A 108,793-nucleotide genomic window follows, 5' to 3' on the forward strand; every position below is an offset into this window, starting at 1 on the left:
GGGGGAGGGAGACGCGCGGGTCAGCCCGGCGGCAGCACGTCGACCTGGATGCCTGAGTAATACGCCGCCAGGTTCGCAATATCGGAATCCGACAGCTCCTTCGCGACCACGTTCATGATCTCGTTCTGCCGCTTGCCGTCGCGGTAGTCGGTGAGCTGCTTCACCAGATAGGGCTCCACCTGCCCGGCGAGGTTCGGCGCCTCCGGCAGCTTCGAGAGCCCGTCCATCCCGTGGCAGGTCTGGCAGGCGGTCGCGCGCTTCTTGCCCACGGCGGCATCGCCGGCCTGAGCCGCAAACGGGACAAGGGTGGCGATCAGGACAAGAAGCGGACGGATCATTATCGAACTCGAATTGCGCAACGGTACTCTCCTCCCCTGGCGATCCCGGGCCTGCCCGGGATCGCTCAAGCTTGCGGGGAGGCGTTGGAGGTGGGGGTGGTGCAGAAGGCACCACAGCGCCTCATCCGGAACCACCCCCACCCTCGTTCCCTCCCCGCAAGGGGGAGGAAAGAGCCCCACTTATTTCTCGTAGGAGATCCGGTAGATCGCCCCGGCGGAATCGTCGGAGACCAGCAGCGAGCCGTCGAGCATCACCGCCACGTCCACCGGGCGGCCGAGATACTCACCGTCACCGGTGAGCCAGCCCTCCGCGAACGGCTTGACCGATTCGATCTTCCCGTCGGCCCCGAGCTTGGCGAACATCACCCGGGCGCCGATCGGCTGGGTGCGGTTCCACGAGCCGTGCTCGGCGATGAAGATCCCGCCCTTGTACGAGGCCGGGAACTGCTTGCCGTTGTAGAAGGTCATGCCAAGATCGGCCGCGTGCGGCGGCAATTCGGCCATCGGCGCGACCGCGTCGGCCGGGGGCGTCTGGTCCTTGTACTCGACCGTGCGGACCGCGCCGCCGCCGAACCACGGGAAGCCGAAATTCTCGCCCGGCTTGGTGGCGTGGTTCAGCTCGCCCGGCGGCTTGTCGTCGCCCATGCCGTCGACCTGATTGTCGGTGAACCAGAGCGTCTTGTCGGTGTTGAAATCCATCCCCACCGAGTTGCGGATGCCGGTGGCGAAGACCTCGCGGTTCTTGCCGTCCGCATCCATGCGGATGATGCCGCCGATCCCGTCCTTGCGGTACAGATCCATCTTGTCGGCGGGCGGCACGTTGTAGGGCTGGCCCAGCGCGATGTAGGTCTTGCCGTCCGGCCCGACCCGGCAGACCCGGGCTGTGTGGTTGAAGCTCTCCTCGGAGGCCGGGATCAGGTCGCCCTGCTTGACCAGCACGCCGGCGGCGACATCCGGGTTCTCGTAGAAGAACTCCGCGGCCGGGAACGCCAGCACCCGGTTCTGCTCCACCACCGTGAGCACGCCGTCCTTCGAGAAGCAGACGCCGTTCGGGATCTTGAACTCGATGCCCGGCGCGAAGGCGCGCACCTCGTCGGCGACCCGATCCTTGTCGCGATCGGTGACCGTGTAGACCTTGGTCTTGCGCGTGCCCACGAACAGCACGCCGGCATTGGGGCCGACCGCGATGGCGCGGGCATCCGGCACGACGGCGTAGAGGTCGATCTTGAAGCCGTCCGGCAGCTTGATCTTCGACAGGTTCTTGCGGATCGCGTCGGCGCGCCGGCCGGTCTGCGGGATTTCGGGGGCGGCCTGCGTGCTCGTGCTGTGCATGCCTTCGAGCTTCTGCAGGTCGTCGGCCTCGGCCTTGGTCTCGGCGGGGGCGGCGCCCTGCGCCAGGGCCGGCCCGGCGACGCCCGCCAACAGGGCGGCGATGATCCATGATCGCATCGTGATACTTCCTCCCGGCCGCCCTGGTACGGGGCGTGTCCGGAGGGGACGATAGAGGCGCCTATCCGAGGGACAAGCCGCAGCGGTGACGCGGCCCAGACCCTGTTGCCGGTCAGGCGACCTTCCGCGGCACGAGGCGCTCGCTGCCGAGTGCAGCTTCGGCCCCCGACACGCCGGCCTCGGTGTACTCGGCATCCTCGTTGACCCGCCAGACATCGTGCCGGCGCTGGTTCGCGAGGATGTTCTCCACGGTGAGCATCGCGGTCATCATCGCGTGGTCTTGGTTGTTGTACTTGTGCATGCCGTTGCGGCCGACGAGATGCAGGCTCGGGAAGTCCCGCTCCAGCTCCCGGCGCACCGTGGCCACGTGGCCGGCATACTCCTCGTCGTAGACCGGATAGGCCTTGGCCTGCCGGACCACGCAGGCATCGACCACCTCGTCCGGGTCGATCAGGCCGATCTGCCCGATCTCGCGCTTGGCGAGCGCCACGAGTTCGTCATCCGAGGCGTTCCAGAGCCCGTCGCCCTCGAAGCAGAAATATTCGAGGCCGAGGCAGGTGTGGTCCGCGTCCGGCACCATCTCGGGCGACCACGACCGGAAGTTCTGCACCCGCCCGACCTTCACGGACGGGTCGTGGATGTAGATCCAGTTGTCCAAGAAGTCCTTCTGCGATTTCGCGATGAGGGCCACGGTGAGGAAGTCGCGGTACTTCAGCGACCGCGCGTTGAAGGTGCTGAGCGGCCGCGGCCGGATCGAGTCGACAAGCTCACGCACCGGGGCCGACGAGATCACGTGGCGGGCCGTGAAGGTCTCGCGGGTGCCATCGGCGCTGCGGGCCGCTACGGTCCAGATGCCGGTGCCGGCATCGTAGGTCAGGGCGTCGACGCCGCGATCGAGGAGCACCTTCCCACCCTGCGCGCGAATCCTGGCGGCGGCCGCCTCCCACATCATGCCGGGGCCGCGCCGCGGATAGCGGAACGACTCGATCAGCGTCTTGATCACCGGGCCACCGGCCTTCGCCGGCTTGCGCAGCCCGAGCGAGCGATTGATCCCGTCGCGGATCGCCGCGCCGAGGTCGAGCCCCTTGATGCGCTGCGCCGCCCAATCGGCCGAGATCGCATCGCACGACATGCCCCACACCTTCTCGGTGTAGGTCTTGAAGAAAATGGCGAACAGGCGCTCGCCGAACTGGTTGCGGACCCAGGCGTGGAACGTTTTGGGCTCCCGCACCGGCCGCAGGCGGGCGTAGAGGTAGGAGGCCATGCAGGCTGCGCTGGTGAGCAGGCCGAGATTCTTCAGCGCCTCGAAGGCCTTGAGCGGATACGCATAGTAGCGGCCGCGGTAGTAGATCCGCGACAGGCGCGGACGCTCGATGAAGTCGTTGGGCAGGATCTCGTCCCAGAGATCGACCACCGCCTTCGATTTCGAGAAGAACCGGTGGCCGCCGATATCGAACAGGTAGCCGTTGTGGGAGACGGTGCGGGAGATGCCGCCGACCTGGGCCGGATCGCGCTCCAGAACCGTGACGGACCGGCCCCGCTTCGACAGCAGGTAGGCGGCGGTGAGGCCGGCGGGCCCCGCGCCGATCACCAGCGTCTCGGTGTGGTGGCTCATCCCGTGCTCCGGCGATTCGATGGTCGCACGACGCGCGCAGCGCCGACAGGCCGGCAGGATGCGCAAGGCATGGTTAAGGAATCGCTGGCGATACAGGCTTACCGGGCAAGCGAATTCCAATCCCTGGCGGTGGGAAACGCGTCTTCGACGGCAAGCCCAGGTCGTTCAAGGGCGTTCGCGCCGTTGCGCGCGCCTCATCTTGACCGGTCGTTAAACCTGGCGGCGCAACCTCGCGGCCGAGGGCACCGGCCGCCCGTCTCGGTGACCCACCATGCCCATTCCGGCACAGCCGACCGCTCGGCCGATCGTCCAGATCGAACCCCGTACCGTTCTGTGGGCGACCGCATTCGTAAGCCTCGCCACGATGGTGCCCCCGGCCGACCTGTGGGCCACAATCCACCACCTGCGCGTCCCGGATACCGACGACGCCATGCGCCTCGTGGAGGTGCGCGATCTTCTCGCCGGCCAAGGTTGGTACGACACCGTTCAGCATCGCTTTCTCGCGCCCGGCGGCGTGCCGAGCCACTGGTCGCGCTGGGTGGATGCCCCGATCGCCGGCCTGATCCTGGCCCTGACGCCGCTCACCGGCCCAGCCCTCGCGGAGGGCGTGGCGGCCGCTCTGTGGCCACTCCTGCTGTTCGGGCTGTACGGCAGCGTGGTCTATCGCGGAGTCCGCAATCAATTCGGCAGCCGCGCGGCGGTGCTCGCCCTGATCGCGGCGACGCAGACCTTCGGCGTGACCATCCAGTTCGCGGCAGGGCGCGTCGATCATCACAACCTCCAGATCATCGCGATGGTCGGGCTGGCCTTCTGCATGATCCGCGGCGGCCTGCGGAGCGGCCTGATCGGTGGCGCGCTGGCAGCTCTATCGCTCGCGATCGGGCTGGAGGGTCTGCCGTCCATCGCGGTGGCGGCTCTGTTCCTCGTCGGGGATTGGTGCCTGCGCGGGCGCTGCGCCCTACCGCTCCTGCTCGGCTTCGGCCTGGGCCTCGGGCTCGCCGCGCCTCTGCTGTTCGCCGGACAGACGGCGCCCGGGCTCTGGACCGCGCCACGCTGCGACGCGCTCTCGCCGCCCTGGCTGTGGCTCGCCCTCGGTGGCCTGCTCCTCGCTGTCTGCGCCGCCGCGGCCGGGGAGCGTCTCGCCTCCATCCGGGCGCGCCTCGCCTTGGCCGGCCTTTCCGGAGCGATCCTGCTCGCCGGCTTCGCCCTCGCCTTCCCGATCTGCCTCGGCGGGCCTTTCCCCGACATGCCGCCCCTGGTGCGGGACCACTGGCTGCTGACGGTGAACGAGATGGCCTCGCTCCCGAGACTCATCGTCCGGGGGCAATGGGAAGCCCTGGTATTCTATCCGGTGGTCGGGCTCGCCACCGCCGCCGCGTCCGGGATGGCCTGGTGCGGGCCGCAGCGGCGTGCCTGGGCGGTCATAGCCCTGTTCCTGTGGCCCGGCCTGCTCCTCGGCCTGTTCCAGTTCCGCGGGCTGTACATCGCGTCGGGATTCGTGCCGCTGGTCGCGGGCGCCGTCCTCGACCGAGCGCTCCGGGGCGACGCCGGGCGCTTGGCTGGGCTGCCCCGCTGGGGCATCGCGCTTCTGGGCGCCTGCCTCGTGAGCACGCTCTGGATGGTGCCCGCCGTCGTCGCGGGGACGCTGGCGCCCACGGCCCGGACGGCGCCGGACCCCGCCGGGGCGATCGCCTGCCGCAGCCAGGAGGCGCTGGCGCCGCTCGCTGCCCTGCCGGCCGGCACCGTGCTGGCGCCGATCCTCATGGGGCCCGCGATCCTGCTGCACACCCCGCACGGGATCGTAGCGGCGCCCTATCACCGGGCGATCCCCGGTCTCGCAGCCGCGCTCGAAGGGCTGGGCGGCACGCGAGCGGATCTGGAGCGGGTACTGACGCAGTTCGGCGTCCGATACCTCGTCGCTTGCCCGGCCCGGCCGGCCGAGAATCTTCAGCCCGAGCCGGCCTTTGCCACGCGGCTGGCCGAGGGCGCGGTGCGGTCCGATCGGCTCGTACCTCTGGACCTGCCCGGTCCCCTCAAGGTGTGGCGGGTCGTTCCCGAGCCGGTCAGAGCAGCCGCCGGTCGAGCCGGATGATCCGGCAGGGATCGCCGGCGCGGGCGGCGGGCGCGTGCGGCGCGCGGACCAGCAGCGCCTCGGCCTGACCCAGGACCGCCAACATCGAGGAATCCTGGCGCTGCTCCGGAGTGGCTACCGGAAGCTGGCCGGGCTCGACGGCAAGACGCGCGCGCATGTAGTCGGCCCGCCCGTCATTGGCATCGAGATTGCGGCCGAGCGTCGCCAGCTCGCTGCGGTCGGCTCCAGCCTGGGGATCCCCCTGGAGCGCGCGGATCGCCGGCACCACGAACAGCAGCCCGCAGACGATCGAGGAGACCGGGTTTCCCGGCAGCCCGATCACGAGCATGTCGCCGAGGCGGCCGTGCATCAGCGGCTTGCCGGGCCGGAGCGCGACCCGCCAGAAGCCGAGCTCCAGCCCTTGTCGGGCCAGCGCCGCCTGAACCAGATCGTGGTCGCCGACCGAGGCGCCCCCCAGCGTGATCAGGAGATCGGCCCTGGCCGCGCGGGCGCGCCGGAAGGCGTCTTCCAGGGCGGCATGGTCGTCCGATGCGATGCCAAGATCGATGATCTCCGCCCCCGCCTCGCTGGCGAGCGCCCCGAGGGCGAGGCTGTTCGAGGCAACGATCTGATCCCAGGCCGGCGTCGCGCCGGGCTCGACCAATTCGTCCCCGGTCGCCAGGATCGCCAACCGGGGTCGGCGCCGGACCGGCAGGCTTGGGTGGCCAGCGGCCGCCGCCAGCGCGAGGCGCCGGGCGTCCAGGGTCAGGCCCGCGGTGAGCAGCGTCTCGCCGGCCGTGAAGTCGAGACCGGCGCGGCGGATGAACCTTTTGGGCTCCACCGGCTCGACCACCCGGACGGTCTCGCCTTCGGCCTGCGCGTCCTCCTGGATCAGGATCGCGTCGGCGCCGTCCGGCACCGGCGCCCCGGTAAAGATCCGCACCGCCTCGCCGGGGCCGATTCCACCGGAGAATCCGTGGCCGGCCGCGCTGGTCCCGATCACGCGCAGGCTCGCCCCCGTGATTGCCGCCTCGGCGCCGCGCACCGCGTAGCCATCCATGGCGGAGGCCGGGAACGGCGGCTGCGTGCGGGTGGCGGTGACGACGGCTGCGAGCGTGCGCCCGGCGGCCTGGGCCAGCGGCACGGTCTCGGCGGCGACGGGGCCAGGCACGCTCGCCAGGATCCGCGCCAGCGCCTCGGCGACCGGGATCAGGCCGCTCATGACGCGGGCGCCCGGTAGGCGCCGGAGCGGCCGCCATCCTTGGCAGTAAGCCGGATGCCCTCGATCCGCATGCCGCGGTCGACCGCCTTCACCATGTCGTAGACCGTGAGACAGGCCACCGAGACGGCGGTCAGCGCCTCCATCTCGACGCCGGTCGGCCCCTGCACCCGCACCTCCGCGGCGATGCGTAGGCCCGGCAGCGCGTCGTCGGGCTCGATCTCGACCCGGACCTTCGAGAGCAGCAGCGGGTGGCAGAGGGGGATCAGCTCGTGGGTGCGCTTGGCCGCCATGATGCCGGCGAGCCGTGCGGTGCCGATCACGTCGCCCTTCTTGGCGTCGCCCTCGCGGATCAAGGTCAGGGTGTTCGGTTCCATCACGATGACGCCCTCGGCCCGGGCGGTCCGGTCGGTTGCGGGCTTGTCGGTGACGTCGACCATGTTGGCCGCGCCGCTGGTGTCGAGATGCGTGAGCGTCGCGCCGGGCTCCATCGCTCAAGCCTTCTTCTTGACCTTGCCGTCGCCGAACAGCAGCGCGCGGGTCGCCGCAGCCACATCGGCCTGCCGCATCAGGCTCTCGCCGACCAGAACCACGCCGAGGCCGTGCTCCCCGAGCCGGGCCACGTCGGCGTGGTCGCCGATGCCGCTCTCGGCCACCGCGATCCGGTCCGCCGGGATGTCGGCGCCGAGGCGGATCGCCGTCTCGAACGAGACCTCGAAGGTCTTGAGATTGCGGTTGTTGATGCCGATCATCGCCGTGCCGAGCGGGATCGCCCGGGCGAGCTCAGCCTCGTCGTGCACTTCCGTGAGGACATCCATCCCGAGGAGATGCGCGGTCTCGACCAACGCGACCGCCTCGTCGTCATCGAGGCTGGCCATGATGACGAGGATGCAGTCGGCGCCCCAGGCCCGGGCCTCGTAGACCTGATAGGGCTCGAACATGAAATCCTTGCGCAGCACCGGCAGGCCGCAGGCGGCGCGCGCCTCGGTCAGATAGTCCGGCCGCCCCTGGAACGAGGGCTCGTCGGTCAGCACCGAGAGGCAGGTGGCGCCGCCGGCCTCGTAGGCGGCGGCCAGGGTAGCGGGGTCGAAATCGGCCCGGATCAGGCCCTTAGAGGGCGAGGCCTTCTTGACCTCGGCGATGAGGGCCGGCCGGCCCTCGGCGCGGTGCGCCCGGATCGCCGCCGCGAAGCCGCGCACCGGGTCGGCCTGCGCGACCTTGCGCTCGAGCTTGGCCAGCGGCACCCGCAGCTTCGCCTCGGCGATCTCGCGGCGCTTGTAGGCCTCGATCCTGGCGAGCACGTTCGGCCGCTCGGGGGGCGCATCGACGCCGGTCGCATGGGTCGGCTCTTGCGTCACGGCGCTCATCGGCCCCCCTGCCCGTTGGAGTGGTCGTTCGAAGCCCGGACAAGGCGGGCGAGCGTCGCCCGGGCCGCCCCGGAATCCAACGCATCCTGCGCCCGTGCGAGCCCGTCCGCCAGGGTCGGCGCAGCGCCCGCGACGACGAGTGCAGCGCCGGCGTTGAGCGCCGCGATGTCCCGGTAGGCGTTGCGTTCGCCGGCGAGCACCGCCTCGACCGCCCGGGCGTTGTCGGCGGGATCGCCGCCGCGCAGCTCCTCGGGCGCGCGCAGCGTCAGACCGAGATCCCGGGGATCGATGGTGAAGCGCGCGATCCGCCCCGCCTCCAAGGCGACCACCCGGGTCGGCCCGGTGACGGTGATCTCGTCGAGCCCGTCGGAGCCGTGGACGGTCCAGACCCGGCGGCTGCCGAGTTCCGCCAGCACCCGGGTCAGCGGCTCGGCCAAAGCCTCCTGGGCAACGCCGAAGAGCTGGTAGGCGACGCCGGCCGGGTTGCTCAAGGGCCCCAGCAGGTTGAAGATCGTCCGTACGGGCAGCTCCGAGCGCACCGGCGCGACGTGCCGCATCGCCGGATGGTGGGTCTGCGCGAACAGGAAGCAGAGGCCGGCCTCCGCCAGGCAGCGCGCCTGCCCCACGGGGTCGAGCCCGAGCTCCACGCCCAAGGCGGCCAGCACGTCGGCGGCGCCGGAGCGCGAGGTGGCGGCACGGTTGCCGTGCTTGGCGACCGGCACGCCACAGGCGGCCACCAGGATCGCGGCCAGCGTCGAGACATTCACGCTTCCGGAATGGTCGCCGCCGGTGCCGACCACGTCGATGGCGCCCTCCGGAGCCACGACCCGGGTCATGCGCGCCCGCATGGCCTCCGTAGCGCCGACGATCTCCTCGATGGTCTCGCCACGGACCTTGAGGGCGGCGAGGAAGGCGCCGGCCTGCACCGGCGTCACGGCGCCCGACAGCAGGTCGTCGAAGGCTGCGCGCGCCTCGGCGCGGTCGAGGGCGAGGCCCCCGGCGACCTTCGCGAGATGGGGTCTGAAACTGTCCATGCGCTCTGTCGAAGGGCCGGCCCGGCCTCCTTCGGGTCAATGCACGTCGGCGCGGGTCCTGTCACGCGCCGCGTTCCAGGCGGCGGCGAGATCCAGAAAATTCTTCACGATCTCGGTGCCGTGCTGCGAGCGGATGCTCTCCGGATGGAATTGCACGCCGTGGAGCGGGCGCTCGACATGCTCGAGGCCCATGATCAGGCCGTCCGCCTCGGCGGTCACCTTGAGTGCTTGCGGGCAGCGCGCGCGATCGACCACCAGGGAATGGTAGCGCGTCGCCTCGAAGCTGTCGTTCAGGCCGCGGAACAGGCCGCTCGCCCCGTGCCGGATGGTCGAGACCTTGCCGTGCAGCGGCAGGGGCGCCCGCACCACGTCGCCGCCGAAAGCCTGCCCGATCGCCTGAAGGCCGAGGCAGACGCCGAAGATCGGGATTTCTGGCGAGAGATCCCGCACCACGTCGAGGCAGATGCCCGCCTCGTTCGGCGTGCAGGGGCCGGGCGAGAGCACGATGGCGTCCGGGGCCCTGGCGCGGATGTCCTCAACCGTGAGCGCGTCATTGCGCACCACGTCGATCGCGCCGCAGAGCGGGCCGATCAGGTGGACGAGATTCCACGTGAAGGAATCGTAGTTGTCGATGACGAGGACGTTGGGCATCGCGGCGGTACGCTCGGGCATGGGGGCGATGTGACCGCTCGGGGCGAGGTGGTCAACCGTGCCGGGTGCTTGGTTTCTGTTTGGAGCCGCCGCACGGCGATTCTCGTGCTAGGTCCCGGGTCGCATCCCGCTTCCGCTGCATGCGCCCGGGAAAAGGTTGCACCGTACTCGGCACCGCCCCTTTCCCGGACAGGTGGAGCGCCGGCGGAACCTGATCCGGGAACCGGCGCAGGACGCGCCGCGTAGCGGCTCGACAGCCACCGCCCCTACTGCCCGCGCTTCGCCTGCGCCGCAAACCGCACCGCCTCCTCCGCGGCCCGGAACAGCGCCTTCGCCTTGTTGACGCATTCCTGCTGCTCGGACGCTGGATCCGAATCGTACACGATGCCCGCCCCAGCCTGGACGTGCATCCGCCCGTCCTTCACCACGGCGGTGCGGAGTACGATGCAGGTATCCATCTCGCCCCGCGCGCCGAAATAGCCGATGCAGCCGGCATAGGGCCCGCGTTTCTCGCGCTCCAATTCGTCGATGATCTCCATCGCCCGCACCTTCGGAGCGCCCGAGACCGTACCGGCCGGGAAACCCGCCGCGAGGGCGTCGAGCGGGTCGTGGCGCGGATCGAGGTCGCCCTCGACGTTCGACACGATGTGCATCACTTGGCTGTAGCGCTCGATGAAGAACGAATCCGTCACCCGCACGCTGCCGATCCGCGAGACACGCCCGGCATCGTTGCGGCCGAGATCGAGCAGCATCAGGTGCTCGGCCCGCTCCTTCGGATCGGCCAGCAGTTCCTCGGCGAGCGCCGCGTCCTCGGCCGGTGTCGCGCCGCGGCGGCGGGTGCCGGCGATCGGCCGCACCGTGACGATGCCCTCGCGCACCCGCACCAGGATCTCCGGCGAGGAGCAGACGATCTGGAAGGCTTCGAAGTCGAGATAGCAGAGGAACGGCGCCGGGTTGGTGCGCCGGAGCGAGCGGTACAGGCTGAAGGCCGGCAGGGTGAACGGCGCCGAGAAGCGTTGCGACAGCACCACCTGAAACACGTCGCCCGCGGCGATGTATGCCTTGGCCCGCGCAACCATCCCGAAGAAATCGTCCGGCGTCGTGTTGGAGACCGGCTCGGGATGGGCGACGGCCGAGAGATCCTCCCGCGCCTCGATCGGCAGTGGCCCTTCGAGGGCCTCCGCCACCCGGTCGAGGCGTTGGAGCGCCGCCTCGTAGGCCGACCGGGCGGTGATACCGGTGGCGGGCCGCACCGGCGTGACCACGGTGATGATGTCCCAGATGGAGTCGAACACCACCATCACGCGCGGCCGGACCAGGATCGCGTCCGGCACGCCGAGCGGATCCGGGTTCGGCTCCGGCAGCCGCTCCATGGCGCGGACCATGTCGTAGCCGAGATAGCCGAACAGGCCGGCCGCCATGGGCGGCAGGTCCCGGCCCTCGTCCCCGATGGCGCTCTCGGCGATCAGGGCGCGCAGGCTCGCGAGCGGCGCCCGGTCGTCCGGCTCGAACCGGGTCAGGTCGGCCCCGCGGGCGATGGCCGGCGCGCCGTCCCGGCAACGCCAGACCAGATCCGGATCGAGGCCGATCATCGAGTAGCGCCCGCGCACGGCGCCGCCCTCGACCGATTCGAGCAGGAAGGCAGGCCCCGCATGCCGCGCACGCAGCTTGAGGAACGCCGCCACCGGCGTTTCCAGATCGGCCACGAGGCTCAGCGCGACGACGCTCGGCCGACCGGCCTCGTACCGCCCGGCGAAGGCCGCGTAATCGGGAGCCTCGGCCATCGCCTCAATACTCGCCGCCGATGGCCCGGCGCAGGGCCGCCGGATCGACCTTCACACCGGCATTCTTCTGGACCTCGGTGATGTACTCGGACAGCACGTCGTCGGCGAGCGCGGCCTGGAAGTTCTGCGCGATCGTCCGGTCGCTCGGGCTGTCCGCCACGAAAGCCGGCATGGTTGCGGCCGTGACCTTGAACACCGCCCGGGAATCACCGGCTGCCGCGGTGCCGGACTTGCCGACCGGCGTCGCGAAGATCAGGTTCACGTCGTCCGTCGTCAGCATGTCCTTGGCCTGGTTGCGCGACAGGTCCTGCGCCTCCTGCAGGTTGACGCCCACCTCTTTGGCGACGTCCTCCATCGACTCGCCCTTGTTGAGCTTCTCAACCAGTTCGCGCCCTTTGGCCTGGAGGCGCTTGGCGATCTCGGTGGCGGTCCAGCCGGCCTTCACGTCGTCCTTCACCTGATCGAGCGGCTTGTCGTGCGCCGGATCGATGTTGGTCACGTCGTACCAGACGTAGCCGCCGGTCTTGGTCCGCAGGGGCTCGTTGTCGCCGCCGATCTCGGCGCGGAACAGGGCCGGCAGCGTGGTCTCGGCATCCGGGATGTCGGCGACCTTGTTGCCCTCCGGATCCTTGCCGTTCGGATCCACGGCCTTGACGGTGACGAGCTTGAGGCCCCGCTCGGCCGCGATGTCGGTGAGCGGCTTGGCACTCGCACGCTGGTCCTCGATCGCGTCGCGCGTCGTCTCCATGGCGTCCCGGGCGCGGGCGAGCGCAAGGCCCTTGCGGATCTCGCCTTCGACCTGCTCGAACGGCTTCACGGTCCCGGGCTCGATCTTCGTGACGCGCAACAGCACCGTGCCGAAGCGGCCCTGGACCGGCTGGCTCACCCCGCCCTCCGGCAGCGCGAAGGCGGCATCGGCCACCGCGGTGTCGAACAGCTCGGCCTTGCTGAGCGTCCCGAGGGTCAGATCCTTGTCGTCTGTGCCCCGTTCGGTCGCGACGGCTTCGAAGGTCTTGGAGCCGTCCTCGATCGCCTTGCGGGCCGCTTCGGCGGCGGCGTTGTCGGGGAAGACGATCTGCTGGATCGTGCGCTTCTCCGGCGCACCGTAGCGGTCCTTGTTCAGGGTGTAGGCGGCGCGGGCGTCGGCATCGCTGATGGAAGCGGGCTTGGCCATCGAGGCCGGATCGACCACCAGGAGGTTGGCGGCGCGGAACTCCGGCGCGCGGAAGCCCGACTTGTTCGCATCGTACCAGGTCTTCAACTCGTCGTCGGTCGGATCCGGGATCTGGCCGGCTGTCGAGGGGGTCAGCATCAGATAGGCGGCCGCGCGGCGCTCGGTGGCGTAGCGGTGGACCGCCTCGCGCAACGCCGCCGGCACGTGCAGATCGGACGAGACGGCCTCGGCGAGCTGCAGGCGGGCGATCACCGAGCGCTGCTCGCGCACGAACATGCCCTCGTTCAGGCCGGCCCGCTGGAGGGTCTGGTAGAAGAGCTGCGGCTCGAACTGGCCCTGCGCGTTCTGAAAGCTCTTTTCGTCGTGGATCGCCCGGATCACCGCGGAATCCGGCACCGCGAGGCCGAGGTCGTGGGTCTTCTGGTCGAGGGCGGCCTCGGTGATCAGCTGGGCCATCACCTGCCGGTCGAGGCCGAGCATCCGGGCCTGATCGGGGGTGAGCGCGCGCTTCAGCTGCGCCTGATAGCGCTGGATCTGGTTCTGGTAGGCTTGGCGCACCTGCTCGGTGGTGATCGGTGTGCTGCCGACCGTGGCCACCTGATTGCTGGTACCGCCGCGGAAGAACTCCTCGACGCCGAAGATGCCCACGCCCGCGATCAGCAGGGCGAAGATGATCGTCAAGACGATCTTGCCGAGCCAGTGCTGGCTGGCGTTGCGGATGCCCTGAAGCATGATCTGCGATCGGATACCTTCGGCGGGCGCCCCGTCGCCGGGACGGCGCTTGTCCTGAAAGCCGACCGCGATAGACCATTCGCGTCCACAGGCAAAGGCTCGGCTGTCCGCATCGTTTGCACGCCCAAGCTCGCTCTGGTAGGCCGCGACAACTTGCAAACGGCATGGCGAGGCAGGACGGGAATGACGCAGTCGGGGCGCAGACCGCTGGTCGCCGGCAACTGGAAGATGAACGGCACGCGGGCGTCGATCCAGGTGGTCGAGGCGATCCGCGACGGTCTCTCGCCGGAGCTGGCCGGCGGCATCGACGTGCTGATCTGCCCGCCCGCGACGCTGATCAGCGCCTGTGTCGCGGCGACCGCCGGTTCGCCCGTGGCCATCGGCGGCCAGAACCTGCACGCCCGGCCGAACGGCGCCTTCACGGGCTCGATCTCGGCCGAGATGCTGGCCGATCTCGGCGCCCGCTACGTGATCGTGGGCCATTCCGAGCGGCGGGCCTACCACCACGAGACCGACGACGGCGTTCACGCGAAGGCGCTCGGCGCCCGGCGGGCCGGCCTGTGCGGCATCATCTGCGTGGGCGAGACCATCGAGGAGCGCGAGCAGGGCCGCGCCCTGGATATCGTCCGTGCCCAGCTCGCCATCGGCCTGCCGAAGGGCGCCACCGCGGCCGACACGGTGATCGCCTACGAGCCGGTCTGGGCGATCGGCTCCGGCCGGACGCCGACGCCGCGCGACATCGCCGAGGTCCACGCCTCGCTGCGCGAGATGCTCGACAAGCTGGTGGGCGACGAGGCGCAGAAGATCCGCATCCTCTACGGCGGCTCGGTCAAGCCGGGCAACGCCCGCGAACTCCTGTCGGTGGATAACGTCGACGGCGCGCTGGTCGGCGGCGCCAGCCTCGTGGCCGAGGATTTCCTCGGGATCTGCGCCGCCTACGCGTGAGGCCGCTGGCGCGGGTGGCGAGGGACCGGGGCGAGGGACCAGGGCAAGCGCAAACGTCCTGAGCAAACGTCCTGAGCAAGCGTCCCGGGCAAGTTTCTCGGGCCTGTCACACGATCCTGTTTAACGATCGCGGTGTTCCATCACCGGGATTCGGATCATGACGGACGTTCCTTCCCCCGCCGACCCCAATCTCTTGGAGACGATCCGCCGCGAGATCCTCGACAGCTACGACGAGGAGATCGAACTCGGGTTCGAAGAGGATCGGCTGGATGATCTCGACGGCGGCGCGGGGTCCGGTCTCGACCGCAGATTGTACTTCCGGGAATTGCTGCGCCTCCAGCACGAGCTGGTGCGGCTTCAGGACTGGGTGCAGCACAAGAAACTGCGCGTGGTCGTGCTGTTCGAGGGGCGCGACTCCGCCGGCAAGGGCGGCGTGATCAAGCGGATCACCCAACGCCTCAACCCCCGCGTCTGCCGGGTGGCGGCGCTGCCCGCGCCGAACGAGCGCGAGCGCACGCAATGGTATTTCCAGCGCTACATCGCGCATCTGCCGGCCGGCGGCGAGATCGTGCTGTTCGACCGGTCCTGGTACAACCGCGCGGGCGTAGAGCGCGTCATGGGCTTCTGCACCGAGTCGGACGTGGAGGAGTTCTTCCGCTCCGTGCCCGAGTTCGAGCGGATGCTGGTCCGCTCCGGCATCGTCCTCCTGAAGTACTGGTTCTCGATCACCGACGAGGAGCAGGCCCTGCGCTTCAACATGCGCATCACCGATCCGCTGAAGCAGTGGAAGCTCTCCCCGATGGACGTCGAATCCCGTCGGCGCTGGGAGGATTACACCCACGCCAAGGAAGACATGCTCGGACGCACGCACATTCCCGAGGCCCCCTGGTGGGTGGTCGAGGCGGTGGACAAGAAGCGCGCGCGGTTGAACTGCATCAGCCACCTGCTGGAGCAGATCCCCTACGACGAGGTCGACCATCTGCCCGTTCAGTTGCCGGATCGGGTCCGCAACGCGGATTACATCCGCGCGCCGATCCCGCCGGAGATGCACGTCCCGTCGCGCTACTGACGGTCAGCCCCTCAGATCTTGAACGCCTGACGCGCGAGGAGGCGCCAGCGATCCCCATCGCGGTGCCAGACCTGCATGACGCCGATATGCACCGGCGCGGACTTGCCGTCGGTCACCACCTCGCCGCTGAAGACGTGGCGGGCGATCGCGTCGTCGCCCGCCACCGACACCGACCGGTCCGACAGGGTGATGCTCGGGAAGGTCTGACGCTTGCTGGCGAGCGGCGCGATGAAGGCCGCCTTGTCCTGCACGACGCCGCTTGAATGGCCGTAGCTCAGCCCGGCGAGGGTCAGCGCATCGAGGGCGGTCCCGTCGCCCGCGAGCAGGGCTTTCGTCAGTGCATCCACCTGCGCTTCGACTGCGGCCTTCTGGTCGTGGGGCTGCTGCTCGGCGGCGAGGGCCGGCTTCATCAGCGCGGACGTGACGAGGGCAGCGGCGAGCGCTGCGCGGCGTGAGATCGGCATGGCGTCCTTCCCGGGCGGGACGGTGGATTCAGAGGTCCGTCCTCGGCGTGGAACAGAGCACAGCCGGCACCTCGGCGCGAGGGGCTCCGGCGACAGCCGGCGGCCGATCCTCGAGTTGGCGCCGGATCCCGATTGGTGTATGCGCCCGGGATCCTTCGCGGCTGTTGTCCCGAGCACCGGCCGCCTGCGCGCCCGCCTTCCGGTCCCCGCGGCCGGCCCTCGGGCAGCGACGCGCGGACCAGACCATGCCTCCGGAACACCGATGCAGACCGTCCTGATCGTCGTCCACCTCATCATCGTGCTCGCGCTGATCGGCGTCGTGCTGCTGCAGCGGTCCGAGGGCGGCCTCGGGCTCGGCGGCGGGGGCGGCGGCGGCGTCGCCGGCTTCATGACGGGCCGCGGCCAGGCCAATGCCCTGACCCGCGCCACCGCCATCCTGGCGGCCCTGTTCTTCGCCACCAGCTTGGTGCTGGCCATCCTGTCGCACCGCTCGCAGGCGCCGAAGTCGATCCTCGACACTGGCGCGCCGCAGAGCGCGGGCCAGCCCGCCAAGCAGCCGACCGGGGCCGACAACCTGCTCGACACGCTGCGCCAGCAGCAGGACCGGGCCCCCGCCACGGCGCCGGCCCAGCCAGCGCCTTCGGCTCCCGCCCAGCCGGCGGTGCCGGACGCACCGCAGTCGCGCTGACGGCACGAACCCGCGACTCACGCGAGCCCGGACGGACCGGCCCCGGCCGACCCGTCCATGCATCCAGCGATCCCCAGCCTTCGCACGGGCCGGCGTAATCGGCGTTTGGCAAACGCCGGCACCTTCTTTATGGATCGAGGCCCATGACGCGGTACGTTTTCATCACCGGCGGCGTGGTTTCCTCCCTGGGCAAGGGGCTGGCCTCGGCGGCCCTTGCGGCGGTGCTTCAGGCCCGCGGCTACCGGGTCCGGATGCGCAAGCTCGACCCCTATCTCAACGTCGATCCGGGCACGATGAGCCCGACCCAGCACGGCGAGGTCTTCGTCACCGACGACGGCGCCGAGACCGACCTCGATCTCGGCCATTACGAGCGCTTCACCGGGGTGCCGGCGACCCGCGCCGACAACATCACCACGGGCCGGATCTACCAGGACATCATCGCCAAGGAGCGGCGTGGCGACTATCTCGGCGCCACCATCCAGGTGATTCCCCACGTCACCAACGCCATCAAGGAGTTCGTTCTCGACGGCAACGATGCGTTCGACTTCGTGCTGGTCGAGATCGGCGGCACGGTGGGCGACATCGAGGGGCTGCCGTTCTTCGAGGCGATCCGGCAGCTCGGCCAGGCGCTGCCGCGGGGCACCTGCTGCTACGTGCACCTGACGCTGCTGCCCTACATCCCGTCGGCCGGCGAGCTGAAGACCAAGCCGACGCAGCACTCCGTGAAGGAGCTGCGCTCCATCGGCATCCAGCCCGACATCCTGCTCTGCCGCTGCGATCGGGACATCCCGGCGGATGAGCGGCGCAAGCTGGCCCTGTTCTGCAACGTCCGCGAGACCGCGGTGATCGAGGCCCGGGACGTCGCCTCGATCTACGAAGTGCCGCTCTCGTACCGGAATGCCGGTCTCGACCGGGAGGTGCTCGGCCATTTCGGTTTGGAGCACGGCGGCGAGCCGGACCTCACCCGCTGGCGCACCATCGCCGAACGGGTGCGCAATCCCGAGGGCGAGGTGTCGATTGCCATCGTGGGCAAGTACACGGGGCTCAAGGACGCCTACAAGTCGCTGACCGAGGCCCTGACCCATGGCGGCATCAGCCACCGGGTGAAGGTCAACCTCGAATGGATCGAGTCCGAGGTGTTCGAGCGCGAGGATCCGGCCCCGTTCCTGGAGGGGCTGAATGGTATCCTCGTGCCGGGCGGGTTCGGCCAGCGGGGTGCCGAGGGCAAGATCCGCGCGGCGCGCTACGCCCGTGAGAAGCGCATCCCCTATTTCGGCATCTGCTTCGGCATGCAGATGGCGGTGATCGAGGCGGCCCGGTCGCTTGCCGGCCTGCCGGAGGCCAATTCGACCGAGTTCGGCGACACGGCTGAACCCGTGGTCGGCCTGCTGACCGAGTGGCTGCGCGGCAACGAGCTGGAACGGCGCGCCGCGGCGGGCGATCTCGGCGGCACCATGCGGCTGGGCGCCTACGAGGCGAAGCTCGATCCTGAATCGAAGATCGCGCAGATCTACGGCACCGCGCAGATCTCCGAGCGCCACCGCCACCGCTACGAGGTCAACATGGCCTATCGCGAGCGCCTGGAACAAAAGGGTCTGCGCTTCTCCGGCGTGTCGCCGGACGGGCTCCTGCCCGAGACCGTGGAGCATGTCGGGCATCCGTGGTTCATCGGCGTGCAGTTCCACCCGGAGCTGAAGTCGCGTCCCTTCGAGCCGCACCCGCTGTTCAAGGGTTTCGTCGGCGCGGCGATCGAGCAAAGCCGGCTGGTTTGAAGCCGCGGCGGCGCGCCGCTCCTCGCGTTAGGGCGCGCGACCCTATATTCCTGCCGCCGTGACCGAGATCCTGTTCTATCACATGCAGCGACAGCCCCTGGAGAAGGTGCTGCCGAACCTCGTCGAGCGCTCGCTGGATCGCGGCTGGCAGGCTGCGATCCAGGCCGCCACCGAGGAGCGCCAGCAGGCGCTCGACGACCATCTCTGGACCTACTCCGACGAAAGCTTCCTGCCCCACGGAACCGATCGCGAGCCCGACGCCGCGAGCCAGCCGGTGGTGCTGACCCTGCGGGACGTGAATCCCAACGCGGCCTCCATCCGCTTCCTCGTGGAGGGCGCCGACCTGCCGCCCGATGCCGGGAGCTACGAGCGGATCTGCATCCTGTTCGACGGGACCGATCAGGAGGCTCTGCTGCGCGCCCGCGAGCAGTGGAAGCAGGCCAAGGAGGCGGGTCATACGGTGGCCTACTGGCAGCAGGACGATTCGGGCCGTTGGAGCAAGAAGGCGTGATCGTGACCCTCGGCAGACATCTTGCTGCGCTCGGCCTCGTCCTGGCACTGGGCGCGCCCCTGCCGCTTCGTGCCCAGGACGGGCCGCACGGCCCTCCCCCGCCGGAGGCCAAGCAGGCGCCCCGCGGCCCGGAGGGGCGCCGCCTGCCGCCCGACTCGGTAACGCAGCACAGCGTGACGCTGCCTGACGGCCGGAGCCTCGCCTTCACCGCCACGGCCGGAAGCCTGCCGCTGGTCGATGAATCCGGCAAGCTCCAGGCCGAGATCGCCTACGTCGCCTACACGATGGCCCCCGAGGGTGGCCGCTCGCGTCCCGTCACATTCGCGGTGAACGGCGGGCCCGGCGCGGCATCGGCCTATCTGAACATCGGGGCGATCGGCCCCTGGCGGCTGTCCACGGGCGGCGACAGCATCAGCCCGTCACAAGCTGTGGCGCTCACCCCCAACGACGGCACGTGGCTCGACTTCACCGATCTCGTGTTCATCGATCCGGTCGGGACCGGCTACAGCCGCGCGGCGGACGGCAACGGCAAGGCCTACTGGTCGGTCGATTCCGATGCCGCGACGCTGTCGGCCGCCATCGCCCGCTATCTTCGGGTCAACGATCGCATGGCAGCGCCGAAATTCTACGTCGGCGAGAGCTATGGCGGCTTCCGCGGGCCGCTGATCGCCGAGAAGCTGCAGGAGGAAATCGGCGTCGGCCTCTCCGGGATGGTGCTGCTCTCGCCGGTGCTCGACTTCGGGTGGCTGGAGACTCCCCGGGCCAATCCCTGGGGCTACGTGCTGAAGCTCCCCTCCCTCGCGGCTGGAGCGCTGGAGCGGAAGGGCACCGTGCCGACGCCGGCGCTCCTCGGCCAAGCCGAAGCCTACGCCTCCGGCGCCTACCTGACCGATCTCCTCAAGGGTCCGGCCGATGCTGCCGCGGTGGCGCGGATGACCGAGACGATCGCGCCCCTGGTCGGGCTCGATGCAGCGCTCGTGCGGGCTCAGGCGGCGCGATTGTCGACCCGCAGCGTCCAGCGTGAGATCGACCGCGCGGAAGGCCGTGTGACGAGCGCCTACGACACCGGGATCACCGGCTGGGACCCGAACCCGGACGCGGCGCAATCGACTTTCGACGACCCTCAGCTCACGGCCTTGCAGGCGCCGCTGACCAGCGCGATGCTCGACCTCTATGCGCGAAGGCTGAAGTGGCCCGTACCGAACCTGCGCTACGAACTCCTGAACAACGCCGTGAATCACGGCTGGAGCTGGGGCTCGGGCCGGCAAGCGCCGGAGGTGCTCTCCAACCTCAAGGGGACGCTCGCACTCGACGGACACCTGCGCGTCCTCGTGGCGCACGGCTTCACGGACCTCGTGACCCCCTATTTCGCCTCGAAACTCCTGCTGGCGCAGGTCCCGGCCTATGCCGCCGGCCGCCTGAATCTGGCAGTCTATCCGGGTGGGCACATGTTCTACACCCGGCCCGATTCGCGGGCGGCGTTTCACAGGGACGTGGCGCGGCTCTACGCGGATGCGCTGACGGAACGCGACGGAGGGGCTGCATCCGGGCGCACGAAGGACATCCCCTGACGCGATCACGGTCCGAGCCGCGTCGTACGGCGAAAGCGCACGCGGGGCCGTTGGGCCGAGTCACTGCGCACCCGACGAGACACGTGGCAGGGACCGCCCCTCCGGCCAGGATCGGCATGTCCGCGCGGCGGCCGCGGTCGGTGCGGCCTCCCGTCAGCAAGTAGCCAGGCGTTCCGGGGTCGGTCCCGCGTTGGCGATTGTCCGAACGACGGCGCTCACGACGATCGGGACGTTAGCCACCATCGCGAGGGCAGGCACGACGCTCCGGGCCCTTGGTCCGGCTACGCGAGACCGCCGAGCGCATCGATAAGTCGTCAGCGGCCACAGGCCAGCGCGTCGACACCGGTCCCCCGGGGACCGCGCCGATCCCTGCGCCGCCGCCGGATACGACCCGGAACGAACAGAAACCGTCTCACTCTCGAACGGGACGGAGCGAAACGGCGACGCCGACGCCTGTTCGCCAACCGCGCTCCCCGGCCCGGGACGAAGCATCAGAACAGATCCGGCCGCCGCAACTGCAACGCGTACAGGAGCACCAGCGACTTCATGTCGTTGAGCCTCCCGTCACGGCCCATGGCGGCCAGTTCCCGCAGCGGAAGCTCGTGGACCGTCAAGGCCTCGCCCTCCGCGGCCAAGCCACCGCCGGCACCGGTGCGGTCGGCGGCCCCGTAGGCGGCCAGGAACAGGTCCATTCGCTCGGTGGAAATCCCCGGCATCGACCAAGCGCCGGCCACGAAGTCGAGCTGGCGCAAGCGCAGGCCCGTCTCCTCCATGGCCTCGCGCCGGGCCTCGTCCTCGGCCGCTCCCTCGTCGAGGAGACCGGCCGGCACCTCCATGTGGGTCGCCGGACCATCGGAATAGAGCACCGGCGCCCGGAACTGCGAGACCAGCGTGGCGACTCGCCGGTCCGGATCGTAGGGCAGGACCGCGACCGCCCGGCCGTGATCCTCGATCTCTCGTGTGATACGCGTCCCGTCCTCCTGGATGATTTCGGCCACGAGGAAGCGTGCCCAGCCGTCGTGCACGAGGCGCACGCCCCCGATCCGTGGTGCCATGCCGATCCCATCCCACTCCCGAGATCGTGACGGATCGTTCAGGAATGCGGCGGCTTCGCGGAACGCGCGATGCGGAAGCGCAGGCGATCGCCGTCCCGTTCCGCCGCGTCGAGCACCGCGCCCTCCTCGCGCACGAGGTTCGGGATGTCGATCATCGCCAGCGGGTCGGTGCAGGTGACCGCCAGGGACCGGCCCGCGGCGAGCCGGCGCAGCGCCTTGCGGGTCCGCAGCACGGGCAACGGGCATTTCAAGCCGCTGAGATCGAGAACGACGACGTCCGTATCATCCACGCGGCGCATTCCCCTTCCGGGATCCACTTACGTGGGGCAACGCCGGCCGGCCAGCGGCCGCTCACCATTCGGGGTAGCTGAAGGCCGGGCCGAAATACCAATCCGGATCGGACCAGGAATAGCGCGGCCCGTAGTAACCGTACTCGAACCCGTGCGAGCGGGTTGGTGCGAACGCGTAACCGTAACCGAACGGCACCGGGTACTGGTACTCGCCGTAATAGCTGTAGAGCGGCGGCCGGGTCGGTCCGGGCACGCGCCGTCCGAGATCGGGGCGCGGACGGAACTGGGCCGGGTCCGCAGCGAGGCCGGCGCCGGTGCCGGCGGCGAGCAGGGCTGCCCCGGCCAGGGCGGTGACGGTGAAACGGAACATGGCACATTCTCCGGCACGCGACGCGGGTGCTTCGGAACGTTCCAATAGCATGCTTGGCCGAAGATTCGCGCGGGCATGTTCATGCCATCAGCGGCCGTTCAGAAGACGCATTCCGAGAAGGCAGCGCGCATGCAGGCGCCCCAGCGGCCCTCATAATCGGCAAGCAGATCGTCGGCCCGCGTCCGGCCGGCCGCCACGATCGCTTCGAGCGGTTGGAGGAACAGCGTCTCGTCACGCCCCTGCGCGTCGCGGCGACCCCGGGCCCGCAGGCCGGACCGGGCGATGGCCAGGGCCTCGGCGGCGACTGCGCCGAGCGTCGTGTTGGCCACCGGCGTGGCGAGTCCGAGCCGGGGCGCGGTGGCGCGGGCGGCCTCGCGGTTCGCCGCATTCCAGCCCTTCACTAGGTCGAGTGCGGCGTCGAGGGCCGATTCGTCGTAGAGCAGCCCGGCCCAGAAGGCCGCCTGCGCGGCGATCATACCGGGATCGCCGACATCCGCCCCGCGCATCTCCAGGAAGCGCTTGAGCCGCACCTCGGGGAAGGCGGTGGAGGCGTGGTTGGCCCAGTCCGCCACCGTGGCGTACTCGCCCGGAAGCTGCGGCAGCTTCCCGGCCATCAGATCGCGGAACGAGGCGCCCGACACGTCGTGGTAGATGTCGCCGCGCTTGACGAAATACATCGGCATGTCGAGCAGCCAGTCGGCATAAGCCTCGTAGCCGAAGCCGGACTCGAACGCGAAGGGCAGCATGCCGGTGCGGTCCGCGTCGGTATCGCGCCAGATCTCGGAGCGGCGCGACAGGAAGCCGTTCGGCCGGCCGTCGGTGAAGGGGGAATTGGCGAACAGCGCGGTCGCCACCGGTTGCAGCGCGAGAGAAGCGCGCATCTTGCGCACCATGTCGGCCTCGGAGGCGAAGTCGAGGTTGACCTGCACGGTGGCGGTGCGCAGCATCATGTCGAGGCCGAGGGACCCGACCTTCGGCATGTAGGACGCCATGATCCGGTAGCGGCTCTTGGGCATCACCGGTGTCTCGTCCCGGCGCCATTTCGGACTCATGCCGAGCGTCAGAAAGCCGATGCCGAGGGGGTCGGCCACCCGCTTCGTGGCCGCCAAATGGGTCGCGAGTTCCGCCGCGGTGGCGTGGACGTCCGGGAGCGCCGCACCGGACAGCTCGAACTGGCCGCCGGGCTCGATCGAGATCGCCCCGCCTTCCTCCGCCGCCAGGCCGATGATGTTGCCCAGGTCGAGGATCGGCTCCCAGCCCGTCTCCCGGGCGAGCCCCTCCAGCAGGGCCTTGATGCCCCGATCCCCGTCGTAGGGGACCGGATCCCGGCTGTCCCGGTAGAACGGAATCTTCTCGTGCTCGGTCCCGATGGCGAACCGCGCGCGCGGCTTCTCGCCGGCCGCGAACCATTCGATCAGTTCGGCACGCGTGGTGAGCGGCGTGCTGTCGTTGCTGTCGCGCGCCATGCGCTACCCGTCCGTGCGTCTGACCTGAACCTGGAATACGGACGCACCGGGTCGCTCCGGCGGGTCCGACCGCTTGCCCCCCTCTCGCGAACGGGGTCCGGGTGGACACCCGCTCCCGAGCGCGCGGCGCAGGCGGCGTCCGTTCACGCACATAGTCGAGGTGTTCGGAACCGACAACGCGGCGCCGGGGATCGGAGCGTGCCGCCACGTCCGATCCCCGAGGACAATCGCCTGCGCCTGCGCACTGATGTGCGCGGGCACACCTCGGATCGGACGGGTCCGTCGGTCAGCGCGCGTCGCCGAGCACAGCCTGGACCAGGGTCAGGACGGCGACCGCGGCGGTGTCGGCCCGCAGGATCCGCGGCCCGAGGGAGAGCGCGACCGTGTTGGGCCGGGCCCGGATCAGGGCGCGCTCCTCGTCGGAGAAGCCCCCCTCCGGGCCGACCAGCACGGCGAGGGGCGGCGGCGCTTCGGGATCGGCCGCAGTGACGAGAGCCCGCACGGGATCGCGCACCGGCGCATCCTCGTCGCAGAACACCAGGAGCCGCGCCGGCTCGAGGCCCGCCAGGACCTCGGGCAGCCGCCCCGGCTCGGGACAGTCCGGGATCGCCAGGATGCCGCACTGCTCGGCGGCCTCGATGGCGTTGGCCCGAAGCCGTTCCACGTTGACCCGGTCACCCTGGGTGAAGCGGGTGATCACCGGTCGGATCGTGCCCGCCCCCATCTCGACCGCCTTCTGGGCAAGATAGTCCAGGCGAGCGCTTTTGATCGGGGCGAACAGGTAGTGGAGGTCGGCCGGCGCGGGTTGCGGGCGGGTCTGAACGGCGACGCGCAGGTCGGCGCCCTTCCGCCCCGTCTGGACGAGATCGGCGCGCCATTCGCCGTCCCGGCCGTTGAAGACCAGCACGGGGTCGTCCGGCCCCCGGCGCAGGACATTCAGCAGGTAGTTCGCCGGCGCCCGCTCGAGCGGCAGGCGCGCGCCCTCGGCGAGGTCGGCCGCGACGTAGAGGCGCGGAGCGGTGAAATCGTAGGCCGGCATGGCGGCGTCGTCGCAAGGCGCCTCCGCCCTGTCAACGCGCGCTCGGTCCGCCAAAGTGTTGCCAAAGGGTTACGGCCGCGGCTTTTCGGCGTTCGACGCACAGACGTATTGGAGAGCCGGTTTGTCGCTCGATTGACGCCACATTCCTATGGCGAACCAAGAGATACGGAATTGGGCCGGCCGCTCGCGGATTCGGCAGGGGCGTCGAGGGAGTTGCGGGATGGTGAAGGGGAGCTTGAGCCTGGGAGCCGCGGTGCTGGTCGGCACCGTGATGTTCGGAACGGCGGCCTCCGCGCAGGGCGCCGCGCCGGAATGCGGCGCCATCCAGAAGACGCTGGCCGAGCGCAAGGCCCTGGTCAGCCGGGCCAACGCAGCCTCGCAGACCAAGAAGAAGATGACCCCGCAGGAGGCCTGCGCCCTGTTCGGGAAGCTCCAGGCCAACGGCGCCGAGGGCATGAAGTGGATCACCGCCAACAAGGAGTGGTGCTCGATCCCCGATTCCTTCGCCGAGGGCTTCAAGGCCGACCACATGAAGGTCAGCGGCATCCGCACCAAGATCTGCAGCGTCGCCGCCCAGGCGACCAAGATGGAAGCCCAGGCCCGCGCACAGGCTCAGGCCCAGGCCAACGGCCAGGGCGGCGGCCTGCTCGGCGGACCGGGCCTGACCGGGAGCTTCAAGCTGCCGCAGGGAGCCCTGTAAGGTTGTCCGGAGCGCTCTCCGCTGCGGTGGGGGGCGGCGCAACGAAGAGCGCGTCATAACAGACACTGCGCGCCGGGCTCGATTGCAACGCGATCGGGCCCGGCTCTATGAGGATTGCGGATCCGGCGCGCATCCCTCCTTCGCGGCGGAGGAAGGATCGACATGCGCGACGACCGGAGACCCGGCCGATGAGCGGGCAGCCCACGGGCGGAACCGTGATCCAGGATCGACGCCCGGCCGACGCGGTCGCCGGCCACTGGGTCGAGCGGATCGCGCCGCGATCCTGGCGCCCCTATCTCCGCCTCGCCCGCATCGACCGGCCGGTGGGCTGGTGGCTGCTCCTGCTCCCGTGCTGGTGGTCGGCCGCGCTGGCGGCGATCGCGGCGGACCAAGCCTTCCCCGATCCCTGGCACTGCCTGCTGTTCCTGATCGGCGCGGTAGCGATGCGCGGGGCGGGCTCGACCTACAACGACATCGCCGACCGCGACCTCGACGCACAGGTCGAGCGCACGCGGCTGCGCCCCCTCCCCTCCGGGCAGATCCGGCCGCGCCACGCCGCCCTGTTCCTCGTGGCCCAGGCCCTGATCGGGCTCGCGGTGCTGCTGCAGTTCAACGAGCAGGCGATCCTGATCGGTCTCTGCTCGCTGCTGCCGGTCGCGATCTACCCGTTCATGAAGCGCGTGATGCCGCTGCCGCAGGGGGTGCTGGGGCTGGCCTTCGCCTGGGGGGCTCTGATGGGCTGGGCGGCCGTGTTCGCGCGCCTCGATGCGTCGCCGCTGCTGCTCTACGCGGGCGCGTGGTTCTGGGTGGTCGGGTACGACACGGTCTACGCGGTCCAGGATATCGAGGATGACGAGATCGCCGGGATCCGCTCCTCCGCCCGCCTGTTCGGCCGGCATGTGCGGGGCGCGGTCGGCCTCTGCTACGCGCTCGCGGCATCGCTGGTCGCGCTGGCGGCGTGGCAGGCCGGGGCAGGTGTCGTGGGGTTCCTGGGCGTGGCGGCCTTCGCCGGGCATCTCGCCTGGCAGGTCCTGTCGCTGCGGGAGCGTGACGGGCGCGGGGCGCTGACCCTGTTCCGCTCGAACCGCGATGCGGGCCTGATCCTGTTTGCGGGCCTCACCGCCGACGCGCTGCTGCGCAACCTCACTTGATTGGCCGCGGCCCTCAGGTCCGGGCGATGATCTCGTTCTCGCCGCGGTGGATCTGAGGCCGCGCCGGGAGCCGTCCGGTCTTGCGCCGGGCCAGGAAGCGTGGACGGCGCCCGCCGAGGCCGGCATGACGGCGCCGGATGCGCACCCGACCGAGGATCAGCCGACCGATCTGCTCGGTGACGGGGACGAGGACACCGTCCTCCCGCACGATCATGCGCACCAACCCGGCGCGCGCCGCGATGTCGCGCCAGACCGCGACCACGTCGTCCTCGTCGAAGCTGCCGAGCCGGTGGAGTTCTTCGCCCTCGGCATCGACCAGGATCAGGCTGAACCGGTCGGCCCCGGCCATCTCGGCCTCCTCGACCGCATAGGCCAGCGCGATCCCGGCGGCGCGGCGGGCGCCCGGGCTGCGGCCGATCACCGGAAGCGGCGAGGCCGTGAGGGAGAGCGTGCCCGCGGCACCCTGCATGCAATGTCCTGCGCGACGTTCGTCCGTGACCGGGGAAGTGTTCATCTGTCCGAGTCCCTGGGGCAAGTGGCGGCGCCTGTCGGGCCGTCCGTTATGCCAAGCAAAATCGCACTCGAACTCCTCCGCAGCGCTTAAGAGCCGTCGTTAAGCGAATCTGGACAGGGCTGTCATTTGCGGAATGCTCAATGCTTCCTTGAATGCTCAACATTTCCTTGCGCGGATTGGTCGTTATCGATTGATCAACCAGCATCCTTGTGGCGATGCGGGCGGCGCCGTACAACGGCAGGGCCGGGCGCGCGATCGTCCGCATCCGGCCCCCTCAGCCCGAACGTCCTGCCATCCGCTGCGCCGGATGAACGGCGCGATGGGCTATCCGGCCCCCAACGGATCCCACGCGGAGTGCGATGCCCGAGCCCCTCACCGACGCCGCCGTATCCGCCCTGATGCCGGAGCTGCGCGCCGTCATGCGCGAGGCCGCCGACATCGCGCAGCCGTTCTTCCGGCTCGGCGGCCATACCTCCGCGCGGATCTGGTCAAAGGCCGGCGGCTCGCCGGTGACCGAAGCCGACGTCGCGGTCGACGCCTTCCTGAAGGTCCGCCTGAGCGCCCTCGTCCCGCGGGCGGCATGGCTGTCGGAGGAGACCGCGGACGACCCGGCGCGCCTCGGGCACGACCTCGTCTGGATCGTGGATCCGATCGACGGCACCCGGGCGTTCCTGTCGGGCCATCCCGATTGGTCGATCGCCGTCGCGCTGCTCGCGGGGGGCGAGCCGCTGATCGGGTTCGTGCACGCCCCGGCGGGGGAGACCGATTACGAGGCCGTGCGCGGACGCGGCGCGACCCGCAACGGCACGCCGATCCACGTGGATTCGCGGCAGGATTTGGCCGGCGCGCGCATCACCGGGCCGAAGCCGATGCTCGACCGCCTGACCCGGGGCGCCGGGCCGAACCCCGATTTCAGCGTGGTGGCACGGATCCCGTCCCTCGCCCTGCGGCTCGCCCGGGTGGCGGAGGGCAGCGTCGATATCGGGATGATCTCGGGCCATGCCCGGGATTGGGATCTGGCCGCGGCCGATCTCGTGCTGCGCGAGGCTGGGGGAATCGTCTGCGACTTCGACGGTGCGGCGACCCCTTACAATCGGGCCGAGCCGGTCCACGGCGAATTGCTAGCGGTGCCGGCGGCCCTGCGCGATCCCGTCCTCGCGGCTTGGGGCCGCTGAGCTTGGGGCCACTGAGGACGAAGCGGGCGATCAGGCCGCGCGCACCTCACGGAGCGTGAGCGCCGTCGGGGCAAGCCCGAGGCGGTCGGCGAGATGCCAGTGGAGTTCCCGGGAGGAGTGGTAGTTGTAGGACCGGTCGATCAGGTGGCTGATATCGCCACAGCTCAAATCCGCGGTCCCGGCCTCGGCCAGCTTGCCGACCCGGAAGGTCGGGGCGTCGGTCACGGGAGACCGGACGCCGCGGCGGCGTGTGTACTCAAATAACATAAGCGCTTTTTCTTTTGTGGACCGGACGTTTGCTCCGTCCGGCGTCGTTTCTGGGATATTGCCTCCGGCGCGACCTGCTTCCGAGCGGGTTTGCCCGAACCGGTAGCGTCGGAAGGGGGAGCCGCACCATGCGGCCGTTTCGAGGTCCGCCCCGATCTCCCGCATGGGCGGGAGCCCCCTGTCACGTATTGCGCGTCAGGGGGAACCGGGCCGGACCCGTCGACCGATCAGGCCGCCTGGAGGTTGCCCGCAGCGTCCTTGCCGCTGCGCTTGTCGGTCAGGATCTCGTAAGTGACCCTCTGACCTTCGATCAGGTTGCGCATTCCGGCGCGCTCGACGGCCGAGATGTGCACGAACACGTCCTTGCCGCCGTCGTCGGGCTGGATGAAACCGTAGCCCTTGGTCTCATTGAACCACTTCACAGTGCCGGTATTCACGTAGTGTACCTCATTCGTCCATAGGCCACCCGCGCGGCGTGAACGCCGCGTGATGCACCACGGTCTTTCTGGATTTGGCCAGTGCGGCGGGGCGCGAGGCGCTGAACCCTGAAGAGCATCAGCCTCGGTGGGTAAACCCCCCGAAGACGTATTTAGGCGCCGGCTGCGGCGGCAACAAGGCGCCGGCCGCGTATCTTCTGCGTCGCAGCCCGGGATGAAGGCGCGACCAAGGTCCGCCGCCCCCTGGGATTTCGGGCCTTTACGATGCATATACGGAGCGTGCGCAAGCAGTTACGGCGCGCGGCTCTGGACGCTACATGGCAGGCATATCGGTTTCGCTGGACGGTGCGAACATCCAGCTATCCTTCCAGAAGGACGATCAGGCGACGGCGGTGGTGATGGATGCCCGCGCCGCCCGCGCCCTGGTGCGGGCCGTCGGGCAGCTCCTCACGGCGATCGACGATACCGACGAGCCCGACTTGGCCGACGAGATGGGCGATGAGGAAATCGCCATGCTCGACGTGACGTCATCAGCGATCGAGATCGGCACCGACGAGGAAGGGCAGGCCGTGGTCGCGCTCCAGGCCGGGGCCTTGCCGCCGTTTCAGTTGCGCCTGACCGATGAAGAGGCCCGCCACGTGGTGACGAGCCTCTCCGAGATTCTCAACGCGCCGCGGGACGTGCGGACCTCGCACGGCGGGCACTGACTGCCCGCATCACATCCGCGTGCCGGGATCGGTCGGCGTCCCCGGAAAGATGTCGGGTTCCGAGCCCGGGCCACCCGGCTCGCCGATGCCGGGATCGTTCACCGGATAGGGCGTGCGCGGTCCGGTGGGGCCGATATCGGGCTCCTCATCGGGGATAGGCGGGGGCGGCGGCAGATCGCCGGGCGTGGGTTCGGGTAGGCCGGGATTGGCCATGCGCGGCTCCTCTTCATTCGGGATGGGGACCAACGGATCGGGCTTCGGGGAGTTCCGACAGGCATTCGCAGCGGAGCGGCGCAGCGTGGCGCCGTCGGGAACAGCCCGTTCCCCATCCGGTTGACCGGGCCAACCTGATCCGCAGGAGTCCATTCATGCCCGACATCCGCCAAGCCAAGATCCTGATCCTCGCCACCGATGGGTTCGAGGAAGCCGAACTCACCGTCCCGCAGGCGAAGCTCGCCGAGGCCGGCGCCACCGTGACGGTCGCCGCCCCGCAATCGCGCCAGAGCAAGGGCACGATCCGCGGCTGGGACAAGACCGATTGGGGCAAGGACGTCGCGGTCGACACCGACCTGGAGCGAATCGATCCATCCGCCTACGACTCGCTGGTCCTGCCGGGCGGCCAGATCAATCCGGACAAGCTCCGGCTCGAGCCGAAGGCGCTCGCGCTGATCAAGAGTTTTGTGACCTCCGGCAAGGTGGTGGCCGCGATCTGCCACGCTCCGTGGCTGCTCATCGAGGTCGGCGCGGCCAAGGGCCGCGACCTCACCGCGTTCAGCTCGATCCGCACCGACGTGATCAATGCCGGCGGCCGCTGGCACGACAAGGCGGTGGTGACGGATCAGGGCATCGTCACGAGCCGCAATCCCGGGGATCTCGATGCCTTCTGTGCGAAGATCATCGAGGAGATTCAAGAAGGCGGCCATGGTGAGCGGCAGCTCGCGGCCTGAGGCACGCGGCGCGCGCGCTCAACCGCGCGCGCCAGCCACCTCGAGAACGGTACAGCTTCGAAGAGGGCGCCCGTACTCGTCGGTCCCCTCGACGGTGACGCGGTGGGCGCCGGGCGCGAGGTCGTCCGGCAGACGCGCCGTCCAGATATGCGTGGAGGGCGTGGCCTGCACCCAGCTCTTCTTGGTCTCGGGATAGCGGGCGAAGAGTTCGGCGACGAACGGATCGGTCCGGCGGGTCCGGGTCATCGGTTGCGCCGGCCGGTCGCCGATGCGGAGCGCCAGGTTGGTGCGCGGGCCGCCGTCGAACGCGTTCACAACCACGGTCGTGTCGCCGAGCGCATCCTGCGGCACCGGTGGGCGGAGGCCCTGCATCGGCCGCGTCAGGCGGATCACCTCCACGGCGCCGACCCGCGCCTCACTCTCGAACAGGATGCGCAGGGTCTCGTCCGGCTGGCCCTGCGCCGGGACGTAGCGGGTCGTGTAGTCGGCCCCGCGCACCGACAGGACGTGGAAGCCGTTCGGCGTGCCGTCGCGGCTGTCGGCCGACGGGATGCCGGTGCGCGTGTCCGGCCCGCTTAACCACGAACCCGACACGGCGGTCAGCACGTGATGGTGGTGCCCCTCCGCCGGGTAATGGTGCTCGGTCGTGTGGGTATGGCCGGCGAGGCTCAGAACCTTGCGCCCCGCGAGCAGATCGAGGAGCGCCGCGCGGTCGATGGTGGTGCCGTGGGGATCGTCCGGCGTCGTATCGGTGAAGAGCGGGATGTGCATGGCGAGGACGATCAGGTCGTCCCGCGGGATCTCGGCGAGCAGGTTGCGCAGGAACGTCATGCTGCGTTCGCCGATATGACCCCGGTAGGTGTTCGCCCCCACCGGGACCGGCGGCCCCAGCCACTCGACATTGTCGAGCATCACGAACCAGGCCCGCCCGTGGCGGAACGCGTAGGTCGGCGCGCCGAACACCCGCTTCCAGGTCTCGCGGCTGTAGCGGGCATCGGGCGCCTGCATGTTGAGGTCGTGGTTGCCCGGCAGGCTGTACCAGGGCAGGCCGATCCGCCCGATGATCCGGTTGGACCGGTCGATCAGCGAGAGGTCGTCGAACAGCACGTCGCCGGTGGTCATCCCGAAGGCCGCCGGGATCGCCATGGCGCGGGCGACCGCGGTGTCGCGCACGTGGTCGAGCTCGAACCGGCTCTCAGGCTGCGGATCGGTGAACAGGATCACGTCGAAATCCGCGGGCTCGTCGACGCGGGTCAGCGTGAAGTCGATCGAGGCCGGCAGGGGGCCGGTCGGCGCGACACCGCGGTAGCGCAGCCCCAGCTTCGCCGGCGTACCCTCCGGCTGGTGGATGTAGGAATGGCGCGGCACGTTGTCGGCGTCGCGCGGCAGGGCGTAGCCGGGCGGCTTGATCACGAAGACCGCGCCATCGCCGGGCATCGGCAGGCGGTAGCGGCCCTGGTCGTCGGTGCGCGCGATCTCGCGGCCGTTGGAGACGAGGACGCCCGGCAGCGGTGCCCGGTCCACGCCCGTGACATCGGTCGCGTAGACGATCCCGTTGGCCTCCGCGGTGCCCTGCGCCTCCGCGCGTCCTGCCGCGAGGCCCAGGCTGGCGAGACCGGCCACGGTCTCCCGGCGGGTGAGGCCTCCGTCTCCGGACTTGGGTTCGCGCGACATCGGGGGCTCCTGCATGGTGTCCTGCTCCGTCGCAGGAAGCCGCCACTGCGGCCCCGCGACTTGGGCTTCGAGGGCCAAGCAGACGCATTTGACCGGGCCATGACAGACGCGCTCCCAAACGCGCGAGGCCCGCATCTCGGGGGAGATGCGGGCCTCGGGTGATCCGGAGCGAATTGGGCGACGGGTTACTCCTCGTCGCCGGGCTCGAAGGTCTGCGGCACCGGCTCGGCGCTGGCGACCGGGGTCGGCGCTCCGATCGTCGAGGGGACGTTGACGCCGTCGCGCTTGTAGATGTCGTCGCGGAACTGGACGATCCCGTCCGGGGTCGACCACGCCGTGATGTAGGTCCAGTAGACGGGCACCGGCTGAGCGATGTTGGCATCGACGCGCTTGCCGCTCTCGATCGCCTCCTCGACCTTCTGGCGGTCCCAGCCGGGCGTGTCCTTCAGCAGCCACGTGATGTACTCGCGCACGTTCTGCACGCGCACGCAGCCGGATGAGATGAAGCGGAAATCGTCGCCGAACACGCCCTTCGTGTTCGTATCGTGCATGAACACGCCGTAGGGGTTCGGGATGTTGATGCGCACGATGCCCATCGAGTTGAAGTCGGCGCCCGAATCCTGCCGGTAGGTGTAGCGGGTGCCCTCGTCGGAGTTCCAGTTCACCGATTTCGGCGAGATCTCCTGGCCGTTCGAGAGGATGCGGATCCGGTTGTCCGTGAGGTAGTTCGGATCCTTCTGCATCTTCGGGATCAGGTCCTTCTTCACGATCGAAGCCGGGACCGTCCAGGTCGGGTTGAAATTGATCTGCGTCGCCTTGGTGTTCATGATCGGCGACTGACGGTCGATCTTGCCCACGCCCGCGGCGTGGAGCGTGACGACTTGGCCGTTCTCGACCGTCTCGACCAGGGCGGCCGGGATATTGGTGATCACGAAGCGCCGGCCGAGATCGCCCGAATAGGAGCGCAGGCGCACCACGTTGGTCTCGAGCTGGCGCAGGCGCACGTCGGCGGGCACGTTCATCGCCTGCTGGGTGGCGAGGCTCATCGTGCCGGTCTGGCTGAGGCCGTGCCGGGCCTGGAAGCGCTTCACGCCGGCGGCGACGTAGGAATCGTACACGCCCGAGCCGCCGGCCGCCGCATCGAGGTCGCCGGTGACGATCAGGCGCTGGCGCACGGCGGCCACGGCCGGACCGCGGGACCCGATCCGCAGATGCTCGGCGCCGGACACCTGCCGCCAGCCGCCGCGGTTCACGATATCCTTGTAGCGCTCGACCATCTGCTCGGTCGCCGCCACCGTCTGGGGCGAGAGGATCGGCACGGTCTCACGCTGCACCTGCATGGCGGCCGGCGAAGCATAGTCCTGCGCCCATTCGGCCTGGGCGTAATTGCCCTGGTCCCGGGCTTCCGCGGCACCGACCCCCAGGGCGCCCAGGGCGGCGACGCTCAGGAGCGTGGTGAACCGGTTATGTGCCTTCTTGCGCATCGGTCGCTGGCTCTGGTCCGGAATCTGTTCGGATCGTGACGGAAAGGGATGGTCTGGGCCGTCACGGTGTGGGATTGGCGCTTAAGACTCCCTATCGAAGGGGCCGGAATATGGCATCGCGGTGCGCCAGCGCACGCCGTCTCCGGGTGCGGCACCCCGGCAACAGCCACGGGCGTCGCCGTGTGGCAAGTATGCCATAGCGGGCCGGATCGCGAACGGGCGCAGCATGGATCGGGCCTCGGCGAGAACGAGACGAGACGACGCTCATCCCGTGGCGCCCCTGCGTGCGGTGATCGCCGCGCTGGCGCTCTACGCCTTCGTGTTCCAGGCTTTTCTGGGCGGACTGATGCCGATCCCGGCCGCCATCGACGGCCTGTGCGCGCAGCACGCGGCGTCCGATACGAACCCGGACAGGCCGCTTCCGCACGGTCACGGTGATTGCTGCACGGCCGCGCAGGCGGTGGGTGCCGAGCTTCCAACCCGCATCGCATCCGACATCGTCGCGTGGACGGCGGAGGATCGCGGTAGCCCTCCCTATCGGACCGTCGGCCAGCTCGGCTCCCGCGAACCGCCCGACCGCAGCACCGCACCGCGGGGTCCCCCATCCGCCTGAGCGATTGTTTCCCGACGAAACACTCAGACCGGATGTGTCCCATGAAGATTGTTATTCAGGCCGTGATCGGCCTCGGCCTCGTCGCCTCGGCGGCGCAGGCCCACGCGGTGCTGGAGCGCAGGCAGGCGAGCCCCGGCTCGACCTATCGCGGCGTCGTCCAGATCATGCACGGCTGCGACGGCAAGCCGACCACCAAGGTAAGCGTCAGCATCCCGGAGGGGCTGTTCGGCGCCAAGCCGATGCCGAAGCCCGGCTGGACGCTGGCGACCACCCGCGGCGCCTACGCGAAAACCTACACGACCCATCACGGCACCGCCTCCGAGGGCGTGACCGCGAGCACGTGGAGTGGCGGCAGCCTGCCGGACGATGAGGTCGACGAGTTCACCTTCCTGGCGCAGGTCGCCGATACGTTCGAGCCCGGCGCGACGGTCTACGTGCCGGTGCAGCAGGATTGCACGGAGGGCGGCTATTCCTGGTCCGACATCCCGAAGCCCGGTCAGGATGCCCATGAGCTGAAGGCGGCCGCCCCCGCTTTCCGGATCGTCCAGGTGGCCCAGGCAGCGCCCGCGAAGGCGGCCCCGATCAAGGCCGGCGACCTGACCATCGAGACGCCGTGGCTGCGCGCCACGCCGAACGGCGCCAAGGTGGCGGGCGGCTACGTGCGCATCACCAACACCGGCAGTGCGCCCGACGTGCTGACCGGGGCGACGGTACCCTTCGCTAAGTCGGGCGATATCCATTCCATGTCGATGGAGGGCGGGATCATGAAGATGGCGCCGGTCTCCGGCGGCCTGACCATCAAGCCCGGGGAGACCGTCGAGCTGAAACCGGGCGGCTTCCACCTGATGTTCGAGGATCTGACCGGCGCGCCGAAGGCCGGCGAAACGGTGGCGGGGACGCTGACCTTCCAGCGGGCCGGCACCGTGCCGGTGACCTTCTCGGTGGCGCCGATCGGGGCGTCCGCGCCCGGCGGACCGCACCAGCATCAGCACTAGCGAGGCCGCTGACGAGCGGTCGGATGCCCGAGATGCGTCTTCCGCCAGCACCGCGCCGGGCCATCGCGGCACGGGCTGCTGGCGGGATGGTCGGAGTGGCCCCTGGCGGGGATCGCGTCCCGCTCTCGGACAGGACCCGCGCGCCCTCCCTCCCCGCGGCGGGGGGAGGGAGACGCGTGGAATTCGGCCTTTCGCTGCTTCAAGGGCTCATCCGCGAAGCGTCCGGCGTCCGCAGCCTCGCCACGCCGATGCTGGCCAATCCCACGGCGATCACCGGCAACCCGTCGCGCAAGGTCGAGACCGAGCGGATCGCCAACCGCACCTCGTTCCTGCTCGATGTCGGCAAACTCGACGTTGACACCGGGGCGATCCACACGAGCCTGTATCACCCGATCTTCCAGGCGATCGACCAGGAGGGCTGGACCTCCGGTATCAGCCCACACTGGGCCGGAACCGTCGATCTCGGCGGTTTCCGCGATGACGTCGTGCTGGGCCTGCGCGCCTTCGCGGGCCAAAACGCGGCGCTGCAATGCGTCGACATCCGCGGCCAGCGGGGCGCTCAGACGCTAAATCCCCTCCAGAGCGCGTCCAACGACGCGGCTTACGGCGAGAACCGTTTCTGGTTCCTGCCCGACGTGGCGCTGATGACGGGCGCCAAGGCGTTCACATCAAATCGCACCGACAGCGACAAGGGCGGCCTGCCCGGGGGCCTGACGCCGGACTTCGCCGACGCGACCTTACGGACGCGCGCTCCGTATCGGAGATCGCCGCGGTCGCGAATGCCCGGACATCCGGGGGCGCGGCGACCCTGGCGGCGTTCCATCCCGGCAGCGGTCGCAGCGTGTTCGCGGGCCTGCGCGCCGCAATCTGAACGCTGGCATCCGCCGGGAGACCGCTTATCTTGGCGTCGACCGGTTCGTTAAGGTTAAAAAAGGATGAACCCTGATCCCGGCGCCGATCGGCGCTAGGATTGCAGCGTCGTCGGACAGAGCGGGACGCAGCGTCCTATTTCCGGACGGACAGGGCCGTCGGACGGCACGGGAGAGGCAGGATGAACGGCTTCGATGTCACGTTTCGGGACGACCAGGACTGGGTCGATTTCGGCAAGTCCTACGTCAACTCGGACGCCTTCAAGTCGCTATTCCGCGAGGGGATGAAGCTCGTGGAAGAGACGGCCGCCTATCTCGACGGCGAGGGGCGCGACGAATCGCGCCTGATCTCCCGCGACGCGACGCTGAGCTACGCCGCCGAGAGCATGCGGCTGACGACGCTGCTGATGCAGGTCGCCTCCTGGCTGCTGGTGCAGCGCGCGGTGTCCGAGGGGGAGATGACCCCGGCCGAGGCGCTCCTCGAGAAGCACCGGGTCAAGCTGGCGAGCAGCGAGCCGCCGAAAGCGCAGGATTTCAATCTGCTGCCGGTGCGTCTGCAGCAGCTGATCATGCGGGCGCGGCGCCTGCACAGCCGCATCCTGCACCTCGACGTGCTGATCACCGAGGACCGGCCGACGCCGGCCCCGGTCGAGAGCCCGGTGGCCGCCCAGCACGGCCTGCTGCGGATGGCGTTCCGCATGAGCGACGGCTGACCCGGTCGCCGGTCGACCCAAAGAAAACGGGCGGCCCTACGAGGGGACCGCCCGTCCGTACGACGCCGCCCGGGGGCAGCACGTTCTGTCCGGGTCGCTCAGCGCTTGCCGAGATTGCCGAAGCGCGAGTTGAAGCGGGAGACGCGTCCGCCGCGGTCGAGCATCTTCTGCTCGCCGCCGGTCCAGGCCGGGTGGGTGAGCGGGTCGATGTCGAGGTTGAGGGTGTCGCCCTCCTTGCCGTAGGTCGAACGGGTCCGGTACTCGGTGCCGTCCGTCATCACGACCTTGATGAAGTGGTAGTCGGGGTGCTCGGTCCCCTTGGCCTTCGCGGCCGCGTCCTTCGCCATGACCTGTCGTCCCTGATCTGGCACGCCGGCGGGAAGCGCAGGAGGCGCCGCCCGGCCCGGAATGCGGAAGATGTCACCGGTTGCACCGAACCGTAGGTTCGTGCAACGGCACGTCCAAGCCGACCGTGGTGGCGGCCCGCGGCCATTGAACACACGCAATCGGATGAGCGGCGGCGTATACCGCAGGCGCTCCCCGGTCACAAGCGCCGCGGACCGGGAGATCGACGCATACGAGAGGCGTAATGGCCCGTAGACCCAAGGCGGCCGTCGAGGGGCGGCCCAAAGCACCGCTGAGCGCGCTCCGGCCGCTGCTCCCGTTCGCGTTGCGCTATCGCGGCCGGATCATCGGCGGGCTCGTCGCCCTCGCCTGCGCGTCGGCCTCGACGCTGGTGGTGCCCGTCGCCATGCGCCGGGTGATCGACCACGGCTTCACGGTCGACGGCTCGGGGGTGATCGACGCCTATTTCCTCGCCCTGCTCGGCGTGGTGGCGGCCTTCGCGCTGTCGAGCGCGGCCCGGGTCTACACCGTGGTGACCCTGGGCGAGCGGGTGGTGGCGGATCTGCGTGCTGCCGTGTTCGCCCGGCTCACGATCCTCGACCCGGCCTTCTTCGACCGGGCGCAGTCGGGCGAGATAATCTCGCGGCTCACCGCGGACGCGACGCAGATCAAGTCGGCCTTCGGGGTTTCGGTATCGATCCTGCTGCGCAACCTGTTCCTGTTCGTGGGGGCGACCGCCATGATGGTGGTCACGAGCCCGCGGCTCTCCGTGATGGTGCTGGCCGCGATCCCGATCATCGTCTTCCCGCTGATCGTCTCGGGCCGGGGCGTGCGCCGACGGTCCCGGGCCGCCCAGGACCGGCTGGCCGAGGCCTCGGCCTACGCCGCCGAGGCGGTCGGCGCCGTGCGGACCATGCAGGCCTTCGGGCGCTCGGGCAGCACGGCGGCCCGGTTCGCGGCGGCGTCCGAGGAGGCCTACGGGGCCGCTCGGGATTCGATCCGGGCGCGGGCGCTGCTCACCGGCGTCGCGATCTTCCTGATCTCGGCCTCCGTGGTCGGGGTGATGTGGTACGGGGCGCAAGGCGTGCTGACCCACACGATGACCGGGGGCGAACTCTCGCAGTTCGTGCTCTACGCGGTGTTCGGCGCCGGAGCACTCGGCCAGCTCTCCGAGGTCTACGGCGACCTTGCCATGTCGGCGGGGGCGGCCGAGCGGCTGACCGAGATCCTGGCCGCCGAGCCCGCGATCCGCGCGCCGAAGCCGGCCCTGCCGCTGCCCGAACCCGCCCTCGGCGCCGTGACCTTCGAGACGGTGCGCTTCGCCTATCCGACACGACCCGGCCACGTTGCCCTCGACGGCCTGAACTTCGCGGCGGCTCCCGGCGAGCGGATCGCCATCGTGGGTCCGTCCGGGGCCGGCAAGTCGACCGTGTTCCAGCTCCTGCTGCGCTTCTACGATCCGCAGGGTGGCCGGATCCTGATCGACGGCTTCGACATCGCGCAGGTCGATCCCGAAGCCCTTCGCGATCGCATCGCGCTGGTGCCGCAGGATCCGGTGGTGTTCTCCGGGAGCGTCAGCGAGAACATCCGCTACGGCCGCCCGGAGGCCGGCGAGGCCGAGGTTCGGTATGCCGCCGAGCGCGCCAACGCGCACGGCTTCATCACGGCCCTGCCGCAGGGCTACGACACGCAGGTCGGCGAGCGGGGCGTGACGCTCTCGGGTGGCCAGCGCCAGCGGATCGCGATCGCCCGGGCGATCCTCAAGGACGCGCCGATCCTGCTCCTCGACGAGGCGACCTCGGCGCTCGACGCGGAATCCGAGCGCGCCGTCCAGGCCGCCCTGGACACGCTGATGCGGGGGCGCACCACCCTGGTCATCGCCCACCGGCTGGCCACGATCCGCGCCGCGGACCGGATCCTGGTCCTCGACGACGGCCGCATCGTCGAGACCGGGACCCACGAGAGCCTGCTGGCGCAGGGGGCGCTCTACGCGCAGCTCGCGAACCTGCAGTTCACCGACGCCCTCGACGAGACCGCCCGGGGCAAGGAGCCCCGTACCCGGGTGGAGCGGCTGCCGGCCGGGGAGTAGGCCGGGACACACAGGGCGGCGCGGTGTAGACAGGGCGTCATGCCGACGCTCGACCTCGCCCGCTTCCCGCGCCTGCCGCTGCTGACGCTCCCGACGCCGATCGAGCCCCTCGACGGGCTCACGGCCCATCTCGGCGATGCCCTCAACGGCGTTCGGATCTTCGTGAAACGTGACGACCTGGCGGGGATCGGCCTCGGCGGCAACAAGCTGCGCAAGCTGGAATATCTGCTCGGCGCCGCCAGGGAGGCGGGGGCCGATACGGCGATCACGGTGGGTGCGATCCAGTCGAACCACGCGCGGCTCACCGCGGCGGCGACCGCCCGGGCGGGCCTCACCTGCGAGCTGTTCCTGACCCGCAGCGTGCCGCGGCAGGATCCGGACTATACCGGCAACGGCAACCGCCTGCTCGACGATCTGTTCGGCGCCACGGTCCATGAGCTTCCGGGCGACGCCGATTCCATCGCGGCCGCCGAGGCGCGGGCGGACGCCCTGCGCGCTGAAGGTCGCGTGGTCTACACCTTCCCCTCCGGCGGATCGAGCCCGACCGGGTGCCTCGGCTACGTGAACTGCGCCGCCGAGATCCTGACCCAGGCGGACACGCTGGGGGTGACCTTCGCGCAGATCGTCACCGCCAACGGCAGTGCCGGCACCCATGCGGGCTTGGTCGCGGGGCTCGCCTCGATAGGCCGCGACCCGCGTCTGGCGAAATCCTTCGCAGTGCTCGCCGAGGAGGCGCGCGCCCGGGGGGAGGTTCTGGAGAAAGCCAACGCGACGCTGGCGCTGACCGGCGCGGAGCGGCGCGTGACGCCGGAGGACATCAACCTCGACGGCCGCCACCGCGGCCCGGGCTACGGGATCCCGACCGCCGGCATGCTGGAGGCCGTCCGGCTGATGGCGCGGACCGAAGGCAAGCTCCTCGATCCGGTCTACAGCGGCAAGGCCTTCGCGGGCCTGTTGCACGACGTCCGAGCCGGGCTCTACCCGGCGGGGTCGTCGGTGCTGTTTCTGATGACCGGCGGCACCCCCGGGATCTTCGCCTACAAGGAGGCGCTGGCGGGCTGAGCGCGCCGCCGACCTGGGGGCCGGGATGACGACTCAGACCTACGTCGCGGCGACGCCCGAGGATATCCCGGCGATCCAGCGCTTGGAGCGGGGCGAGGGTTTTGCCGACTGGGTCGGCCGCTGGTCGGCCGAGGAGCATCTTCGGGAAATGGCCACGGGCTCCGAGTACCGGCTGCTGCTGGAGAGTGGTGCACCGGTCGGGTTCGTGCTGCTTCAGAAGTCCGTCCTGGCGGATGCCTGCCTCCTGCTGCGGCGCATCGCGGTGGTGGAGCCCGGACGCGGTCTCGGAAGCGCGCTGCTCAAGGACACTTTGCGCCACGGCTTCACGGAGCGCGCGGCGCACCGCATCGAGTTGATGGTCTACGTCGACAACGCCCGCGCACGCGCCGCCTACGCCACGGCAGGCTTTCGCAAGGAGGGCAACCTGCGCGAAGTCCGCCGGACCGCCGATGGCAACTTCCGGTCGATGGTTCTGATGTCGATCCTCCGCCCGGAATGGGAGATGGCCGCTACCGCTCGGTGAGCTTCATCTCGATCCGGCGGTTGCGGGCATAGGCCTCATCGGTGGTGCCGCCATCGATGGGCTGGAACTCGCCGAAGGCGCCGGCCAAAAGATGCTGGGGCGCGATGCCCTTGCCGGCGAGGTATTGCACCACCGCGATGGCGCGGGCGGCCGAGAGCGCCCAGTTCGACGGGAATTGCGGGGTGCTGATCGGCCGTGCATCGGTATGGCCGTCGACCCGCAGCACCCAGGGTAGATCCGCCGGGATCTGCTTGGCGAGGTCCGAGATCGCCCCCGCGATCCGGTCAAGTTCCGGCCCGGCCTCGGGCTTCAGGGTCGCCGAGCCTGCGGGGAACAGCACCTCCGATTGCAGCACGAACCGGTCGCCGACCACGCGAATGTCGGGGCGGTTGCCGAGGATCTGGCGCAGGCGCCCGAAGAAATCGGAGCGGTAGCGCGCCAATTCCTGAACCTTCTGCGCCAGGGCGACGTTCAGCCGGCTGCCCAGCTCGGCGATGCGGACCTGAGATTCCCGGTCACGGCTCTCGGACGCCGCCAGCGCGTCCTCCAGGGCGGCGAGCTGGCGGCGCATGGCGCTGATCTGCTCGTTGAGCAGGTCGATCTGGGACAGCGCCCGCTTCGTCGCGCCCCGCTCGGCCTCCAATTGCTTGTCGACGGCACCGGCAGCGCCCTGGCTGACGGTGGCGGCCTCCGCCTGGGTCTTGGCCTGATCGCGCTCGGCCTCGACGCCCGCGAGCGTCGTCCGCAAGGAGCGGACCTCGTCCTCCTGCGTGCGTCGGTTCGAGCGCTCCAGAGCGAGAAGGTCGGTAAGGTCGGCGATCTGGCGGTTGAGCTTGGCGAGCGTCTCGTCCCGCCCGGTCAGCTCCTGCGACAGGAAGAACTGCCCCACCACGAACACCGTGAGAAGGAACACAACCGAGAGCAGCAGCGTCGCCAGCGCGTCGACGTAACCCGGCCAGACGTTGAGGGTGCGCCGGGACCGCGCCGCCGTGGACGCCATCAGACCCGCTCCCGGCCCAGCCGGTCGAGCACCTGCTTCAGCTCACGCTCACGGCTCGCCTGGGCCTCCACCCAGTCGCGGATCATCTGCTGCTCGGCGCGCATGTGCTGCACGAGGCCCTGAATGCCCTCGGCGAGGTTGGTCATGGCGAGCGTGGCGGCGCGGCTGCCGCCGCCCTCCGCGACCAGAGCGGTCAGGCGATCGACCGCCTCCTTGAGTTCCAGCGTGCCGGCTCCCCCCGCCCGGACCGCCACCGCCGCCGTCTCGGCGGCGACAGCCTGGCCGGACATCAGCCAGTCCTGCAATTCGTTGTGGAAACGCGCATGGGCCTGGCCCGCCTGCAACTCCAGGAAGCCGGTGATCAGCGACGAGGCGAGACCGAACAGCGAGGCCGAGAAGGCCAGGCCGATTCCCGAGAGCGGCACGGCCAGGCCCGATTTCAGCTCGTCGAACATGACCCCGGCATCGCCGCCGCCGCGCATCCCTTTGATCACGCCGCCCACCGCCGAGAGGGTGTCGATCAGGCCCCAGAACGTGCCGAGCAGGCCGAGCAGGATCAAAATGCCGGCGATGTAGCGCAGGATCTCGCGCCCCTCATCGAGGCGGGCCGCGATGGTGTCGAGATAGCCGGCGGTGCCCGGCAGCGTCACGCCCGCGGGCCGGGCCGCGACCATCGGCGCCATCGGCGCGAGGAGCGTGGGCGGGCGCTTGGCCGGGGTGCCGCGCGCCGCCGCGTTGACGTAGGCGACCTCGCGGAACAGGCGGATGACCTGCCCGAACGCGATCACGACCGCGATCAGCAGAACCCCGAGGATGAGTCCGTTGAGACCGGGATTGGCCAGGAAGGCCGGCGTGATCTGCTTGAACAGGATGAAGGCGAGAAAGCCGACGAGGATGAGAAAGACGACCATGCGCCCGAGATAGATTCCGGGCCGGGCCAGCGGCTCCGTGTTGTTCTCGCCGGTATCGCGGGCGGCCATCGGTCGCTCTAGCCTGATCTTAAGACATGCGGCCGCCGGCGGCGTCCGTCCTACTTACTGTGGAGGCAGGGCCTTACGCGATCAAGTCGCGCACGGGACGCACGCGCGTCGCGTGGTGGATGGAGGCAGATCCACGGCTTCCCCTCCCTGCAGAGGGGGGAGGGAGAGCCCACGTCAGGCTGCACGTCCAAGCGCAGCAGTAAGCAGCGGCCTTAATCCCAAAAATACGGCGCGCTCGCCTCGAGATGCGGCCCGAGCCGCAGTGCCGCCACCCGGGTGGCGAGGCCCCGCGCATCGGTCTCCACCGCGATGCCACTGAGCGTGCCGTCGCCGGTCGCGACTTCCCAGCGGGAGCCCGGCGTCTTCTGGATCATCCGGCGGATCGGCTCGTCCTTCTGCATGCCGATCACTGAATCGTAATCGCCGCACATGCCGGCATCCGACATGTAGGCGGTGCCGCCGGGCAGGATCCGGTGATCGGCGGTGGGCGTATGGGTATGGGTCCCGACCACGAGGCTCGCCCGGCCGTCGAGGTAATGGCCGAGGGCCTGCTTCTCGCTGGTCGCCTCCGCGTGGACGTCCACCACCACGGCGTCGGCGGCGGCCCCCAGCGGGCAGGCCATGAGTTCGCGCTCCACCGCCGCGAAGGGGTCGTCCATCGCGTCGAGGAAGACGCGGCCCATCACGTTGACCACGAGAACGCGGGCGCCGCCTTGCGTTTCCACCACCGTCGCGCCGCGGCCGGGCGTGCCGGGCGGGTAGTTGGCCGGGCGCACCAGACGCGGCTGGCGGGCGATGAAGACCAGCGCCTCGCGCTGGTCGAAGCTGTGGTTGCCGAGCGTCACCGCGTCGGCGCCGGCCTGGAGCAGCTCGTCGCAGATCGATTCGGAGATGCCGAAGCCGCCGGCCGCGTTCTCGCCGTTCACCACCACGCAGTCGAGGCGCCAGCGCTCGCGCAGGCGGGGCAGGTGATCGCACACGACGGTGCGGCCCGAACGGCCGACGACATCGCCGAGGAAGAGCAGACGCATCGGTCAAGCCGTCCTGTCGAAGCGAATCAGGCCCGCCTCGGTGACCACGCAATCGAGCGGACGGTCGTGCGGCTCGGCCGGCACGCGCCCGACCTCCTGCGCGGCGAAGCCGATGCCGACGGTAAAGAGGGGGCGGCCGCGGGACAACCGCTCGATCGCCCCGTCGTAATAGCCGCGGCCGTAACCGATCCGCTGGCCGGTCCGGTCGAAGGCGGCGAGTGGCACGATCAGCGCGTCGGGATCCACGGGCGCCAAGGACGGGTCGGGCTCGCTCAGGCCGAAGCTGCCGGAGACCAGCGTGTCCCCGGCGCGCCATTCCCGGAACACGAGCCCCTCCCGGGTGACCTGCGGCAGGGCCACGGCCTGGCCGCGGGCCAGCAGGCCCTCGGCGGCGGGCCGCGGATCGACCTCGCTGCGGATCGGCCAGAAGGCGCCGACGAGCCGAACCTGCGTCAGTTCGGGGAGTGTGAGAAGCGCCGCGGCGATCGCCGCCGAGGCGGAATGTCGGTGATCCGCACCGAGCGCGTCGCGCGCCGCCAGGGCCGCGCGGCGCAGCTCCGCCTTGCGCGTCGCATCGGCGGGTTCGGAAGAAAGCGAGTGCGGAGCCACGTGAGCCGTTGGAGGATCGATCCCGGGAAACCTACAGCGTAGGTGGGCGCCGTGTTGGCCAGGTCCAGGGACGAGGCCAGGGACAGCTCCCGAGGGAGTCGATAAGGCCCCGGGGATAGTGCTCCTGACGAACTCTGCAGCCCCGCTACCGACATGTAGCGAGCCCGGCGCGTTCCCGCCAGGGCTCCGCAGCGTGAAAATGGTGCCGGCTGAGGTTCGCCCCGCCCACTCTCATGCGCCGATGAGCGCCCTGAAGCGCGGGGCGCGCCCGGCCCCGTCGATGCACTCGATCCCGCCGCCCGCGTTCAGGGTGTGCAGGCGATTGCCGGGCCATGACGGGCCGGGCTCGATCCGGCCGATCGCGGTCTGCGCGAACCCCTCCGGATCGAGGCGGTCGATCCGGGCGAGCACCAGGGCGCGGCCGTAGCCGGCGGCGCAATCCTGGACCGGGCGGATCAGGTGGCCGCCCCGCGCCACGATCCGCCCAGCCGGGCGCGCCAGCGACGGATCGACCAGGACAGGATTGGCCGGATGCGGCGTGAAGGGGCCGCGGAAATCGGGCGCCGACCAGAGGTGGAGCGCATCGTGGAAGGAGCCTGCCCCGGCCGGCGCGTCGAGCCCGGCATCGCGAACCGTGGCGAAGATCCACCAGCGGCCTTCGTGCTCGACCAGGGTCGCGTCGCTCGCCACCACGCCGGAGAGAAGCGTCGCTTCCTTGACCCAGCCTTGGGGGAAGCGCGTGGCGCGGTAGAGATCGACGGTTCCTGCGGCGGAACTCTCCGGCACCATCCAGACGCACCCGTCCCGCTCGAAGACGAACGGGTAGGAGAGGTGATGGGCCTCCTCCAGCACCGGCACGGGCGGGCCCTCCGGCCCATCCGGCCCGAAGCGAACGGCCGAGATGATCGCCTTGCCGGTGGCGTGCGGAAAATCCTCGACGAAGAGGTGCGTGCGTCCCGCGACGGCGATCGGGAAGGGATCGGCGTAGAAGCGCCGGCCGTCGTCGGGCAGGACGGTCCAGCCCGTCTCGGGATGGCGCCGGAGATCGACGAGGTCCAGCCCGGCGAGGTGCCGCCAGCCGCAGCGCCAGTGCGGAGCGTTGTAGCACAGACGGTACAGGCGGTGGATGAGCGCGCCGGCGAGCATGCGCCCGGCCCGCGTACCGAGGCGCGCAACCGTGAGGGCCACCGCATGGCCCACAGGCGCATCGCCGCAGACCCCCGCCCCGTTTCGCCCGGCGATCCGGTCGCGCAGAGCGGCCGCGATCACCGTGATCGACCGGGCCAGCGCATCCTCGATACTCGCCAGCACGATCCCGGGCCGGTCGGACCCGAGGCGGCCGGCGGCGCGGAGCGTCCCATTCTCGACCAGGGTGAGACGCGGCACGGCGCCCGCGAGCAGGCTCGCCAGCAACGCGTCCTCGCCGGCCATGCCGTCGTAAGCGATATGCCAGGTCGTGGGACCGGACGGGACGTCGCCGCACAAGTCGAGGACGAGGTCGGGCGGGCCATCGGCCCGTCGCCACCGATCGAGCTCAGCACCGGCGATCGGCTCGAACCCACGACAGCGCAGGCCGTGGACCAGGGCCTCGAGCTGGAACAGCAGATCGGCCGTGTGCGGCCATGCCGTGGCTCCGGGCGCGTCCGCGAGACTGACCGTGCCGATGCCGGGGATCGCGCTGATCCGTTGCAGCACGGTACGATGCCAACGGCGCGGCCGAGCGCCATCGAGGCGAACACGCACATGCATCGATCCGCATGCCCCCTGGCAGCCCCGTGATCCGTCGATCAACGCACCGACCCCAGATCCAATCCCTAACCGTAAGGGAGATGATTACACGGCATAACTGATCCGAAGTTGCACCGGGTGTTTACGACGTGTTCAGTAATCGGTACGTCTTGCCAGGACAATCTCAGATTCTGCAGCGTTCGCGCCGAATGCGCGACTCTTGCAACCGGGCCTGTCGCCCGTGCGGGCCTGACCTGGATTGAGACGACGGTGACCGATCGTGACACGGATCGACCCTAACCTCGCTGTCGCGACCTGGCTGGCGCCGGTACAGCCCGCGCTGCCCGAGCGGCCCGCCCGGCCGGAGACGAGCGCCGAGGCCGGCGACCTGTGGCGCATCCTCTGGCGGCGCAAGCGGATCATGGTCGGGACCGCCCTGCTGCTCGGCCTCTTGGCCCTGGCCTATGCCCTGCTCACGCCGTCCCTCTACACGGCGACAGCCCAGATCCTGATCGACCCGCGCGACCGGCAGGTGGTGTCCAACGACGTGAACCCGGGCACCCTCTCGCCGGACGGCGGCATCGCCCAGGTCGAGAGTCAGGTGAAGGTGATCGAGTCCGACGCGGTGCTGGGCCGCGCGGTCGCCCAGACCGGCCTCGATTCGGAGCCCGGCTTCGGCGTGCCCCGGACTCTTTGGTTCACCCACACGGTGTCCGCTCTGCGGGAGATGGTGATCGGACCGCGCCCCGAGCGCAAGGTGGACGCGCGGGGCCGCGCCCTCGAACAGCTCCGGCGCAAGCTCGCGGTGAAGCGCGCCGACAAGGTCTTCGTGATCGACGTGATCGTCACCACGGTGGATCCCGATCTCTCGGCGCGCATCGTCAACGCGATCGCGAACGCCTACCTCGCGGACCAGACCGAGGCGCGGGCCGATGCCGCCCGGCGCGCGGCAGGCGATCTGCGGGGCCGGCTCGATGAGCTGCGGAACGCGGTCAACGACGCCGACAGGAAGCTCGAGGACTACAAGGCCCGCCACGGCCTGATCACCGCGAGCGGCCGGCTCATCAACGAGCAGCAACTGACGGATCTGAACACCCGGCTGGTGGCGGCCCAGGCCCGGACCGCCGACGCGCAGGCCCGCCTGCAGGGAATCCGGGATGCCCGCGGCCGGGCGGTCGGCGCCGGCGCGATGCCGGAGGCGGTCCAGTCCTCGGCCATCGACCGCCTGCGCGGCCAGTACGCCGAACTCGCCGCCAAGGAGGCGGATCTGCGCACCAACCTCGGCGAGCGCCACCCGTTCATCGCCGCCGTGCGCACCCAGATGCAGGATGTCCGCCGCCTGATCGAGGCCGAACTCGGCCGGATCGCGGGCGCCGCCGAGACCGAATTCCACCGCGCCCAGGCCAACGAGCACACGCTCACCGCCGAGCTGGGGCGGCTCCGGCAGCAGGCGGCGGTCACCGCCCAGTCCTCGGTGCAGCAGCGCGAGTTGGAACGCGAGGTCGAGGCGGCCCGATCGGTCTACAACAGCTTCCTGGTCCGCGCCCGGGAGATTAAGGAGCAGACCACCATCGACAGCTCGAACGCGCGGATCATCACGTCGGCGCGCCCGCCGGAGGATCCGAGCTGGCCGCCGCGGCTGATCCTTGTCGCCGCGGCCCTGTTCGGCGGCCTCGGCCTCGGTGCCGGACTCGCGCTGGTGCGGGAATACCTGGCGCCCACGGTGCTGTCGCCGCGCCAGTTGGAGCGGCTCTCGAACGCGCCGGTCGTGGCGGTCCTGCCGGGCCTGCGGCCGAGGGGCGCCAACGCGGCAGCCGCGGGCTTCACCCTGGACCATCTCGCCGCGACCACGGGGGGGCGCGGGCGCTCGCTCGTACTGATGGTGACGTCGGGCGACGCGGACGACTTGCAGCGCCGGGCGGTGATCGGGCTGCTCGCCGCGGTGGCGGTCGGGCGCGGCGACCGGGTCCTGCTCGTGGATGCGGATCTGCGTGGCGAAGGCTCCGGCACGGGCGGCCTCCTCGACGTGCTGCGCGGCGAGCAGAGCCTGAACGCGGTGACAGAGACCGATCCGAAATCCGGGGCGCGCCGGATCGGGCTCGGCGACACGAGCAAGTCGATCCGCGATGCCCTGACGGTGGACAACATCGAGCGGTTCGTGGCGGGCGTGAAGGCCCGGTTCGAGCTGGTGATCGTGGATGGCGGGGTGCTCAGCGAGAACCTGCGGCTCGGCCCGCTCGCAAATGCGGCCGACCGAGTGCTGATGGTGGCCTGCAACGGCGCGACGCGCCAGCGTGACCTGATCGATCTGGTCGACACCTCTGAGGCGCTGGGCCGGCCGATCTCGGGCTCCCTGCTGCTGACGCGGCGCCGGGCGTGAAGCTCGCACGGGCAGAGCCGGCCGGGCCCCTCGCCGCGCCCGCGGCGGGGCGCGCGACCCCGCGCAGCATGATCGCCCGGGCCGAATCCATCGTCCTCGTCATCTGGGCGGCGCTCCTCGTCGGCGTCTCGGGGGGGCTGCTGTGGGTCTTCGGGCTCAACTACGACGGGCTCACCGGCTCGGCCGCCTCGAAGATCCATCCGGCGACCTACCTCGCGGTCGCGCTGTTCGGATGGATGCTGCTGCGTGCCGGCAATCCGGTGATCCCCGTGGCGCAGGCCCTCAACCGCCGGCCCGCCAGCGCGCTTCTGGCCATCTGCGGCGTGCTGCTCCTCGCCCTGATCGCGGCCCGCGGCGGGAACGGACTCGCCGGCTCGATCGACACCTTCGTGCTGGCGGGCCTCCTGCCGATCCTGCTCATGGACCGCGACGCCGCGACCCTCGCCCGGATCGAGACCGTGTTCCACCTCGTGATGCTCGCCAACGCGCTGCTCGGCCTCTACGAACTCGCCAGCGGCCAGCGCTTCTTCCCGTTCCGCCTGGACGGCTCGGCCTTCGAGTGGGACACGCGCTCGGCGGCCCTGCAGGGCCATCCGCTCAGCAACGCCACCGTCACCGCCTGCTACATTCTGGCGCTCGCCGGAGGTGGCGGACGGCTCGGGCCAGGCCTGCGGGCCGGGATGATCGCCCTGCAACTCGTGGCGCTGGTGACGTTCGGCGGCCGCTCCGCCACCGTGACCACGCTGGTCCTCGGCGGCGCGGTCGGCCTCGTCGCCCTCTGCGGCGTCCTGCGGCGCGGGCGGATCCCGCTGATCGGCGCGGCCTGCGCCTGCTTCGCTTTGACACTGGCGCCGGTCGCCGTGGCGGTGCTGGCCGCGGTCGGCTTTTTCGACATCCTGCTGAGCCGGTTCACCTCCGACGGCGGCAGCGCGCAGGCCCGGGTCGACATGCTGGCGGTCTTCGACGCGATCCCGTTCCGGGACCTGCTGCTCGCGCCGGATCTGACCCAGGTCGCCACCCTGCGGCGGATCTATGGGCTCGAATGGGGCATCGAGAACTCGATCCTCTCGACCCTGCTCTACCAGGGCATCCTGATGACGACGCTCCTCGTCGTGGCCGTGGCGCTCTACCTTGCGGAGATCGCGCGCTCGTGCCGACACGGCGTCTGGCTGCCGATTCTGGCCTTCGTGATCCTGGTCAACACCTTCGAGGGGCTGGCGGGCAAGACCACGCTGCTGGCGAAGTTCGCCCTGATGCTCATCGTCCTGTTCCCACGGGGACAGATCGGCAACCGCATAACCGGAGCGCGACCTATGGCGAGGCCTTGAGGCCAAGCGCCGCCGCCACGGCCGGATCGACCGCGTGTGCGTCGTCCATGAGCCCCAGCCCGTCGAACAGGTTCCAGAACGACCACCCGAAGCCCGCTTGCTCCGCCGTCAGCCGCACGTCGCGGAGATAAGCGGCCCGGTCGGGGGCTCGCGCGGCCGTGTAGCGGGCATCGGTGCGCAGCGCCCCGAACTCGCCCATCAGCACGGTCCGGCGCGGGATCCCGTAGAGATCGGCCCAGGTCGCCACCGGCTCCATGGCGGCGGCCAGGAAAGCGGGTCCGGGCTCGGCGTCGCCGTATTCGTGCAGCTTGACCTCGATCACCGCCAGATCGCGGGCCTTCTCGGCCTGCGGGACGGACCGGTCGGCCGCCATGCGGGCGCTTACCGCCCTCAGGGTCGCCGGTATGCCCGCGCGCGTCCCCGGCCACGGCACCGCGTTCAGCCAGCGGTAGAACGGCTCCTCGGTGAGCCAGGTCGCGCCCTGATGGGAGAACAGGTACGGCTCGTAGAAGTGGAACGTGTAGAGCAGCGGCGCGAACCGCGCGAGCGGCGCCGGATCGAGGGCCGTCAGGCCGCCGACGAGGCTTCCGCAGGCGCCCGTCGCCACGAGCGTCAGCGCCGGCGCGGCAGACCGGGCCGCCGTCAGAAGCGCATCCTGAACGCGGGTCCACGCGACGGCTCCGCAGGCCTGCGGCGGCTCGTTGACCGGCTCCAGCGCCACCCGATCCAACCCCTTCCGGGCGCACAAGCGCGCGAGTTCGCCGACGAGATCCCGGTAGGCCGGGAAGAGCGGCGCCCGATCGGTGCCGTAGAAGGCCTCCGGCGTGTAGTGATGGGTCGCCGCATTGGCCTGGACGTTGAGCAGGACACGCAAGCCGGTTGCCAGCACCGCGTCGATCGCGTCCGACAGGCTGCCGAGCAGTTCGGCCCGGCGCGTGCCGGTGAAGGCCACGAACGGACCGGGATCGAGGGGCAGACGCGCGAAATCGAAGCCGAGGGTGGAGAGCCGCCGGAGATCGGCGCGGGTCGGCACGGGCCGGTCCGCCTGGAACGGCGGCCAGGCGTAATCCGTGCGCGGCGCCGGGAACTCGGTGGTCAGCGAGAACCAGGGCCAGAGCGCGATGCCCCGCCGCAGCGAGATCGGCTCGGCCGCCCCCAGGGCCGGGCGTGCCGCCGCAGCCGCCGACGCCAGTCCACCCGCGAGCAGCGCCCGGCGGCTCGCCCTCACCAGCCCGACCCGGCCGGGGCGCCGACGGGTTCGGCGGCCGGCGCCTTGACCCGTTCCGCCGGGGGATACCCACCGACGCGCCGCACCTCGTCCTCGTAGGCCGCCAGCACGTCGCCCCACCGGAAGCTCTCGGCGCGTCGCCGGGCCGCCGCGCGGGCGGTCTCGACCGCGCCCGCATCGGCCAGCACCCGGTCGATCGCCGCCGCGCAGGCCGCCCCGTCCCGAAAATAGATCTGCCCGTCACCGGCAGTCCCCCGGTTGAACGGGTTGTCGTGGGCGATCACCGCGTTGCCCGCCCACAGGGCCTCCACCAGGGACGGATTGGTGCCGCCCACCGTGTGACCGTGGAGATAGGCCAACGCATGGACCCGCAGCGCCCGGACCTGATCGGCATCGTAGATGGCGCCGGGGAACAGCACCTCCGGCGAGGCGGCCGCCTCCACGGCGCGGTGATAGCGGTTGCGCACGCTCATGGTGCCGAGCACCACGAGGCGGACGCCCCGATGCCTACGCGAGAACGCCTCGACGATCGTCAGGATGTTGTTGTCGGGCTCGATGCGGGCGATTGAGACGAGATAGCGGCCGGTCTCCAGCCCCAGCGGCGGCGGCCCGATCTCCGCGGGTGGCGGGTCGCCGCCGTAGGGAATCGTCACGATGGCCCGGCGCGGGCGCCGGCTGGCCAGGTGATCGGCGATGGCCGGATGATCGGCGACGAGTCGGTGCGAGGACCAGGCGGCGATCCACTCGCTGACGTAGAAATACGCCCGAATGGGCAGCGACCATTTCGGGCGGCGCCACTCGATCCCGTCCATGTTGGTCAGGATCCGGCTGCCGCGGGCGCGCAGGTAGGGCAGGAAGGCCGCGCCGTTGTAACCAAGCACGAGGCAGACGCCCCCGCGCCGGGCCGCGTCGCGGACACACAGGGCATCGAAGGCCAGCGTGGCGGCCGGTCCCGTAAGGGCCACCTCCACGGTGATCAGCTCGATGCCGTTCCAGACCTGCGACGAGATCCGGGTGCCGACCCGCTCGACTTCCCGCTGGCAGTACACGCCGACGCGCCAGCCCCGGCCGGCCAGATGCAGGGCGAATCGTTCCGCGAAAGTCTCGAACCCGCCGTGAGCTGCCGGGATACCGCGCGTTCCCAGAATAAGCACCGTGGGTACCCGGTCAGGCATTGTCCTTCCTTCCCCTTCCAGCGCTTGTATTGTAACAAGCCGTTGCCGCCAAGCGACGTGGCGCGCTTCTCAACCTTCAGTTTTCCAATTCGAGGATTCTTATTCCTACGGTGGGGGAGCCGATATTGCAGTCCATTGACACCGTTTTGGCGGATGGACCAACCGCACCGGGTGACACCGGCGGGTCGGCGCTGATCATCACCTGCGTGCATCAGGGCTTCGAACTCTACGGATCCGACCGCTGCTTCATCGAGACGGTCCGCGCGCTCCGCGCCGCCCATCCGGCCGCGCGGATCGACGTGATCCTGCCGCGGCACGGGCCGATCGTGCCGGTCCTGGAGCCGTTCGCCAGCCGGGTCGTGATCGAGCCGCTGTGGATCCTCCGGCGCAAGGGTCTGGCGCGACGTCTCACCATCGATCTGCCGGCTTTGCCCATCGCGGTCCTGCGCGCGTTCCGGCGGATCCGCGCGAGCGACATCGTCTACATCAACACGACCGTGGTGGCCGATTACCTGCTCGCGGCTCGCCTGTTGCCCAGGCGCAGCATCGTCCACGTCCACGAGATCCCGGAAGGGGCCGTGCTGACGATCCTGCGCGGGCTGATCCGCTGGAGCGGCGCCGACGTGGTGTTCAACTCGCACGCCACCGCCCGGGCCTATGCGCTGCCCGCGCGGACCGGCGCCCGGGTGGTCTACAACGGCATCGCCGGGCCGCTGGCGATCAACCGGGGCGACTATGATGGCAGCCGTCCGCTCCGCGTGCTGATGCTCGGGCGCATCAGCCGGATCAAGGGTCAGGACGTGCTGATCGAGGCGGTGGCCGCGTTGCCGGAGGCGCAGCGGCAGCGGATCGAACTCCGCATCGTCGGCAGCGCCTTCGAGGACGAGGCCCGCGAGCGTGCCTTGGCCGAGCGGATCGCCGCAGCCGGCCTGGCGGAGCGCGTGCGCCTCGAACCCTTCGTGGCCGATCCCGCCGCGCTCTACCGCTGGGCCGACGTGGTGACCATGCCGTCGCAGCGTCCGGAATCCCTCGGCCGCGTGGCGATCGAGGCCATGGCGTACGGCGTGCCGCCCCTGGTAACGGCGGTCGGCGGCCTTCCCGAGGTCGTGGAGCACGGGCGGACAGGCTGGATCGTCCCGTCGGGCAGCCCCGAACCGATCACGCGGGCCCTGGCCGCCCTGATCGCCGACCCGGCGGCCTGGCGCGGCTACGGCCGGGCGGCGCGGGCGCGCTACGAGGCGCGATTCTCCGAAGCATCCGCGGCCGAGGGTATCGATGCCGCGGTGCGGGCGACCCTGCGGCGGTCGAGACTGCGGGGCCCTCCGGCGCTTTCGGTCGGCTGAGCGGGATTGCGCGATGGGATCGCCCTCGGGACCGGGTCGAAGTATGGAGTTCATGGCGTCTAAAGCTTTGGTCCGCAATCGGAACCAATGTCCGACAGACGATCGATGAGGCAGAATAGTCCGATGGCGGCAGACCGTGCGTGGTGCGCGTCATCGAAACTGACATCGGTCCGGCGGCATCCGAGGGGTGCGGACGTGGATCGGACCCGGTCGGGCGAAGGGAACGCGGAGACATGGACGTCGTCGACTTCATCCAGCGGATCGTCGCGAGAGTCTCGGGGGAGAATCTGCTCGCCGCCGGCCTGCTGTTCGCGACCGCTTTGGGCTGCGCCCTGATCGCCTATCTGCGTACGGCGGAGAAATACGCGTTCGGCGAATTCTTCGAGTTCGCGCTTCCGCGGGAGGTGATGACGCACCCGTCAGCCCGGGCGGACCTGCTGTTCTACGTCACCCGCAAGGCGATCATGCCGTTCCTGCTGATCCCGGCGGGGGTGACCTTCGTGGTCGCGGTCGGTTACGCCACCAACCGGGTGCTGGGTACGCTGTTGGGCATCGATAAGCCGATCCTCGGCGAGCCGGGCCCGATCACCGTGGTGGTGTTCACCGCCACGATGCTGCTGGCCTACGACCTGTCCTACTACCTCTACCACACGGCCCAGCACCGCTACCCGTTCCTGTGGGAACTCCACAAGGTCCACCACTCGGCCGAAGTGATGGTCGGCATCACCAAGGACCGTGTCCATCCCCTCGACGAGCTGATGAACCGCGCCTGGGACGGCGTGATCCCCGGCATCTGCTTCGGGATCTGGAGCCTGCTGGCGCTGGACCCGGTCGAGCTGACCGTGTTCGGGATCAACGTCTACATCATGCGCAACATCCTGATGATGGATTTCGTGCGGCATACGCATTTCAAGATCTCGTTCGGGCCGCTCAACACGATCATCCTGTGCCCGCACTGGCACCAGCTCCACCATTCCACGGCGCCCGAGCACTACGACAAGAATTTCGGCCTGCTGTTCTCGTTCTGGGACCGCCTGTTCGGGACCCTCTGCATGCCGGAGCCGAACGAGGACTTCAGGTTCGGCCTCGTCGATCGGGACGTGGCCGACTATCAGTCCCTGTCGGGTCTCTACCTGCTCCCGCTGAAGAAGATGGGCCGGCGGATCGCGCGGCGGGTGCGGCGCCTGCGCGGCGCGTCGGCCGAGCCGCGGCCGGGGGCCTGACCGTGGCGACCGAGCGTTTCGAGATCCTTCGAACGGCCGAGCGGCTGGCCGAGGTCGGTCCCGCCTGGACGGCGTTGTGGGAAGCGAGCGGCGCCTCGGTCTTCCAGAGCCACGCCTGGATCTCCGCATGGTGGGCGAGCGCGCCCGACCGGGAGCGCCGGGCGCTCGCCATCGTGATGGCGTGGCGGGGCGACGATCTGGCCGGCGTGATGCCGCTCGCCACCGTGCGCCGCAAGGGGTTCCGGGTGCTGGAGTGGGCCGCCAAGGAGTGCTCCGATTTCGGCGATGCGCTGCTCGCCGACCGGACGGACCACGCCCTCGTCCGGCGGATGTGGCGCCACGCCGGGCGCGCGGGCGGCTTCGATCTCGCCTATCTCAACCGGCTTCTGCCGGATGCCGCGGCCCGGACGCTGCTCCAGCCGGAAGGCGGCGGGGTCCGGCTTCGCCTGAACCACCGCGACGAGGCGAATTGGCGGGTGCGCGGCCCCTGGACGACCGGGCAGGCGTGGTTCGACGCGCAATCGAAGAAGACCCGGCAGAATTACCGCCGCGGCCAGAAATTCCTCGGCGAACGCGGCCCCCTGGCCTTCCGGCTGCTGGGACCGGACGAGCACCTGAAGCCGGTGCTCGACCGGCTGGCCACGTTCAAGCGGGCTTGGCTCCGACGCCACGGCCTCGCCTCCACCGCCTTCTACGATGAGACGTCCGGGGCGCTGCCCGCCATGGTGCAGGTGCTGGCCGAGGCCGGGCTGCTCCACGCCTTCGTGCTGGAATGCGGCGGCGACGTCGTGGCGGTGTCGATCAACTTCGTCCAGGCCGGCGCGATGATGGCTTTCGTCACCACCTACGATCCGGAGGTGGAGCGCGCCTCGCCCGGGATGGTGCTGATGATGGACTACATCATGTGGTCGATCGATCGCGGGCTGCACACCGTCGATTTTCTCTGCGGCGACGAGGGGTTCAAGAGCCGGTTCGGTACGGAAGCCCTGACCCTGGCCTCGATGACGGGCGCGCGCACGCCGCAGGGCACGGCGGCGCAGCTCGTCGATCGCGCGCAGCACGCATGGCGCCAGCGCTTCGGCAAACAGGCGGGGGCGTCCGGGGACGCCCCGGCAACGGATATCGCGGCCTGACGGTTTCAGGCTGCGCCGCGCCGGCCGGCGAGACTGATCCGGATCGCATCGGTGCACCGGACGAGATCGTCCTCGCTGACCCAGACATGGGGGCTCAGCCGCAGCCCCCCGCCGCGTTCGCTCGCGAACACCCCGTTCCGATGCAGGTCGTTCACGAGTTCAGCGGGCAGGCCGCCCGACGGCCGGACACCGAGGATGTGGGGCGCGCGCAGGCTCCGCGGCGCGATCGGCAGACCGAGCGCGCCGAGCGATTCCGCGAGCCGGTCCGTGAGGCCGCGCAGGCGGGCCGTGACGGCCGGCGCCCCCCAGGCGGCGATCAGTTCCAGCCCGGCTGCCGCCATGGGCAGGGCCACGGGATCGTTCAGCTCACCCCGGTCGTAGCGGCGCGCGCCGACAGCCGGCGGACGGTTGCCGACATGCTCGTCGAATGCCGTGCCGTCCTGCCGATGCGGCGCGGCGTACAGGAACGCGAGGCCGTAGGGTCCGAGCGCCCATTTGTAGGTCGGGAAGGCCAGAAAATCGGGTCGCCAGCGGGTCACGTCCACCGGGATGGCGCCGACCGCCTGGGTCGCGTCGATCACCAAGGCCGCGCCGGTCGCGTTGACCGCCGGCGCGAGGCGGTCGAGGTCGATCAGGCTGCCGTCGGTCCAGTGCAGAGGCGTCAGCGTGGCGAGCGCGAGCGGCGGCGCGCCCGGGCGCGCGAGCGCGGCCAGCAGCGCGGCGGTCCAATCCCCGTCCGGGGGCCACGGGACCTCCTCCACGGTGAGGCCGCGCGCGGCCGCCAACCGGTCGAAGGCGAAGCGCAGGGACGGGAACTCGTCGGCCACGCGCAGCAGGCGACCGCCCGGGACAGGGGCAAGATTGCGCGCGGCCACCGCCATGGCGTGGCTGACCGCGCCGACGATCGCGACATCGTCCGGCCCGGCACCGATCAGCCTGGCCGCGGCGGCCCGGGCGCGCTCGACCCAGGCGGGGATCGTCGATCGCGGATAGTCCCAGGGCCGGCGCTTCGTCAGCAGGCCGGTCTCCCCGGCGGCGCGCACGCACAGCGGCAGGGGCGACCACGCCGCCGCATCGAGGTAGCTGACCTCGGCCGGCACCTCGAACAGGTGGCGCTGGCAGGTGATCTCTTCGGCAGTCGACAGGGCGGGCGCGGACATGGCGAACCGGACCGTAGCGGATCTGACCCGCGCGGGCGAGGAGTCGCGCCGGTGCCCGGGGCTTGATCGCGCGATCCCGATGCCGCAAGCCGGCACACCATCGCCCGCGAGGCCGCGCCGTGCCGACCCGCCTGCCCCCGCCTGATCCTGTGCCATTATGGGTCGCCTGAGCTCCGACTGCTTCGATACGGCACCCGCGCCGCTACGGGTCGCCGACGCGGTGGCGCTGATCCGAGAGCGCCTTCCGGTGCTGGCCGGCATCGAGACGGCGCCGCTAAGTCGCGCGGACGGCCGGATCCTGGCGGAGGACCTGATCGCGCCGCTCGACCTGCCGCCCTTCGACAACGCCGCGGTGGACGGCTACGCCTTCCGGGCCGCCGATCTCGCAAACGGACAGGGCGGCCTGCCCCTCGACGGCCGGGTGCCGGCAGGGCATGGCCCCATCGAGGCCGGCGCGGGCTGCGCGGTGCGGATCTTCACCGGCGCTCCGATGCCCCCGGGCACCGATACCGTGGCCATGCAGGAGGATGTTGAGGTCAGGGGCGAGGCCGTGTGGCTGCCTGCGGGCCTCGCGCCCGGCGCCAACCGCCGTCGTGCCGGCGAGGACATCGCCCGCGGCAGTCGCGCCATTCCAGCCGGGACGCGGCTCGGACCCCGGCATCTGGCACTGGCCGCCGCGCTCGGATGCGCCGACCTGCGCCTGCGCGAGCCGCTCCGCGTGGCGCTGTTCTCCACCGGCGACGAGCTGACTCCGCCGGGCGCGCCCCTGCCGCCCGCCGGCATCCACGACGCCAACCGGCCGATGCTCGCCGCGCTCCTGCGGCGGCTCGGGTCTGAACCCGTCGATCTGGGCATCCTGCGCGACGCACCCGGAGAGGTGCGCGAGCGCCTCGCCGCGGCCGCCGCGGAGCACGACCTGATCCTTACCTCAGGGGGCGTGTCGGTCGGAGAGGAAGACCACGTCCGCGCGGCCGTCGAGGCGTCGGGGGCACTCACGCTGTGGCGTCTGGCGATCAAGCCGGGCCGTCCGGTCGCCCTCGGGACCGTGGCGGGCACGCCCTTCATCGGCCTCCCGGGCAATCCCGCCGCGGCCTACGTGACCGCGCTCGCCGTGCTCAGACCTTTGGTGCTGCATCTCTCGGGAACGGAGGATACGGCGCCGATCCTGACCGTCCGCAGCGGCTTCGCCCTGGAGAAACGCCCCGGTCGGCGGGAATACCTGCGGGTCTGCCTGCGCCCGAGCGAGACCGGAATGCGTGAGGCCGTCATCGCGCCGGGCGGCGCCCTGACCGGTCTGTCGGCGAGCGACGGGCTGGTCGAACTCGCCGAGGATCTGACCGCGATCCGCGTCGGCGATCCGGTGCCGTACCGGTCGCATGGGGATTTCGGCTGAAGGTCTGCGGCGCCGATCGGAAGCTCCGTATCGACTCCGTGCGGACCGCCTCTATGCTCCCCGCAGGGACGCGGGGTCGGGCATGACACGGACGCAAGGTTTCCGTTCCGCCAACAGCCAAGCGGTTCGAATACCGACTGAATTTCGGCTGCAGGGTCCTGAGGTGGACCTCTATCGGCGGGGCGACGAGATCGTCCTGCGCGAAGTCCGAGACCGCGACCTGTCGGCAGCCTTGGCGCTTCTGAGGGAATTGCCGCTTGACGATCTCCTGCGCGACGATGGGCTGCCGCAGGACCGCGAGACACCGTGACCCCGCGTTACATGCTGGATACAAACATCTGCATCCACATCCGCCGCTCGAAGCCGCCGCGGGTGCTGGAGCGTCTTCGCGCCCTTCAGCCGGGCGAAGTCGGGATGTCGCCGATTGCTCCGGGCGAACTCATCTTCGGTTCGGTGAGGATTCGCGAGACGACGGGGTTCGACACAGCGCGTCGGGCACTGGCCGATCTGGCGCAGCTCATCCCGGCAGCGCGCTTTGATGGGTCGACCGCCGCGCCGATAGGCGGTGTTTCGTGCGCGGCTCCGGAGAGCCGGCCTGCCTATCGGAAACGATGATCCTGGATCGCCGCCCATGCAGCGGCGCTCGATGTGACGTTGGTAACCAACAGCACGCGCGAGTTCGACCGGCTGAAGCCGGATCTGCGCGTCGAGAACTGGGCCGAAGCTGCGACGGACTCGCCTGCGTGATCACGCATCGACCGACATCACCTGACATCCAGCACGAAATCGCGCCATCGGGCGTGGGACTTCGCGGTCGGTAGCCTGTAGAGCAACCGCTCGTTCGAATCGTCACCTGCCCGAGATCCCGTGCCCCTGCTCGCAGACCGCGCCCCCGCCAAGGTCAACCTGACGCTGCACATCCTCGGGCGCCGGGCGGATGACGGTTATCATGCGCTGGAGAGCCTCGTGGCCTTCGCGGGTGCCGCCGACCGGCTGACCCTGGACCCCGCCGCGCCCCTCGGGCTGACAGTCTCGGGTCCGACCGCCGGCCCGGCCGGTCCCACCGACGACAACCTCGTCCTGCGCGCGGCGCGCCATCTCGCCGCCCGCGTGTCGGGCCTGCGGGTCGGCGGCTTCCACCTGACCAAGCGTCTTCCGGTCGCGGCCGGCATCGGCGGGGGCTCGTCCGATGCCGCCGCGGCGTTGCGTCTGCTCGCGCGGCTCAACGGGCTGTCGCTCGACCACGCGGCCGTCGTGGCGGCGGCCCGGGAGACCGGAGCCGACGTGCCCGTCTGCCTGGATCCGCGGGCCCGGATGATGCGCGGCGTCGGCGAGCAGATCGGCGCGCCGCTCGGCCTCGCGCCGCTGCCGGCGGTGCTGATCAATCCCGGCGTCCCGGTGCCCACGGCGCCGGTGTTCAAGGCGCTGGGCCTCGCGGTCGGGCAGAGCCTGCCCGGGGCGGAGCATCCCGTGATCGGCCGAGGGCTCGATGGCGAAGGGCTCGTGGCGGCCATCGCGCCGGCCCGCAACGATCTGGAGCCGCCGGCCCTCACCGTGGCGCCGGTGATCGGGACCGTGCTGGCGGCGCTGCGCGAGCGCGGCGGACGGCTGGCGCGGATGTCGGGCTCCGGCGCGACGGTCTTCGCGCTGTTCGCCGACCGGCGCCAGGCGGTGCGGGCGGCCGTGGCCCTGCGTGCCGCTCATCCGGATTGGTGGGTGGCGCCGACCTTCCTGCGCTGAGATGAGCGCGCGTTCGGTCCGGTTCCCCATCGTCGGCCGTGACGCCGCCGCCCGCTTCCGGAACGATCCCGCGCCGGCGCCGGGCAAGCGGCAGGTCGGCGGGACCGATCGCGCTGGCGACATCGAAGGTCACCGTTGGCCCGAAACCGGCCCGGCCGCACAGATAGGCGCCACTGTCTCCGAGAGTGAGCCCGGCGGGATCCGCGGTGCCGCGGCCGAACGCGATGGCGCCGCTCGACACCAGGACGGCCCCTTGCACCGCGAGGACGGCCGCGTCGGCAGAAAGGCCGGACACGACCGGCAGATGCCCGCCCCCACCCCATTGTGCCGATCGAGCGACAGCGACGCGCGCCGCCCCTCGCGGGTAACGACGCGGGCTAGGTCAGGTCCGGCCCGACGGCACCGGCGGTCAGGTCGCGGGCGCTCGGCCTGAGCCGATCCAGGCTGATCGTTCGTCCCGGGACACGAATCATCACGGTCATGCTCCCGATCCCGCGCCCTGGCTGCCCCGGCCTCTCCGGTAGAACGCGCGGCGCTCGGCCTCGGCCCGCACCACGGTCGCGCGCACCTGAAGCAAGTCCTTGCGGGTCAGCAATCCGACCAAGCGACCGCTCGTCGGATCGGTGACCGGCAGTCGCCCCTGCCCGCCTGAGAGCATCACGTCGAGGGCATGCGAGACCACGTCGCCCGGATGGACAATTGCGAGATCGGCATCCGAGACGCGCTGGCCGAGCGTGTCGGCCGCCGGATTGCCGTCCCGCTCCGCCAGGGTCCCGCGCAGGGCGTCGCTGCGGGAGACCAGCCCCACCGGTCGGCCCGCCGCGTCGACGACCGGATAGGCGTGGTGGGCGCCGGCCTCGATGGCGGCCTGCGCCGCCCGCAGCGGCATGGCGGCGGCGAGCGTGTCGACGGAGCGCGTCATCACCGCCTCGACCCGGGTGAGATCGTAGGGATCGATCCCGTATTCCCGGGTGATGTGCTGGCCGCGCCGGGCGATCTTCTCCGTGAGGATCGAGCGCTTGAGCAGCAGCACGGTCACCGCGTAGGCCGTCATGGTGGCGGCGAGCAGCGGCGCGAGGGCGGCGACATCGCCCGTCACCTCGACCGCGAAGACCACGCCCGTGAGCGGCGCGGGCAAGGTCCCGCCGAGCATCGCCGCCATGCCGATCAACGCCCAGAACCCGTGCGCGCCGGGCAGCACGAGGCCGATCAACCAGCCCGCGGCCCCGCCCAGGATCAGCAGCGGCGCGAGCACGCCCCCGGAGGTCCCCGACGACAAGGCGGCGAGCCAGATCACCGCCTTGACGACCAGGATCGTCGCGACCGCACCCGCCAGCATGTGGCCCGACAGGAGATCGTGGATCACGTCGTAGCCGACGCCCAGCGCCCGCGGCTCCACGAGGCCACCCAGACCCACCACGACGGCGCCGAGGGCCGGCCACCACATCCAGTGGAGGGGAAGCCGGCCGAACCCGTCCTCCAGGGCGTAGAGGGCCCGTGTCAGAACGCCCGAGATCAGGCCGCAGGCGAGGCCCAGAGCCGCGCAGGCGGGAAGGCCCCACCAGGGCAGCGCCGGATTGTCGGCGAAGGGAAACAGCGGGCCTGCCCCGAACAGGGCCGGCCGCCAGCAAGCCGCCGTCACCGCCCCGACCGTCACCGGGACGAGGCTGCGCGGGCGCCACTCGAACAGCAACACCTCGACGGCGAGCAGCACCGCCGCAACGGGCGTCCCGAAGATGGCCGTCATACCGGCGGCGGCGCCTGCTACCAGCAGAGTCTTCCGCTCGGCGGCGCTCAGGTGGAAGAACTGCGCGAACAACGAGCCGACCGCGCCGCCCGTGACGATGATCGGCCCCTCCGCGCCGAAGGGCCCGCCGGTGCCGATCGCCACCGCGGAGGAGAGCGGTTTTAGCACCGCCACCTTGGGCGACATCCGGCTGCCGCCGATCAGGATCGCCTCCATGGCCTCCGGGATGCCGTGGCCGCGGATCTTTTCGGACCCGTAGCGCGCCAGGGCGCCGACGATGAGCGCGCCGATCACCGGGATCGCGACCATCCAGGGGCCCGGCGCGGCACCTGCGAGGGAGGTCAGGCTCGGGTCGAGGCGGCCGTACCACGCGAGATTGGTCACGAGGCCGATCAGCGTGAGCAGAATCCAGGCGGTGCCGCTTGCGGCAGTGCCGGTGACGATCGCCATCCCGGCGAGGACCACCACGCGCCGATCGGCGCTGAAATCACCCAGCGCCCGGCGCCGGGGACCAGCCCCACCGCGCTCGAACTCGCTCCCGCCGTCCATCAGGGCCTCCACGATCCATCGATCCGCTATTTATATCGGATTACGATATATTCTAGACGGGATCGACAGCCGGTCGGAGCGGATCGGCGTCAGTCGGCACAGGACACGCATGGATGCCCGGGAAGCTGGGGGGAACGCGATGGATGCGGATGCGTCGGGCGCCGATACGTTGTCGGCGGAGCAATATGCAGCGCTGGCGGACTTCCGGTTTCGCCTCCGGCGCTTCCTGGCGTTCAGCGAGACTGCGGCAGCACGGGCCGGATTACCGCCGCAGCAGCATCAGGCCCTGTTGACCCTGGCCGGCCATGTCGGTCGCACGCCTGCGACCGTCGGGCTGCTGGCGGAGCAGTTGCTGATCGCACCCCACAGCGCCGCCGAACTGGTCGCCCGCATGGTCGATGCCGGATTGCTGACGAAGACGCGGGCCGCGCAGGATCGGCGCCGGAGCGAGCTGGCGCTCACGCCTCGGGCCGAGGCGCTGCTGCGAACGTTGACCGCGGCCCATCTGGAGGAGTTGCGCGGATTGGCGCCCGCCCTGGCGGGGGCGCTGGCTTCGGCGACGCGTTGATGTCGGCCGGCCCCGGGCCGGTTTCGGCGCAGCGACCAAGCGATGGGACGCGGTCTCGGCTCAGCGCGCCCGTGCCACGCAGAACTCTACAGCCCCGTTGAGCGCCGCCTTCACGGGGCCGTCCGGGAAGACGTCGAGCGCCGTCCGGGCCTCGGCGCCGTAATGATGGGCGCGGGCCACGGTCTCCTCCAGCGCGCCGTGGCGGTGGAGCAGGTCGAGGGCGGTCTCCAGGTCGCCGTCGCGGATCTCGCCCTGCTGCAGCGTCCGCCGCCAGAAACCGCGCTCGCCCTCGCTGCCCCGGCGATAGGCCAGCACGATCGGCAGGGTGATCTTTCCCTCGCGAAAATCATCGCCGACGTTCTTGCCGAGTTCGGCCGATGTGCCACCGTAATCGAGCACGTCGTCGATCAACTGAAAGGCGATGCCGAGGCTCATGCCGTAGGACCGCGCCGCCGCCTGCTCGACCTCCGGGCGTCCGGCCAGCACGGGCCCGACCTCGCAGGCCGCCGCGAACAGCTCGGCGGTCTTGCCGCGGATCACCGCGAGGTAGGCCGCCTCGTCGGTCTCCAGGTTCTTGGCGTTGGTGAGCTGCATCACCTCGCCCTCGGCGATCACCGTGGCGGCGGCCGAGAGGATGTCGAGCGCCTTCAGCGAGCCGACCTCCACCATCATCCGGAAGGCCTGACCGAGCAGGAAATCGCCGACCAGCACCGAGGCCTCGTTGCCCCACTTGATCCGGGCCGCGACCCGCCCGCGGCGCATGTCGCTCTCGTCGACCACGTCGTCGTGCAGAAGGGTTGCCGTATGCATGAACTCGACGCTGGCGGCGAGCTTCACGTCGCCGTCCGTCTCGCCCGCGTAGTCGCAGAGCCTGGCACAGGCGAGCGTCAGGATCGGGCGCAGGCGCTTGCCGCCGGAGGCGATCAGGTGGTTGGCCACCTCCGGGATCATCGTCACCTCGGAGCCCGTCCGCGACAGGATCGTGGTGTTGACCCGTGCCATCCCGTCCGCCACCAGCGCGACGAGGTCGTTCAGCCCCGCCTCGGCCTCGGGCTTCGGGTTCTCGATGGAGAGGGCCATACCCAAGATGCGTGACCTCCAGACCGGTTCCGCCCCGGGCGGAGGGCGATCCCTTCGCACGGGCCCCGCGGCGCCGCAACATCGGCTCCGGGACGATATGGGTCGCCCGGGCCGCGGAGCCGACGCGGCGAAACCGCCGGGCCGTGGGGCGTTCTCATGATCGAACTGATCCGGGCCAACGACGTCGTGTTGATCGGGTTCGCCCGCACGGTGCTCGAAGCGGCCGAGATCCCCGTTCTCGTAGCCGACAGCCACATGAGCCTGATGGAGGGCTCGATCGGCATGTTCGGGCAGCGTCTGCTGGTGCCGCGGGACCACGCGGCCCAGGCGCGGCGCCTGCTCACGGATGCCGGTCTCGCCCACGAATTGCGCCAGCCGTGACCGCCGCACCGGACGCCTTCCTGGGCGGACTTCTCCGGCTGCACCAGCCGCTGCGGGGGGCACACCGGGCCGGGACCGACGCGGTGCTGCTCGCCCGGCTTCTGACGCCGACGCCGGATTGCCGGCTCTGCGATGTCGGTGCCGGGACCGGCGCGGTCGGCCTCGCCTGCGCCGCGCTGGTGCCGGGGCTTCGGCCGACCCTGGTCGAGCGCGATCCGGGCCTCGCCGAGACGGCGCGGGCGAATGCCGCGCTGAACGGCATCGCCGCCGCAATCGTCCAGGCCGACGTCCTCGCCCCCGCGGCGGAACGCCGCGCCGCCGGTCTCCTGCCGGACAGCTTCGACATGGTGTTGACCAACCCGCCGTTCTTCGAAGCCGGGACACATCGCGCCTCGCCGCATCCGAACCGGTCGGCGGCCCATACCTTTGCCGCGGGAAGCCTGGATGCCTGGATCCGTGCCTGCACGGCGATCCTCAGACCGGGCGGGCGGATCGGCATGATCCACCGGGCCGACGCGCTCCCGACCTGCCTCGACGCCCTTCGGGGCCGCTTCGGCGGTCTGGCGATCCGCCCCGTCCATGCCCGTGCCGAGGCTCCGGCGATCCGCGTCCTGATCGCCGCTACGAAGGGGAGCCGCGCGGCGCCGAGCCTGCTGCCGTCCCTGGTGCTGCACGGGCCCGACGGGGCCTTCACCCCGGAGGCGGAGGCGCTCCACCGGGCCGCGGGCGAGGCGAGTTAGGGTCTCGAAAGGTCGAGACCTTTCGCAGGTCCAGGATAGAGCCCTGGTCGGCCGCTCAGGGCTCCGCCCCGAGAATCCGCCAAAGGGCTCGCCCTTTGGGAACCCCGATCGCAGAGTCAGGCAGGCGCTCAGGCTGCCAAGGCCGCGGGCTCCGCATCGCGGATGCCCAGGAATCGCTCGACCTCCGGCAGATCCGGGAAGGCCAGGAATTCCGGCCGGAGCGGCGCGGGCAGGCCCTCGAAGTTGAGACCGGGAAAGGTGTCGGGGTGCGGGTAGAGCTGCCACGCGCCGCCCTCCTCCAGCGGCGCGAATAGGATCGCGACCTTCTCGGCCCCGAGGCGCACGATCCGCGACGGGCTGTACGACAGGGTTTCGATGCTCCAGTCCCGACGGGCCTTCACGGTGCGGCGCGCGGCGCGATGCATGGCGGTCTCCTTCGCTTGGGAAATGGGGATCAGGCGGCGCTGCGGCGGCCGGGGCGCTTCGGCCAGCCGAGCGCCACGAGGCGCGCCTTGGCGTAGTCGCGGACCTCGTCGCGGGTGCCGGGCGGCATCGTGGCGAGGACGGTCTGCGTGGCGCCGTCCAGCATCAGGTCGGTGACCGCATTGATGGTTGCGGCCTCGTCGATCCGGCGCTTCAGATCGCCCTCGGCCTCGGTGATTTCGTCGAAGGCGGGCGCCTCCTCGAAATCCTCGTCCACGGCCCGTACGGGGATCTGGTGGGCGCGGAACTCGTCGGCCTCCTCCTCCGAGTAGACGAGCCCGTGCAGCTCGATCAGCTTGAGGATCACGCGGTCCTTCCCGCGTTTCTCCGCCATGGCGTAGACGTAGGCGGCCTGCTTGCCCGAGACGCGGTAGTTCACGTTCACCAGGGCTTCGCCCATCGACCACTCGACCCGCTCGATCCCGGGTTTGGCGCCAGGCAGGCGGCCGGTGACCAGGATCACCGCCTCGTCGCGCTCGGCGCGGATGATGGTCGGCGGCTCGAACACGATCCCGGCCTGCGCGGCGATGCGCTCCAGCGTCTTGTGATAGATGACGGCTGTCCCCTGGACGCGCCAGACGTTGCCCCCGAAGGGCTCGCCGTAGCGGACAAGGATGTCGGCGATCTGCTTGTCGGCGGTTCGCATGCGGGGCTCGTACCGGCGGGAGAAGGCGACGTCGTCCACAGCTTTTTGCGGCGACGCCCTTACGTTCTCTTTTTGTTCACTCTCATATGCGCAGTTTCCCCGTAATCCGCAAGGCTCGGACGCGCGAACGCGCGGTGCCGGACATGCGTCATCCTCCCCAGCCGCCTTTCAGCGCCGGGGCCATGGCCCAGGAGACAACACGAGGGACGCGGGACGGCGCGGGGGAAAGACTCGCGCCGAGCCGTTTCATGACCTGAGGGCGGCCCGCATCCCGTCGCGCCCGAACACTGCGCGCACGGCCCGCATTGTTGCTGCACCGCACCCTAGAGTAGACCGTCGGGCACGATGCCCGAGACCGCTGCCGCGATGACGCCTTCCCTCTGGACCCGCCTTTCGAATCCCGGCCATTTCATGCGCTGGTCGGGCGCTCTCGTGCCGTGGCTCACGGCCCTGTCGCTCGCCGTGCTGGCGGTCGGCCTGTATCAGACCTTCTTCGTCGTGCCGCCCGATTACCAGCAGGGCGAGACCGTGCGGATCATGTACATCCATGTCCCGGCGGCGTGGCTCGGCGTGTTCTTCTACGGCGCCATGAGCCTATCGGCGATCGGCACCCTGGTCTGGCGCCACCCGCTGGCCGACGTGGCCCAGCGCGCGGCGGCGCCGATCGGCGCGGCCTTCACGCTGATCTGCCTCGTGACTGGCTCCCTCTGGGGTAAGCCGATGTGGGGCACCTACTGGGTGTGGGACGCGCGGCTGACCTCGATGCTGATCCTGCTGCTGATCTATTGCGGCATCATCGCCCTCTGGCGCACCCTCGAGGAGCCGAACCGCGCCGCCCGCGCGGTAGCGATCCTGACGCTGGTCGGCGCCGTGAATCTGCCGATCATCAAGTTCTCGGTGAACTGGTGGTCGACCCTGCACCAGCCAGCCTCGATCCTGCGCATGGGCGGCCCGACCATCGATCCCTCGATGCTCTACCCGCTGCTGGTGATGATCGCCGCCGCGACGCTCGGCGGCACCACGCTGCATCTCTACGCCATGCGGACCGAGATCATGCGCCGCCGGGTCCGGACGCTGACGATCCGCGAGGCCGAGCGCCTGGACCGCGCCCAGCCCCGCCTCACGCCGCAGCCGTCGTCGGGGCTGCCGGTGGGCCAACCGGTCTAGGAGCGCCGCGATGGATCTCGGGTCTCACGGCGGCTTCATCCTGGCCGCCTACGCCTTCACGGCCCTTGTGATGGGCGCGCTCATCGGCAACGCGATCCGCGACCGGCGCGCGCAGGTGCGGGCGCTCAGGGGTTTCGGCGAGGACCGGCGATGACCGCGGCACACGACGACGCGACGGACCGGCCGCCCCCGGTTCGCCGCTCCCTGCTGCTGATCCTGCCGGCTTTGGCGTTCACGGCGCTCGCCGCCGTGTTCTTCCTGCGCCTGCGCTCCGGGGTCGATCCGGCGGCCCTGCCCTCGGCGATGATCGGCAAGCCGGTCCCGCAATTCGACCTGCCGCCCGTACCGGGGCTCAACGCCGCCGGCGCCCCGGTGCCTGGCCTGTCGAGCACTGACTTGAAGGGGCAGATCACGGTGCTCAACGTCTTCGCCTCGTGGTGCGCCCCCTGCCAGGTCGAGCACCCGATGCTGATGCGGCTGGCCAAGGAGCCCGGCATCCGGCTGGTCGGTATCGACTACAAGGAGCCGAGCCCGGAGGCCGGCCAGCGCTTCCTGGCCCGGCACGGCGTGCCGTTCAGTGCCGTGGGGGCCGACGCCAGCGGGCGCGCGGCGATCGATTTCGGCGTCTACGGCGTGCCCGAGACTTTCATCATCGGGCCGGACGGGGTGATCCACGACAAGCTCGTGGGCATCCTGACGCCGGAAAACTTTTCCAGCGTGCTCGCGCGGATCCGGGCCGCCGGGAAGGTCGCGGCGGCGCAGTAGCTCACGCCTCCGGCTGCGGCGCCTTGTTCTCGTAGCGGGTCAGCAGCGGCGTCTGCGCCAGGGCGAACAGCACCGTGATCGGCATGATGCCGAACACCTTGAAGTTCACCCAGAAATCCTCGGTCTGCGTCCGCCACACGATCTCGTTGAGCGCCGCCAGGACGAAGAAGAACAGACCCCAGCGGAAGGTCAGCTTGCGCCAGCCCTCCTCGGTGAGGCTGAACATCGAGTCGAGCACCACCGACAGGAGCGGCCGCCCGAAGGCGAGGCCGCCGAGCAGGATGGTGCCGAACAGGGCGTTCACGATGGTCGGCTTGACCATGATGAAGGTCTTGTCCTGCAGCGCCAACGTCAGCCCGCCGAACACCACCACGACCATCCCCGACACCAGGGGCATGATCGGCAGCCGCCGCATCAGGACGTAGTGGATCGCCAGCGCCACCACAGTCGCCGCGATGAACAGGCCCGTGGCCACGAACAGCTTCTGGTCGGGGGCAACCCCGAATCGTTCGGAGTAGGCGTTCCCGAGAAAGAACAGCACCAGGGGCCCGAGTTCCAGCGCCAGCTTCATCAGGGGCGGCAGGTGGCGGCGCGGGGGGACGGATTCGATCTGCATGCGCGTCAGTTGGCTCGGATGCGGCGCCCACGGTACGATCGGGGGCCGGACTGGATTCGTCGGGGTGTGTGTAACGCGGGGCGCGCGATGTCCATCACGATCGAGAATGCCGAGGTCGAGGCGCTGCTGGCCGACCTTACGCGGACTACGCGGCGTGCGGTGCCGGATCTGCTGCTCGACCTGCTTCGGCAGGAGCAGGCGCGGATGTCCGGCGAGGCAGAGCGCCGGATCGCGGAGGGCTTGGCCGCCGACGCGGCGATGCGGCGGCGTCTAGCCGCGAGCGAGATCGATGATCCGCGCCCGATCGACGAGATCCTGGCCTGGGACGAACACGGCCTGCCGGCGTGATCGTCCTGGACTCATCGGCCTTCATTGCGATTCAGCGTGCGGAACCTGAGGCTGAGCAGTTCTCGCGGTTGCTGTCGCTCGCGGACATCGTGGTGATGGCGGCGGCGACATATCTCGAATGCGCTATCGTAGCCGCCCGCGTCCCGAACGGTCGCGCGGTCCTCGACGCCTGGATCGCGGCGCGGCGCATCTCCATCGTCCCGGTGGACCACACCCTCGCGCAGATCGCGGCCGATGCCTTCGCCCGCTACGGCAAGGGCCGGCACCCGGCCGGCCTCAACTTCGGCGACTGTTTCGCCTACGCGCTCGCCCGCTCACTGAACGCGCCGCTCCTGTTCAAGGGCGCTGATTTTTCCCGCACCGACGTGATGCGCGCCGCCTAATCCTTCTCCAGCCCGGCGATCGCCCGGGCGAAATCCCGGGCCGCGAAGGGCTCCAGATCCTCCACCCCCTCGCCGACGCCAATGAAGTGCACCGGCAGGCCGAACTTGGCCGCCAGCGCCACCAGGATGCCGCCCCGGGCGGTGCCGTCGAGCTTGGTCATCACAAGCCCCGAGACCGGCGCCGCCTGCGAAAAAAGCTCCACTTGGCTGATCGCGTTCTGGCCGACCGTCGCGTCGAGGACCAGGAGCGTCGCGTGCGGGGCCTCGGGATCCTGCTTGCGCAGGACGCGCACGATCTTCTCTAGCTCGGCCATCAGCCCGGCCTTGTTCTGGAGGCGGCCGGCGGTGTCGATCAGCAGCACGTCGGTGCCGGCGGTCGAGGCCTGCTTCAGCGCGTCGAAGGCGAGCCCCGCCGCGTCCGCGCCCTGCGCGCCGCTCACCACCGGCGTGCCGGTGCGCGCCCCCCAGACCTTGAGCTGGTCGATCGCCGCCGCCCGGAACGTGTCGCCGGCCGCCAGCATCACGGTTCGGCCCTCCGCCCGCAGCTTCGAGGCGAGCTTGCCGAGGGTGGTGGTCTTGCCGGCCCCGTTCACCCCGACCGTAAGGATCACGAACGGCTTCTTCGCCGCATCGACGGTCAGCGGAATGGCGACGGGTTCGAGCGCCCGCTCGACCTCGGTGGCCAGGATCGCCCGCACCTCGTCGGGCGAGATCCCCTTCTCGTAGCGGCCCTTGCCGACGGCCTCCGAGATCCGCATCGCGGTCTCCAGGCCGAAATCGGCCTGGATCAGGGCGTCCTCCAGATCCTCCAGGGTGGTGGCGTCGAGCTTGCGCTTGGTGAACAGGCCGGTCACGCGCTCGGACAGCGCCGAGGATGTCCGCTTCATCCCGGAGGTGAGGCGGCTCCACCAGCCCCGGGCCTCCGGCTCGCGATCCGGCCCGGCCCCGGCATCGTAGGCCAAAGCCGCCGCGGCATCGACCGGCTGGATGTCGGGCTGCGGCGCGGCCACCGGTTCGCAATTCGCGTCCCCCGTATCGACCGGATCGGCGCCGTGGGCGGGGTCGTCCCCGGCCGTGCCCGCGGGCGGACGCTCGGGCTCGCCTTCGATCGGCAGGAGGTCCGCGCCCTCGGCGACGTCGGCCACCGGCTCGCCGGTCTCCTCCGGCGGCAGCGGGATGACCGCGACATCCTCAGCGCCCGTCGCGAAGTCGGGTTGCCCCTCGGAGGGCGAGGCCGCCTCCGGGGGGAGTTCCGCCTCGGGCTTCTCGTCGGCCGCATCCTGACCCTTGCGCCCGAACAAACGTCCGAACCAGCCGGGCTTCTCCTCGCTCGCCATGAAGTCGCGTCCTCACCCACCTTGCCGACCCGGCAACAACGATCTAGCCGGGTCGGATGTCCAACGCCTTCGACATAGGCGCGCGCCTGCTCTACCGCGATGCCCTGCTGCTCGTCATCGACAAGCCGCCGGGTCTGCCGGTCCATCCGGGCCCGCGCGGCGGCGAGACCCTGACCGACCATCTCGACGCCCTGCGGTTCGGCCTGCCGCGCCGGCCCGAGGCCGCGCACCGGCTCGACCGCGACACGTCGGGCTGCCTCGCGCTCGGGCGCCACACCAAGGCGCTGGCGCGGCTCGGCAAGCTGTTCGCGGGCAGCGCCGTGGACAAGACCTACTGGGCGGTGGTCGAGGGCGGCCCCGCCGAAGAGGCCGGCCGCATCGACCTGCCGCTCGCCCGCCGCTCGGACGATCCGCGTTCATGGTGGATGAAGGCCGATCCCGCCGGCGATCCGGCGCTGACGCATTGGCGCGTTCTCGGCCGAATGGGCGGGCGCACATGGCTGGAGCTGAAGCCGGTCACCGGCCGAACCCACCAGCTCCGGGTGCATTGCGCAGCCTCCGGCTGGCCGATCCTGGGCGACGCGGTCTATGGCGGCGCGCCCCGCGGGAGCGCCCTGCACCTGCACGCGCGGTCGTTGGCGATCCCGCTCTATCCGAAGCGCGATGCGATTACGGTGACCGCGCCGCCACCGGCTTACATCGCGGCGGCCACGGCCCCGATGGGGCTTCAGGCCCTGCCGTTTCAAGGTGTTTAGCCGAGCGCGTGCCGCGCTCTGGTCTGCGTGACCTCATGTCGCGCGCCCTTCCTGGACGCCTGAAACGCATTGGAAGGCGATCCGGAAATCAGCACCCAGAACGCCGTGCAGCAGCTCCGTTTGTTCTGAGTGGACGCTGCGCGACGTCGTATGCTGGGTCCTGGGTCGCATTCCGTTGAGCTGCATGCGCCCGGGAGAGGGATGGGCCTCAACCTGCGATCAGCCGCGTGCCGTCATGCGCCGCGACGGCGACTTTGCACAACGTGCCGGGGTCCATCTCGGCCGCAATCCGCACCGGCGTGAAGTCTTCGGCCCGCCCCATCCCGCCGCGCTCCGCCAGCACGGTCAGCCGCCGCCCGACCTGCGCATCGAGGTGCCGCCGCAGCGCCTGCGCCCCCGCCTCCCGCAGCCGCGCTGCCCGCGCGTGGATCGCCACCGGCGCCACCGGCGGCATCCGCGCCGCGGGCGTCCCCGGCCGGGGCGAGTACGGGAAGACGTGGAGATGCGTCAGGCCGCATTCCGCAACGAGGTCGAGGGAGCGGGTGAACTGCGTCTCGGTCTCGGTCGGGAAACCCGCGATCAGGTCCGCCCCGAACACGATGTCGGGGCGCAGCCGCCGGGCCGCCTCGCAGAATCGGATCGCGTCGGCGCGGCCGTGGCGGCGCTTCATCCGCTTGAGGATCAGGTCATCACCTGCCTGGAGAGAGAGGTGCAGGTGCGGCATCAGCCGCTCCTCCTCGGCCAAAGCCGCCACCAGGGCCGTGTCCGCCTCCACGGAATCGATCGACGACAGGCGCAGGCGTGCGAGGTCCGGCACCGCCCGGAGGATCGCCCGCACCAGGATCCCGAGGGAGAGCGGCGCTTCGGGAAGGTCCCGGCCATAGGCGGTGAGATCGACGCCGGTCAGCACGACCTCGTGGCCGCCATGGGCCACGATCGTCTCGACCTGCGCGATCACGTCGGCGAGCGGCACCGAGCGCGACGGGCCGCGCCCGAACGGAATGACGCAGAAAGTACAGCGGTGATCACAGCCGTTCTGCACCGGCACGAAGGCCCGCGTATGCCCGGCCACCGCCGCCACCCGGGTCGGATCGGCCGCACGCGCCGCCATCACGGCCCCCGGGCCGGTCCCGGCCGCCGACCAGCCCTCCGGCCGCAGCTTCTCGCCGTTGCCGACGAGGCGCGCCACCTCGGGCATCGCCGCGTAGGCTTGCGTCTCGACCTCGGCGCCGCAGCCGGTGACCACGATCTCGGCGCCGGGCCGTTCGCGGGCGATCCGGCGGATCGCCTTGCGCGCCTGCCGCCCGGCCTCGGCGGTGACCGCGCAGGTGTTCACCACGATCCGATCGCGCCCGTCCGCGCCGGCATGGACCCGCAGGGCCTCCGATTCCACCGTGTTGAGCCGGCAACCGAAGGTGAGCGTCTCGACTCCCATCAGGCGAGGCCGGCAAACAGCTCCGGCGCGAGCGTCCCCTCGGCGACGAGCGCGACGGGGCCGGTCATCAGGACATGGTCGTCGGCGCGCCACTCCACGGACAGCGCGCCGCCCGGCAGCGCCACCTGGGCCTGCCGGCCGATCATCCGGAGCCGGGAGGCCGCCACCACCGCGGCGCAGGCGGCGGTGCCGCAGGCGAGCGTCAACCCGGCGCCCCGCTCCCAGACCCGGAGCTTGATCATCTCGCGGTCCGTGACCTGGGCGATCGAGATGTTGGCCCGCTCCGGAAAGAGCGGGTGGTTCTCCAGCATCGGCCCGATCCGGCCGAGGTCGAAGCTCTCGGGGTCGGCCTCGACGAAGAACACCGCGTGCGGGTTGCCCATATTCACCACGCCCGGCGAGTGCAGCACCGGATCGTCGATCGGCCCGATCTGCAGTTCGATCCGCCGCGTGTCGGGGAACGGCTCCGACAGGGGGATCTCGTCCCACCCGAGCTTCGGCCGGCCCATATCGACCGTGAAGGCGCGCTCCGACACCCGGCGGACGCCGAGAAGGCCGGCCCGGGTCTCGAGCGTCAGCCGGCTGCCCTCGGCGGGGCGCGCCATGGCCGGATCGTCGAGCATCGCGTAAGCGACGCAGCGTGTGCCGTTGCCGCAGGCGCCGGCTTCCGACCCGTCGGTGTTGTAGATCCGCAGGAACGCATCCGTGCCGGGGCTCACGGGATCGTGCAACACCATCAATTGATCGAAGACCGAGCGCGGATCTTGCGCGATCGCCCGCGCTTCCCCGGGCCGGACCCGCACGTTCGAGCCGCGCAGATCCAGCACCACGATGGCGTTGCCGGCGCCGTGCATCTTCAGGAAGCGTCTGTGGGCGAGTGCGCTCATGCGGTCCCGCGGCTGGGAGGGGTCGGTCGGCTATATGGCAAAACCGCCGGGCCGGCGCGAGTGGTCCGGCGTCGTGGCAGATGCGCCGCATTCGCGGTCCTGTCGCGAGGCCTTCGTGCACGGCACACTCGCGGGCGATCCCGATCACCGCTACCCTATGTGGTGGGAAGCCCGGGCGGACGATCCGCCGGGCCCCGACCGGAGCGCCCACCGTGATCCGCCTTCGTCCGCTCGCCGCCCTCTTCGTCGGTCTCGTCCTCGCTGCCGGCCCGCTGGCCGGGCCGCTCGCCGCGCAGCAGCCGGCCCCGCCAACCTCGACCGCGCCGTCACCGGCCCAGACGAACCCGCTGCCGACCACCACGGCCCCGAACCCGGCACCCGATCCGGGAAAAAGCCCGGCGCCCGCCCCCGAGCAGGCGGTGGCGCCGCCGCCGGCCGGGCAGAACGCCGTCGGCACGCCCGCACGGCCGACGCTGATCGACAAGCCCGGCGAGCCGGGCGACGTCGACGAGGTGACCCTGCCCGCCAAGCCCGCCGCGATCGTCTCCGGCAAGACCAAGTGGGAGGAGGCCGTGCCGAACCTCAAGCAGGCTTTTGCGCGGATCGAGGCGGATCTCGCCAAGCTCGGCATGGCGCCGGCGGGCCGGCCGCTCGCGGTCTTCACCCGCACGGACGATGACGGCTTCGAGTTCGAGGCGATGATCCCGGTGGCGGCCGCCCCGAACCCCGCACCCGCGGAAACCGACGGCCTGCGCTTCGGCACGACGCCCTCCGGCAAGGCTCTGCGCTTCGCCCACAAGGGTTCCTACGAGTCGATCGACGGCACCTACGAGACGCTGACCGCCTACCTCGATGCCAAGGACATCGTGGTGCAGGACCGGTTCGTCGAGGAATACGCCACGGATCTGAAGGACGGAACCGACGACAACCTCGACGTGAATATCTATGCGTTGGTGAAGTAGCCGTTTTAGAAAAACCGAAGTCCCTCCTCCTTTCGCCGGGGAGGAAGGGGCAACCGCCACGCGATCCTGACGGTCTTGCAGCCCGGTCGGACAGATCGCCGCTGCCCCATGCAAGCCGGAACAGCAGCGGTGCTCCGCGGATTCGCCCCGCATGCCCGCAGCCTCCCTCCGAACCGGCACCGCCCTCCCGCCGCGCCGCAAGCCCGCCCCGTCACCGAACGATCCCGCCCTCGCCGAGAAGGCGCGCGTGATCCACGCGTGCCTCTGCCCGGTCTACGGCTGCCCGATCCCGTACTTCCACAGCCTCGATCCAGTGAGCGAGCTCGTCTCCTCGCTCCTGTCGCACCGGACCCGCAACGCGGAATCGGGCCGTGCCTTCAAGGCGCTGCGGGCGCGATTCCCCGACTGGGAAGCGGTGATCGACGCGGATGTGCCGGAGATCGAGGCCGCCATCGCGGGCGTGACCTGGCCGGAGCTGAAGGCGCCGCGCATCCGGGACGTGCTCCGCGCACTCCGCGACCGGCGCGGCACCCTCGACCTCGCCTTCCTGGCCGACATGGAGGTCGAGGCAGCGCGGGCGTGGCTGCAGGCGATCCCGGGCGTCGGTCCCAAGACAAGCGCGGCGGTGCTCTCGTTCTCCACCCTGCGGATGCCGGCCCTGCCGGTGGACAGCCACCACCACCGGGTCGCCCAGCGCCTCGGGCTGATCGGCCCGCGGGTCGATGTCGGCCCGGCGCACCCGATCCTGCGGGCGCAGCTCCCCGCAGACTGGAGCGCGCAGGACCTCTACGACAATCACGAGGTCCTGATGTTGCACGGCCAGCAGGTCTGCCACCACGGCAAGCCGGCCTGCGGACGCTGCGTCCTGGTCGATCTCTGCCCCAGCGCGAAGCTGCCGACGCGGGAGCCCTGAGCGCGTCCTTGACCGGTCCGGCCTACGGGTGCGACTAACCGGGCGCCCGGACGGCACGGAGCCCCGGTCTCTACCTGCTCAGGATCGGCGCCGATGGCCGCGTTCACCGAATTGGTCTTCTCGGGCGTCCAGCCCACCGGCAACCTGCACCTGGGCAACTACCTCGGGGCGGTGAAGCGCTTCGTAGAGATGCAGGACCGCGACGCGCAGTGCCTGTACTGCGTGGTCGACCTGCACGCGATCACCGTCTGGCAGGATCCCGAGGCCCTGCGCGGCCAGATCCGCGAGGTCACGGCCGCCTTCCTCGCCGCCGGCATCGATCCGAGGCGCGCGATCGTGTTCAACCAGAGCCAGGTGCCACAGCACGCCGAGCTCGCCTGGGTGTTCAACTGCGTCGCCCGCCTCGGTTGGTTGAACCGCATGACCCAGTTCAAGGAGAAGGCCGGCAAGGACCGGGAGAACGCCTCGATCGGCCTCTATGACTATCCCGTGCTGATGGCGGCCGACATCCTGGCCTACCGGGCAACGCACGTCCCCGTGGGCGAGGATCAGAAGCAACACCTGGAGCTGACCCGGGACATCGCCCAGAAGTTCAACACGGACTTCGTGGGCTCGATCGCGGCCCACGGCCACGGCGAGGCGTTCTTCCCGGTCACGGAGCCGCTGATCGGCGGCCCGGCGGCGCGGGTGATGTCGCTGCGGGACGGCACCAAGAAGATGTCGAAGTCGGATCCGTCCGACAACGCCCGGATCAACCTCACGGACGACGCGGACGCCATCGCCCAGAAGATCCGCCGGGCGAAGACCGATCCGGAGCCCCTCCCCTCCGAGGTGGCGGGCCTGAGGGAGCGGCCCGAGGCCGACAACCTCGTGGGGATCTACGCGGCCCTCGCCGGGATCACCCGCGAGGAGGTGCTGCGCGATTTCGGCGGGGCGCAGTTCTCGACCTTCAAGCCGGCGCTCGCCGACCTCGCGGTGACGAGCCTTGCGCCGATCGCCTTGGAGATGCGCCGGCTCACCGCCGATCCCGGCCATATCGACGCCGTGCTGGCCGATGGCTCTGCCCGGGCCGAGGTGATCGCGGCGCAGACGCTGGATGCCGTCAAAGACATCGTCGGCTTCGTCCGGCGCGGTCCGAGCCTGCAGGCGGTGCGATGAGGGTCGGGGCCCTGGTCTTCGACGTCTTCGGGACGCTGGTCGACTGGCGCTCCGGCGTCGCCCGCGAGGCGGCGCGGCTGCTCGCACACTTTGCGTCGAACCTCGATGCCGGCGCCTTCGCAGATGCGTGGCGCGCCCGCTACAACCCGTCCATGGAGACGGTGCGTTCGGGCGCCCGTCCCTTCGTCGACCTCGACACGCTCCAGGCCGAGTCCCTGCCCGACGTGCTGGCCCAGTTCGGCATCGCGGGCGTGCCGGAGGACGTGCAGAGCGAGCTGGTCCAGGCTTGGCACCGGCTCGACGCGTGGCCCGAGGTGCCGGACGCCCTGCGGCGCCTGCGCGAAAAACACCTCCTGGCGCCGAACTCCAACGGGCATGTCCGGCTGATGGCCGACCTCGCCCGCCGCAACGGCCTGATCTTCGACGCGGTTCTGGGTGCCGGCTATTCCCGCGACTACAAGCCGAAGCCGGCGCTCTACCTCGACGCGATCGCGGCCTTCGGCTTCGCGCCGGCGGAGACGATGATGGTAGCCGCCCATTCGAACGACCTCGCGGCGGCGACGAGCCACGGCCTGTCCACCGCCCACATCGCCCGGCCGCACGAGCACGGCCCGGCCGGCGGCGAGACCGCGCCGACGGTGCCGGTCACCTACGCGGCCCGGGATCTGGCCGATCTGGCCGACCAACTCGGCTGCTGAGGCGTTTTACGAGAGGGTGCCATGGCTGACTGGAACCCCGCCCTCTACACCCGCTTCGAGGATGAGCGGACGCGCCCGGCCGCCGAACTGCTCGCCCGCGTTCCCCTCGATGCGCCGCGTCTCGCCTACGATCTCGGCTGCGGCCCCGGCAATTCCACCGCCCTGATCGCCGCGCGATACCCCGAGGCGGACGTGATCGGCCTCGACACGTCGCCTTCCATGCTGGAGAGCGCCCGGGCCCGCCTGCCCGATCTCACCTTCGCGCAGGCCGATGCCGCAACCTGGGTTCCGGAGCGGGCGCCGGACTTGATCTACGCCAACGCCGTGCTGCAATGGCTGCCAGACCACGCGACCCTGCTGCCGCGGCTGTTCGGCCTCCTCGCCCCGGGCGGCGTGCTGGCCGTACAGATGCCCGACAACCTCGCCGAACCCACGCACCGCCTGATGCGCGAGACCGCGGCTGCCGGATCCTGGGCGGCGGTGATCGGCGATCCGGCCGTCGCCGGCCGCCTCGGACGCATGCTGGAGCCCGCCGCCTACTACGACCTGCTGGCGCCGGTGGCCGCCGCGGTCGATGTCTGGCGCACCGCCTATCACCACCGGATGGCGGATGCCGGCGCCATCGTGGACTGGGTCAGTTCCACCGGCCTCCGGCCCTTCCTCGACCCGCTCGATCCCGGCGAGCGAGCCGACTTCCTGTCGGCCTACACCCGTGCGATCGCTGCCGCCTACCCGCCGCGCAGCGACGGGCGGCGCCTGCTCGCCTTCCCGCGGGTGTTCATCGTGGCGCGGGCGCAGTAGCGGCTCATGCCTCGCCGCGGGCGACCAGCGCCTCGTATTCCGAGACCTCCAGCTTGCCCTCCTCGGCGACGCGGGCCTTGTCGGCGTCGCTGATCACGTCGCCCGCGAGATCGAGGCGCTTCCAAGCAGCGAGCGGAGTCTCGCGCCCGGGCCGGGGGACGTACTTGTTCTGCTCGACCTTCTGGTACTTGTGGATGTAGCGCGGGCAGTTGACCCAGATTTTCGTGACCGCGACCTTCACGAGATACTTGGCCTCGGTGTACTCGGCCATCAGGGCATCGTCGCGCAGCAGGGTCGCGTGGCCCTGGACCCGGATGCGGTGGGGCGTCTCGAAATCGATGAACAGCAGGCCGACCTTGGCCTGCCCCTCGATGTTGCCCATCGAGTAGAACATGCCGTTGCCGTCGAAGCCCGGGAACACGAGGGTGCTTGCGTCCAGCACTTTCACGAAGCCGGTGGGGCCGCCCTTGTAGGACACGGTCGGCATGCCGTCGGGATCGACGGTCGAGAGGAAGAACATGTCGCGGGAGCCGATGAAGGCGCCCTCCTCCGGCTGGATGCTCTCGTGGACCCAGTCCTCGTCGAGGCGTACCGCGAGCTTGGTTGTGCCGAACTCCTCCTGCAGCGCCCGGTGCGCGTCGGAATAGAGCGATGCCATGGGTGTCCTCTCCGCTTGCCAGTCCTCGTACGGGTGGGACGGCTGCAGGGCTTATGGCCGGGAAAGTTCGCCTTCAGCAACGTTGGATGTGGGCCGGCGATTCTGCCTGCTCGCATCACATGTGGAGGTGTCGATCGGGGGCGCCTGAGATCTTTTGAGGCCCCCGTTTTCCCGGGCGCATGGAGCGTCAGCGGAATGTGACCCGGGATCCAGCGGGAGACGTCGCGAGGCGTCTATCTGAAATAACCTGTGCCGCTGCGCGGCGCTCCCTGATGCTGGATCCCGGATCATCTTCCACTTCGTTCCAGGCGTCCGGGAAAGGGTGCACCATGCCGAACACAAAGAACCCGGCCACGCCTTCGCATGACCGGGCCCAAAACGGCCGAGCGAAGCCCGGCCGCGACGTCTCGAACGTGTCAGTTGCGGGTCTTGTCGACCAGCGCCTTCTCGGAGATCCACGGCATCATGCCGCGGAGCTTGGCGCCGACCTCCTCGATCGGGTGGGCGGCGAGCTTGGCGCGGGTTGCCTTGAACGAGGTCTGGTTGACCTTGTTCTCCAGCATCCAGTTGCGGGTGAAGGTGCCCGACTGGATGTCGTTCAGCACGCGCTTCATCTCGGCCTTGGTCTCGGGCGTGACGATCCGCGGGCCGGTGACGTACTCGCCGTACTCGGCCGTGTTGGAGATCGAGTAGTTCATGTTGGCGATGCCGCCCTCGTAGATGAGGTCGACGATCAGCTTCACCTCGTGGAGGCACTCGAAATAGGCCATCTCGGGGGCGTAGCCCGCCTCGACCAGGGTCTCGAAGCCGGCCTTGATCAGCTCGACGAGGCCGCCGCACAGCACGGCCTGCTCGCCGAACAGGTCGGTCTCGCACTCCTCCTTGAAGGTCGTCTCGATGATGCCGGCGCGGCCACCGCCATTGGCCGAGGCGTAGGACAGGCCGAGGTCGTGGGCGTTTCCGCTCGCGTCCTGCGCGATGGCGATCAGGGTCGGCACGCCGCCGCCGCGCAGGTACTCGGAGCGCACGGTGTGGCCGGGGCCCTTCGGGGCGACCATCAGGACGTCGAGGTCCTTGCGCGGCTCAATCAGGTTGAAGTGGACGTTCAGGCCGTGGGCGAACAGGAGCGCGGCGCCCTGCTTCATGTTGCCCTCGAGGGACTCGCGGTAGATGTCGCCCTGCAGCTCGTCGGGAGTGAGCATCATCACCACGTCGGCCCACTTCGCAGCCTCAGCGACGGAGAGAACCTTGAAGCCCTCGTGCTCCGCCTTCTTGGCGGTGGCGGAGCCCTCGCGCAGCGCGATGACGATGTCCTTCACGCCGGAATCGCGCAGGTTGAGCGCGTGGGCGTGGCCCTGGCTGCCGTAGCCGACGATGGCGACCTTCTTGCCCTTGATCAGGTTCAGGTCGGCGTCGCGATCGTAATACACCCGCATGTCTGTCTCCTCTTAACGTTGGTGTTTCGGGTCGGGTTTGGCCTGGCCGTAGAGGACCAGGAACTGCTCGACGGCGCGGCCCGCATCGCGCCGGATCCCGGCCCCGTCGAGGTCGAGGGTCTCGCCGAGCAGAAGGCGAATCTGGATATCCCGGCCGACGAGGCCGAAGAAGGTGCGGAAGGCGGCCTCACTGTCGGCGAAGGCCAGCAGGCCCGCGGCGCGGCCCGCCTCCAGCACCGGCTTCACCCGCTCGCCGATGGCGAAGCGCCCGTTCGCCAGCACGATGCCGCCGAGGTTGCTCTTGCGCGAACCCGCATGCGCGATGGCGATGCGGTTCAGCGCGACCGAGGTGGGTCCGGTGATCACCTCCAGCCACGTGACCGCGAAGTCCTGCAGGCGTTCCCGGAGAGTCGCACCGTCGAGCACCTGCGCGGTGTCATGCCCGGCATGGACCCGGGAGGCCTGCCAGCGCACCGTCGCGGTCAGCAACCCGTCCCGGTCGCCGAACCACTTGTAGAGCGTCTCCTTCGAGCAGCTCGCCCGGCGCGCCACGGCGTCCATAGTGACCTGCTCGCCGTCCTCGACCATCAGGCCGAGCACGGCATCCAGCACCGCCTGCTGGCGGACCGACGGCGCTTCCTGCTCTGCTGTGACGCTGGCCTGCATCATCTCGAATGGCGTACCGTACCGTACGGTACGCGCTGTAGGACGAATGAGCCGGCGAGGCAAGAGGTGCTTCGCCGGCCGGATCTCAGCGCGGCAGCGGAAGCCCCTCGCGGGCGAAGACGGCCTGCACGGCGGGACGCTCGGCGACGCGGCGGGCATGGGCGGTCCAGGCCGGGAAGCGGCCGGCCATGTCGAACCGGAGCGTCGGGCCGTTGGCCCAGAACCAGAAGACCATCAGGTAGGCGTCGACCACGCTGAACCGGCCGCTCACAGCCCAGCCGCCGTGCGACAGGCGCACCTCGGTCATGGTGGCGAGATCGGCGTAGGTGTTGGCGGCCTTGGCCTTGATGCCGTCGAACGCGGCCTCGTCGTCCGTGTAGCGTTCCGGGCGGCGGACATGGGCGTAGGTCACGTGGTGGTTGCAGGCGAGCCAGCCGAGCCACTCGTCCGCGGCGGCCTGCTCGCGCAGATCCCTGGGCCACAAATCCTTCTCCGGCACGGCGCGGGCGACGTGGCGCAAGATCGCGGCGCATTCGGTGAGAACCCAGCCATCCTCGGTCAGCGCCGGCACGCGGCCGCGGTCGTTGATGGCGAGGTATTCCGGCCGCCGCTGGTCGCCCGCGGCGAGGTCGAGCTTGATGCCCTCATAGGGCAGCTCGGATTCCTCCAGGATGATGTGAGCGGCGAGCGAGCAGGCGCCGGGGGCGTAGTAGAGGGTGCGGGCCACGCGGTCGGTCATCCTTCAATCAAGTGAGCAAGTTGAACCCGAGCAGATTGGCGAGCTTCTGGCGAACGGCGTCGAGCGTTTCAACCGGAACGCCATCGATGTGGCGAAAGCCGCGTGCGGCGCGATCGACGTTCCGGATCTGATCGGTCTGGATCGCACCGGAAATCGCGAGACCTTGCGGAAGCAGAACCTTCGTCGGCCATGGATCGACATTGCGTGTCACCGGGCAGACGATTGCCGTCGCGTTCCGCGCGTGGAAATCGCGGTTTGTCAGAACGAGGGCGGGGCGAACACCGGATTGTTCGTGGCCAAGTGTCGGCCGGAAATCCACCCAGGCGAGATCTCCGGCCTCCGGTAGTTCTCGCGGGTCATGTCCAGTCGTCATGGATGATTTCGGCGCCGACATCCGGCCCCCAATCCACGACGGGAGGACGATAGGCCGGCCCGAGCCGATCCATCTCGGCGATCATATCCTGTAGCGTCTCTCTGCGTCGACGAGGCAAGATCTCAACGGTCTGACCATCCGCCAGACCGTGCCGATCCCCCTCGCCCGCAGGGATCCGAATCACGTATTCGTCGCCGGTGCGCGTGAGTTTGGCTTCCATGAGAGCGTCTCCGACTCTCCGGACATCATAGCCCAATCGGTCGGTTCCTACAGCGGCTCCGCCCCGCGCCCCATCGCGGAGATGCCGGTGCGGCAGATCTCCACCAGCCCGATCACGCTCATCAGGCGCACGAACCGGTCGATCTCCTCGGTGGCGCCAGTGAGCTCGAACACGAAGGAGTTGAGCGTGGCGTCGAGGGTCTTGGCGCCGAAGGCCGCGGCCAGCCGTAGGGCCTCGCTGCGGTGCTCGCCCTCGCCCTTCACCTTCACGAGGCAGATCTCGCGCTCGATGGCGTTGCCCTGGAGCGTCAGGTCCACGACCCGGTGCACCGGCACGAGGCGATCGAGCTGCGCCTTGATCTGCTCGATCACACCGTTGGTCCCGGTGGTGACGATGGTGATGCGCGAGATGTGGCGCGCTTCCTCGGTCTCGGAGACCGTCAGGCTCTCGATGTTGTAGCCCCGGCCGGAGAACATCCCCGAGATGCGGGCAAGCACGCCGGGCTCGTTGTCGACGATCACCGCGAGCGTGTGCCGGTTCACCGGCTCGACGCGGCCGGCATCGGGGTAGTGGGTGTTCATCGCGTTCATGGCCGGTTTCGTCCTCCTCGGGGTTTCCGAAGGGCGCGCCCTTCGGCGGGGTGTCGGGGCGGCGCCCCGACATCGGGCGGAGCCCGACATCGGGCGGAGCCCGACAGCAGGGCTCCGCCCTGCACCCGCAAAAGGTCTCAACCTTTTGAAACCAAGATATTCGAGATCAGTCTTGGGATCTCGGCCCGTTACACCAGCATCTTGCCTTCCTCGGAGATCACGTCGCCGAGTTCGACGCCGGTCTCGCCGAGGTAATCGGACAGGAGCATCTCGTTGTGTGCCTTGCCCGACGGGATCATCGGGAAGCAGTTCTCGGTCTTGTCGACGATGCAGTCGAAGATCACCGGGCCGTCATAGGCGAGCATCTCCGCGATGGCGCCGTCGAGGTCGCCCGGCTTCTCGCAGCGCATGCCCTTGGCGCCGTAGGCCTCGGCCAGCTTCACGAAGTCCGGCAGGCTCTCCGAGTAGCTCTGCGAGTAGCGTGAGCCGTGCAGCAGCTCCTGCCACTGCCGGACCATGCCCATATACTCGTTGTTGAGGATGAACACCTTGACGGGCAGCCGGTACTGAACCGCCGTCGACATCTCCTGCATGTTCATCAGGATGGAGGCCTCGCCAGCGATGTCGATCACGAGCCCGTCCGGATGGGCGAGCTGCGTGCCGATCGCCGCCGGCAGGCCGTAGCCCATCGTGCCGAGGCCGCCCGAGGTCATCCAGCGGTTCGGCTCGTCGTACTTGAAGTACTGGGCCGCCCACATCTGGTGCTGGCCGACCTCGGTGGTGATGTAGGTCTCGCGATTCTTACAGGCCTCGTAGAGGCGCTGGACCGCGTATTGCGGTTTGATGATCGTGCCCGAGGGCCAGTAGGCGAGGCAGTCCCGCGCCTTCCAGGCCTTGATCTTCTGGAACCACGGATCGAGGTTGGACGTCTCCGGCCGCGACGGCAGGGCGCGCCACGCCTCCAGCATGTCGGCGAGCACAGAGCTGCAATCGCCGACGATCCCGATATCGACTTTCACGACCTTGTTGATCGAGGAGGCGTCGACGTCGATGTGGATCTTCTTCGAGAACGGCGAGAACGCGTCGAGCCGACCGGTGATTCGGTCGTCGAACCGGGCGCCGACGCAGATCATCACGTCGCATTCGTGCATCGCGAGGTTGGCCTCGTAGGTCCCGTGCATGCCGAGCATGCCGAGGAACTTCTCGTCCGTGCCCGGATAGGCGCCGAGCCCCATCAGCGTCGAGGTGATCGGGAAGCCGGTCTCGCGGACGAGCTCGCGCAGCAGGCGCGAAGCCTCCGGGCCGGAATTGATCACGCCGCCGCCGGTGTAGAAGACCGGCCGGCGGGCGGTCGCCATCAGCTCGACGGCCGCACGGATCCGGTCCGCATCGCCCTTCACAGCGGGGCGGTAAGTCTTGTGGCTCGCGATCTCCGGGCGCTCGTAGAGCCCGGAGGCGAACTGGATGTCCTTGGGCAGGTCGACCACGACCGGGCCGGGCCGGCCGTTGGCCGCGACGTAGAACGCCTCGTGCAGGATGCGCGGCAGGTCGTCGATGGATTTGACCAGGTAATTGTGCTTCGTGCAGTGGCGCGTGATGCCGACCGTATCGCATTCCTGGAACGCGTCGGTGCCGATCAGGTGCGTCGGGACCTGGCCGGTGATGCAGACCAGCGGGATCGAATCCAGCATCGCGTCGGTGAGACCGGTGACGATGTTGGTCGCGCCGGGACCCGAGGTGACGAGGACGCAGCCGACCTTGCCGGAGGAGCGGGCATAGCCCTCCGCGGCGTGGACGGCGCCCTGCTCGTGACGGACGAGGATGTGCTTCACGGCGTTCTGGTGGAACAGCGCGTCGTAGATCGGCAGTACGGCGCCGCCCGGATACCCGAACAGCGTATCGACACCCTGATCCTGGAAGGCCCGGATGACCATCTCGGCCCCGGTCATGACCTCGCCGCCCATGCTCGTCTCCTCGCGCTCTCCGGGGCCACGGCGATCCTTGAGACCGCCGCCCTGCCCCGTCCTCTCTCGTCGCACCCTCGTCCCGCGGGGCGGTCTCCGCCTCGCCCGAAGGTGCCGTCGCTTCGGCATCCCGTCTGTCTCGGTCTCGTCCCGCCCGGACGCGGGCAACAAAAAAGGGCCCCGAGGGACCCTGCATGCGCCACCGCCCGGATCGCGGCCCTAGCTCAGGGCCGCCCCGTCGGTGACGCTACCGCTACAATAAGGACCGTGGTCATCGGATGTCCGAACCTGCTCCGCGACGGCCGCATGATCCGGAACGGGTCATGGTTGGCACGCGGAGTGTCGGGCCTCTTAGCGGAGTGCGCGGAGCCGGTCAACGCATCCCTGCCCGCGATTGCGCCTGTTCGGCGCTTTAGCCCAACCCTCAATTCAGCGGCGGCGGGCATCGGCGGACCCAGTTGCTCGCCGCGTCGTAGGCGGCCCCGAGCTGCAGGCAGGCGAGTTCACCGTGGTTGCGGCCGACGATCTGAATGCCGGTGGGCAGACCGGCCTCGCCGAACCCGGCCGGGACATCAAGCGCCGGCAGACCCGACATGGTCACCGGAATCACGGTCTGCATCCAGCGATGGTAGGTGCCCATCGCCCGCCCGCCGACCGTCTCGGGCCAGCGCATCTCCTTGTCGAACGGAAAAACCTGCGTCGTCGGCATCACGAGGAAGTCGTAGGCCTCCATGAAGCGGCGCAGGGTCTCGTACCAGCGCGTGCGCCCCTCGAGCGCCGCGACGATCCGGTCGGATCCGAGGGCGAGCCCCCGCTCGACCTCCCAGACGGCCTCCGGCTTGAGCATCGCCCGGTGGCGGGGCTCGTCGTAGAGCGGCCGGAGTGCCGCCGCGACGGTGAGCGCCCGTAGCACCAGCCAGTCCTGCCAGAGCTGCTCCATGTCGTAGCGCGGCACCGCCTCCTCGACGATGCAGCCGATATCGACGAACGTCGAAAGCGCGGCACGCCCGGTATCGAGCACGCCGGGATCGAACGGGATCTGGCCGCGGCAGTCGCCGAGCCACGCGATCCGGGTGCCGCGAAAATCCCGGGTGAGCGGGCTCGCGAAAGCTGCGGGGTCCTGGCGGATCGAATTCGGGCAGCGCGGGTCGTAGCCCGCCTGGACGGACAGCATCAGGCCGATATCGGCGGGCGTCCGCCCGATCGCGCCGAGCACCGCGAGACCCGGGCTGAACACGTCCTTGGCCTCGGCGGGGATGCGGCCCCAGCTCGGGCGCAGGCCGTAGCAGTTGTTGAAGGCTGGCGGATTGCGCAGCGACCCGGCATGGTCGCTGCCGTCGGCGACCGGCTGCATCCGCAGGGCCACCGCCACCGCGGCGCCGCCGCTCGATCCGCCCGCGCTCTTCGTCACGTCGTAAGGATTGGCGGTGGTGCCGTAGACCGGGTTGAAGCTGTGCGAGCCGAGGCCGAATTCGGGGACGTTGGTCTTGCCGATGAAGATCGCCCCGGCGGCTCGCAGGCGGCTCACCATGATCGAGTCCGCGTCGGCGATGCGGTCGGCGAAGATCGGCGAGCCTTGCGTGAAGCGCAGGCCGCGGACCGCATCGAGATCCTTCACGGCCAGCGGGAAGCCGTGCAGCGGGCCGACGGCCTCGCCGCGAGCAAGCGCGGCGTCGGCCGCTTCGGCCTCCTGCAGGAGCGCCGCATCGTCCTGCAGAGCCACGATGGCGTTGACCTGCGGGTTGAGCCGGTGGATCCGCTCCAGATAGGCGCGCATCACCTCGGCGCAGGAGACCACCCGGCTGCGGATGGCCGCGGCGAGGTCGACCGCGCCCATCGCCGTGATGCCGTCCTGTCGCGCGTCCTGCATCGTAAACCGCCTCCAGCTCGGTGGGGATCAGTACCGCGAGGCCGAGTGTTGGCAAGCTCACCGCTGTCCATGTAGCGTACAGGTCGCCGTCGCAGAGCGTGAACGACATGCCGCCTGTTTCCAAGGCCGAATCTGCAACCGCGAAGGCACGCAACGATCGTGCGAGGATCCGGGCTAAGGGCCTGAGACCCATGCAGATCTGGGTGCCGGACGTGTGTGCGCCCGCGTTCAGAGCCGAGGCGCATCGCCAGTCGCGCGCCGTGGCCAAAAGCGAGCGCGAAGCGGAAGATCAAGCCTTCATCGACGCCGTGTCCGACCGGGACGATGAATGAGGCGCGGTGCGATCTGGACGGTGGCCGGCGGAAAAACCTACGCGTGGAAACCGCCCCCCGCCGTGGTCGTGCAGGATGACAGCTTCGATGCGACCGATTCGATTACCATCTGCGCCTTCACGTCGAACGAGCAGGACGCACCCCTCTTCCGGATCCCCATCCATCCGACAGAGCGTAACGGCTTACGCGCACCATCACGACTTATGGTCGACAAGATCACGACCGTTCCGAAAACGAAGTCGGGCAACCGCATCGGACAGCTCGATGACGAGAATTTGCTGCGGCTCAACCGAGCGATCCTCGTCTTTCTTGGTTTGGCAGCGACTCCGTCGCGGAGCCGAACGCCTTGAGAGCAGCCACCGTCGCGCTCAGCTGGACGTCACCGCCCACGGCAGGGTCTCCTCCCCCCGGAACACCACCACAGCCGTATCCTCCACCGCCACCGCCTCGGCGATGCGGCTCTCCCGACGCTCCAGCGTCACCGTCCCGGCATTCGGCTCCAGCCCGTGGAAGCGCGCGCCGTTGAGGGACGCGAAGGCCTCGAACCGGTCGAGCGCTCCCTCCTCGTCGAACACCTGCACGTAGGTCTGAAGCGCGCTCGGCCCGCAGAACACACCCGCGCAGCCGCAGGCCGCCTCCTTGGCGCCGCGGACATGCGGGGCCGTGTCGGTGCCGAGATAGAAGCAGGCCTCGCCCGAGGTCGCGGCCCTGCGCAGGGCGAGGCGATGCCGCTCGCGCTTGGCCACCGGCAGGCAGTAGAGGTGCGGGCGCAGCCCCCCCTGGAAGATGTGGGTCCGGTTGATCACGAGGTGGTGCGGGGTGATCGTGGCCGCGCACCGGCTTCGGTTCTCCCGGACCACGTCGAGGATCTCCGCCGTGGTGGCGTGTTCCACCGTCACCTTGAGCCCCTGGTGGCGGCCGAGCAGCGGGATCAGGCTGCCCTCCATGAAGGCGGCCTCCCGGTCGAAGATGTCGATCTCCGGGTCGGTGGCCTCACCGTGGATTAGGAGCGGCATGCCGATCCGCTCCATCCGCTCCAGCACGGGGGCGATCCCGCGGAGGTCGGTGACGCCCGCATGCGAGTTGGTGGTCGCGCCGGCCGGATAGAGCTTGGCGGCGACCCAGACTTTTTCCGCGAAGCCTTGCTCGATCTCGTCCGGATCGGTGTCGTCGCGCAGGTAGCAGGTCATCAGCGGCGTGAAGTCCATGCCCTCCGGCAGCGCCGCCAGGATCCGCTCGCGATACGCCTGCGCTGCCGCGACCGTCGTCACCGGCGGCACGAGGTTCGGCATGATGATGCCCCGGGCGAACTGCGCCGCCGTGTAGGGCAGCACCGCCTTCAGCATGGCGCCGTCGCGCAGGTGGATGTGCCAGTCGTCCGGCCGGCGGATCGTGATCCGGTCGGCCGATGCCGGCTCACGGCGCTCGGCGGGGAACACATCGGCAACGCTCATGATCTCACGCCTGCCCAAACGAAGAAATGCCGCCATGGGCCGCCGACCACGCCGCCGGCGCGTTGAGGAAGCTCTCGACCTCGGCCAGCGTCTTCGGGTCGAAGGTGCCCATCTCCTTGGCCACCGCCAGCACGTCCCGCCACGTGGTGAGGGCGTGGAGCTTGACGCCGATCTCCTGCATCAGCGCGGCGCTGTCGGGGAAGATGTCGTAGTAGAACAGCACGAAGCAGTGATCGACCTGGGCGCCCGCGTCGCGCAAAGCCTTGACGAAATTGACCTTGCTGCGGCCGTCCGTGGCGAGGTCCTCGACCAGCAGCGTCCGGGCGCCCTCGACGATCTCGCCCTCGATCTGCGCGTTGCGGCCGAACCCCTTGGGCTTCTTCCGAATGTACTGCATCGGCAGCATCATCCGGTCGGCGATCCAGGCGGCGAACGGGATCCCGGCGGTCTCGCCGCCCGCGATGTGGGTCAGTTGCTCGTAGCCGATCTCGCGCACGATCGTGGCGGTGGCGAAGTCCATGAGCGTCGCGCGCAGGCGCGGGAACGAGATGATCTTCCGGCTGTCGGTGTAGACCGGGCTCGCCCAGCCGGAGGTGAACTTGAACGGCTCGTCCTTGTAGAACAGGACGGCGCCGATCTCGAGGAACATCTTGGCCGCCTCGCGGGCGACGACCGCTCGGTCGAGGGGCAGGAAGGGGCTGGACATGCGGCGTGCGCGCTCCGCTTGGGCGCTCTCCGGGGCCTGAAGACCCGTCCGGCCGGGGAGAACGCGTTGGATGAGGGCCTGACCGCCCTCCTCCGCCCTGTCTCCGCCAGCGTCAACCCTGCGCGGCGCGCTATCCGCGCTTCACGCAGTCCGGGCGGCGCGCAGATGCGCGAGGTGGCGGATCGCCAGGGCGTAGCCATGCGTACCGAACCCCGCCAGCACGGCCGTGGCGGCGAGCGAGACGTAGGAATGATGGCGAAACGCCTCCCGTCGGTGGACGTTCGAGATATGGCACTCGATCACCGGCACCGCGCAGGCGTTGAGCGCGTCGAGGATCGCCACGGAGGTGTGGGTGTAGGCACCCGCATTGATCACGATGCCGGCCGAGCCGACCCTAAACGCGTGGATCGCGTCGATCAGCACGTGCTCGGCGTTGCTCTGTCGGAAATCGACCGCGAGGCCGAAACCGGTGGCGGTCTCGCGGCACAGGGCCTCGACATCGGCCAGCGTCTCGCGCCCGTAGATCTCCGGCTCCCGCTTGCCGAGCAGGTTCAGGTTCGGCCCGTTCAGGACCAGGATCGTGTCAATCATCGTGTGCCTCGCGCACCGAGAGGTGCGGCAAGCGCGGGCGCGACACAAGTCCAGGCTGTCATCCGGCCACAGATGTCCCGCGCACGGATCTGGCGCCCGCCGCGGGCAGTTCAGATCCTCCGCCCGTGGCGTTATCCCAAGGACAACGACGATTGAGCCAGGGAGGAAGAACGGATGGCAGCATCCCGGAGCGACGCACCCGTGGTGATCGCGGTGGCGATCACGGGTTCTGTGCCGCGCAAGGCGGACAACCCGGCCGTGCCCGTCACGGTGGCCGAGCAGATCGAATCGACCCATCAGGCCTTCGAGGCGGGCGCCACGCTCTGCCACATCCACGTGCGCAACGACGACGAGTCGCCCTCCTCCGATCCCGAAAAATTTGCGGCCGTGCAGGAAGGCCTGCGGACGCACTGCCCGGGGATGATCGTGCAGTTCTCGACCGGCGGGCGCGGGCGCGACCCGGCGGCCCGGGGTCTATCGCTGAAGCACCGGCCCGACATGGCCTCCCTGTCCACCGGCTCGGTGAACTTCCCGACGATCGTCTACGAGAACTCCGCGAGCCTCGTGACCGATCTTGCGAGCCAGATGAAGCGGTACGGCGTCCGGCCCGAGATCGAGGTCTTCGACCTGTCGCACCTGCACGGGGCTAAGCGCCTCGTCGAGGCGGGCCTGATCGACGCGCGCCCGCACGTGCAATTCGTGATGGGCGTCCAGAACGCGATGCCGGCCGAGGAGCACCTGCTCGACATCCTGCTCGCCGAGACGCGGCGGATCCTGCCCGAGGCGACCTGGACGGCCGCCGGAATCGGCCGCAATCAGGCCGTGGTGATGGCGTGGGCGCTCGCCCGCGGGGCGGACGCGGTGCGCACCGGCCTGGAGGACAACATACGGGTGACCAAGGACCGGCTGGCCGCCAGCAACGCCGAGCTGGTCGGATTGGCGGCCGAGGCCGTCGCCCGGCACGGCCGGCGGGTCGCCACGCCCGCCGAGGCTCGGGCTGCGCTCGGCCTGACCTGAATCACCTTCTCACGCGCGGGCCAGCGTGCTAACGCTCCGCCCGCGCGGGTGTAGCTCAATGGTAGAGCAGCAGCCTTCCAAGCTGAATACCCGGGTTCGATTCCCGGTACCCGCTCCATTTGCTTTCCTGCCGATCAGAGCCGTTCAGGGGCGCCCGCCTGGGTTTGGCCCTGACCACGCGAGAGCGGGCCTTCGCCACGCGTCGAGGTCGGCCCGGCGCAAGGCCGAGACCCCGTCCGTCGCCCCACCGCCACAGGTTCAACCGGATCCGTCCCGAGAAGCGTCGCAGGAGCGACGGGGCTGGAATCGTGCCCGATCGCGCCGCACACGGGACACGACAATGATCGGTGTTCGGAGCCATCGGTGCTCCCATCGGACCCACTCATCCCGAAGCGCCCCCGTCAGCGGGCCTTGAGGGAGGGCTCCAGCCAGCCGCGCGATCCCTGAGGGCTCCTTCGCGGCCTGCGCTGCGCTCCGGCGCCTCAGTTAAGTGGAAGGTCGAACAGCCGCTCCGCGGCGTCCCTGTCGCGTCTCGTGTACCGTGCGCGTTGCAATCGCGCAGCGCTGAAGCGCGTCGCTGCGCACACTCGGAGAATACGGTCGCGCCCGGCGGGCTACAGACGCGTCAGCCGCAGGTGCCAGGCCCCATTCTCGGGTGGCTGGGTCACAAACGTGTTTGGGATGGCAGGCTGGATCGGCGAGAGCGGCCCGATCACGGTCCGGTCGACCGGCTCGGCCTGCACCAGCGTGCAAGCCCCGAGAGCGAGCGCCAGCGGCCAAGCCACGAGCAGCATGCGGAGCCATACACGGACGATGTCCGCCTGCGGCAAGCGTCGGTCGCAGCCCGAGCCGCGCCGGCCTTCCTGAGCGCTCGCCGCCGCAGCGGATACCGGGTCGGCGCCGGTGAGCGCGCGACGACACAGTCCCAGAACCACGCGCGATCGCATCGGGATCGGGCATGGCGCGGGCAACTGACTTCGTTGGCCCGTCGGCCGATGGCGCTGCGCTCCACGGCCAGGGAGGTTCACGGGTCCGACCCTCCGATAGGCACCCGTCAGGCTGCGGCCCGGCGCTCGCCCGGAACGAGATCCCGGCTCGCCTGCTCGATCCGCACCAGCCAGCCCTCGGCAGCCTCGGCGCGGCGCTCGGCGGCCTGGACCCGCGCCTCCATGGCCTGCAGCTTCGCGGCAGCCTCCGCCTGGACCTTTCCGATCTGCGCCTCGGCGCGGGCGCGGAGTTCGCCGGCCTTCGCGTCCGCCTGAACCTGAACCTCGCGCAGCAGCACCTCGAAGGCGCGGACCTCCTGCTGCGAGCGCCTCAATTCCTGGAGCAGGGCATCCTGCTCGGCGGCCTGCTCGCGCAGGCGCGCCTCCTGCTGCTGGGCGGCACTCTTGGCGGCCGTCAGCGTGTCGAGCACGCCGGTCCAGTCCGAGGCCACCCGGCGCAGGGGCGCGGCGTCGCTGACCACGGCGATCGCCGGAGCCGCCTGCAAGGGAGCCGCCGGCGGCTTGTCCTGGCCGTCCTGCCGCTGCGCGACGATGTGCGCGTCGATGTTGGCCCAGAACGCCTCGTCCATCGCTGGCATCGCCATTCCCTTCTGCCCCTACATGTCTCTGGACGGCGGTGCGCCGCGCGAGCCGCGGCGGATGTCTTCGTGCGCGTCGCCGGATTCGCGCCGTCTCCCGGGGATCGGGAGGCGGGCCAATCGGTCTCAGCGGCCTGCCACACCGATCCTGCGCGCAGCGGGCTCGACGACGAATTCCGACTCGATCGTGTCCGAGATCCGGCGCAGCCACTCTTCGGCGGATGCGGCGCGTTCCTCGGCGAGGCGGGCCCGGTCTTCCGAGGCCCGGATCAGCATCGCCGCCTGCGCCTGCACCGCGTCGGCGCGTTGCTCGGCGGCGCGGATCTTCGCGTCGGCATCGCGCAGGTCGGCCTGGACCTGCTCGACGAGGTCCTGAACGCGCAATTCATAGTCCTGCGCGCGATCCTCGACCTCGCGGATGTAGTGCGCCGCGCCGCGCACCCGATCGAGCAGGCTCGACCATTTCGCGGCGGTCGGCACCGATCCCAGGACGACGACGTTGGCATCGGACCTGACGGCGTCCGCGCCCGACACCGCCGCAGCGGCCACAGGGTCAGACTGAATGCGCGCTGACTGTTCCATGGTCGATCCTGAGGACGGGGCGGGAGCGATGGGTCCGGACGCTCGTCCTCAGCCTTCGGCCTGGATCTGAGCCATATGGCCGCCGAGCAGCAGCGTCTTCGCGGCCGCGTCGATCCGCGAGAGCCACTTCTCGGCGGTGTAGGCGCGGAGGTCGGCGACCCGCACCTGCTCCTCGGCCGCCCGGACCCAGGCCTCGGCTTCGGCCTGCAGGGTGCGCACCCGCGCTTCGGCCTCGGCCCGGATCTCCTCGACCTGGGCGTCCGCATCCGCCTGGACGCGCTGGAGGCGGATGTCGGCCCGCGTCTGGATCTCATGGGCCCGCATCTCGGAGAGCTGGAGCCGCTGCTGCGTCTCCTTCAGCTCCCGCTGCAGGGTCTCGATCAGCACCTCGTGGGACGCGCTCTGCTCCCGCAGACGCTTCTTCTGCTCGTCGGCGAGGCCGACCATCCCGTTGATGATGTCGAGGGTCGTCATCCAGTCCGAGACCGCGTCGGTCTGGGCTTCGGAGGACGCCGGGGCCGGGGCCTCCGTCTCGTCCGTCGCCGCGACGGGGACCGGCTCGGCATCGTTGACGGCCGGCTCCGGCATCACCGCGGAGGAGGCCTCCTCGGTGTCCAGGCTCAGGCGCAGCGCCGGCCCCTCGCCGAGACCGGAACTGGGTTTGAGCCTAAGGATCTCCGCCGAAGGCTTCTCGGAGATACGGTCCAGACTTTCCGCGACCTGCGTCAGAATGTGGGACCAAGAGGCTGTGGGCGCCGCGATCATGCTCATTGCTGCCTTTCCCGGGGCGAACATGGCATGATAAAGACACAGACATGGTTAATGAGCCGTTAATTGTGTATTCGACCACTAGCTTTTCATAAGCTCCTCCTAACCTCAATTAATCTTCGTCGCCCACGATGCCCTCGGCCGTTCTCGACGGATTTGGCACGCTCAGGTTGCCGATTCGACGCGGTGTTCGTGCGACCGCCGTCCGGTTCAACCACCCTGGCTGGCAGTATTCGTAATACATTCCTGATCTTCTCGATTTTGAACGCAAGCAAGTAAGCAATTATCCACTTTCAGCGGCGTGGGTGCGCAACGACTTGCCGTCGCGCGAAGCACAGAATCGCACGCGTTCGGCAGTTCCACCGGCATTTTTCAATCTTTATAGTGCTTTCAGCCCAGACGATCGCGCAGATCCGTTGACGTCTTGGCCGACATCATTCGACCGGCGGCGTGAAAGCGCGCGAATCCGCCCGCGATGTTCCGCGACGCCACATCGGCGCGGACGCGTCACTCAGGAGCGCAGGGGCACCGGCGCATGGTCCCCGATCGGTGGCGGACGGAAGCGGGCGAAGCGCTCGGCCAGAACCGGCAGCACCAGCAGGTTCAGGATCGTCGAGCTGACGAGGCCGCCGAGGATCACAAGCGCCATCGGCCCCTCGATTTCCCGGCCGGGCTCCCCGGCGCCGAGGGCGAGCGGCAGCAGGCCGAGGCCGGTGACCAGGGAGGTCATCAGGATCGGCACCATCCGGTCGGCCGCGCCCGCGGCGGCGGTGGCGGCGTTCCAGGGTCGGCCGTCCCGGTTCACCATCTGCTCGTAATGGGCGATCATCATCACGCTGTTGCGCAGCGAGATGCCCGCCAGGGTGACGAAGCCCACGATCGAGCCGAGCGACAGGATGCCGCCGGTCAGCGCGGCCGCCGCGACGCCGCCCACGAAAGCGAAGGGCAGGTTGACGAGGACGAGGATGAGGTTCGCCGCCGATCCCGTGACGATCGCGAGCAGCACCACGATGCCGAAGCCCGCGAGGCCCGCGTGGACCATCAGATCGCGCCGGGCGGCGGCCTGGGCTTCGGCGGCACCCGCGAAGGTCACGTAGACGCCCTCCGGCAACCGGACTTCCCGGGCGATCTTGCGTTTGGCCGCCGCCACGAAGGCCGTCACGTCGCGGCCCGCGACATTGGCGGTCACCGCCTGCATCCGCTGCGCCCCGAGGTGCTGAACCTGATAACGTCCGGCGCTCTCGTAGACGTCGGCAACCTGCGACAGGCGGACGTAGCGCCCGCCGGGGGCGCGCAGGGGCAGATCGCCGACCGCGCTGAGGCGGCCCCGCACCTGCGCGTCGAGGATCACCAGCACGTTGACCACCGCGTTGCCCCGGTAGCTCTGACCGACGACATCGCCCTGATAGGCGGTGCGCACCGCCTCCAGCACCTCCACTGGGTCGAGCCCCCAGTGGCGCAGATCCACCGGGCGCAGCGCCACGGTGACCTGCGGCAGACCGGCCGGCGCGGCCTGCTGCACGTCCCGGGCGCCCTTCACCTCGGCGAGTTCGCGGGCGACCGAGCGCGCGGCGGCCTCGATCCGGTCGAGGTCGCTGCCGACCACGTTGACCACCACCGGCGCGGTGAAGCCCGAGACCGTCTCCTCGATGCGTTCGGTCAGGAAGGACTTCAGCGAGAAGGCCGGCCCGGGAAAGCCGGCGATCAGCGTCCGGATCGCCGCCTCGACCTCGCGCTGGGCGGCGCCGTCGAGGCCGGGCTCCAGGTCGATATGGATCTCGCTGTAATGCGGCCCCGCCGTGTCCTCGCCGGCCTCGGCGCGCCCGATCTGGGCCGCGACCGCCCTCACCCCCGGTATCGCCTTCAGATCCGCCGTGACGAGGCCGCTCAACCGCTGGGATTCCTGCAGAGAGGTCCCGGGCACCGCCACCATGTGCAGGATCATGTGGCCCTCCCGCAGATCGGGCAGGAACACCGCCCCGAGGGTCGGCAGAATCGCGCCACCGCCGAGGGTGATCAGGACGCTCGCCAGCATCACGAGGCGCGGCACCCGGCCGATCCGCGCCAGCAGCCCGAGATAGCCGGCGCGGCTCCAGCGCACGACCGGGGGCTCGCGCAGCACTTCGCCGCGAGCCGGGCGTCCGCCGAGCAGGAGCAGCACGAGGGCCGGCGTCACCGTCAGCGCCACGAGGAGCGAGGCCACGACCGCCGCGATGTAAGCGAGCGCCAGCGGGCCGAAGAGGCGACCCGCCACCCCGGTGAGCGCGAGCACCGGCAGAAACATCAGCAGCACGGCGAGCGTGGCGTAGGCGACCGAACTGCGCACCTCCAGCATGGCGCTCAGGACCACCCGGGCGCCGCCCCTGCCCTCGGCCCGCGCCGCCCGCAGCCGGCGGGACGCGTTCTCGACGCCGATCACCGCGTCGTCGACCACCTCGCCGATGGCGAGCGCCAGCCCGCCGAGCGTCATGGTGTTGAGGCTCTCGCCCCAGGCCTGGAGGGCGAGCGCGGCCGCGATCAGCGACAGGGGGATCGCCGCCGCGCTGATCAAAGCCGCCCGCCAGTCCGCCAGGAAGACCAGGAGCACGACCACCACCAGGACCCCGCCGAGGGCGAGCGCCTGCATGACGTTGCCGGTGGCGACATCCACGAAGTTCGCCGGCCGGAACAGGTCGGCGCGCAGCGCCATGCCCTCCCGTTGCAGCACCGGCCTGAGTTCGTCGAGGGCGGCCTCCAGCCGGGCCGTCACCGCCCGCGTATCGACGCCGACCTGGGCGCCGACCATCAGCAGCACGCCGGGGGTGCCGTCCACCAGGGCGGCGCTGATCGCGGGTTCCGGGGCGGCCGTCACGGTCGCCACGTCCGAGAGCAGGACGCTCGGACCACCGTCGTTGTGCAGCACCGTCTGCCCCAGCGCCTCCGGGGTGAGCGACTGCCCCTCGGTCCGCAGCAGCACGCGCTGGTTCGGCGTATCGACGAAGCCCGCCCCGCGCACGCCGGTCGCCTTCCGGGCCGCCGCCAGCACGTCGTTGAGACCGATCTGGTAGCGGATCAGGTCGTCCGGGCGGATCTGGACCTGCAGCGAGCGCACCGCCCCGCCGTAGAGCGACACCTGGGCGATCCCCGGCACCGCCTGGAGGCGCCGGCGCACGGTCCATTCGGCCACGTGGCGCAGATCCATGGCGTCGCGGGTGGCGGAGGTCAGGCCGACGAGGAGCACCGTGAGCGTCGATGAGGTGAGCGGCGTCATCGCGGGCGCCGCCACCCCGTCCGGCAGGCGCCCCGCCAGCGCCGCGAGCCGCTCGTTGACCCGCTGGCGCACCCGGTCGACGTCGCTGCCGGCCTGGAACACCGCGGTGATCACCGACAGGCCCTGGATCGAGGTCGAGCGCAGCGTCTCCAGCCCGGGCAGGCCGCCGACCGAGACCTCGACCGGCTGGGTGACCAGCACCTCGACCTGCTCCGAATCGAGGCCCGGTGCCTCAGTCTGTATCGTCACGGTCGGCGGCGCGAACTCCGGAAACACGTCGTAGCGGGCGCCCGCGAGCGCAGCGAGGCCGAAGACCAGCAGCGCGCAGGCCAGTGCCAGCACCACGCGCGGCTGACGGACGGCGAAGCCGACGAGGGCGATCTGCGGCCCGGAGCGGCCGGCCTCCGCGGGCGGCTCAGTCATCGTCGTCGCCCACGACGCGGATGCGGCCCTTCATCTCCTCGGACATCAGCGCCTGCCCGCCCCGCAGAACGATCTCGGCGCCGTCCGGCAGATCCTCGACCACGAAGGAATCCGCCGACATCGGCGCGTCCGGTCGGATCGGATGGCGCACGAAGGCGCCGTCGCCCGTACCGCGATAGACCCAGGTCCCCCCCTCCCCGTGAACCACCGCATCCTCCGGCACGAGCACGCCGCGGACCGACCGCTCGGCCGGCAGGAAGGCCATCGTGCTGGTGCCGGGCAGGAGTCCGCTGTCGCCGGAGACGAGGTAGAAGAAGCTCTGTCCCTGGATGCGGGGATCGGTCCGCGTCGCGGGCGAGACCAGCCTCAGGGAAACCCGCTCGCTCTGCGGCGGCACCTCGGCAAAGGCGGCCTGCGGCGGGCTCGCGAGGCTTTCCCCGGGCGGCAGCGTCACCTGGACCAGGAAATCCGCGCGCTCGATCAGGCGGGTCACCAGGGGCGCGCGGTCGATGATCGCCTTGCCGAGCACCGACCCCCATTCCTGCCGCGCCGTGGCGCTCAGCGTGCGCACTTGCGATTCCGCCCCCGTCTGAGCGGCGCGGTCGGTGAGCAGCGTGCCCTCGGCGGTCTCGATCTGGGCGACCGCCACCACCCCGGCGCCGAGATTGCGGGCGCGGCGGGCGGCGCTGCCGGACACCGCGACACGCGCCTCGGCCATCTGAAGCGCCGCGACGGCGCCCGCGTAGCTGTTGGCGAGTTCGGTGATGCGCGCGATATCGAGGACGCTGCCGTAGGCGGTCAGCTCCTGGGGGTGCGGAACGGCCGACCGTGTCTCGGTGACCAGGCCGATCCGCTTCCGCTCCTGATCGGTCAGCCGGACAAGATTGCGCCCGTCCTCGACGGCGGTCCGCGGCTGGGGCAGGCGCGCTGCCGCCACGGGCGCTCGGCGCAGATCGGGCAGCAATGCCTCGATCCGCGCGCGCATGTCCTGCAGATAGGGTGCAGCCCGGGCCGGCAGGACCGCATCCGGCGCGGCGATGGCAGCGCCGATCGCCGCGACCAGCACGCCTCCGACGATCAGGGGCCCTCGCACACCCATGTCATGGCCCCCTGTGCAATTGCCGAAATATCCCGGTTCGCCTGCCAAATACACCCAGATTGACTCGGCTCAAACTCGCCGACGGTCAAAGGCGGGGGATTGATACCGACGGGCGTCGACTGGGGCTCGTCCAGCTTTCCGCCGTCGGCAGGCACGAACGCGCGTCGCCGCCCAGGAGGCGTCGGCATCAGGGCCGCCGGTGCGAAGTTTTCTTTGGAGGACACGCATCGGATGATGTGTCTCGTCCCGGGCGCAAGCCCTGCCCGCCCAATAAAAAAGCCCGCCTCGGCATTGCGAGGCGGGCTCCCGACCGATCGGACGTCGGTGTAGCGGGTTAGCAGCCGTCGGCCTTGACCGGGGCGGTATCCCGGTCGGCCACCGCCTTGTTCATGGCGCCTACGGTGCCGGGAGAAGCCGGCTGCTGGCCGCCCGCGAGGTTCGCCGCGGCCGGATCGGTGCTGTTCGACTTCGCGCCCGGCGTGGTCTTCGCCTCGCGATCCGCCGTCTGCGTGGCGCCCGCATTGTTCATCGCCCCGACCGTGCCGGGCGACGCGGGCTGATTCCCGCCGGCAAGGTTCTTGCTCGACTTGTCAACATCCGAGCTATTGGGATTGGATGCGTGCTGATCCGGCGTCTTGGGCATGGTCGTCCCGGTCGCGCACGGGGCGGCGAGGGCCGGGCTGGCCGCTAGGGCCAGGAGCGCAACGGCGCTGGCCAGGCGTGAGACCTTCATGAACATTCCTCCGAAGATTTTTACTCACCGCTAATTGCCAAATCGACCCGGTAGTTCCAGCGTCTATGCCGGGAACTTCGCTCTGCCGCGGCGCGTGACGAGACTTCGTGCGCTTTGACGGCCGAACATCTCGACCGTCGCGCTGTCCAGACTGGCCTAGGCGGAACCGGATCCGACGGAGATCCTTGCCCGGTCCACGCGCCGCGGCGCTGCGGCATCGCCCTTGCACTCGCCGTCGGCCTGCTGAAGAGTCCTGCGGGGCACCCCGCCGAAGGCGCGAGTCGGATCATCTCCGGCGGCGCGACGGCGTTGCGAAGGAACCGATCCGGTGACGAGCGTGGACCTGAACTCCGACCTCGGCGAGGGCTACGGCGCCTATACCTGCGGCGACGACGCGGCGATCCTCGACATCGTAACTTCCGCCAACGTTGCCTGCGGCCTGCATGCCGGGGATCCCGAGATCATGGCCGGCACCTTCACCCTGGCGAAGGCGCGCGGCGTGGCGGTGGGCGCCCATCCGGGCTTCCCGGACCTCTGGGGCTTCGGCCGGCGCCGGATCCCGTTCAGCGCGGGCGAGATCGAGCGGCTGGTGGCCTATCAGGTCGGCGCCGCGCAGGCGCTCGCCACCTACGCGGGCCACTGCCTCACCTACGTGAAGACCCACGGGGCGCTGGGCAACCTCGCGGCCGAGGACCAATCCGTCGCCGATGCCGTGGCGCGGGCCGTCAAGGCGGTCGATCCCGGCCTGGCGCTGCTCGCCATCGCGTTGAGCGCCCAGGTGCGGGCCGGCGAGGCGGCGGGCCTCGACGTCCATCAGGAGATCTTCGCCGACCGCGGCTACACCGAGGCGGGCCTGCTGATCCCCCGCGGCGAGCCGGGCGCCTTCGTCACCGATCCGGGCACGGCGGCGGACCGGATCCTGCGCATGGTCCAGGGCGGGGTCATCCTGACGGCATCGGGCCGGGAACTGCCGACCCCGATCCGCTCGATCTGCGTGCACGGCGACACGGCCCACGCGGTCGCCACCGCCCGGGCGGTCCGGGACCGGCTGGAGGCCGCCGGGGTGAGGCTGGCGCCGTTCCGGCCGTGAGCGCGGACCCGGACGAGCCGAGGCTCCTCGACGCGGGCGAGGCGGCGATGGTGGTCGAGTTCGGCCGCACGGTCGATCCCGCGATCAGCGACCGGGTCCTGGCGCTGGACGACGCGCTCGGCGCCGACCCGCCGGAGGGCCTGCGCGAGCGCGTGCCGACCTATCGGTCGCTGATGCTGCACTACGACCCGTTGGTGCTCGACCGCGCCGCGCTCGTCGAACGGGTCCGGACCCTCGCGGCCGGGACAACCGCGCGGGCGGCCGCCACGACGCTCTGGACGCTGCCCTGCTGCTACGCGGCGCCCCATGGAGAGGACGTCGCTCAGGTGGCCGAACGCACCGGCCTCTCGCCCGACGCGGTGGTGGCGACCCATGCGGGGGCGACCTACCGGGTCTACATGTATGGCTTCGCCCCGGGCTTCGCCTATCTCGGCGGCCTGCCGGAGGTTCTGGCCGTTCCCCGGCGGGCGAGCCCGCGCCCGCCGCACCCGGCGAACGCCGTGGTGATCGGCGGCGGCCTCGCGGCGGTCGCCACCGTGCCGATGCCGACCGGCTGGTACGTGATCGGCGCCACCCCGGCCCGGCTCTACGCGCCGGAGCGCGATCCGAGCTTCTTCGTCGGCGCGGGCGACCTGATCCGGTTCGAGCCGGTGGATGCCGCGACCTTCGACGCGCTGTCGGCCCGGGAAGCCGCGGGCGAGCCGGTGGCCCGCCGCTGGGAGTCGCGCGCATGACGGCGCTCGTCGTCGAGGCCGCCGGGCCTGGGATCACCCTGCAGGACGGCGGCCGCCACGGCTACCTGCGCTACGGCATCACCGCGGCGGGGCCGATGGATCCGCTGATGCACGCCACCGCCAACCGGGCGGCCGGCAATCCCCTGGACGCCACCGCGATCGAGATCTCGACGGGCGGCGTCACGCTATCGGCGGATGGCGGCGCGATCGGGATCGCCCTGGTCGTGCCGGGCTTCCGCGTCGCCCTGGACGGCGCGGCGCTGCCGGGATGTGTCGTGCTGACCCTGGAACCCGGCCGGACGCTCGTCGTGCGGGCCGGCGATGCGGGTTGCTGGGGCTATCTGGCGGTGTGCGGCCGCATCGCGGTAGCGCCGGTTCTCGGATCCAACGCGACCCATACCCGCTCGGGTCTCGGCGGTCTCGACGGGCGCGGCCTCGCCGCCGGCGACCGCCTGCCCGTGGACGAGGGCCGGTCGGGCGACGTCTCGCCCCATCGCCTCACCGCACCCTGGCTGGACCGGGACCCGCGGGTGATCCGCGTGGTGCTCGGGCCGCAGGACGATTATTTCGCCCCCGACCAGATCGCGGCCTTCCTGTCCGGTCCCTGGACCGTCTCCCCCCGGGGCGACCGCATGGCCTGCTTCCTCGACGGCACGCCCCTGACGCACGCCAAGGGCCACGACATCGTCTCCGACGGCGTCGCCATGGGGGCGATACAGGTGCCCGGCAACGGCTTGCCGATCGTGCTGATGGCCGACCGGCAATCGACCGGCGGCTACCCGAAGGTCGCCACGGTGATCGGCCCGGATCTCGGCCGCCTCGCCCAGGTCCGCGGGGGTGCGCGGATCGCGTTCCGGCAGGTTACGGTCGACGAGGCGGTGGCTGCGCGCCGGGCCGAGCGCGCCGTCCTGCGCGAGCCGGTGGCGCGGGAGCCCGTGGTGCGGGCGGATTTCGCCTCGGATTTTCTGCTCGGTCTCAATCTCGTCGGCGGCGTCACCGACGGTCGCGCGTGACGCCGCCGCGCGCTATGGGCGGGGCGGCCGGCGCCCCGGCCGGTCCGACAACAGCAAGAAAGGCTCTTCCCGTATGGCTCACGCGGTCACCGCCCCGGGCACGCCGCCCGCGCGCAGCAACGAGCCGCTCAACGCGGACGGTATCCGCCGCGCCCGGATCGACTTGGCCGCCTGCCTGCGCTGGGCCGCGCGCAACGGCCTTGAGGAAGGGATCTGCAATCATTTCTCGGCGGTCCTGCCCGAGCGGCCCGACCTGTTCCTGGTCAACCCCTACGGCCTCGCCTTCGCGGAGGTGACCGCGTCGAGCCTGCTGCTCTGCGATTTCCACGGCAACGTCGTGGAGGGGGATGGCCAGCCTGAGGCGACGGCCTTCCACATCCATGCCGAGCTGCATCGGCTGAAGCCCAACGCCCGGGCCGCCTTCCACACCCACATGCCCTACGCCACCGCACTCGCCATGCTGGAGGGGCAGCCCCTACTCTGGGCCGGCCAGACGGCCCTGCGCTTCTACGGCCGCATCGCAGTGGACGAGGATTACAACGGGCTGGCGCTGGATTCCCAGGAAGGCCGGCGGATCGCCGCCAGTGCCGGCGAGGCCGACGTGGTGTTCCTGAAGAACCACGGCGTGATGGTGCTCGGCGAGAGCATCGCGGAGGCCTGGGACGACCTCTATTACCTGGAGCGCGCCGCACAGGCGCAGGTGCTCGCCATGAGCACGGGCCGGACCCTGAAGGTCGTGCCCGAGGCGATCGCGAAGCACGTCGCGGCCCAGGAGGCGGCCGGCCGCGCCGAGAGCGCGCGGCTGCATCTGGAGAGCGTCAAGCGCGTGCTGGCCCGGGACGAGCCGGCCTTCCTGGCCTGAGCCGGGTTCGGCCTGAGCCCGGTTCAGGGCGTCCCCCGGATCCGGTCCAGCAGCGCCGCGTCGACGTAGCCATCGGCCGGCAGACCGACCGAGCCCTGGAAGGCGCGCAAAGCCGCCCGGGTCTTCGGGCCGATCTTCCCATCGACGCCGCCGGTGGCGAAGCCGCGCGCGATAAGGCGGGTCTGCAGGTCGCGGCGCTCGTCGCCCGTGAGCACCCGATCGCCCCGAGGCCAGTCGCGAACCAGCCCCGGATCGCCGCGCAGGCGGTCCGACAGCAGCGCCACCGTCAGCGCGTAGGCGAGCGCCGTGTTGTAGCGCAGGATCACCGCGAAGTTCGGCCGGATCAGGAAGGCCGGACCCCGGATCCCGGCCGGCAGGATCAGGGTCGCCTCCGCGGCCTCATCCGGAAGGGTGTCCGGCCGGGCGGGCCGGACGCCGAGCGCCCGCCACGCGGCGAGGCTGCGGGGCGTGGTCTCATCCGCCAGCGCAGCGTCGAAGCCCTCGGGCAGGCGCGCCTCCGCGCCCCAGCCCTCGCCGGGCTTCCAGCCATGGGCGCGCAGGTAGTTGGCCGTCGAGGCCAGGGCGTCCGGCACCGAGGTCCAGATGTCGCGCCGTCCGTCGCCGTCGAAATCGACCGCGTCGCGGTGGTAGACGCTCGGCATGAACTGGGTATGGCCCATCGCCCCCGCCCAGGAGCCGGTGAGGCCGCCCGGCATCCGTTCGAGGGGCGCCTGGTTCCAGGCCAGGATCTGGAGCGCCGCCGCAAGCTCGGTGCGCCAGTACGGCGCGCGGGCGGGATCGCCGCAGGCGAGGGTCGCGAGCGAGCGCACCACCGGCTTCACGACGGCGGGGTTGTCGAGCACCGCGCCGAAGCTCGATTCCACGCCCCAGAACGCCGCCAGGATGTGGCGGTCGACGCCGTAGCGGGCCTCGATCGCCGCGAAGGTCTCGGCATGTTCGGCGAGCTTGGCCCGGCCCGCCTCGATCCGCGCCGGGGTGACGCTGGCCTCGATGTAGTCCCAGAGCGGCCTGACGAACTCGCCCTGGTTCGTGGCGGCGGCCAGAACGTCGGGATCGGGCGCGAGGTTGGCGAGTTGGGCATCGGCGAGGCCCTGCGGCACGGCCTGCGTGGCCGCGAAGGCGATCAGGTCGGCCCGGCAGGCCTCGAAGGGCAGCGGCGCGGGCGCATCCGGCGCCGCGAGGGCGAGGCTCGGCGCCAGCGCACAGGCGAGCACGGCTCTGCGGATTCCCGGACAGTGACGTGTCGGGCTGCTCATCGGTGATCTGGGTCTCGCGATCTGTCGGCGCCAGCATACGCGGCCGGTCGCAGCGGGTTCCAGGGGCGGACGCGGTCGCCCCGCGGCGGCGGCGTCGCGCCAACGTGATCACGCCATTCCGCCGGATGGAAGCATCCTTTCCGGCCGGGGGCCCAAAGGAGATCGATCGATGAAGCGGATAGCCCTCGCGATGATCGGCGCGGCACTGCTCGCCGCCGGGCCTGCCCGCGCCCTGGAGGTCACCCGCAGCCGCGACATGCCCGCCTCTGCCGAGGCGGTCTGGGCGCTGGTCGGCGATTTCTGCGCCATCCAGCTCTGGCACCCGCAGGTGGAGCGCTGCATCCTGTCGGCCGACGACGACGATGACGGCATCCGCGCGCAGATCCGCGGCCTCGTGGTGAAGGGCGGCCTCGGCACGATCGTCGAGGTCGAGACCGTCCGCGATGAGAAGAACCTGAGCTACAGCTACGGCTTCATCCAGGGTCCCCTGCCGGTACGCGGCTACAACGCGACGCTGGCGGTCCGGCCGAACGGCAGCGGTGCCACGGTGATCTGGAGCGCGACCTTCGAGGCCCAGGGGATGAGCGACGCCGAGGCGGTCGCCGATATCGCCGGCGTCTTTGAGACGGGGCTTGCCGGGATCGCCCGCGAGGCGTCCAGATAGCGGCCGGCCGAATCAGGCGGCCGCGCGAACAGCCCCCCGGCCGTCGGCGTTCCCCCCTCGCCCCGGCGCCCGCCGGCACCGATGTGAGCGGCGTCGCAACGACCGATCGCCCGGCTCGATAGCCGGAGGCAGCCTCAGGAGGCCGAGACCCGCATGCGCCGTCACCGCCACGCCAAGATCGTCGCCACCGTGGGCCCCGCCAGTTCGGCGCCCGACCGGTTGAAGGCCCTGTTCCTCGCCGGGGTCGATACGTTTCGGCTGAACTTCAGCCACGGGGTGCAGGAGGATCACGCCCGGGTCCACGCCGCGATCCGCGCCCTCGAGGACGAGGTCGGTCGGCCGATCGGCATCCTGCAGGACCTTCAGGGACCGAAGATCCGGATCGGCACGCTGCAGGGCGGCCGGCTCGACCTCGAGGCCGGCGAGCGGGTGCGCTTCGTCCTCGACGGCGCCGAGGGCGACAAGCAGACGATCCCGCTGCACCACCCGGAGATCTTCGACGCGGTGGTGCCCGGCCAGGAACTGCTGATCGACGACGGGCGGGTGCGCGTCCGGGTCACCGGGCCGGAGCGGACCGCGATCACCGCCGAGGTGGTCACCGGCGGGCCGATCTCCAACCGCAAGGGCGTCAACCTGCCGGGCACGCTGCTCGACCTGTCGCCGCTCACCGAGAAGGACCGGGCCGACCTCGCCTTCGGGCTCGGCCTCGGCGTCGACTGGGTGGCCCTCTCCTTCGTGCAGAAGCCCTCGGACGTGATCGAGGCCCGCGGCATCATCGGCGACCGGGCCGGGATCATGTCGAAGATCGAGAAGCCGCAGGCGCTGGAGCGGATCGACGACATCATCCGGCTCTCCGACGCCGTGATGGTGGCCCGGGGCGACCTCGGTGTCGAGATCCCGCACGAGGACGTGCCGGGCCGCCAAAAGGAGCTGATCCGCGCCTGCCGGCTCGCCGTGAAGCCCGTGGTGGTGGCGACCCAGATGCTCGACTCGATGGTCAACGCCCCCGCGCCGACCCGGGCCGAGGCCTCGGACGTGGCGACCGCCATCTACGACGGCGCCGACGCCGTGATGCTTTCGGCGGAATCGGCCACCGGCCGCTACCCGGTGGAGGCGGTCGCGATGATGGACCGGATCATCCGCAGCGTGGAGGGGCACAAGCTCTACCACTCGATCGTGGCGGCCTCGGAGCCCGGCGAGGAGGAGACGCCGCCCCACGCGGTCGCGACCGCGACCGCCGACCTCGCCGAGGCGATCCACGCCGCCGCGATCGTGGCCTACACGTCGAGCGGGACGACCGCGGCCCGGGTGGCCCGGAAGCGCCCCGCCGCCGCGATCCTGGCGCTCACCCCGAACCGCGCGACCTCGCGCCGGCTAAGTCTGCTCTGGGGGGCGCACAGCGTTCATACGGACGACGTCGATTCCTACGAGGAGATGACCGCCAAGGCCTGCCAGCACGCGCAGCAGGAGGGCTTCGCCAAGTCGAACGACATCATCGTGGTGACAGCCGGCATCCCGTTCCACACGGCGGGCAACACGAACAACATCCGGCTGATGCAGGTCTGACGGCGGGCGGCGCGGGTGGAACGCAGCCCGCGGCTCGCCCGTTGAATCGGAAGCTGCGCCATTTTGGCGCGACACTGGAGGGCCATCCCATGAATCTGATCGGACGCCTCGTCACCAAGCTCCTCGGCAACGAGAACCGCCCCGTCGACCGCGACGACCGGAACGCCAGCACGGCGACGCCGATCGGCCGCCTCGTCACGAAAATTCTGGGGAAGTGAGCTTGGGCCAGTAAGCGCGGGCGGCTCTACCCCGAGAGATCGACGATTTCGCCGATCCCGTTCGGGCGGGACGCGTGACGCCCCCTTGCCCCGCTTGCGGGGCAAGGGGATTCTCGGCGACGGCATACGCTCCTACTGCACCACCGCGCTCGCGGTCGCCTTCACGATCGGCGCGGCCGGGACCGTGTGCTGCCAGAAGTTCCCGGTCCGGCCCTTGGTCAGCCCCTCCTCGTAGAGGGTACGCATGTAGGCGGTGTCGAACCCCTTGGAGGCCGGCACCTTCGGGCCGCCCTCATCGATGTAGGTCAGGTTGAAGCCGATTCCGTTGCCGCGAGCCAACGCGTAGGTCGCCGTCAGCGTGGCCCGCGAGCGCGCGCGGCTCGCCGTCGTGAATGAGCGCTCCACGATCGAGAGCGTGTTGTCCTTCGTGACCTCGAAATCGGGCTCCAGGCGGCCGTTGATCACGACGTAGATCTCGGCCTTCCCGCCCGTGCGGATCCGGCCGTCGCGCAGCAGCAGGGTCTGCGGCAGGGTGAAGACCGGCGTCACCACCGAACCGTCGACGTGCATCTCCTGGAAGCGCGCATCGCCAGCGGACACATCGATGAATTGCGGCGGGAACACCGCCGGGATGCTGGCCGAGGCCGCCAGAACGTCGCGGAACAGCTCCCGGGCGTTGGGCACGCCGCTCGCCGCGATGGCGCCCATGTTCCAGATCACCGCCCGCTGGGAATCCAGGTTCGTGGTCACCACGAGCAGGCGCCGGCCCTTGGCGTGCTCCTCGGCCACCGCCCGGACCAGGTCGGGCGTGACGTAGCGATCGATCAGGTTGCGCAGCCGCCCGTCGCCGAACAGCCCCGAGCCGAACAGCACGTTGGCGAGGCTCGGCGAGGCCACCAGCTCGCTGGCGACGCCGCTCGTGTAGAATTCGGTCAGATAGGCATCGTAGCTGGAGCCCAGGAACGCGAAGGGCGCGATCAGCGCGCCGGTCGAGACGCCCGAGACCAGGGTGAATTCGGGCCGCTGCCCGGAGGCCGTCCAGCCGTTCAGAACGCCGGCCCCGTAGGCGCCGTCGCCCCCGCCGCCCGAGAGCGCCAGGTAGGTGAAACCCTTGCCCCGGCGCTGCGGGTTGGCGGCCAGCTCCGCGATGGTCTCCACCGAGGCATCGGCGAAGACGCGCGCGCCGGGGATGCCCGGAACCACCGCGAACGAAGCCTGCTCGGCCGTATAGGGCGTGCGCGGGAGGCTGCCGCAGGCCGCGACCTGACCCGCCAGCCCGAGCGCGACCAGCGCGCGCAAGCCTGTCCCACCGAAACCCATCTCGTCACCCTGATCCGTGAAGCCCGGCCACCTTGCCACACGAAACGAGCTTGGCTGTGACACGCGTTCCGACTTTGCCGACCGGCGGGCGCGATAACGCCCGGCTGTTGCGCGGGAGTCACGATCCCACGGGATCGCGGCGCGAGCGAGGCCAAGCTTGGCGACGCCGATGCCGTAGCTGGTT

The 108,793-nt window shown here is 70.4% G+C and carries 111 protein-coding genes, 1 tRNA gene, 1 other RNA gene and 1 pseudogene; 53 read left to right on the forward strand and 61 right to left on the reverse strand.

Features of this window, described 5'->3' with window-relative positions:
- Nucleotides 1-20: 20 nt before the first annotated feature.
- The 3 genes from MKK75_RS04075 to MKK75_RS04085 all read right to left on the reverse strand — a co-directional run bounded on the left by MKK75_RS04075 (nucleotide 21) and on the right by MKK75_RS04085 (nucleotide 3,402).
- Nucleotides 21-338: a c-type cytochrome gene (locus MKK75_RS04075; RefSeq protein WP_244041352.1), complete on the reverse strand. Its 318-nt coding sequence runs from the start codon at nucleotides 336-338 to the stop codon at nucleotides 21-23.
- Between the two features lie 180 nt (nucleotides 339-518).
- Complete coding sequence (locus MKK75_RS04080) at nucleotides 519-1,787, reverse strand: PQQ-dependent sugar dehydrogenase (RefSeq protein WP_244041353.1); 1,269 nt, start codon at nucleotides 1,785-1,787, stop codon at nucleotides 519-521.
- A gap of 112 nt (nucleotides 1,788-1,899) precedes the next feature.
- Nucleotides 1,900-3,402, reverse strand: coding sequence for an NAD(P)/FAD-dependent oxidoreductase (locus MKK75_RS04085; RefSeq protein WP_244041354.1), 1,503 nt, complete (start codon nucleotides 3,400-3,402; stop codon nucleotides 1,900-1,902).
- Between the two features lie 271 nt (nucleotides 3,403-3,673).
- On the opposite strand from MKK75_RS04085, the gene MKK75_RS04090 reads away from it, so the two are divergent.
- On the forward strand, nucleotides 3,674-5,494 hold the full coding sequence (locus MKK75_RS04090) for a hypothetical protein (RefSeq protein ID WP_244041355.1): 1,821 nt from the start codon (nucleotides 3,674-3,676) through the stop codon (nucleotides 5,492-5,494).
- On the opposite strand, the gene glp (MKK75_RS04095) is transcribed toward MKK75_RS04090, so the two are convergent.
- The 7 genes from glp (MKK75_RS04095) to MKK75_RS04125 form a co-directional block, all read right to left on the reverse strand.
- Nucleotides 5,466-6,695, reverse strand: a complete 1,230-nt coding sequence (gene glp / locus MKK75_RS04095; protein ID WP_244041356.1) for a gephyrin-like molybdotransferase Glp — start codon at nucleotides 6,693-6,695, stop codon at nucleotides 5,466-5,468. The genes MKK75_RS04090 and glp (MKK75_RS04095) overlap by 29 nt on opposite strands.
- Complete coding sequence (moaC, locus tag MKK75_RS04100) at nucleotides 6,692-7,183, reverse strand: cyclic pyranopterin monophosphate synthase MoaC (RefSeq protein WP_244041357.1); 492 nt, start codon at nucleotides 7,181-7,183, stop codon at nucleotides 6,692-6,694. Before moaC ends, glp (MKK75_RS04095) begins: the two co-directional genes overlap by 4 nt.
- A 3-nt stretch (nucleotides 7,184-7,186) precedes the next feature.
- Complete coding sequence (gene trpC, locus MKK75_RS04105) at nucleotides 7,187-8,059, reverse strand: indole-3-glycerol phosphate synthase TrpC (RefSeq protein WP_244041358.1); 873 nt, start codon at nucleotides 8,057-8,059, stop codon at nucleotides 7,187-7,189.
- Nucleotides 8,056-9,093: an anthranilate phosphoribosyltransferase gene (trpD, locus tag MKK75_RS04110; protein ID WP_244041359.1), complete on the reverse strand. Its 1,038-nt coding sequence runs from the start codon at nucleotides 9,091-9,093 to the stop codon at nucleotides 8,056-8,058. The genes trpC and trpD overlap by 4 nt, the downstream gene beginning before the upstream one ends.
- 36 nt (nucleotides 9,094-9,129) lie before the next feature.
- Nucleotides 9,130-9,744: an anthranilate synthase component II gene (locus MKK75_RS04115; RefSeq protein WP_244041464.1), complete on the reverse strand. Its 615-nt coding sequence runs from the start codon at nucleotides 9,742-9,744 to the stop codon at nucleotides 9,130-9,132.
- A 266-nt stretch (nucleotides 9,745-10,010) separates the two neighbouring features.
- A complete protein-coding gene (gene trpE, locus MKK75_RS04120; RefSeq protein WP_244041360.1) occupies nucleotides 10,011-11,528 on the reverse strand; it encodes an anthranilate synthase component I in 1,518 nt (505 codons plus the stop codon).
- Between the two features lie 4 nt (nucleotides 11,529-11,532).
- A complete protein-coding gene (locus tag MKK75_RS04125) occupies nucleotides 11,533-13,434 on the reverse strand; it encodes a peptidyl-prolyl cis-trans isomerase (RefSeq protein WP_244041361.1) in 1,902 nt (633 codons plus the stop codon).
- Between the two features lie 183 nt (nucleotides 13,435-13,617).
- Between MKK75_RS04125 and tpiA the strand changes: the two genes are divergently transcribed.
- Both tpiA and ppk2 read left to right on the forward strand, forming a co-directional pair.
- Nucleotides 13,618-14,379, forward strand: a complete 762-nt coding sequence (gene tpiA / locus MKK75_RS04130; RefSeq protein ID WP_244041362.1) for a triose-phosphate isomerase — start codon at nucleotides 13,618-13,620, stop codon at nucleotides 14,377-14,379.
- 157 nt (nucleotides 14,380-14,536) lie between these two features.
- Entirely contained in the window at nucleotides 14,537-15,448 is a 912-nt protein-coding gene (gene ppk2, locus MKK75_RS04135; protein ID WP_244041363.1) for a polyphosphate kinase 2, read from the forward strand.
- A gap of 11 nt (nucleotides 15,449-15,459) precedes the next feature.
- On the opposite strand, the gene MKK75_RS04140 is transcribed toward ppk2, so the two are convergent.
- The gene (locus MKK75_RS04140; protein WP_244041364.1) at nucleotides 15,460-15,912 is read right to left on the reverse strand and encodes a nuclear transport factor 2 family protein; all 453 of its coding nucleotides are present in this window, start codon (nucleotides 15,910-15,912) and stop codon (nucleotides 15,460-15,462) included.
- Between the two features lie 262 nt (nucleotides 15,913-16,174).
- Here MKK75_RS04140 and secG point away from each other — a divergent pair, with 262 nt between their 5' ends.
- From secG to MKK75_RS04160, 4 genes are all read left to right on the forward strand, one after another.
- Nucleotides 16,175-16,600 (forward strand): preprotein translocase subunit SecG, encoded by a 426-nt coding sequence (gene secG, locus MKK75_RS04145; protein WP_244041365.1) that lies wholly within the window; start codon nucleotides 16,175-16,177, stop codon nucleotides 16,598-16,600.
- A gap of 143 nt (nucleotides 16,601-16,743) precedes the next feature.
- On the forward strand, nucleotides 16,744-18,372 hold the full coding sequence (locus tag MKK75_RS04150; protein ID WP_244041366.1) for a CTP synthase: 1,629 nt from the start codon (nucleotides 16,744-16,746) through the stop codon (nucleotides 18,370-18,372).
- Nucleotides 18,373-18,430: 58 nt separating this feature from the next.
- Entirely contained in the window at nucleotides 18,431-18,883 is a 453-nt protein-coding gene (locus MKK75_RS04155) for a DNA polymerase III subunit chi (protein WP_244041367.1), read from the forward strand.
- A gap of 2 nt (nucleotides 18,884-18,885) precedes the next feature.
- The gene (locus MKK75_RS04160; RefSeq protein ID WP_244041465.1) at nucleotides 18,886-20,454 is read left to right on the forward strand and encodes a S10 family peptidase; all 1,569 of its coding nucleotides are present in this window, start codon (nucleotides 18,886-18,888) and stop codon (nucleotides 20,452-20,454) included.
- 491 nt (nucleotides 20,455-20,945) lie between these two features.
- Here MKK75_RS04160 and MKK75_RS04165 read toward each other — a convergent pair whose 3' ends face one another.
- The 5 genes from MKK75_RS04165 to MKK75_RS04185 all read right to left on the reverse strand — a co-directional run bounded on the left by MKK75_RS04165 (nucleotide 20,946) and on the right by MKK75_RS04185 (nucleotide 24,674).
- Nucleotides 20,946-21,509, reverse strand: coding sequence for an NUDIX domain-containing protein (locus tag MKK75_RS04165; RefSeq protein WP_244041368.1), 564 nt, complete (start codon nucleotides 21,507-21,509; stop codon nucleotides 20,946-20,948).
- 38 nt (nucleotides 21,510-21,547) lie between these two features.
- Nucleotides 21,548-21,808: a sulfurtransferase TusA family protein gene (locus MKK75_RS04170; protein WP_244041369.1), complete on the reverse strand. Its 261-nt coding sequence runs from the start codon at nucleotides 21,806-21,808 to the stop codon at nucleotides 21,548-21,550.
- Between the two features lie 52 nt (nucleotides 21,809-21,860).
- Complete coding sequence (locus tag MKK75_RS04175; protein ID WP_244041370.1) at nucleotides 21,861-22,169, reverse strand: hypothetical protein; 309 nt, start codon at nucleotides 22,167-22,169, stop codon at nucleotides 21,861-21,863.
- 98 nt (nucleotides 22,170-22,267) lie between these two features.
- Nucleotides 22,268-23,635, reverse strand: coding sequence for a glutamate--cysteine ligase (locus MKK75_RS04180; RefSeq protein WP_244041371.1), 1,368 nt, complete (start codon nucleotides 23,633-23,635; stop codon nucleotides 22,268-22,270).
- 286 nt (nucleotides 23,636-23,921) lie between these two features.
- Entirely contained in the window at nucleotides 23,922-24,674 is a 753-nt protein-coding gene (locus tag MKK75_RS04185) for a 16S rRNA (uracil(1498)-N(3))-methyltransferase (RefSeq protein ID WP_244041372.1), read from the reverse strand.
- A 220-nt stretch (nucleotides 24,675-24,894) separates the two neighbouring features.
- Here MKK75_RS04185 and MKK75_RS04190 point away from each other — a divergent pair, with 220 nt between their 5' ends.
- Together MKK75_RS04190 and ubiA are read left to right on the forward strand one after the other, a co-directional pair.
- Nucleotides 24,895-25,374 carry a hypothetical protein gene (locus tag MKK75_RS04190; RefSeq protein ID WP_244041373.1) on the forward strand — a complete coding sequence of 160 codons (480 nt, stop codon included), beginning with the start codon at nucleotides 24,895-24,897 and terminating at the stop codon, nucleotides 25,372-25,374.
- Between the two features lie 188 nt (nucleotides 25,375-25,562).
- Nucleotides 25,563-26,525, forward strand: a complete 963-nt coding sequence (gene ubiA, locus MKK75_RS04195) for a 4-hydroxybenzoate octaprenyltransferase (protein WP_244041374.1) — start codon at nucleotides 25,563-25,565, stop codon at nucleotides 26,523-26,525.
- A 13-nt stretch (nucleotides 26,526-26,538) separates the two neighbouring features.
- Here the strand turns inward: ubiA and MKK75_RS04200 are convergent, their stop codons facing one another.
- A complete protein-coding gene (locus MKK75_RS04200) occupies nucleotides 26,539-26,994 on the reverse strand; it encodes a DUF6101 family protein (RefSeq protein WP_244041375.1) in 456 nt (151 codons plus the stop codon).
- A 404-nt stretch (nucleotides 26,995-27,398) separates the two neighbouring features.
- Between MKK75_RS04200 and MKK75_RS04205 the strand changes: the two genes are divergently transcribed.
- Nucleotides 27,399-28,214: an inositol monophosphatase family protein gene (locus MKK75_RS04205; protein WP_244041376.1), complete on the forward strand. Its 816-nt coding sequence runs from the start codon at nucleotides 27,399-27,401 to the stop codon at nucleotides 28,212-28,214.
- Nucleotides 28,215-28,244: 30 nt separating this feature from the next.
- Here the strand turns inward: MKK75_RS04205 and MKK75_RS04210 are convergent, their stop codons facing one another.
- The gene (locus MKK75_RS04210) at nucleotides 28,245-28,481 is read right to left on the reverse strand and encodes an AsnC family transcriptional regulator (RefSeq protein WP_244041377.1); all 237 of its coding nucleotides are present in this window, start codon (nucleotides 28,479-28,481) and stop codon (nucleotides 28,245-28,247) included.
- A 227-nt stretch (nucleotides 28,482-28,708) separates the two neighbouring features.
- The gene (locus MKK75_RS04215) at nucleotides 28,709-28,918 is read right to left on the reverse strand and encodes a cold-shock protein (RefSeq protein WP_091712733.1); all 210 of its coding nucleotides are present in this window, start codon (nucleotides 28,916-28,918) and stop codon (nucleotides 28,709-28,711) included.
- A gap of 317 nt (nucleotides 28,919-29,235) precedes the next feature.
- Between MKK75_RS04215 and MKK75_RS04220 the strand changes: the two genes are divergently transcribed.
- Nucleotides 29,236-29,625 (forward strand): hypothetical protein, encoded by a 390-nt coding sequence (locus MKK75_RS04220; RefSeq protein ID WP_244041378.1) that lies wholly within the window; start codon nucleotides 29,236-29,238, stop codon nucleotides 29,623-29,625.
- Nucleotides 29,626-29,634: 9 nt separating this feature from the next.
- Here the strand turns inward: MKK75_RS04220 and MKK75_RS04225 are convergent, their stop codons facing one another.
- Nucleotides 29,635-29,838: a hypothetical protein gene (locus MKK75_RS04225; RefSeq protein WP_091712736.1), complete on the reverse strand. Its 204-nt coding sequence runs from the start codon at nucleotides 29,836-29,838 to the stop codon at nucleotides 29,635-29,637.
- A gap of 155 nt (nucleotides 29,839-29,993) precedes the next feature.
- Between MKK75_RS04225 and MKK75_RS04230 the strand changes: the two genes are divergently transcribed.
- Nucleotides 29,994-30,572 carry a type 1 glutamine amidotransferase domain-containing protein gene (locus MKK75_RS04230; RefSeq protein WP_244041379.1) on the forward strand — a complete coding sequence of 193 codons (579 nt, stop codon included), beginning with the start codon at nucleotides 29,994-29,996 and terminating at the stop codon, nucleotides 30,570-30,572.
- 18 nt (nucleotides 30,573-30,590) lie between these two features.
- On the opposite strand, the gene MKK75_RS04235 is transcribed toward MKK75_RS04230, so the two are convergent.
- Nucleotides 30,591-32,246, reverse strand: coding sequence for a calcineurin-like phosphoesterase C-terminal domain-containing protein (locus MKK75_RS04235; RefSeq protein ID WP_244041380.1), 1,656 nt, complete (start codon nucleotides 32,244-32,246; stop codon nucleotides 30,591-30,593).
- A gap of 185 nt (nucleotides 32,247-32,431) precedes the next feature.
- On the reverse strand, nucleotides 32,432-33,730 hold the full coding sequence (locus tag MKK75_RS04240; protein ID WP_244041381.1) for a murein L,D-transpeptidase: 1,299 nt from the start codon (nucleotides 33,728-33,730) through the stop codon (nucleotides 32,432-32,434).
- 271 nt (nucleotides 33,731-34,001) lie between these two features.
- Here MKK75_RS04240 and MKK75_RS04245 point away from each other — a divergent pair, with 271 nt between their 5' ends.
- From MKK75_RS04245 to MKK75_RS04260, 4 genes and pseudogenes are all read left to right on the forward strand, one after another.
- The gene (locus tag MKK75_RS04245) at nucleotides 34,002-34,343 is read left to right on the forward strand and encodes a hypothetical protein (protein WP_244041382.1); all 342 of its coding nucleotides are present in this window, start codon (nucleotides 34,002-34,004) and stop codon (nucleotides 34,341-34,343) included.
- 41 nt (nucleotides 34,344-34,384) lie between these two features.
- Nucleotides 34,385-35,338 (forward strand): DUF1775 domain-containing protein, encoded by a 954-nt coding sequence (locus tag MKK75_RS04250; protein ID WP_244041383.1) that lies wholly within the window; start codon nucleotides 34,385-34,387, stop codon nucleotides 35,336-35,338.
- A gap of 233 nt (nucleotides 35,339-35,571) precedes the next feature.
- Nucleotides 35,572-36,075 (forward strand): annotated as a pseudogene (locus MKK75_RS04255) (TonB-dependent receptor); the annotation flags it as partial.
- A 314-nt stretch (nucleotides 36,076-36,389) separates the two neighbouring features.
- Nucleotides 36,390-36,920: a DUF1465 family protein gene (locus tag MKK75_RS04260; protein ID WP_244041384.1), complete on the forward strand. Its 531-nt coding sequence runs from the start codon at nucleotides 36,390-36,392 to the stop codon at nucleotides 36,918-36,920.
- A gap of 98 nt (nucleotides 36,921-37,018) precedes the next feature.
- On the opposite strand, the gene rpmE is transcribed toward MKK75_RS04260, so the two are convergent.
- On the reverse strand, nucleotides 37,019-37,267 hold the full coding sequence (gene rpmE / locus MKK75_RS04265) for a 50S ribosomal protein L31 (protein ID WP_010682778.1): 249 nt from the start codon (nucleotides 37,265-37,267) through the stop codon (nucleotides 37,019-37,021).
- Nucleotides 37,268-37,509: 242 nt separating this feature from the next.
- Here rpmE and MKK75_RS04270 point away from each other — a divergent pair, with 242 nt between their 5' ends.
- From MKK75_RS04270 to MKK75_RS04280, 3 genes are read left to right on the forward strand one after another with little or no spacing between them, the layout of a single operon-like run.
- On the forward strand, nucleotides 37,510-39,354 hold the full coding sequence (locus tag MKK75_RS04270) for an ABC transporter transmembrane domain-containing protein (RefSeq protein ID WP_244041385.1): 1,845 nt from the start codon (nucleotides 37,510-37,512) through the stop codon (nucleotides 39,352-39,354).
- A 39-nt stretch (nucleotides 39,355-39,393) separates the two neighbouring features.
- Nucleotides 39,394-40,416, forward strand: a complete 1,023-nt coding sequence (locus MKK75_RS04275) for a D-cysteine desulfhydrase family protein (RefSeq protein ID WP_244041386.1) — start codon at nucleotides 39,394-39,396, stop codon at nucleotides 40,414-40,416.
- Between the two features lie 25 nt (nucleotides 40,417-40,441).
- A complete protein-coding gene (locus MKK75_RS04280; RefSeq protein ID WP_244041387.1) occupies nucleotides 40,442-40,939 on the forward strand; it encodes a GNAT family N-acetyltransferase in 498 nt (165 codons plus the stop codon).
- On the opposite strand, the gene MKK75_RS04285 is transcribed toward MKK75_RS04280, so the two are convergent.
- From MKK75_RS04285 to MKK75_RS04310, 6 genes are all read right to left on the reverse strand, one after another.
- Nucleotides 40,926-41,939 (reverse strand): peptidoglycan -binding protein, encoded by a 1,014-nt coding sequence (locus tag MKK75_RS04285; protein WP_244041388.1) that lies wholly within the window; start codon nucleotides 41,937-41,939, stop codon nucleotides 40,926-40,928. The two genes, MKK75_RS04280 and MKK75_RS04285, sit on opposite strands and share 14 nt — an antisense overlap.
- The gene (locus MKK75_RS04290) at nucleotides 41,939-42,919 is read right to left on the reverse strand and encodes a MotA/TolQ/ExbB proton channel family protein (RefSeq protein WP_244041389.1); all 981 of its coding nucleotides are present in this window, start codon (nucleotides 42,917-42,919) and stop codon (nucleotides 41,939-41,941) included. The genes MKK75_RS04285 and MKK75_RS04290 overlap by 1 nt, the downstream gene beginning before the upstream one ends.
- Nucleotides 42,920-43,131: 212 nt before the next feature.
- Complete coding sequence (locus MKK75_RS04295) at nucleotides 43,132-43,950, reverse strand: TIGR00282 family metallophosphoesterase (RefSeq protein ID WP_244041390.1); 819 nt, start codon at nucleotides 43,948-43,950, stop codon at nucleotides 43,132-43,134.
- 3 nt (nucleotides 43,951-43,953) lie between these two features.
- Entirely contained in the window at nucleotides 43,954-44,559 is a 606-nt protein-coding gene (locus tag MKK75_RS04300; RefSeq protein WP_244041391.1) for a 5-formyltetrahydrofolate cyclo-ligase, read from the reverse strand.
- A non-coding RNA gene (gene ssrS / locus MKK75_RS04305) (6S RNA) lies at nucleotides 44,549-44,705 on the reverse strand. The genes MKK75_RS04300 and ssrS overlap by 11 nt, the downstream gene beginning before the upstream one ends.
- Nucleotides 44,706-44,790: 85 nt before the next feature.
- Nucleotides 44,791-46,308: a formyl transferase gene (locus tag MKK75_RS04310; protein WP_244041392.1), complete on the reverse strand. Its 1,518-nt coding sequence runs from the start codon at nucleotides 46,306-46,308 to the stop codon at nucleotides 44,791-44,793.
- Between the two features lie 259 nt (nucleotides 46,309-46,567).
- Between MKK75_RS04310 and MKK75_RS04315 the strand changes: the two genes are divergently transcribed.
- Both MKK75_RS04315 and MKK75_RS04320 read left to right on the forward strand, forming a co-directional pair.
- Nucleotides 46,568-48,667, forward strand: coding sequence for a GumC family protein (locus tag MKK75_RS04315; protein ID WP_244041393.1), 2,100 nt, complete (start codon nucleotides 46,568-46,570; stop codon nucleotides 48,665-48,667).
- Between the two features lie 68 nt (nucleotides 48,668-48,735).
- Nucleotides 48,736-49,995, forward strand: coding sequence for a VpsF family polysaccharide biosynthesis protein (locus MKK75_RS04320; RefSeq protein ID WP_244041466.1), 1,260 nt, complete (start codon nucleotides 48,736-48,738; stop codon nucleotides 49,993-49,995).
- On the opposite strand, the gene MKK75_RS04325 is transcribed toward MKK75_RS04320, so the two are convergent.
- On the reverse strand, nucleotides 49,979-51,223 hold the full coding sequence (locus MKK75_RS04325) for a glycoside hydrolase family 5 protein (protein ID WP_244041394.1): 1,245 nt from the start codon (nucleotides 51,221-51,223) through the stop codon (nucleotides 49,979-49,981). The genes MKK75_RS04320 and MKK75_RS04325 overlap by 17 nt on opposite strands.
- The gene (locus MKK75_RS04330; protein ID WP_244041395.1) at nucleotides 51,220-52,398 is read right to left on the reverse strand and encodes a DUF1972 domain-containing protein; all 1,179 of its coding nucleotides are present in this window, start codon (nucleotides 52,396-52,398) and stop codon (nucleotides 51,220-51,222) included. The genes MKK75_RS04325 and MKK75_RS04330 overlap by 4 nt, the downstream gene beginning before the upstream one ends.
- A gap of 125 nt (nucleotides 52,399-52,523) precedes the next feature.
- Between MKK75_RS04330 and MKK75_RS04335 the strand changes: the two genes are divergently transcribed.
- The 3 genes from MKK75_RS04335 (at nucleotide 52,524) to MKK75_RS04345 (ending at nucleotide 56,097) form a co-directional block, all read left to right on the forward strand.
- On the forward strand, nucleotides 52,524-53,741 hold the full coding sequence (locus MKK75_RS04335) for a glycosyltransferase family 4 protein (RefSeq protein WP_409567519.1): 1,218 nt from the start codon (nucleotides 52,524-52,526) through the stop codon (nucleotides 53,739-53,741).
- A 233-nt stretch (nucleotides 53,742-53,974) separates the two neighbouring features.
- The gene (locus MKK75_RS04340) at nucleotides 53,975-54,964 is read left to right on the forward strand and encodes a sterol desaturase family protein (protein WP_244041396.1); all 990 of its coding nucleotides are present in this window, start codon (nucleotides 53,975-53,977) and stop codon (nucleotides 54,962-54,964) included.
- A gap of 2 nt (nucleotides 54,965-54,966) precedes the next feature.
- On the forward strand, nucleotides 54,967-56,097 hold the full coding sequence (locus MKK75_RS04345) for a GNAT family N-acetyltransferase (RefSeq protein WP_244041397.1): 1,131 nt from the start codon (nucleotides 54,967-54,969) through the stop codon (nucleotides 56,095-56,097).
- 5 nt (nucleotides 56,098-56,102) lie between these two features.
- Here the strand turns inward: MKK75_RS04345 and MKK75_RS04350 are convergent, their stop codons facing one another.
- The gene (locus tag MKK75_RS04350) at nucleotides 56,103-57,257 is read right to left on the reverse strand and encodes an aminotransferase class V-fold PLP-dependent enzyme (RefSeq protein ID WP_244041398.1); all 1,155 of its coding nucleotides are present in this window, start codon (nucleotides 57,255-57,257) and stop codon (nucleotides 56,103-56,105) included.
- A 157-nt stretch (nucleotides 57,258-57,414) separates the two neighbouring features.
- Between MKK75_RS04350 and glp (MKK75_RS04355) the strand changes: the two genes are divergently transcribed.
- The 4 genes from glp (MKK75_RS04355) to MKK75_RS04370 all read left to right on the forward strand — a co-directional run bounded on the left by glp (MKK75_RS04355) (nucleotide 57,415) and on the right by MKK75_RS04370 (nucleotide 60,390).
- A complete protein-coding gene (glp, locus tag MKK75_RS04355) occupies nucleotides 57,415-58,650 on the forward strand; it encodes a gephyrin-like molybdotransferase Glp (protein WP_244041399.1) in 1,236 nt (411 codons plus the stop codon).
- A 163-nt stretch (nucleotides 58,651-58,813) separates the two neighbouring features.
- A complete protein-coding gene (locus tag MKK75_RS36295; RefSeq protein ID WP_409567521.1) occupies nucleotides 58,814-58,960 on the forward strand; it encodes a hypothetical protein in 147 nt (48 codons plus the stop codon).
- Complete coding sequence (locus MKK75_RS04365; RefSeq protein ID WP_244041401.1) at nucleotides 58,957-59,265, forward strand: hypothetical protein; 309 nt, start codon at nucleotides 58,957-58,959, stop codon at nucleotides 59,263-59,265. The genes MKK75_RS36295 and MKK75_RS04365 overlap by 4 nt, the downstream gene beginning before the upstream one ends.
- Before the next feature lie 252 nt (nucleotides 59,266-59,517).
- Entirely contained in the window at nucleotides 59,518-60,390 is an 873-nt protein-coding gene (locus MKK75_RS04370) for a 4-(cytidine 5'-diphospho)-2-C-methyl-D-erythritol kinase (protein WP_244041402.1), read from the forward strand.
- A 478-nt stretch (nucleotides 60,391-60,868) separates the two neighbouring features.
- Here the strand turns inward: MKK75_RS04370 and MKK75_RS04375 are convergent, their stop codons facing one another.
- Nucleotides 60,869-62,686 carry a chloride channel protein gene (locus MKK75_RS04375; protein ID WP_244041403.1) on the reverse strand — a complete coding sequence of 606 codons (1,818 nt, stop codon included), beginning with the start codon at nucleotides 62,684-62,686 and terminating at the stop codon, nucleotides 60,869-60,871.
- A gap of 139 nt (nucleotides 62,687-62,825) precedes the next feature.
- On the opposite strand from MKK75_RS04375, the gene MKK75_RS04380 reads away from it, so the two are divergent.
- Nucleotides 62,826-63,254, forward strand: coding sequence for a MarR family winged helix-turn-helix transcriptional regulator (locus MKK75_RS04380; protein ID WP_244041404.1), 429 nt, complete (start codon nucleotides 62,826-62,828; stop codon nucleotides 63,252-63,254).
- Nucleotides 63,255-63,314: 60 nt separating this feature from the next.
- On the opposite strand, the gene MKK75_RS04385 is transcribed toward MKK75_RS04380, so the two are convergent.
- Nucleotides 63,315-64,334: a polyprenyl synthetase family protein gene (locus tag MKK75_RS04385; RefSeq protein WP_244041468.1), complete on the reverse strand. Its 1,020-nt coding sequence runs from the start codon at nucleotides 64,332-64,334 to the stop codon at nucleotides 63,315-63,317.
- Between the two features lie 156 nt (nucleotides 64,335-64,490).
- On the opposite strand from MKK75_RS04385, the gene MKK75_RS04390 reads away from it, so the two are divergent.
- A complete protein-coding gene (locus MKK75_RS04390) occupies nucleotides 64,491-64,715 on the forward strand; it encodes a DUF2007 domain-containing protein (protein ID WP_244041405.1) in 225 nt (74 codons plus the stop codon).
- A complete protein-coding gene (locus tag MKK75_RS04395; protein WP_244041406.1) occupies nucleotides 64,712-65,455 on the forward strand; it encodes a tRNA1(Val) (adenine(37)-N6)-methyltransferase in 744 nt (247 codons plus the stop codon). The genes MKK75_RS04390 and MKK75_RS04395 overlap by 4 nt, the downstream gene beginning before the upstream one ends.
- Before the next feature lie 128 nt (nucleotides 65,456-65,583).
- Here MKK75_RS04395 and MKK75_RS04400 read toward each other — a convergent pair whose 3' ends face one another.
- Nucleotides 65,584-65,880 (reverse strand): hypothetical protein, encoded by a 297-nt coding sequence (locus tag MKK75_RS04400; protein WP_244041407.1) that lies wholly within the window; start codon nucleotides 65,878-65,880, stop codon nucleotides 65,584-65,586.
- Between the two features lie 29 nt (nucleotides 65,881-65,909).
- Nucleotides 65,910-66,584, reverse strand: coding sequence for a trna delta -isopentenylpyrophosphate transferase (locus MKK75_RS04405; RefSeq protein WP_244041408.1), 675 nt, complete (start codon nucleotides 66,582-66,584; stop codon nucleotides 65,910-65,912).
- A gap of 366 nt (nucleotides 66,585-66,950) precedes the next feature.
- Between MKK75_RS04405 and MKK75_RS04410 the strand changes: the two genes are divergently transcribed.
- From MKK75_RS04410 to MKK75_RS04420, 3 genes are read left to right on the forward strand one after another with little or no spacing between them, the layout of a single operon-like run.
- The gene (locus MKK75_RS04410) at nucleotides 66,951-67,751 is read left to right on the forward strand and encodes a heme ABC transporter permease (RefSeq protein ID WP_244041409.1); all 801 of its coding nucleotides are present in this window, start codon (nucleotides 66,951-66,953) and stop codon (nucleotides 67,749-67,751) included.
- 10 nt (nucleotides 67,752-67,761) lie between these two features.
- Complete coding sequence (ccmD, locus tag MKK75_RS04415; RefSeq protein WP_244041410.1) at nucleotides 67,762-67,905, forward strand: heme exporter protein CcmD; 144 nt, start codon at nucleotides 67,762-67,764, stop codon at nucleotides 67,903-67,905.
- Nucleotides 67,902-68,516: a DsbE family thiol:disulfide interchange protein gene (locus tag MKK75_RS04420; protein WP_244041411.1), complete on the forward strand. Its 615-nt coding sequence runs from the start codon at nucleotides 67,902-67,904 to the stop codon at nucleotides 68,514-68,516. Before ccmD ends, MKK75_RS04420 begins: the two co-directional genes overlap by 4 nt.
- Before the next feature lies 1 nt (nucleotide 68,517).
- Here the strand turns inward: MKK75_RS04420 and MKK75_RS04425 are convergent, their stop codons facing one another.
- On the reverse strand, nucleotides 68,518-69,132 hold the full coding sequence (locus MKK75_RS04425; protein ID WP_244041412.1) for a septation protein A: 615 nt from the start codon (nucleotides 69,130-69,132) through the stop codon (nucleotides 68,518-68,520).
- An 87-nt stretch (nucleotides 69,133-69,219) separates the two neighbouring features.
- On the opposite strand from MKK75_RS04425, the gene MKK75_RS04430 reads away from it, so the two are divergent.
- Nucleotides 69,220-69,480, forward strand: coding sequence for a type II toxin-antitoxin system VapB family antitoxin (locus MKK75_RS04430; RefSeq protein ID WP_244041413.1), 261 nt, complete (start codon nucleotides 69,220-69,222; stop codon nucleotides 69,478-69,480).
- Nucleotides 69,477-69,863, forward strand: coding sequence for a type II toxin-antitoxin system VapC family toxin (locus MKK75_RS04435; RefSeq protein WP_244041414.1), 387 nt, complete (start codon nucleotides 69,477-69,479; stop codon nucleotides 69,861-69,863). The genes MKK75_RS04430 and MKK75_RS04435 overlap by 4 nt, the downstream gene beginning before the upstream one ends.
- Here the strand turns inward: MKK75_RS04435 and ftsY are convergent.
- A complete protein-coding gene (gene ftsY / locus MKK75_RS04440) occupies nucleotides 69,860-71,200 on the reverse strand; it encodes a signal recognition particle-docking protein FtsY (protein WP_244041415.1) in 1,341 nt (446 codons plus the stop codon). The two genes, MKK75_RS04435 and ftsY, sit on opposite strands and share 4 nt — an antisense overlap.
- 56 nt (nucleotides 71,201-71,256) lie before the next feature.
- Here ftsY and MKK75_RS04445 point away from each other — a divergent pair, with 56 nt between their 5' ends.
- On the forward strand, nucleotides 71,257-71,955 hold the full coding sequence (locus tag MKK75_RS04445) for an RluA family pseudouridine synthase (RefSeq protein WP_244041416.1): 699 nt from the start codon (nucleotides 71,257-71,259) through the stop codon (nucleotides 71,953-71,955).
- Between the two features lie 208 nt (nucleotides 71,956-72,163).
- On the opposite strand, the gene mtaB is transcribed toward MKK75_RS04445, so the two are convergent.
- Nucleotides 72,164-73,390, reverse strand: a complete 1,227-nt coding sequence (gene mtaB / locus MKK75_RS04450) for a tRNA (N(6)-L-threonylcarbamoyladenosine(37)-C(2))-methylthiotransferase MtaB (protein ID WP_244041417.1) — start codon at nucleotides 73,388-73,390, stop codon at nucleotides 72,164-72,166.
- Nucleotides 73,390-74,277 carry a diaminopimelate epimerase gene (gene dapF, locus MKK75_RS04455; protein WP_244041418.1) on the reverse strand — a complete coding sequence of 296 codons (888 nt, stop codon included), beginning with the start codon at nucleotides 74,275-74,277 and terminating at the stop codon, nucleotides 73,390-73,392. The genes mtaB and dapF overlap by 1 nt, the downstream gene beginning before the upstream one ends.
- A 212-nt stretch (nucleotides 74,278-74,489) precedes the next feature.
- Between dapF and MKK75_RS04460 the strand changes: the two genes are divergently transcribed.
- The 5 genes from MKK75_RS04460 to tam all read left to right on the forward strand — a co-directional run bounded on the left by MKK75_RS04460 (nucleotide 74,490) and on the right by tam (nucleotide 78,809).
- Entirely contained in the window at nucleotides 74,490-75,239 is a 750-nt protein-coding gene (locus MKK75_RS04460; protein WP_244041419.1) for a GyrI-like domain-containing protein, read from the forward strand.
- A 151-nt stretch (nucleotides 75,240-75,390) separates the two neighbouring features.
- The gene (gene nth, locus MKK75_RS04465; RefSeq protein ID WP_244041420.1) at nucleotides 75,391-76,152 is read left to right on the forward strand and encodes an endonuclease III domain-containing protein; all 762 of its coding nucleotides are present in this window, start codon (nucleotides 75,391-75,393) and stop codon (nucleotides 76,150-76,152) included.
- 93 nt (nucleotides 76,153-76,245) lie between these two features.
- Nucleotides 76,246-77,310 carry a tryptophan--tRNA ligase gene (gene trpS / locus MKK75_RS04470; protein WP_244041421.1) on the forward strand — a complete coding sequence of 355 codons (1,065 nt, stop codon included), beginning with the start codon at nucleotides 76,246-76,248 and terminating at the stop codon, nucleotides 77,308-77,310.
- Nucleotides 77,307-78,008: a haloacid dehalogenase type II gene (locus MKK75_RS04475; protein WP_244041422.1), complete on the forward strand. Its 702-nt coding sequence runs from the start codon at nucleotides 77,307-77,309 to the stop codon at nucleotides 78,006-78,008. The genes trpS and MKK75_RS04475 overlap by 4 nt, the downstream gene beginning before the upstream one ends.
- Before the next feature lie 21 nt (nucleotides 78,009-78,029).
- The gene (gene tam, locus MKK75_RS04480; RefSeq protein ID WP_244041423.1) at nucleotides 78,030-78,809 is read left to right on the forward strand and encodes a trans-aconitate 2-methyltransferase; all 780 of its coding nucleotides are present in this window, start codon (nucleotides 78,030-78,032) and stop codon (nucleotides 78,807-78,809) included.
- Nucleotides 78,810-78,813: 4 nt separating this feature from the next.
- Here the strand turns inward: tam and MKK75_RS04485 are convergent, their stop codons facing one another.
- The 9 genes from MKK75_RS04485 to MKK75_RS04525 form a co-directional block, all read right to left on the reverse strand.
- Nucleotides 78,814-79,467, reverse strand: a complete 654-nt coding sequence (locus tag MKK75_RS04485; protein ID WP_244041424.1) for a pyridoxamine 5'-phosphate oxidase family protein — start codon at nucleotides 79,465-79,467, stop codon at nucleotides 78,814-78,816.
- Between the two features lie 416 nt (nucleotides 79,468-79,883).
- A complete protein-coding gene (gene ilvC / locus MKK75_RS04490; RefSeq protein ID WP_012322218.1) occupies nucleotides 79,884-80,903 on the reverse strand; it encodes a ketol-acid reductoisomerase in 1,020 nt (339 codons plus the stop codon).
- Between the two features lie 12 nt (nucleotides 80,904-80,915).
- Complete coding sequence (locus MKK75_RS04495; RefSeq protein WP_409567522.1) at nucleotides 80,916-81,572, reverse strand: TetR/AcrR family transcriptional regulator C-terminal domain-containing protein; 657 nt, start codon at nucleotides 81,570-81,572, stop codon at nucleotides 80,916-80,918.
- An 82-nt stretch (nucleotides 81,573-81,654) separates the two neighbouring features.
- Entirely contained in the window at nucleotides 81,655-82,308 is a 654-nt protein-coding gene (locus MKK75_RS04500; RefSeq protein ID WP_244041425.1) for a glutathione S-transferase family protein, read from the reverse strand.
- 7 nt (nucleotides 82,309-82,315) lie between these two features.
- Nucleotides 82,316-82,681 carry a type II toxin-antitoxin system PemK/MazF family toxin gene (locus MKK75_RS04505; RefSeq protein ID WP_244041426.1) on the reverse strand — a complete coding sequence of 122 codons (366 nt, stop codon included), beginning with the start codon at nucleotides 82,679-82,681 and terminating at the stop codon, nucleotides 82,316-82,318.
- On the reverse strand, nucleotides 82,665-82,901 hold the full coding sequence (locus MKK75_RS04510; RefSeq protein WP_244041427.1) for a MazF family transcriptional regulator: 237 nt from the start codon (nucleotides 82,899-82,901) through the stop codon (nucleotides 82,665-82,667). The genes MKK75_RS04505 and MKK75_RS04510 overlap by 17 nt, the downstream gene beginning before the upstream one ends.
- Before the next feature lie 47 nt (nucleotides 82,902-82,948).
- Entirely contained in the window at nucleotides 82,949-83,491 is a 543-nt protein-coding gene (ilvN, locus tag MKK75_RS04515) for an acetolactate synthase small subunit (RefSeq protein WP_244041428.1), read from the reverse strand.
- Between the two features lie 188 nt (nucleotides 83,492-83,679).
- A complete protein-coding gene (locus MKK75_RS04520; RefSeq protein WP_244041429.1) occupies nucleotides 83,680-85,455 on the reverse strand; it encodes an acetolactate synthase 3 large subunit in 1,776 nt (591 codons plus the stop codon).
- 424 nt (nucleotides 85,456-85,879) lie between these two features.
- Entirely contained in the window at nucleotides 85,880-87,325 is a 1,446-nt protein-coding gene (locus MKK75_RS04525; RefSeq protein ID WP_244041430.1) for an amidase, read from the reverse strand.
- 191 nt (nucleotides 87,326-87,516) lie between these two features.
- Here MKK75_RS04525 and MKK75_RS36010 point away from each other — a divergent pair, with 191 nt between their 5' ends.
- Entirely contained in the window at nucleotides 87,517-87,657 is a 141-nt protein-coding gene (locus MKK75_RS36010) for an antitoxin MazE-like protein (protein WP_313901830.1), read from the forward strand.
- Nucleotides 87,654-88,007 carry a type II toxin-antitoxin system PemK/MazF family toxin gene (locus MKK75_RS04535; RefSeq protein WP_244041431.1) on the forward strand — a complete coding sequence of 118 codons (354 nt, stop codon included), beginning with the start codon at nucleotides 87,654-87,656 and terminating at the stop codon, nucleotides 88,005-88,007. Before MKK75_RS36010 ends, MKK75_RS04535 begins: the two co-directional genes overlap by 4 nt.
- Nucleotides 88,008-88,025: 18 nt before the next feature.
- On the opposite strand, the gene pyrC is transcribed toward MKK75_RS04535, so the two are convergent.
- The 3 genes from pyrC to aroQ all read right to left on the reverse strand — a co-directional run bounded on the left by pyrC (nucleotide 88,026) and on the right by aroQ (nucleotide 90,408).
- Nucleotides 88,026-89,111, reverse strand: a complete 1,086-nt coding sequence (gene pyrC, locus MKK75_RS04540) for a dihydroorotase (protein WP_244041432.1) — start codon at nucleotides 89,109-89,111, stop codon at nucleotides 88,026-88,028.
- A 4-nt stretch (nucleotides 89,112-89,115) separates the two neighbouring features.
- Nucleotides 89,116-89,817 carry an orotate phosphoribosyltransferase gene (locus MKK75_RS04545; protein WP_244041433.1) on the reverse strand — a complete coding sequence of 234 codons (702 nt, stop codon included), beginning with the start codon at nucleotides 89,815-89,817 and terminating at the stop codon, nucleotides 89,116-89,118.
- Between the two features lie 141 nt (nucleotides 89,818-89,958).
- Nucleotides 89,959-90,408: a type II 3-dehydroquinate dehydratase gene (gene aroQ, locus MKK75_RS04550; protein WP_244041434.1), complete on the reverse strand. Its 450-nt coding sequence runs from the start codon at nucleotides 90,406-90,408 to the stop codon at nucleotides 89,959-89,961.
- Between the two features lie 174 nt (nucleotides 90,409-90,582).
- Here aroQ and MKK75_RS04555 point away from each other — a divergent pair, with 174 nt between their 5' ends.
- Nucleotides 90,583-91,425, forward strand: coding sequence for a 3-keto-5-aminohexanoate cleavage protein (locus tag MKK75_RS04555; protein ID WP_244041435.1), 843 nt, complete (start codon nucleotides 90,583-90,585; stop codon nucleotides 91,423-91,425).
- A 44-nt stretch (nucleotides 91,426-91,469) separates the two neighbouring features.
- Nucleotides 91,470-91,543, forward strand: a tRNA-Gly gene (locus tag MKK75_RS04560).
- Nucleotides 91,544-92,039: 496 nt separating this feature from the next.
- On the opposite strand, the gene MKK75_RS04565 is transcribed toward MKK75_RS04560, so the two are convergent.
- The 7 genes from MKK75_RS04565 to MKK75_RS04595 form a co-directional block, all read right to left on the reverse strand.
- Nucleotides 92,040-92,255 carry a hypothetical protein gene (locus tag MKK75_RS04565; RefSeq protein ID WP_244041436.1) on the reverse strand — a complete coding sequence of 72 codons (216 nt, stop codon included), beginning with the start codon at nucleotides 92,253-92,255 and terminating at the stop codon, nucleotides 92,040-92,042.
- Between the two features lie 224 nt (nucleotides 92,256-92,479).
- Nucleotides 92,480-93,010, reverse strand: a complete 531-nt coding sequence (locus tag MKK75_RS04570) for a hypothetical protein (RefSeq protein WP_244041437.1) — start codon at nucleotides 93,008-93,010, stop codon at nucleotides 92,480-92,482.
- Between the two features lie 126 nt (nucleotides 93,011-93,136).
- Complete coding sequence (locus MKK75_RS04575) at nucleotides 93,137-93,592, reverse strand: hypothetical protein (protein ID WP_244041438.1); 456 nt, start codon at nucleotides 93,590-93,592, stop codon at nucleotides 93,137-93,139.
- Between the two features lie 48 nt (nucleotides 93,593-93,640).
- Complete coding sequence (locus MKK75_RS04580; RefSeq protein WP_244041439.1) at nucleotides 93,641-94,363, reverse strand: cell division protein DivIVA; 723 nt, start codon at nucleotides 94,361-94,363, stop codon at nucleotides 93,641-93,643.
- A 508-nt stretch (nucleotides 94,364-94,871) separates the two neighbouring features.
- Nucleotides 94,872-98,033: an efflux RND transporter permease subunit gene (locus MKK75_RS04585; RefSeq protein ID WP_244041440.1), complete on the reverse strand. Its 3,162-nt coding sequence runs from the start codon at nucleotides 98,031-98,033 to the stop codon at nucleotides 94,872-94,874.
- Nucleotides 98,026-99,132, reverse strand: coding sequence for an efflux RND transporter periplasmic adaptor subunit (locus tag MKK75_RS04590; RefSeq protein ID WP_244041441.1), 1,107 nt, complete (start codon nucleotides 99,130-99,132; stop codon nucleotides 98,026-98,028). Before MKK75_RS04590 ends, MKK75_RS04585 begins: the two co-directional genes overlap by 8 nt.
- 334 nt (nucleotides 99,133-99,466) lie before the next feature.
- A complete protein-coding gene (locus tag MKK75_RS04595; protein ID WP_409567523.1) occupies nucleotides 99,467-99,775 on the reverse strand; it encodes an exopolysaccharide production protein YjbE in 309 nt (102 codons plus the stop codon).
- Nucleotides 99,776-100,193: 418 nt separating this feature from the next.
- On the opposite strand from MKK75_RS04595, the gene MKK75_RS04600 reads away from it, so the two are divergent.
- From MKK75_RS04600 to MKK75_RS04615, 4 genes are all read left to right on the forward strand, one after another.
- Nucleotides 100,194-100,955 (forward strand): 5-oxoprolinase subunit PxpA, encoded by a 762-nt coding sequence (locus MKK75_RS04600; RefSeq protein WP_244041443.1) that lies wholly within the window; start codon nucleotides 100,194-100,196, stop codon nucleotides 100,953-100,955.
- The gene (locus MKK75_RS04605) at nucleotides 100,952-101,689 is read left to right on the forward strand and encodes a 5-oxoprolinase subunit B family protein (RefSeq protein WP_244041444.1); all 738 of its coding nucleotides are present in this window, start codon (nucleotides 100,952-100,954) and stop codon (nucleotides 101,687-101,689) included. Before MKK75_RS04600 ends, MKK75_RS04605 begins: the two co-directional genes overlap by 4 nt.
- Entirely contained in the window at nucleotides 101,686-102,702 is a 1,017-nt protein-coding gene (locus tag MKK75_RS04610) for a biotin-dependent carboxyltransferase family protein (protein ID WP_244041445.1), read from the forward strand. The genes MKK75_RS04605 and MKK75_RS04610 overlap by 4 nt, the downstream gene beginning before the upstream one ends.
- A 73-nt stretch (nucleotides 102,703-102,775) precedes the next feature.
- A complete protein-coding gene (locus MKK75_RS04615; protein ID WP_244041446.1) occupies nucleotides 102,776-103,564 on the forward strand; it encodes an aldolase in 789 nt (262 codons plus the stop codon).
- Between the two features lie 23 nt (nucleotides 103,565-103,587).
- Here MKK75_RS04615 and MKK75_RS04620 read toward each other — a convergent pair whose 3' ends face one another.
- A complete protein-coding gene (locus MKK75_RS04620) occupies nucleotides 103,588-104,841 on the reverse strand; it encodes a lytic murein transglycosylase (RefSeq protein ID WP_279593578.1) in 1,254 nt (417 codons plus the stop codon).
- 169 nt (nucleotides 104,842-105,010) lie between these two features.
- On the opposite strand from MKK75_RS04620, the gene MKK75_RS04625 reads away from it, so the two are divergent.
- The 3 genes from MKK75_RS04625 to MKK75_RS04635 all read left to right on the forward strand — a co-directional run bounded on the left by MKK75_RS04625 (nucleotide 105,011) and on the right by MKK75_RS04635 (nucleotide 107,289).
- Nucleotides 105,011-105,505: an SRPBCC family protein gene (locus MKK75_RS04625; protein ID WP_244041448.1), complete on the forward strand. Its 495-nt coding sequence runs from the start codon at nucleotides 105,011-105,013 to the stop codon at nucleotides 105,503-105,505.
- A 153-nt stretch (nucleotides 105,506-105,658) separates the two neighbouring features.
- Nucleotides 105,659-107,071 (forward strand): pyruvate kinase, encoded by a 1,413-nt coding sequence (pyk, locus tag MKK75_RS04630; protein ID WP_244041449.1) that lies wholly within the window; start codon nucleotides 105,659-105,661, stop codon nucleotides 107,069-107,071.
- Between the two features lie 89 nt (nucleotides 107,072-107,160).
- The gene (locus MKK75_RS04635) at nucleotides 107,161-107,289 is read left to right on the forward strand and encodes a TFIIS helical bundle-like domain containing protein (protein WP_091714885.1); all 129 of its coding nucleotides are present in this window, start codon (nucleotides 107,161-107,163) and stop codon (nucleotides 107,287-107,289) included.
- Nucleotides 107,290-107,421: 132 nt separating this feature from the next.
- On the opposite strand, the gene MKK75_RS04640 is transcribed toward MKK75_RS04635, so the two are convergent.
- A complete protein-coding gene (locus MKK75_RS04640) occupies nucleotides 107,422-108,609 on the reverse strand; it encodes a patatin-like phospholipase family protein (protein WP_244041450.1) in 1,188 nt (395 codons plus the stop codon).
- Nucleotides 108,610-108,793: the final 184 nt, after the last annotated feature.

This window comes from Methylobacterium sp. J-030 (assembly GCF_022829545.1).
Taxonomy (GTDB): domain Bacteria; phylum Pseudomonadota; class Alphaproteobacteria; order Rhizobiales; family Beijerinckiaceae; genus Methylobacterium.

Excerpts from the sequence above, each read along its gene's own strand:
- MKK75_RS04075 (WP_244041352.1), bottom strand. The coding sequence starts at position 338 with ATGATCCGTCCGCTTCTTGTCCTGATCGCCACCCTTGTCCCGTTTGCG.
- MKK75_RS04080 (WP_244041353.1), bottom strand. The coding sequence starts at position 1,787 with ATGCGATCATGGATCATCGCCGCCCTGTTGGCGGGCGTCGCCGGGCCG.
- MKK75_RS04085 (WP_244041354.1), bottom strand. The coding sequence starts at position 3,402 with ATGAGCCACCACACCGAGACGCTGGTGATCGGCGCGGGGCCCGCCGGC.
- MKK75_RS04090 (WP_244041355.1), top strand. The coding sequence starts at position 3,674 with ATGCCCATTCCGGCACAGCCGACCGCTCGGCCGATCGTCCAGATCGAA.
- glp (WP_244041356.1), bottom strand. The coding sequence starts at position 6,695 with ATGAGCGGCCTGATCCCGGTCGCCGAGGCGCTGGCGCGGATCCTGGCG.
- moaC (WP_244041357.1), bottom strand. The coding sequence starts at position 7,183 with ATGGAGCCCGGCGCGACGCTCACGCATCTCGACACCAGCGGCGCGGCC.
- trpC (WP_244041358.1), bottom strand. The coding sequence starts at position 8,059 with ATGAGCGCCGTGACGCAAGAGCCGACCCATGCGACCGGCGTCGATGCG.
- trpD (WP_244041359.1), bottom strand. The coding sequence starts at position 9,093 with ATGGACAGTTTCAGACCCCATCTCGCGAAGGTCGCCGGGGGCCTCGCC.
- MKK75_RS04115 (WP_244041464.1), bottom strand. The coding sequence starts at position 9,744 with ATGCCCAACGTCCTCGTCATCGACAACTACGATTCCTTCACGTGGAAT.
- trpE (WP_244041360.1), bottom strand. The coding sequence starts at position 11,528 with ATGGCCGAGGCTCCCGATTACGCGGCCTTCGCCGGGCGGTACGAGGCC.
- MKK75_RS04125 (WP_244041361.1), bottom strand. The coding sequence starts at position 13,434 with ATGCTTCAGGGCATCCGCAACGCCAGCCAGCACTGGCTCGGCAAGATC.
- tpiA (WP_244041362.1), top strand. The coding sequence starts at position 13,618 with ATGACGCAGTCGGGGCGCAGACCGCTGGTCGCCGGCAACTGGAAGATG.
- ppk2 (WP_244041363.1), top strand. The coding sequence starts at position 14,537 with ATGACGGACGTTCCTTCCCCCGCCGACCCCAATCTCTTGGAGACGATC.
- MKK75_RS04140 (WP_244041364.1), bottom strand. The coding sequence starts at position 15,912 with ATGCCGATCTCACGCCGCGCAGCGCTCGCCGCTGCCCTCGTCACGTCC.
- secG (WP_244041365.1), top strand. The coding sequence starts at position 16,175 with ATGCAGACCGTCCTGATCGTCGTCCACCTCATCATCGTGCTCGCGCTG.
- MKK75_RS04150 (WP_244041366.1), top strand. The coding sequence starts at position 16,744 with ATGACGCGGTACGTTTTCATCACCGGCGGCGTGGTTTCCTCCCTGGGC.
- MKK75_RS04165 (WP_244041368.1), bottom strand. The coding sequence starts at position 21,509 with ATGGCACCACGGATCGGGGGCGTGCGCCTCGTGCACGACGGCTGGGCA.
- MKK75_RS04170 (WP_244041369.1), bottom strand. The coding sequence starts at position 21,808 with ATGCGCCGCGTGGATGATACGGACGTCGTCGTTCTCGATCTCAGCGGC.
- MKK75_RS04175 (WP_244041370.1), bottom strand. The coding sequence starts at position 22,169 with ATGTTCCGTTTCACCGTCACCGCCCTGGCCGGGGCAGCCCTGCTCGCC.
- MKK75_RS04180 (WP_244041371.1), bottom strand. The coding sequence starts at position 23,635 with ATGGCGCGCGACAGCAACGACAGCACGCCGCTCACCACGCGTGCCGAA.
- MKK75_RS04185 (WP_244041372.1), bottom strand. The coding sequence starts at position 24,674 with ATGCCGGCCTACGATTTCACCGCTCCGCGCCTCTACGTCGCGGCCGAC.
- MKK75_RS04190 (WP_244041373.1), top strand. The coding sequence starts at position 24,895 with ATGGTGAAGGGGAGCTTGAGCCTGGGAGCCGCGGTGCTGGTCGGCACC.
- ubiA (WP_244041374.1), top strand. The coding sequence starts at position 25,563 with ATGAGCGGGCAGCCCACGGGCGGAACCGTGATCCAGGATCGACGCCCG.
- MKK75_RS04200 (WP_244041375.1), bottom strand. The coding sequence starts at position 26,994 with ATGCAGGGTGCCGCGGGCACGCTCTCCCTCACGGCCTCGCCGCTTCCG.
- MKK75_RS04205 (WP_244041376.1), top strand. The coding sequence starts at position 27,399 with ATGCCCGAGCCCCTCACCGACGCCGCCGTATCCGCCCTGATGCCGGAG.
- MKK75_RS04210 (WP_244041377.1), bottom strand. The coding sequence starts at position 28,481 with ATGTTATTTGAGTACACACGCCGCCGCGGCGTCCGGTCTCCCGTGACC.
- MKK75_RS04220 (WP_244041378.1), top strand. The coding sequence starts at position 29,236 with ATGGCAGGCATATCGGTTTCGCTGGACGGTGCGAACATCCAGCTATCC.
- MKK75_RS04225 (WP_091712736.1), bottom strand. The coding sequence starts at position 29,838 with ATGGCCAATCCCGGCCTACCCGAACCCACGCCCGGCGATCTGCCGCCG.
- MKK75_RS04230 (WP_244041379.1), top strand. The coding sequence starts at position 29,994 with ATGCCCGACATCCGCCAAGCCAAGATCCTGATCCTCGCCACCGATGGG.
- MKK75_RS04235 (WP_244041380.1), bottom strand. The coding sequence starts at position 32,246 with ATGTCGCGCGAACCCAAGTCCGGAGACGGAGGCCTCACCCGCCGGGAG.
- MKK75_RS04240 (WP_244041381.1), bottom strand. The coding sequence starts at position 33,730 with ATGCGCAAGAAGGCACATAACCGGTTCACCACGCTCCTGAGCGTCGCC.
- MKK75_RS04250 (WP_244041383.1), top strand. The coding sequence starts at position 34,385 with ATGAAGATTGTTATTCAGGCCGTGATCGGCCTCGGCCTCGTCGCCTCG.
- MKK75_RS04260 (WP_244041384.1), top strand. The coding sequence starts at position 36,390 with ATGAACGGCTTCGATGTCACGTTTCGGGACGACCAGGACTGGGTCGAT.
- rpmE (WP_010682778.1), bottom strand. The coding sequence starts at position 37,267 with ATGGCGAAGGACGCGGCCGCGAAGGCCAAGGGGACCGAGCACCCCGAC.
- MKK75_RS04270 (WP_244041385.1), top strand. The coding sequence starts at position 37,510 with ATGGCCCGTAGACCCAAGGCGGCCGTCGAGGGGCGGCCCAAAGCACCG.
- MKK75_RS04275 (WP_244041386.1), top strand. The coding sequence starts at position 39,394 with ATGCCGACGCTCGACCTCGCCCGCTTCCCGCGCCTGCCGCTGCTGACG.
- MKK75_RS04280 (WP_244041387.1), top strand. The coding sequence starts at position 40,442 with ATGACGACTCAGACCTACGTCGCGGCGACGCCCGAGGATATCCCGGCG.
- MKK75_RS04285 (WP_244041388.1), bottom strand. The coding sequence starts at position 41,939 with ATGGCGTCCACGGCGGCGCGGTCCCGGCGCACCCTCAACGTCTGGCCG.
- MKK75_RS04290 (WP_244041389.1), bottom strand. The coding sequence starts at position 42,919 with ATGGCCGCCCGCGATACCGGCGAGAACAACACGGAGCCGCTGGCCCGG.
- MKK75_RS04295 (WP_244041390.1), bottom strand. The coding sequence starts at position 43,950 with ATGCGTCTGCTCTTCCTCGGCGATGTCGTCGGCCGTTCGGGCCGCACC.
- MKK75_RS04310 (WP_244041392.1), bottom strand. The coding sequence starts at position 46,308 with ATGCATGTGCGTGTTCGCCTCGATGGCGCTCGGCCGCGCCGTTGGCAT.
- MKK75_RS04320 (WP_244041466.1), top strand. The coding sequence starts at position 48,736 with ATGATCGCCCGGGCCGAATCCATCGTCCTCGTCATCTGGGCGGCGCTC.
- MKK75_RS04330 (WP_244041395.1), bottom strand. The coding sequence starts at position 52,398 with ATGCCTGACCGGGTACCCACGGTGCTTATTCTGGGAACGCGCGGTATC.
- MKK75_RS04340 (WP_244041396.1), top strand. The coding sequence starts at position 53,975 with ATGGACGTCGTCGACTTCATCCAGCGGATCGTCGCGAGAGTCTCGGGG.
- MKK75_RS04350 (WP_244041398.1), bottom strand. The coding sequence starts at position 57,257 with ATGTCCGCGCCCGCCCTGTCGACTGCCGAAGAGATCACCTGCCAGCGC.
- glp (WP_244041399.1), top strand. The coding sequence starts at position 57,415 with ATGGGTCGCCTGAGCTCCGACTGCTTCGATACGGCACCCGCGCCGCTA.
- MKK75_RS04375 (WP_244041403.1), bottom strand. The coding sequence starts at position 62,686 with ATGGACGGCGGGAGCGAGTTCGAGCGCGGTGGGGCTGGTCCCCGGCGC.
- MKK75_RS04380 (WP_244041404.1), top strand. The coding sequence starts at position 62,826 with ATGGATGCGGATGCGTCGGGCGCCGATACGTTGTCGGCGGAGCAATAT.
- MKK75_RS04385 (WP_244041468.1), bottom strand. The coding sequence starts at position 64,334 with ATGGCCCTCTCCATCGAGAACCCGAAGCCCGAGGCCGAGGCGGGGCTG.
- MKK75_RS04390 (WP_244041405.1), top strand. The coding sequence starts at position 64,491 with ATGATCGAACTGATCCGGGCCAACGACGTCGTGTTGATCGGGTTCGCC.
- MKK75_RS04400 (WP_244041407.1), bottom strand. The coding sequence starts at position 65,880 with ATGCATCGCGCCGCGCGCCGCACCGTGAAGGCCCGTCGGGACTGGAGC.
- MKK75_RS04405 (WP_244041408.1), bottom strand. The coding sequence starts at position 66,584 with ATGCGAACCGCCGACAAGCAGATCGCCGACATCCTTGTCCGCTACGGC.
- MKK75_RS04410 (WP_244041409.1), top strand. The coding sequence starts at position 66,951 with ATGACGCCTTCCCTCTGGACCCGCCTTTCGAATCCCGGCCATTTCATG.
- ccmD (WP_244041410.1), top strand. The coding sequence starts at position 67,762 with ATGGATCTCGGGTCTCACGGCGGCTTCATCCTGGCCGCCTACGCCTTC.
- MKK75_RS04420 (WP_244041411.1), top strand. The coding sequence starts at position 67,902 with ATGACCGCGGCACACGACGACGCGACGGACCGGCCGCCCCCGGTTCGC.
- MKK75_RS04425 (WP_244041412.1), bottom strand. The coding sequence starts at position 69,132 with ATGCAGATCGAATCCGTCCCCCCGCGCCGCCACCTGCCGCCCCTGATG.
- MKK75_RS04430 (WP_244041413.1), top strand. The coding sequence starts at position 69,220 with ATGTCCATCACGATCGAGAATGCCGAGGTCGAGGCGCTGCTGGCCGAC.
- ftsY (WP_244041415.1), bottom strand. The coding sequence starts at position 71,200 with ATGGCGAGCGAGGAGAAGCCCGGCTGGTTCGGACGTTTGTTCGGGCGC.
- MKK75_RS04445 (WP_244041416.1), top strand. The coding sequence starts at position 71,257 with ATGTCCAACGCCTTCGACATAGGCGCGCGCCTGCTCTACCGCGATGCC.
- mtaB (WP_244041417.1), bottom strand. The coding sequence starts at position 73,390 with ATGGGAGTCGAGACGCTCACCTTCGGTTGCCGGCTCAACACGGTGGAA.
- dapF (WP_244041418.1), bottom strand. The coding sequence starts at position 74,277 with ATGAGCGCACTCGCCCACAGACGCTTCCTGAAGATGCACGGCGCCGGC.
- nth (WP_244041420.1), top strand. The coding sequence starts at position 75,391 with ATGCCCGCAGCCTCCCTCCGAACCGGCACCGCCCTCCCGCCGCGCCGC.
- trpS (WP_244041421.1), top strand. The coding sequence starts at position 76,246 with ATGGCCGCGTTCACCGAATTGGTCTTCTCGGGCGTCCAGCCCACCGGC.
- MKK75_RS04475 (WP_244041422.1), top strand. The coding sequence starts at position 77,307 with ATGAGGGTCGGGGCCCTGGTCTTCGACGTCTTCGGGACGCTGGTCGAC.
- tam (WP_244041423.1), top strand. The coding sequence starts at position 78,030 with ATGGCTGACTGGAACCCCGCCCTCTACACCCGCTTCGAGGATGAGCGG.
- MKK75_RS04485 (WP_244041424.1), bottom strand. The coding sequence starts at position 79,467 with ATGGCATCGCTCTATTCCGACGCGCACCGGGCGCTGCAGGAGGAGTTC.
- ilvC (WP_012322218.1), bottom strand. The coding sequence starts at position 80,903 with ATGCGGGTGTATTACGATCGCGACGCCGACCTGAACCTGATCAAGGGC.
- MKK75_RS04495 (WP_409567522.1), bottom strand. The coding sequence starts at position 81,572 with ATGATGCAGGCCAGCGTCACAGCAGAGCAGGAAGCGCCGTCGGTCCGC.
- MKK75_RS04500 (WP_244041425.1), bottom strand. The coding sequence starts at position 82,308 with ATGACCGACCGCGTGGCCCGCACCCTCTACTACGCCCCCGGCGCCTGC.
- MKK75_RS04505 (WP_244041426.1), bottom strand. The coding sequence starts at position 82,681 with ATGACGACTGGACATGACCCGCGAGAACTACCGGAGGCCGGAGATCTC.
- MKK75_RS04510 (WP_244041427.1), bottom strand. The coding sequence starts at position 82,901 with ATGGAAGCCAAACTCACGCGCACCGGCGACGAATACGTGATTCGGATC.
- ilvN (WP_244041428.1), bottom strand. The coding sequence starts at position 83,491 with ATGAACGCGATGAACACCCACTACCCCGATGCCGGCCGCGTCGAGCCG.
- MKK75_RS04520 (WP_244041429.1), bottom strand. The coding sequence starts at position 85,455 with ATGGGCGGCGAGGTCATGACCGGGGCCGAGATGGTCATCCGGGCCTTC.
- MKK75_RS04525 (WP_244041430.1), bottom strand. The coding sequence starts at position 87,325 with ATGCAGGACGCGCGACAGGACGGCATCACGGCGATGGGCGCGGTCGAC.
- MKK75_RS36010 (WP_313901830.1), top strand. The coding sequence starts at position 87,517 with ATGCAGATCTGGGTGCCGGACGTGTGTGCGCCCGCGTTCAGAGCCGAG.
- MKK75_RS04535 (WP_244041431.1), top strand. The coding sequence starts at position 87,654 with ATGAGGCGCGGTGCGATCTGGACGGTGGCCGGCGGAAAAACCTACGCG.
- pyrC (WP_244041432.1), bottom strand. The coding sequence starts at position 89,111 with ATGAGCGTTGCCGATGTGTTCCCCGCCGAGCGCCGTGAGCCGGCATCG.
- MKK75_RS04545 (WP_244041433.1), bottom strand. The coding sequence starts at position 89,817 with ATGTCCAGCCCCTTCCTGCCCCTCGACCGAGCGGTCGTCGCCCGCGAG.
- aroQ (WP_244041434.1), bottom strand. The coding sequence starts at position 90,408 with ATGATTGACACGATCCTGGTCCTGAACGGGCCGAACCTGAACCTGCTC.
- MKK75_RS04555 (WP_244041435.1), top strand. The coding sequence starts at position 90,583 with ATGGCAGCATCCCGGAGCGACGCACCCGTGGTGATCGCGGTGGCGATC.
- MKK75_RS04570 (WP_244041437.1), bottom strand. The coding sequence starts at position 93,010 with ATGCCAGCGATGGACGAGGCGTTCTGGGCCAACATCGACGCGCACATC.
- MKK75_RS04575 (WP_244041438.1), bottom strand. The coding sequence starts at position 93,592 with ATGGAACAGTCAGCGCGCATTCAGTCTGACCCTGTGGCCGCTGCGGCG.
- MKK75_RS04580 (WP_244041439.1), bottom strand. The coding sequence starts at position 94,363 with ATGAGCATGATCGCGGCGCCCACAGCCTCTTGGTCCCACATTCTGACG.
- MKK75_RS04585 (WP_244041440.1), bottom strand. The coding sequence starts at position 98,033 with ATGACTGAGCCGCCCGCGGAGGCCGGCCGCTCCGGGCCGCAGATCGCC.
- MKK75_RS04590 (WP_244041441.1), bottom strand. The coding sequence starts at position 99,132 with ATGGGTGTGCGAGGGCCCCTGATCGTCGGAGGCGTGCTGGTCGCGGCG.
- MKK75_RS04595 (WP_409567523.1), bottom strand. The coding sequence starts at position 99,775 with ATGCCCAAGACGCCGGATCAGCACGCATCCAATCCCAATAGCTCGGAT.
- MKK75_RS04610 (WP_244041445.1), top strand. The coding sequence starts at position 101,686 with ATGACGGCGCTCGTCGTCGAGGCCGCCGGGCCTGGGATCACCCTGCAG.
- MKK75_RS04615 (WP_244041446.1), top strand. The coding sequence starts at position 102,776 with ATGGCTCACGCGGTCACCGCCCCGGGCACGCCGCCCGCGCGCAGCAAC.
- MKK75_RS04620 (WP_279593578.1), bottom strand. The coding sequence starts at position 104,841 with ATGAGCAGCCCGACACGTCACTGTCCGGGAATCCGCAGAGCCGTGCTC.
- MKK75_RS04625 (WP_244041448.1), top strand. The coding sequence starts at position 105,011 with ATGAAGCGGATAGCCCTCGCGATGATCGGCGCGGCACTGCTCGCCGCC.
- pyk (WP_244041449.1), top strand. The coding sequence starts at position 105,659 with ATGCGCCGTCACCGCCACGCCAAGATCGTCGCCACCGTGGGCCCCGCC.
- MKK75_RS04635 (WP_091714885.1), top strand. The coding sequence starts at position 107,161 with ATGAATCTGATCGGACGCCTCGTCACCAAGCTCCTCGGCAACGAGAAC.
- MKK75_RS04640 (WP_244041450.1), bottom strand. The coding sequence starts at position 108,609 with ATGGGTTTCGGTGGGACAGGCTTGCGCGCGCTGGTCGCGCTCGGGCTG.